The sequence below is a fragment of the Pseudalkalibacillus decolorationis genome (assembly GCF_024609785.1).
Lineage (GTDB): Bacteria > Bacillota > Bacilli > Bacillales > Fictibacillaceae > Pseudalkalibacillus > Pseudalkalibacillus decolorationis.
The window spans coordinates 115,343-222,006 of the sequence record NZ_JANHJQ010000004.1; the positions used below are offsets into that span (position 1 = coordinate 115,343).

The 106,664-nt window shown below is 39.5% G+C and carries 88 protein-coding genes, 3 tRNA genes and 7 pseudogenes (1 of these 98 cut by a window edge); 20 read left to right on the top strand and 78 right to left on the bottom strand.

Translation table 11 applies throughout. The features are described 5' to 3' along the window. Positions 1-939: the 5' portion of a Delta(10) desaturase DesB gene (desB, locus tag NON16_RS05390; RefSeq protein ID WP_257347576.1), read on the bottom strand. Its footprint begins 129 nt before the window's first position; only the first 939 of its 1,068 coding nucleotides appear in the window; the start codon lies at positions 937-939; its stop codon lies off the left edge, out of view. A gap of 204 nt (positions 940-1,143) precedes the next feature. After that, positions 1,144-3,847: pseudogene (locus NON16_RS05395) on the bottom strand (efflux RND transporter permease subunit). A 252-nt stretch (positions 3,848-4,099) separates the two neighbouring features. On the opposite strand from NON16_RS05395, the pseudogene NON16_RS25565 reads away from it, so the two are divergent. Then, positions 4,100-4,195 (top strand): annotated as a pseudogene (locus tag NON16_RS25565) (DMT family transporter); the annotation flags it as partial. Between the two features lie 381 nt (positions 4,196-4,576). After that, positions 4,577-4,708 (top strand): GNAT family N-acetyltransferase, encoded by a 132-nt coding sequence (locus tag NON16_RS25570; RefSeq protein ID WP_372508751.1) that lies wholly within the window; start codon positions 4,577-4,579, stop codon positions 4,706-4,708. Between the two features lie 486 nt (positions 4,709-5,194). Here the strand turns inward: NON16_RS25570 and NON16_RS05400 are convergent, their stop codons facing one another. Beyond that, entirely contained in the window at positions 5,195-5,794 is a 600-nt protein-coding gene (locus tag NON16_RS05400; protein ID WP_257347675.1) for a hypothetical protein, read from the bottom strand. 547 nt (positions 5,795-6,341) lie between these two features. Here NON16_RS05400 and NON16_RS05405 point away from each other — a divergent pair. Further along, complete coding sequence (locus NON16_RS05405) at positions 6,342-7,871, top strand: FAD-dependent oxidoreductase (protein WP_257347577.1); 1,530 nt, start codon at positions 6,342-6,344, stop codon at positions 7,869-7,871. Between the two features lie 278 nt (positions 7,872-8,149). After that, the gene (locus NON16_RS05410; RefSeq protein ID WP_257347578.1) at positions 8,150-9,703 is read left to right on the top strand and encodes a glycine betaine uptake BCCT transporter; all 1,554 of its coding nucleotides are present in this window, start codon (positions 8,150-8,152) and stop codon (positions 9,701-9,703) included. Between the two features lie 93 nt (positions 9,704-9,796). On the opposite strand, the gene abc-f is transcribed toward NON16_RS05410, so the two are convergent. The 7 genes and pseudogenes from abc-f to NON16_RS05445 all read right to left on the bottom strand — a co-directional run bounded on the left by abc-f (position 9,797) and on the right by NON16_RS05445 (position 17,581). Beyond that, complete coding sequence (abc-f, locus tag NON16_RS05415; protein WP_257347579.1) at positions 9,797-11,617, bottom strand: ribosomal protection-like ABC-F family protein; 1,821 nt, start codon at positions 11,615-11,617, stop codon at positions 9,797-9,799. Positions 11,618-12,138: 521 nt separating this feature from the next. Beyond that, positions 12,139-13,320, bottom strand: a complete 1,182-nt coding sequence (locus NON16_RS05420; RefSeq protein ID WP_257347580.1) for an aminotransferase — start codon at positions 13,318-13,320, stop codon at positions 12,139-12,141. Next, positions 13,317-13,811, bottom strand: coding sequence for an Lrp/AsnC family transcriptional regulator (locus tag NON16_RS05425; protein ID WP_257347581.1), 495 nt, complete (start codon positions 13,809-13,811; stop codon positions 13,317-13,319). The genes NON16_RS05420 and NON16_RS05425 overlap by 4 nt, the downstream gene beginning before the upstream one ends. A gap of 96 nt (positions 13,812-13,907) precedes the next feature. After that, complete coding sequence (locus NON16_RS05430) at positions 13,908-14,180, bottom strand: hypothetical protein (RefSeq protein WP_257347582.1); 273 nt, start codon at positions 14,178-14,180, stop codon at positions 13,908-13,910. 184 nt (positions 14,181-14,364) lie between these two features. After that, positions 14,365-15,864 (bottom strand): annotated as a pseudogene (locus tag NON16_RS05435) (sodium:solute symporter family protein). Next, positions 15,864-16,064, bottom strand: a complete 201-nt coding sequence (locus tag NON16_RS05440) for a DUF3311 domain-containing protein (protein ID WP_257347583.1) — start codon at positions 16,062-16,064, stop codon at positions 15,864-15,866. Before NON16_RS05440 ends, NON16_RS05435 begins: the two are co-directional and overlap by 1 nt. Positions 16,065-16,204: 140 nt before the next feature. Beyond that, positions 16,205-17,581, bottom strand: coding sequence for a copper resistance CopC/CopD family protein (locus NON16_RS05445; protein ID WP_257347584.1), 1,377 nt, complete (start codon positions 17,579-17,581; stop codon positions 16,205-16,207). A gap of 193 nt (positions 17,582-17,774) precedes the next feature. Here NON16_RS05445 and NON16_RS05450 point away from each other — a divergent pair, with 193 nt between their 5' ends. Next, positions 17,775-19,001, top strand: a complete 1,227-nt coding sequence (locus tag NON16_RS05450) for a DUF418 domain-containing protein (protein ID WP_257347585.1) — start codon at positions 17,775-17,777, stop codon at positions 18,999-19,001. 171 nt (positions 19,002-19,172) lie between these two features. Then, positions 19,173-19,535, top strand: coding sequence for a cupin domain-containing protein (locus NON16_RS05455; protein ID WP_257347586.1), 363 nt, complete (start codon positions 19,173-19,175; stop codon positions 19,533-19,535). A gap of 52 nt (positions 19,536-19,587) precedes the next feature. Here NON16_RS05455 and NON16_RS05460 read toward each other — a convergent pair whose 3' ends face one another. After that, positions 19,588-20,787, bottom strand: coding sequence for a class I SAM-dependent rRNA methyltransferase (locus tag NON16_RS05460; RefSeq protein ID WP_257347587.1), 1,200 nt, complete (start codon positions 20,785-20,787; stop codon positions 19,588-19,590). A 370-nt stretch (positions 20,788-21,157) separates the two neighbouring features. Here NON16_RS05460 and NON16_RS05465 point away from each other — a divergent pair, with 370 nt between their 5' ends. After that, positions 21,158-21,694, top strand: coding sequence for a DinB family protein (locus tag NON16_RS05465; RefSeq protein WP_257347588.1), 537 nt, complete (start codon positions 21,158-21,160; stop codon positions 21,692-21,694). A gap of 104 nt (positions 21,695-21,798) precedes the next feature. After that, the gene (locus NON16_RS05470) at positions 21,799-22,695 is read left to right on the top strand and encodes an RCC1 domain-containing protein (RefSeq protein WP_257347589.1); all 897 of its coding nucleotides are present in this window, start codon (positions 21,799-21,801) and stop codon (positions 22,693-22,695) included. 311 nt (positions 22,696-23,006) lie between these two features. Here NON16_RS05470 and NON16_RS05475 read toward each other — a convergent pair whose 3' ends face one another. After that, entirely contained in the window at positions 23,007-23,150 is a 144-nt protein-coding gene (locus NON16_RS05475; protein WP_257347590.1) for a helix-turn-helix domain-containing protein, read from the bottom strand. Between the two features lie 171 nt (positions 23,151-23,321). Between NON16_RS05475 and NON16_RS05480 the strand changes: the two genes are divergently transcribed. Both NON16_RS05480 and NON16_RS05485 read left to right on the top strand, forming a co-directional pair. Beyond that, positions 23,322-23,465: a hypothetical protein gene (locus NON16_RS05480; protein ID WP_257347591.1), complete on the top strand. Its 144-nt coding sequence runs from the start codon at positions 23,322-23,324 to the stop codon at positions 23,463-23,465. Positions 23,466-23,641: 176 nt separating this feature from the next. Then, on the top strand, positions 23,642-24,052 hold the full coding sequence (locus NON16_RS05485; RefSeq protein WP_257347592.1) for a nuclear transport factor 2 family protein: 411 nt from the start codon (positions 23,642-23,644) through the stop codon (positions 24,050-24,052). A gap of 250 nt (positions 24,053-24,302) precedes the next feature. Here the strand turns inward: NON16_RS05485 and NON16_RS05490 are convergent, their stop codons facing one another. The 8 genes and pseudogenes from NON16_RS05490 to NON16_RS05525 all read right to left on the bottom strand — a co-directional run bounded on the left by NON16_RS05490 (position 24,303) and on the right by NON16_RS05525 (position 35,215). Further along, complete coding sequence (locus tag NON16_RS05490; protein WP_257347677.1) at positions 24,303-25,202, bottom strand: RNA polymerase sigma-70 factor; 900 nt, start codon at positions 25,200-25,202, stop codon at positions 24,303-24,305. A gap of 11 nt (positions 25,203-25,213) precedes the next feature. After that, a pseudogene (locus NON16_RS05495) lies at positions 25,214-25,591 on the bottom strand (dehydrogenase); the annotation flags it as partial. A gap of 51 nt (positions 25,592-25,642) precedes the next feature. After that, positions 25,643-26,407 carry a DUF4931 domain-containing protein gene (locus NON16_RS05500; protein ID WP_257347593.1) on the bottom strand — a complete coding sequence of 255 codons (765 nt, stop codon included), beginning with the start codon at positions 26,405-26,407 and terminating at the stop codon, positions 25,643-25,645. A 41-nt stretch (positions 26,408-26,448) separates the two neighbouring features. Continuing rightward, a complete protein-coding gene (locus tag NON16_RS05505; protein WP_372508752.1) occupies positions 26,449-28,284 on the bottom strand; it encodes an ABC transporter ATP-binding protein in 1,836 nt (611 codons plus the stop codon). After that, complete coding sequence (locus NON16_RS05510; RefSeq protein ID WP_257347594.1) at positions 28,285-30,003, bottom strand: ABC transporter ATP-binding protein; 1,719 nt, start codon at positions 30,001-30,003, stop codon at positions 28,285-28,287. Between the two features lie 105 nt (positions 30,004-30,108). Then, the gene (locus tag NON16_RS05515; RefSeq protein WP_257347595.1) at positions 30,109-31,143 is read right to left on the bottom strand and encodes an ABC transporter substrate-binding protein; all 1,035 of its coding nucleotides are present in this window, start codon (positions 31,141-31,143) and stop codon (positions 30,109-30,111) included. 84 nt (positions 31,144-31,227) lie between these two features. Further along, a complete protein-coding gene (locus NON16_RS05520) occupies positions 31,228-31,731 on the bottom strand; it encodes an ABC transporter substrate-binding protein (RefSeq protein WP_257347596.1) in 504 nt (167 codons plus the stop codon). A gap of 199 nt (positions 31,732-31,930) precedes the next feature. Next, on the bottom strand, positions 31,931-35,215 hold the full coding sequence (locus NON16_RS05525; RefSeq protein ID WP_257347597.1) for a DEAD/DEAH box helicase: 3,285 nt from the start codon (positions 35,213-35,215) through the stop codon (positions 31,931-31,933). Positions 35,216-35,474: 259 nt separating this feature from the next. Here NON16_RS05525 and NON16_RS05530 point away from each other — a divergent pair, with 259 nt between their 5' ends. Further along, positions 35,475-35,834, top strand: a complete 360-nt coding sequence (locus tag NON16_RS05530) for a Lin0512 family protein (protein WP_257347598.1) — start codon at positions 35,475-35,477, stop codon at positions 35,832-35,834. A gap of 357 nt (positions 35,835-36,191) precedes the next feature. Here NON16_RS05530 and NON16_RS05535 read toward each other — a convergent pair whose 3' ends face one another. The 4 genes from NON16_RS05535 to NON16_RS05550 all read right to left on the bottom strand — a co-directional run bounded on the left by NON16_RS05535 (position 36,192) and on the right by NON16_RS05550 (position 41,036). Further along, complete coding sequence (locus NON16_RS05535) at positions 36,192-38,096, bottom strand: ABC transporter permease (RefSeq protein ID WP_257347599.1); 1,905 nt, start codon at positions 38,094-38,096, stop codon at positions 36,192-36,194. Continuing rightward, entirely contained in the window at positions 38,071-38,835 is a 765-nt protein-coding gene (locus NON16_RS05540; protein ID WP_308216589.1) for an ABC transporter ATP-binding protein, read from the bottom strand. Before NON16_RS05540 ends, NON16_RS05535 begins: the two co-directional genes overlap by 26 nt. 504 nt (positions 38,836-39,339) lie before the next feature. Next, a complete protein-coding gene (locus NON16_RS05545; RefSeq protein ID WP_257347601.1) occupies positions 39,340-40,332 on the bottom strand; it encodes a sensor histidine kinase in 993 nt (330 codons plus the stop codon). Next, positions 40,329-41,036, bottom strand: a complete 708-nt coding sequence (locus tag NON16_RS05550; RefSeq protein WP_257347602.1) for a response regulator transcription factor — start codon at positions 41,034-41,036, stop codon at positions 40,329-40,331. Before NON16_RS05550 ends, NON16_RS05545 begins: the two co-directional genes overlap by 4 nt. Before the next feature lie 550 nt (positions 41,037-41,586). On the opposite strand from NON16_RS05550, the gene NON16_RS05555 reads away from it, so the two are divergent. Further along, positions 41,587-41,769 (top strand): hypothetical protein, encoded by a 183-nt coding sequence (locus NON16_RS05555; RefSeq protein ID WP_257347603.1) that lies wholly within the window; start codon positions 41,587-41,589, stop codon positions 41,767-41,769. 521 nt (positions 41,770-42,290) lie between these two features. Here the strand turns inward: NON16_RS05555 and essA are convergent. The 6 genes from essA to NON16_RS05585 all read right to left on the bottom strand — a co-directional run bounded on the left by essA (position 42,291) and on the right by NON16_RS05585 (position 52,413). After that, complete coding sequence (essA, locus tag NON16_RS05560) at positions 42,291-42,785, bottom strand: type VII secretion protein EssA (RefSeq protein WP_257347604.1); 495 nt, start codon at positions 42,783-42,785, stop codon at positions 42,291-42,293. Further along, complete coding sequence (esaA, locus tag NON16_RS05565) at positions 42,772-45,753, bottom strand: type VII secretion protein EsaA (RefSeq protein ID WP_257347605.1); 2,982 nt, start codon at positions 45,751-45,753, stop codon at positions 42,772-42,774. The genes essA and esaA overlap by 14 nt, the downstream gene beginning before the upstream one ends. Then, entirely contained in the window at positions 45,750-50,216 is a 4,467-nt protein-coding gene (gene essC, locus NON16_RS05570) for a type VII secretion protein EssC (RefSeq protein ID WP_257347606.1), read from the bottom strand. The genes esaA and essC overlap by 4 nt, the downstream gene beginning before the upstream one ends. A gap of 218 nt (positions 50,217-50,434) precedes the next feature. After that, positions 50,435-51,787, bottom strand: a complete 1,353-nt coding sequence (essB, locus tag NON16_RS05575) for a type VII secretion protein EssB (RefSeq protein ID WP_257347607.1) — start codon at positions 51,785-51,787, stop codon at positions 50,435-50,437. 14 nt (positions 51,788-51,801) lie between these two features. Continuing rightward, entirely contained in the window at positions 51,802-52,044 is a 243-nt protein-coding gene (gene yukD, locus NON16_RS05580; RefSeq protein ID WP_257347608.1) for an ESX secretion system protein YukD, read from the bottom strand. Between the two features lie 75 nt (positions 52,045-52,119). Beyond that, a complete protein-coding gene (locus NON16_RS05585) occupies positions 52,120-52,413 on the bottom strand; it encodes a WXG100 family type VII secretion target (protein ID WP_257347609.1) in 294 nt (97 codons plus the stop codon). Positions 52,414-52,975: 562 nt separating this feature from the next. On the opposite strand from NON16_RS05585, the gene NON16_RS05590 reads away from it, so the two are divergent. The 3 genes and pseudogenes from NON16_RS05590 to NON16_RS05605 all read left to right on the top strand — a co-directional run bounded on the left by NON16_RS05590 (position 52,976) and on the right by NON16_RS05605 (position 57,162). Next, the gene (locus NON16_RS05590; RefSeq protein ID WP_257347610.1) at positions 52,976-53,935 is read left to right on the top strand and encodes a DUF1672 domain-containing protein; all 960 of its coding nucleotides are present in this window, start codon (positions 52,976-52,978) and stop codon (positions 53,933-53,935) included. Beyond that, positions 53,935-56,030, top strand: a pseudogene (locus tag NON16_RS25575) (SA1320 family protein). The gene NON16_RS05590 and the pseudogene NON16_RS25575 overlap by 1 nt, the downstream one beginning before the upstream one ends. A 271-nt stretch (positions 56,031-56,301) precedes the next feature. Further along, positions 56,302-57,162 carry a DUF1672 domain-containing protein gene (locus tag NON16_RS05605; protein ID WP_257347613.1) on the top strand — a complete coding sequence of 287 codons (861 nt, stop codon included), beginning with the start codon at positions 56,302-56,304 and terminating at the stop codon, positions 57,160-57,162. Between the two features lie 95 nt (positions 57,163-57,257). Here NON16_RS05605 and NON16_RS05610 read toward each other — a convergent pair whose 3' ends face one another. The 29 genes from NON16_RS05610 to NON16_RS05750 all read right to left on the bottom strand — a co-directional run bounded on the left by NON16_RS05610 (position 57,258) and on the right by NON16_RS05750 (position 80,548). After that, positions 57,258-57,515, bottom strand: a complete 258-nt coding sequence (locus NON16_RS05610; protein ID WP_257347614.1) for a hypothetical protein — start codon at positions 57,513-57,515, stop codon at positions 57,258-57,260. Positions 57,516-57,618: 103 nt separating this feature from the next. Continuing rightward, entirely contained in the window at positions 57,619-58,233 is a 615-nt protein-coding gene (gene nadD, locus NON16_RS05615) for a nicotinate (nicotinamide) nucleotide adenylyltransferase (RefSeq protein ID WP_257347615.1), read from the bottom strand. A gap of 26 nt (positions 58,234-58,259) precedes the next feature. Continuing rightward, the gene (locus NON16_RS05620) at positions 58,260-59,735 is read right to left on the bottom strand and encodes a nicotinate phosphoribosyltransferase (RefSeq protein ID WP_257347616.1); all 1,476 of its coding nucleotides are present in this window, start codon (positions 59,733-59,735) and stop codon (positions 58,260-58,262) included. Between the two features lie 68 nt (positions 59,736-59,803). After that, positions 59,804-60,352 carry a cysteine hydrolase family protein gene (locus tag NON16_RS05625; RefSeq protein ID WP_257347617.1) on the bottom strand — a complete coding sequence of 183 codons (549 nt, stop codon included), beginning with the start codon at positions 60,350-60,352 and terminating at the stop codon, positions 59,804-59,806. Between the two features lie 27 nt (positions 60,353-60,379). After that, positions 60,380-61,156 carry an NUDIX hydrolase gene (locus tag NON16_RS05630; protein WP_257347618.1) on the bottom strand — a complete coding sequence of 259 codons (777 nt, stop codon included), beginning with the start codon at positions 61,154-61,156 and terminating at the stop codon, positions 60,380-60,382. Positions 61,157-61,351: 195 nt separating this feature from the next. Beyond that, positions 61,352-62,074 carry a sulfite exporter TauE/SafE family protein gene (locus NON16_RS05635; protein ID WP_257347619.1) on the bottom strand — a complete coding sequence of 241 codons (723 nt, stop codon included), beginning with the start codon at positions 62,072-62,074 and terminating at the stop codon, positions 61,352-61,354. Positions 62,075-62,422: 348 nt separating this feature from the next. Then, a complete protein-coding gene (gvpU, locus tag NON16_RS05640; RefSeq protein ID WP_257347620.1) occupies positions 62,423-62,833 on the bottom strand; it encodes a gas vesicle accessory protein GvpU in 411 nt (136 codons plus the stop codon). A gap of 74 nt (positions 62,834-62,907) precedes the next feature. Continuing rightward, positions 62,908-63,786 (bottom strand): YtxH domain-containing protein, encoded by an 879-nt coding sequence (gene gvpT / locus NON16_RS05645; RefSeq protein WP_257347621.1) that lies wholly within the window; start codon positions 63,784-63,786, stop codon positions 62,908-62,910. Positions 63,787-63,804: 18 nt separating this feature from the next. Continuing rightward, on the bottom strand, positions 63,805-64,134 hold the full coding sequence (locus tag NON16_RS05650; RefSeq protein WP_257347622.1) for a gas vesicle protein: 330 nt from the start codon (positions 64,132-64,134) through the stop codon (positions 63,805-63,807). Between the two features lie 29 nt (positions 64,135-64,163). Next, positions 64,164-64,448: a gas vesicle protein K gene (locus NON16_RS05655; protein WP_257347623.1), complete on the bottom strand. Its 285-nt coding sequence runs from the start codon at positions 64,446-64,448 to the stop codon at positions 64,164-64,166. Next, complete coding sequence (locus tag NON16_RS05660) at positions 64,414-64,689, bottom strand: gas vesicle protein (protein ID WP_257347624.1); 276 nt, start codon at positions 64,687-64,689, stop codon at positions 64,414-64,416. The genes NON16_RS05655 and NON16_RS05660 overlap by 35 nt, the downstream gene beginning before the upstream one ends. Before the next feature lie 17 nt (positions 64,690-64,706). After that, positions 64,707-65,513 (bottom strand): GvpL/GvpF family gas vesicle protein, encoded by an 807-nt coding sequence (locus tag NON16_RS05665; protein WP_257347625.1) that lies wholly within the window; start codon positions 65,511-65,513, stop codon positions 64,707-64,709. A 9-nt stretch (positions 65,514-65,522) separates the two neighbouring features. Continuing rightward, the gene (locus tag NON16_RS05670; RefSeq protein ID WP_257347626.1) at positions 65,523-65,780 is read right to left on the bottom strand and encodes a gas vesicle protein GvpG; all 258 of its coding nucleotides are present in this window, start codon (positions 65,778-65,780) and stop codon (positions 65,523-65,525) included. Further along, a complete protein-coding gene (locus NON16_RS05675; RefSeq protein WP_257347627.1) occupies positions 65,780-66,547 on the bottom strand; it encodes a GvpL/GvpF family gas vesicle protein in 768 nt (255 codons plus the stop codon). Before NON16_RS05675 ends, NON16_RS05670 begins: the two co-directional genes overlap by 1 nt. Before the next feature lie 18 nt (positions 66,548-66,565). Beyond that, a complete protein-coding gene (gvpN, locus tag NON16_RS05680; protein WP_257347628.1) occupies positions 66,566-67,477 on the bottom strand; it encodes a gas vesicle protein GvpN in 912 nt (303 codons plus the stop codon). Positions 67,478-67,505: 28 nt separating this feature from the next. After that, positions 67,506-67,772 carry a gas vesicle protein gene (gene gvpO / locus NON16_RS05685; RefSeq protein WP_257347629.1) on the bottom strand — a complete coding sequence of 89 codons (267 nt, stop codon included), beginning with the start codon at positions 67,770-67,772 and terminating at the stop codon, positions 67,506-67,508. 56 nt (positions 67,773-67,828) lie between these two features. Further along, on the bottom strand, positions 67,829-68,092 hold the full coding sequence (gvpA, locus tag NON16_RS05690; RefSeq protein WP_257347630.1) for a gas vesicle structural protein GvpA: 264 nt from the start codon (positions 68,090-68,092) through the stop codon (positions 67,829-67,831). Positions 68,093-68,122: 30 nt separating this feature from the next. Next, the gene (gene gvpQ, locus NON16_RS05695; RefSeq protein ID WP_257347631.1) at positions 68,123-68,587 is read right to left on the bottom strand and encodes a gas vesicle protein GvpQ; all 465 of its coding nucleotides are present in this window, start codon (positions 68,585-68,587) and stop codon (positions 68,123-68,125) included. 21 nt (positions 68,588-68,608) lie between these two features. Further along, entirely contained in the window at positions 68,609-69,073 is a 465-nt protein-coding gene (gene gvpT / locus NON16_RS05700; protein WP_257347632.1) for a GvpT/GvpP family gas vesicle accessory protein, read from the bottom strand. Between the two features lie 70 nt (positions 69,074-69,143). Beyond that, entirely contained in the window at positions 69,144-69,404 is a 261-nt protein-coding gene (gene gvpA, locus NON16_RS05705; protein WP_257347633.1) for a gas vesicle structural protein GvpA, read from the bottom strand. 561 nt (positions 69,405-69,965) lie between these two features. Next, complete coding sequence (locus NON16_RS05710) at positions 69,966-70,550, bottom strand: hypothetical protein (RefSeq protein ID WP_257347634.1); 585 nt, start codon at positions 70,548-70,550, stop codon at positions 69,966-69,968. A gap of 9 nt (positions 70,551-70,559) precedes the next feature. Continuing rightward, positions 70,560-71,750, bottom strand: a complete 1,191-nt coding sequence (locus tag NON16_RS05715; protein WP_257347635.1) for a ParM/StbA family protein — start codon at positions 71,748-71,750, stop codon at positions 70,560-70,562. A 724-nt stretch (positions 71,751-72,474) separates the two neighbouring features. Beyond that, complete coding sequence (lhgO, locus tag NON16_RS05720; RefSeq protein WP_257347680.1) at positions 72,475-73,683, bottom strand: L-2-hydroxyglutarate oxidase; 1,209 nt, start codon at positions 73,681-73,683, stop codon at positions 72,475-72,477. An 85-nt stretch (positions 73,684-73,768) separates the two neighbouring features. After that, positions 73,769-75,061 (bottom strand): Nramp family divalent metal transporter, encoded by a 1,293-nt coding sequence (locus NON16_RS05725; protein ID WP_257347637.1) that lies wholly within the window; start codon positions 75,059-75,061, stop codon positions 73,769-73,771. Between the two features lie 316 nt (positions 75,062-75,377). Beyond that, positions 75,378-76,073 carry a FadR/GntR family transcriptional regulator gene (locus tag NON16_RS05730; RefSeq protein WP_257347638.1) on the bottom strand — a complete coding sequence of 232 codons (696 nt, stop codon included), beginning with the start codon at positions 76,071-76,073 and terminating at the stop codon, positions 75,378-75,380. Between the two features lie 175 nt (positions 76,074-76,248). Then, positions 76,249-78,297: a catalase gene (locus tag NON16_RS05735; RefSeq protein WP_257347639.1), complete on the bottom strand. Its 2,049-nt coding sequence runs from the start codon at positions 78,295-78,297 to the stop codon at positions 76,249-76,251. Between the two features lie 125 nt (positions 78,298-78,422). Beyond that, positions 78,423-79,286: a hypothetical protein gene (locus NON16_RS05740; protein ID WP_257347640.1), complete on the bottom strand. Its 864-nt coding sequence runs from the start codon at positions 79,284-79,286 to the stop codon at positions 78,423-78,425. A gap of 169 nt (positions 79,287-79,455) precedes the next feature. Beyond that, complete coding sequence (locus tag NON16_RS05745; RefSeq protein ID WP_257347643.1) at positions 79,456-79,974, bottom strand: TetR/AcrR family transcriptional regulator; 519 nt, start codon at positions 79,972-79,974, stop codon at positions 79,456-79,458. 94 nt (positions 79,975-80,068) lie between these two features. Next, entirely contained in the window at positions 80,069-80,548 is a 480-nt protein-coding gene (locus NON16_RS05750; protein WP_257347645.1) for a PaaI family thioesterase, read from the bottom strand. Between the two features lie 205 nt (positions 80,549-80,753). Between NON16_RS05750 and NON16_RS05755 the strand changes: the two genes are divergently transcribed. After that, positions 80,754-81,989, top strand: a complete 1,236-nt coding sequence (locus NON16_RS05755) for a dicarboxylate/amino acid:cation symporter (protein WP_257347646.1) — start codon at positions 80,754-80,756, stop codon at positions 81,987-81,989. Positions 81,990-82,219: 230 nt separating this feature from the next. On the opposite strand, the gene htpG is transcribed toward NON16_RS05755, so the two are convergent. The 3 genes from htpG to NON16_RS05770 form a co-directional block, all read right to left on the bottom strand. After that, a complete protein-coding gene (gene htpG / locus NON16_RS05760) occupies positions 82,220-84,085 on the bottom strand; it encodes a molecular chaperone HtpG (protein WP_257347647.1) in 1,866 nt (621 codons plus the stop codon). Between the two features lie 647 nt (positions 84,086-84,732). Beyond that, positions 84,733-85,200: a hypothetical protein gene (locus NON16_RS05765; protein WP_257347648.1), complete on the bottom strand. Its 468-nt coding sequence runs from the start codon at positions 85,198-85,200 to the stop codon at positions 84,733-84,735. Between the two features lie 601 nt (positions 85,201-85,801). Next, a complete protein-coding gene (locus tag NON16_RS05770) occupies positions 85,802-87,265 on the bottom strand; it encodes a protein adenylyltransferase SelO (protein WP_257347649.1) in 1,464 nt (487 codons plus the stop codon). A 374-nt stretch (positions 87,266-87,639) separates the two neighbouring features. Between NON16_RS05770 and NON16_RS05775 the strand changes: the two genes are divergently transcribed. Beyond that, complete coding sequence (locus NON16_RS05775; protein ID WP_257347650.1) at positions 87,640-88,311, top strand: hypothetical protein; 672 nt, start codon at positions 87,640-87,642, stop codon at positions 88,309-88,311. A 67-nt stretch (positions 88,312-88,378) separates the two neighbouring features. Beyond that, complete coding sequence (locus tag NON16_RS05780) at positions 88,379-89,917, top strand: glycine betaine uptake BCCT transporter (protein ID WP_257347652.1); 1,539 nt, start codon at positions 88,379-88,381, stop codon at positions 89,915-89,917. Between the two features lie 125 nt (positions 89,918-90,042). Here NON16_RS05780 and NON16_RS05785 read toward each other — a convergent pair whose 3' ends face one another. From NON16_RS05785 to NON16_RS05795, 3 genes are all read right to left on the bottom strand, one after another. Next, a complete protein-coding gene (locus NON16_RS05785; protein ID WP_257347681.1) occupies positions 90,043-91,389 on the bottom strand; it encodes an APC family permease in 1,347 nt (448 codons plus the stop codon). A gap of 169 nt (positions 91,390-91,558) precedes the next feature. Further along, positions 91,559-92,683, bottom strand: a complete 1,125-nt coding sequence (gene aguA / locus NON16_RS05790; RefSeq protein WP_257347654.1) for an agmatine deiminase — start codon at positions 92,681-92,683, stop codon at positions 91,559-91,561. A 527-nt stretch (positions 92,684-93,210) separates the two neighbouring features. Further along, positions 93,211-93,804: a TetR/AcrR family transcriptional regulator gene (locus NON16_RS05795; protein WP_257347655.1), complete on the bottom strand. Its 594-nt coding sequence runs from the start codon at positions 93,802-93,804 to the stop codon at positions 93,211-93,213. A 449-nt stretch (positions 93,805-94,253) separates the two neighbouring features. On the opposite strand from NON16_RS05795, the pseudogene NON16_RS05800 reads away from it, so the two are divergent. Next, positions 94,254-94,571, top strand: a pseudogene (locus tag NON16_RS05800) (DUF4372 domain-containing protein); the annotation flags it as partial. On the opposite strand, the pseudogene NON16_RS25580 reads toward NON16_RS05800, so the two are convergent. The 13 genes and pseudogenes from NON16_RS25580 to NON16_RS05860 all read right to left on the bottom strand — a co-directional run. After that, positions 94,551-94,775: pseudogene (locus NON16_RS25580) on the bottom strand (L-lactate permease); the annotation flags it as partial. The pseudogenes NON16_RS05800 and NON16_RS25580 overlap by 21 nt on opposite strands. 134 nt (positions 94,776-94,909) lie before the next feature. Next, positions 94,910-95,389, bottom strand: a complete 480-nt coding sequence (gene rlmH, locus NON16_RS05805) for a 23S rRNA (pseudouridine(1915)-N(3))-methyltransferase RlmH (protein ID WP_257347656.1) — start codon at positions 95,387-95,389, stop codon at positions 94,910-94,912. A gap of 82 nt (positions 95,390-95,471) precedes the next feature. After that, positions 95,472-95,630 (bottom strand): CxxH/CxxC protein, encoded by a 159-nt coding sequence (locus NON16_RS05810; RefSeq protein ID WP_257347657.1) that lies wholly within the window; start codon positions 95,628-95,630, stop codon positions 95,472-95,474. Between the two features lie 169 nt (positions 95,631-95,799). Then, on the bottom strand, positions 95,800-97,005 hold the full coding sequence (locus NON16_RS05815) for a S1C family serine protease (protein WP_257347658.1): 1,206 nt from the start codon (positions 97,003-97,005) through the stop codon (positions 95,800-95,802). Positions 97,006-97,149: 144 nt separating this feature from the next. Then, positions 97,150-97,998, bottom strand: coding sequence for an MBL fold metallo-hydrolase (locus NON16_RS05820; protein WP_257347659.1), 849 nt, complete (start codon positions 97,996-97,998; stop codon positions 97,150-97,152). Further along, positions 97,940-98,770: a two-component system regulatory protein YycI gene (locus NON16_RS05825; protein WP_257347660.1), complete on the bottom strand. Its 831-nt coding sequence runs from the start codon at positions 98,768-98,770 to the stop codon at positions 97,940-97,942. Before NON16_RS05825 ends, NON16_RS05820 begins: the two co-directional genes overlap by 59 nt. 4 nt (positions 98,771-98,774) lie before the next feature. Beyond that, positions 98,775-100,148, bottom strand: coding sequence for a YycH family regulatory protein (locus tag NON16_RS05830; protein WP_257347662.1), 1,374 nt, complete (start codon positions 100,146-100,148; stop codon positions 98,775-98,777). Then, positions 100,145-101,947, bottom strand: a complete 1,803-nt coding sequence (gene walK, locus NON16_RS05835) for a cell wall metabolism sensor histidine kinase WalK (RefSeq protein WP_257347663.1) — start codon at positions 101,945-101,947, stop codon at positions 100,145-100,147. Before walK ends, NON16_RS05830 begins: the two co-directional genes overlap by 4 nt. A 9-nt stretch (positions 101,948-101,956) precedes the next feature. Further along, positions 101,957-102,667, bottom strand: coding sequence for a response regulator YycF (yycF, locus tag NON16_RS05840; RefSeq protein WP_257347664.1), 711 nt, complete (start codon positions 102,665-102,667; stop codon positions 101,957-101,959). A 217-nt stretch (positions 102,668-102,884) separates the two neighbouring features. After that, positions 102,885-104,420 carry a peptidoglycan DD-metalloendopeptidase family protein gene (locus NON16_RS05845; protein ID WP_257347682.1) on the bottom strand — a complete coding sequence of 512 codons (1,536 nt, stop codon included), beginning with the start codon at positions 104,418-104,420 and terminating at the stop codon, positions 102,885-102,887. 428 nt (positions 104,421-104,848) lie between these two features. Further along, positions 104,849-104,924, bottom strand: a tRNA-Phe gene (locus NON16_RS05850). A 322-nt stretch (positions 104,925-105,246) separates the two neighbouring features. After that, positions 105,247-105,322: transfer RNA gene (locus NON16_RS05855), tRNA-Asp, on the bottom strand. Positions 105,323-105,333: 11 nt separating this feature from the next. Continuing rightward, a tRNA-Lys gene (locus tag NON16_RS05860) sits at positions 105,334-105,409 on the bottom strand. 485 nt (positions 105,410-105,894) lie between these two features. Between NON16_RS05860 and NON16_RS05865 the strand changes: the two genes are divergently transcribed. Then, a partial coding sequence (locus tag NON16_RS05865; RefSeq protein ID WP_257347665.1) for an IS30 family transposase occupies positions 105,895-106,664 on the top strand: 770 nt, incomplete at its 3' end.

Below are 106,664 nucleotides of genomic sequence, written 5' to 3' on the forward strand. Positions count from 1 at the left end.
AGGTGTTTTGAATAGAGCTATGAGTGCTCGTCCAAATCCCATCTCATGATAACGATCCGGCCACATTTGTTTAATGTGCTTTTTCACCATTGGATAATATTTTGGGTTCATTCCCGGAAACAAATGGTGTTCAGTATGGTAAGAAAAGTTGAAATGTAAGACATCAACCCATTTTGGAGTAACGACCGACAAACTGTTCGCAAGCGGGTCATTCACGGGAACAATCGGGTTTAATCGATGGTTTGTCGAAATATAGCACATCACGATAAAATTCGCAATCAACAATGGCAGTAAAAATGCAAAGAACCACTTTTCAAAGCCGATCCACGCAAGTAATCCAAGCCAAGTCGCCCATGGTAATATTGCTTCAAGCCAGACTGCTGGACGCTTTTTCGGATTAAAGTCCTTAATATATTGCCAGAACATGTGGATAGAGTGCAGCGTAAACGTTACTGCTAAGAACGCAAATTCCGCTATAGAGCGTATAAAAAACGGAATCCGGTAGATCCATTTCAAAAATCGACTTTTCTTAAATTTTTCCAAAGTCGGCCATGCATCTGGGTCATTTTCCTCATCCTGTGTATGAATGTGATGGTTCATGTTATGCCACTTCCTCCACAGCTTCGGACCAGTCGTTAATGGCCAAAACGCGATAGCTCCAAGTAGATCGCGCAACCATGGCTTCCTTACAACAGTTCCGTGCAATATTTCATGTCCTAAGAAACCCATCCCAGCAAAACTTGAACCGAGGACAATACTAATGACAAGGTTTAACCAAATATTTAAGTCAAAGAAAATAACGGTGAAAAAACTAGCGATGATGATGAGCAAATATGCTAACCCGCCTAGAAGTCGAGCAGGTACCGGTTTAAACGCCTTCTTTGGCATATGTGGAGCAATTCGCGCAGCGTACCAACCAAATGAATGAAGATCTTTCATGTTGAGAATCATCCCCTCTGTTGTCCTGTTAATCCGTATGGTTATGCGGTGCAACAAATGATTCCTTGCCCACCTTGCAACCAAATAGAGTAATAACCATCTAATAAAAGTATTTGTAATTTTATAAGAGTTTATAATAAAAACCGCTGACAAATTATATGACTCAACGCTATCAGCATCCTAGGTGCTTGTCAATTAAAAGTATTAATCCGCTTTCTTTTTACGACGAAATTTACTTAACAATTCATATACAAGTGGAACAATGATTAATGTTAATAATGTAGAGCTTGTTAAACCACCAATTACGGTTACGCCGAGACCTTTCGAGATAAATCCACTTCCCTCAAGCCCGAAAGCTAATGGCAATAACGCCCCAATGGTCGCAAGTGCTGTCATCAGGATCGGGCGTAAACGAGTAGCTGCCGCTTCTAATAGCGCATCTCTTGTAGTTAAACCTTCCTCTTCCTTATGGATAACCCTATCGATTAATACAATTGCGTTCGTGACAACAATCCCAATCAGCATTAACGCTCCGATCATCGCAGAAATACTTAACGTTTCACCAGCCACAAGTAGACCAAGGAGTCCACCAATTACACTAAACGGTAAGGAGAACAAGACCGCAAATGGTGCAAGTGCCCCGCCAAAAGTCACAACGAGAACAAGGTAGACGATTGCAATCGCCGCAAGCATCGCTAAGCCCAACTGGGTAAATGATTCCTGAATGTCTTCTGTTACTCCACCCATGTTCACTTCTACACCTGCAGGTAAATCAATCTCTTCGATTTTCTTTTTCAGACTAGCGGATGCTTCTGCTACATTGTCAGAAGTAGGTACACCACTCACTTCTACATAGATGCGCCCATCACGCCGGGTTACAGTATTGGATGTGTCACCTTCCTCCAAATCAACTAGATCCTTGATCGCAACTTCTGATCCAAGTGGCGTTTGGATGGTCTGTTCAATCAAGTCATCAATGTTGTTATACGTATCTTCATCAATACCTACATATACATTGACTTTTTCCCCATCCTTTTTAATCGTTGTTAAGGCTGGCTGCTGTCGATGGGGGCTTAGTGCCATTCCGATTTGACTAGCGGTTAATCCGAGCTCACTAAGCTTGTCATGGTTAACGACCAATGTATATTCTTCATATGTTTCTGAGATACTTGAGTCTACCTTTTTGAATGTGTCGCCTTCTTCCATCTTACTCTTTAATTCAGACACGACAGGCTTTAACTCTTCAAGGCTTTTCCCGTATGCGAATAACTTTATTTCATTACCCGTCCCACTAGATGAGAAATCCTGAGTGGACCACTCACCTTTTGATGACAATTCTTTAATGTCCGTAATCACTTGTTCTTTTTCTTTGCTAAAGTTTTCAGTTTCATCATCATACTCGACAAAGAATAATGCTTGATTGGAACTGCCAGGACTCATTGGGTTCTCTCCCCCAACCGATAGCTGAACAGTTTGAACCCCTTCACGACCAAGAAAGTAATCCTCCGCTTTTTCAGCTTGTTTCTCTACATCTTCTTGTGTTTGTCCAGGAGCTGGATTGTACGTCACAATGATCATCTTTTCTTCCTGTGGAGGTAAGAAGCTGACCCCAACGATAGGAATAAGTGCTAAACTACCTCCAAACATCGCAATTGCTAAGATCGAAGTAATGATTTTATGATTGAGCGTCCAACCAAGAATGCGTTTATAACCTGAGGCAAGCTTTCCAGGTCGTTCTTCATCATGCTGGTGTTTAAGTTTCGTTCCTTTATTGAACATTCCGTGTGCCATCATTGGAACAATCGTAACCGCAACGAGTAGGGACGCCAGCAAGGCAAAGACAATCGTCAATGCAAACGGTAAGAACAATTCCCCAACCATTCCTTCAACAAGCCCTAGCGGTAAAAATACAGCAATCGTAACAATCGTCGATGACAGGATTGGCTTGAACATTTCCTTCGTCGCTTCCCTGATCAACGCCATACCTTTAAGCTTTTCACCTGTGAGTGACATCCGTCGATAAATATTTTCAACAACGACAATGGAATCATCAACGACTCGTCCGATTGCAACAGTCATTGCACCTAACGTCATTATGTTCAGTGTTATCTCCATCTGATTCAATAATAGGACTGCAATTAATAAAGATAACGGTATTGAGATTACTGATATTAATGTCGTTCGTATGTTTCGTAAAAACAAGAGAATGATAATTACAGCAAAGAGTGCCCCAAATAAGGCTTTGCTTAACATCGTATTGACCGAGTCCTCAATTGGCCTTCCTTGGTCAAAGGTTGAAATAACTTCTAGTCCTTTTTCATCCGATTCAAACTCTTTAACTTGTTCTTTAACGGCATTGACGACATCAACCGTATTTGCGTCCGCTCCTTTTACAATTTTAAGTCCGATCGCTTCCTTACCGTTTGTGCGGGAAATTGATTCCGCTTTCCCGACCAATTCAATGTTTGCAATCTCTTTAAGCTGGACTGTTGGGATACTAGGGCTTTGTTGTGCTTGCACTTGATTTGCACCGTCACCTGTAGGAGGAGTTGTGCCTTTACCGCCTTGTGAAGGTGTACTTGGCTGGGCTCCACCTCCAGCGGATGGAATAGCAGGAATTTCGAGAGACTGAAGATCCTCAAGTGTCGTGATAGGAAGTAGAGTTAATAACACTTACCCCATTTAAATTCTGAACCTGTTGCTCAATCGGTTTGGTTACATTTTCCGTAACCTCCTCAGGCGTTGCTCCAGGATAAATTGTTGATACAGTTACAATTGGTGTCGTAATACTTGGTATCGTTTCAAGCTTCATATTCATACCAGAATAGATACCAGCAATGGTAATAATTATCGTTAGTAACCATACTGCAAATTTATTCTTTAATGAAAAGTTAATGATTCCGTTCATACAAGCTTACCCCCTATTAATTAAGCTAGTTTTACTTCTTACTTTTTGTATCATTGACCAATTAGTCAGTCCTTCTAAAATATAAATGCACAGCTAAATACGGTCAACAGACAAGGGTCAGTTTTTTCCAAAAACAAGTAAAATCATCAAAAAATTCACACTTCTGCCATACTCGGATTCCTTGTATATAATAAACTTAACAAGGACAATTAAAAGAGAAATGTTCTTAACCGTATTTGGGGTACGAAACTTCCCTCTTCCTTTACATACTTATCTTCTTTAATTTACTTAATATTGATTGCTTCATTTTTAGCTTGGTTGTTTTATTTGAAACTTGTACAAGAGGTACCGCCAACATTTTAACGAATAAATACATTAAGACAATATTTGGAACATAAAGTCCGAATTTCCCAACGCTGAGCGAGATTCGTGTTCACTTACAATAAAGTTGTTTAATATTAATACTCCAAACATACATAACACCGTTCGCAAAAGGAACGGTGTTCAAAAAACAGTTGTTTAATGTTCTTTAATTTATTTCATTTTTCTCAAACATTATTAACTTACACTATGAGCTCTACGATAGGGAGTTTAATTACGATTTATCTTTCCGAGATTTTATTGCAGATAGTGTAAAAGGTTTTATAAAAAGGTCTAATAATAAGAAAAACATTTGGATTTTAGAAATAGAAGGAAAACAAAGTGGGTCTATAAGTTTTAAGAAAGTTAATGAGGGTACTGCTTAGTTTGAGGCTATTTCTTGTTGAACCCAATGTAAGGGGTGCTGGTTATGGACAGCAGTTGGTGCAAACAGCTATTGATTTTTGTAAGGAATTAGGTTTCAAGAATCTCGATGGTTAGGTGGTATTTCTTTAATAATAGCCCCTATCCTGTTAGTTATATCTGCTTTGCTTCGAATACAATTTAATTTCTTTTTCACTGACCAGTTAGCAGCTTATATCACACATCCAAATCTGATGCTCACATCATATAGCCTTTTTTTAATCGGAATTATTTTATTATTTCCAGCTGTTCTAACGCTTGTTCAGTTAATTAGCGTACAGAAGCCACGTTTAGGGTTGTGGGGAGGCTTATTGGTAATCGTAGGTTTGTTCGCTAGAGCGTTCCACTCTGGAGTAGATCATTTCGCTTTTCAAATAGTAAGAAGTGCAAATGTTGAGATTGCCACAAATCTTGTTGGTGACTTTTATGGTATGTTTCATGTTGTTCATATATTAAATTTCTCTACCCTTTTTACAATAAAAATCACTATTCTCCCATTCCTTCTAAATGGATGAGAGAATAGTAATTTTGAAAGTCCTTCACCCGGTCATTGACAAACTCCCATTAATAATTGATATCGATCGCCGAAGCCACGTTGTTCCAATCCGAAGCCATATTGGCAGTTTTACCATACCAATCGGAGTGTCTGAATAAGACTCCTCTGCCATACCCTTGATAGGAAGTATGCTGCCAAAGCGTCGTCGAATAGCTTGCAGAAGGTGACGCCGTACTTAAAGAGGAAATTCTGTCATTCCAGCTGGAAGGCAAGTTTTTAAACCCGTCTCTCCAATAGATGTACTGCCCGCCTTTATTTTTATACTCATAGAAATCCGTACAGCAAGTGCCGGAGCCCATGATCTTGAATTTGTTGTTATTTTGAAGTCTCTGTTTATCTTTTTCGATAAATGCCTGCAAATCTTCCATGCTCGTAAATCCATACGCCAACCAATCACCATTTTTATTCTGTTTAGGCAGGACCATGGTTACTTTAATGTTATTGTTTGATAGGGTATTCACTTTGGACTTGGCATCCACATCTTTTCCATCCACATTTAAATAATAGAACGATTCGATCGTATAAACTTTTTCTGATTCAGCTTTAGTATTCACAACAGTATCACTTGAAGCTGACGCGGTAGAAGCAACAAGAACAAATACTAGCATTGTTACAAAACCAGATAACAATTTTTTCAAACCATTCACTCTCCCTCTTATTTTGATACAATGCAATTTTTACAGTAATACCCAAACATATCAATTAGGCAAATGACCTATCTTTTTGTCCCTAACAAATTCTTCTTAATAATTAAAAATAATGTCGTTTAAACACAAATAATGTTGTTTTTCGATATAGTTAGTTAAAAACGTCCATTAGGTTGTTCAACCAAAGTTCCATATTCTTGAAAATCAAGTGGTTATATATTCAATAAGAGAAAATTTAATATGGGAAAATTCGTAATAAAATCGTAGTACCTAAGTACCTAACAAATCTTTACTACAAAATTGGACGGAAGATCTGCTTTGTACAGGAAATTGGCAGAGAAATATAAAAGAGGCCAGTCACGCAGAAGTTGGAAATATTTTCACATGTGGTCCTCAAATCCGCGAATCGTTTCCGTACCCCTATTTCTCTTTTTCTTTTCCATTTCATACATGAATATCACTCTTTTGGTAAAATTATCTATAGATAGGTGAAATGAGGAGGATTATTATGAATGATCAACATAGAATGCCACAATATCCAGAGCCTTATTGGAGAGACGGAGTTAACTTACCATCCTTTGATTCTTTAAATGGAGATCAAAATGTAGATGTTGCGATTATCGGAGCCGGTATCTCTGGGATTACAACTGCGTATCTGCTTTCTAAAGAGGGGTTAAAGGTAGCTATCGTAGATGCAGGAAAGATATTCAACGGCACAACCGGACATACAACTGCAAAAATCACTGCTCAACATGACCTTATCTATGATGAACTGATTCAACATGTCGGTGTTGAAAAAGCGAAACAATACTACTACTCCAACACAGAAGCAATCCAGTTCATTCAACAAACCGTAAATGAAAAGGGCATTGATTGTGATTTTAGCACAGAGGATGCTTTCCTTTACGGAACAACCCAGGCTTCTAAAACAAAACTCGAAAAAGAATGGAACGCCTATCAGAAGCTTGGCATTAAAGGAGAAACAAAAAGCTCGATCCCATTCCAAGCCGGAGCTGTATCTGCGCTTGTCATGAAAGACCAGGCTCAATTCCATCCAATTAAATACTTACTACCAATGATTGAAGAAATTACAGCTGCAGGCGGTTTGATCTTCGAAAATACAACAGCAATTGATGTCCAGACCGGTGCTAAACCCATTGTAATAACAAGAGATGGGTTTCGAGTGACATGCAATTTCGTTGTCTCCTGTTCCCACTTTCCTTTTTATGATAGGCTAAGCTTTTATTTTACAAGAATGCATGCAGAAAGATCCTACGTAATTGGGGTTGAAACGGACCAGCAATACCCTGGAGGAATGTACTTAAGTGTCGATAATCCTACGCGCTCACTCCGATCAACACCGTATAGAGGTGGGAAATTGATTTTGATTGGGGGAGAAAGTCACAAAACCGGACAAGGAATCAACACAATGAGGCATTACGAAGCATTACAGGAATGGGGAGGTAACGTACTCGGGATTAAATCGTTCCCTTATAGATGGTCGACTCAAGACTTAGTCACACTTGATAAAATCCCATATATCGGAGAAATCAGCTCGAAGGAGGAAAATATATTTGTAGCTACTGGTTATAAAAAATGGGGAATGACGTCAAGCACCGTTGCTGCACGTCTCATTTCTGATCAGATCATGAGAAGACAAAATGCGTACAAAGATCTTTACACCCCATCTAGATTTATTGCAGATCCGAGTGTAAAAAACTTCTTAATCCAAAACGCTGATGTTGCCAGTCACTTAATCTCTGGAAAAATTGAAATGGCCCCTAAGAAGGTTGAAGAGTTGGAAACAGATGAGGGGTCCGTAGTGAAGGTCAGTGGTAAACGCGCTGGTGCTTACAAAGATTTGAGCGGAAAGCTTCATATTGTTGATACAACTTGCAGCCATCTTGGCTGTGAATGTGAATGGAACTCCGGTGATCGTACGTGGGACTGTCCTTGTCATGGCTCAAGATATACATTTGATGGAGATGTGATTGAAGGACCAGCGGAACGCCCGTTAAAGAAGCTGAATCTCGATTAAACCTTTTTTTTAGAGTAAAGAAAGTATAAAAGTTTGCGGCATGGATGTAATGTCTAGCTTCAGCGCCCAGGTGTTCGAGGTCGCTTCGATTCTTCCACAAACACAAAAAGCGTGTTGTGCTACAGAATCTCCAGCGCTTGTCACACCTGAACAGGGCGCTTCCGCTTTTCTTAGACTGGTTCAAGCAGTGCTTTGGCAACGGTTATTCATCCTACAAGCTAAGAAGGTCTAGAATAGATTAACGTCTCAGCTAAAACAAATCATTTGGGGGATATTCAATGAAAAAAGTATCTAGCGTATTTTGGATTTCCATCGTAATATCGATTGGTTTTGTTATATGGGGCGCCCTAGCACCTCAAAACCTTATTGAGGTCATGAGCAATACTCAAGCCTTCTTTATGAAAAGATTTGGTTGGTTCTATCAGATCTCGGCTACTTTTTTTCTGATCTTTGCGCTTTTTCTTATCTTTAGTCGATACGGAAAAATAAAATTGGGTAAGGATGAAGATAAGCCTGAATTTAGCCGTCCAACATGGTTTGCAATGTTATTTAGTGCAGGCATGGGAATTGGTCTTCTCTTTTTTGGTGTTTCAGAACCAATCTCTCACTTTTCAAACCCTCCTTATGGGGAAGGAGGAACAATTCAATCCGCAAAGCTTGCTCTGCAGTATACATACCTGCACTGGGGTTTTCACGCTTGGGCTATTTATGCGATCGTTGCATTAGCACTCGCTTACTATAAGTTTAGAAAAGGGTACCCTGGTCTTATGAGTGCAACTCTTTATCCGATTCTTGGGGAACGAGCAAAGGGGTTAATTGGAAAGATCATTGATGTTATCGCTGTTATTGCAACCATATTTGGCGTTTCCGCTTCATTAGGATTAGGAGCGGCACAAATTAACGGCGGTCTCAGCTTTCTAACCGGTATTCCAAACAACTTTTCAATTCAGCTCCTCATCATAGTCTTAGTGACGGTACTGTTTCTTGCCTCTGCGGCTACTGGTATTAAACGAGGTATCAAATGGCTGAGCAACGCGAATCTTGGTCTTGCTGTTGTTCTCTTTATATTGTTTATTATCATTGCTCCAACCGTATTTGTTCTCGATCTCTTCACTACTACTTTTGGTGGATATGTCCAAAATCTTGCGTATATGGGTATGCGCCTTGCACCATTTAATGAACAAAATGCAACGTGGCTTCAAAATTGGACGATATTCTACTGGGCTTGGTGGATCGCTTGGGCGCCATTTGTTGGAACCTTCATTGCACGGGTTTCCAAAGGAAGGACCGTCAGAGAATTCATTACTGCTGTATTAATCATTCCAACTCTTGTGTGTGCAATATGGTTCGCTGTGTTTGGTGGAACTGGAATCTTCATGGAGTACAACTTAGGCCTAGATGTTTCAGGACAAAATCTTGAAACGGCATTATTTTATGTGTATCAGCATCTCCCTCTCACCATTGTGATGATTGTGATCACCTTGATGTTGATCTTAACCTTTTTCGTCACATCTGCGGATTCCGCTACATTCGTTTTAGGAATGCAAACAACCTATGGTAGCTTAGACCCGCCGAATATTGTAAAAGTTATCCTTGGTTTGATTTTATCAGCATCTGCTGCTGTCCTTATGGCATCTGGCGGGTTACAAGGGTTCCAGTCCGTCATCATCATTAGTGCCTTTCCGCTCGGAATTGTCCTTCTTTTCATGTCATATGCACTGTTAAAGGCATTCAAAACAGAAGTAAGGAAAAAGAAAGAACCTGAATCGTATCGTATCGCTAAACCGAAAGGCAAAGTTCGTCCAACTCTTTTTAGAAGAAGGGTACGTTAATATCTAGAAAGTATGTTTATACGTTCTTAACGTGGAACAAAAATCGAGCAATGATTGTACTCGACTCTTGTTCCCCACCTATTCTATCACGTTCTACGTTTGTTCAAGTTCACTTATTCGAGCCTTTAAGTCTTTTATCCGCTCCTGGTATCGAGCTTGTATGTCTACATCATCAGAAATTTCTTCTGTTAATAAGTTCGCAAGTTGCAGCTGAAGCCGTTCTTGTTCATTCTGAATCTGTTGCTCATCATTTGGGATTTGTCTATGACTTTTCCATTCTGAGTACGATCCACGGTAATCGATAAATTCACCTTCACTGAGTGCAACCACACGATTTGCTACTTTTCCGAGCATATAAGGGTCATGAGATACCGTCACAACTGCACCTGGATACAAAGACAAAGCATCTTCAATACGCTCTCTCGTTTCAATATCAAGATAGTTGGTCGGCTCATCAAGTACAAGTAAATTTGCCTCTGAAAAGTAAAGCTTCACAAATGCGACGCGACATCGCTCACCCATGCTTAAATCACTAATCCTTTTATAAACAGCATCACCACGAAAAAGGAAACAGGCAAGGATCGTTCTCGCCTCAGACTGGGTCATGCTTGGTAGCTCTAACACTTGATCCAGTACTGTCAAGGTTGGGTCAAGGCCTTCTAATTCCTGCATAAAATACCCTACCCGAAGCCTCGGATGCTGGAGAACCTTACCTTCATCCGGCATCAGTTGGCCTGTAATCAAGTTTAAAAGCGTTGTTTTCCCAGAACCATTGCGCCCAACAACTGCAATACGATCTCCACGCTCAATTGAAAAAGAGATGGATTCAAACAGTTGTCGTTCTTTTGAAAAAGAAAAACAAACATCCGAAAACGTTACCATCATTCGACTTGAAAACCCGTGACCCTCTAATTCTACATTAAGCTTTGGACTCTCCTTTGGCTTATCAACACGATTATTTTCAAGACGTTCTAGAGCCATTTCTTTCGCCTTAAAGCGAGTCATGTTTTTATTCGCCTTTTTCTTAGCAAAAGGGTCCCGCGCACCTGCTGCATCATGGGCCTTTTTGAACCACTGCCTGTAGCTCGATATCGATTCTAATAGCTTCTTTTTTTCAGATTCCTGCTTCTGATACAGGGCGAGTTGTGTCTTTTGATCATGTTCCTTTTGCAATTGATAAGACGAGTAACCTCCATCGTATTTTGTCGTTCCGTTTTCAGTTAACTCGTAGGTTGTTCCCGCTACTTGATCAATGAATGCCCGGTCGTGAGATATAAACAAAACCGCACCCTTAAATTGATTAATCCATTCAGCTAACCATTCCATCGATTCAACATCAAGGTGATTCGTCGGTTCATCTAACACAAGTATTTTCGGATTATTAAGCATCGCCCGAGCCAATTTAGCTCTAGTCTTTTGACCACCACTTAAGTTTTCGAACGAAATTGTCCACAGTTCTGCTGAAATTCCCAGTTGTCCAAGATGCTTTTCAACAACCGCCTCCCACTCAAAACCGTTGCTATCCATATAACGTTGCAAACAATTATTATAAACAGCCATAGCCTTTTCATCATCTGGACTTTCACTTAGCATCCGTTCAGCGTTCTTAAGTTGTTCTTTAAGCCTAGAAAGTATTGGGTTCTCGAGTTCGACAAATTCTCGAGTTGTCAGCTGTTCATGTATGGTAGCGTCCTGTTTCATCCATCCCCATTCTTGAGGTTTAAGTTGGTTTTTAATTTTACCCTTCGTGATGTGCTGGTTTCCAATCAAGCAATTGATCAAGGTTGTTTTTCCGATTCCATTTTTACCAATTAAGGCAATATGGTCTCCTTCACGGACTTCGATTGAAGCATTTTCGAACAGAACATTCCCATTCACTTCAACGGCTATATTCTCAGCTTTTAAAAATAACATAGAATCCCTCCACCGATTACAATACATGTTCAAAACTAGCCGAAACTTGGTTACCTTTTGAACATCCGTTTAACTCTGCGTTCAAAAAGGAGGACAAACAGAGCCGAGAAGTTCAAGGCGCGGTAGCCACGAGGACCGGAGCGTAGATAAATTACTACGTGAGGACCAAAGTGGCAACGCAACGAAGAAATTCGAAAGCAATGTTTCCCGGACTTTTTGAACATCCGTTTAAATGTAAAAAAAACACAGGCCGCTGCCTGTGTTAACGATGAAAGGATAAACCACACGTGAAAGCATTCACCATAAGGAACAGGCAAATAAACTTATACGAGCAGAAAAATTTTTGTTGATCTAATTTAGGCACACTTATCCCATCACTCTGACTACAGGCAGAGCCACTTTTTCGTATTAATTTAGCGAAATAAGTGTTAGGACTTCATGATTTCTAAATTAGATACCTCCTTAGGTTGTTCTAAACCCATTATATGTGATTTCGTTAAAAATTGGAAGGGTCGTTAATCTCAGAGATTATTAATGAATTTTTCGATACGATTCATTGCTTCTTGTAACTTTTCCATCGAAGCGGCATAGGAACAACGAATATGTCCTTCTCCACTTTCTCCAAATACATTCCCAGGAACAACGGCAACTTGCTCGGAAACAAGTAGTTGTTCGGCAAATTGTTCAGACGTTAAGCCCGTTTCTTTAATAGAAGGAAATACATAAAATGCACCTCCAGGCAGGTCACAAGAAAGTCCGATTTCGTTAAAAGACTTCACCATATAGTTCCGCCTTTGTCTGTAGCTCTGTTTCATTTGATTAATACTTTCTCTCCCGTTCCTTAAAGCCTCTAACGCACCGTGTTGGGCCATTGTAGGCGCACACATCATTGTGTATTGGTGAATCTTTAACATACTGCGAATGATTTCTTTAGGTCCTACCGCAAAGCCTAAGCGCCAACCTGTCATTGCAAAGGCTTTAGAAAAACCAGAAATTAATATGGTTCGTTCACGCATTTTCTCAATTGAGGAAAAGCTTGTCGGATTATAGTCATAAGTCAATTCCGCGTAAATTTCATCAGATAGTACAACCAAATCATGTTTATCTATGAGTTGTGCAATTTGTTCTAATTCTACCTTTGTAAGGGCCGTTCCAGTAGGATTATTAGGATTGCATAAAATAATTGCTTTTGTTTTTGATGTTATACTTTTTTCCAGTTCATCAGGCTGTAATTTGAACTCATTTTCACTACGCGTATTGATCGATACAGGAACTCCACCTGCAAGGGAAACAGAGGGCCCGTAAGAAACAAAGCTGGGTTCGACGATAATCACTTCATCACCAGGATTAACAATAGCGCGTAAAGCTAGGTCAATCGCCTGACTTGCTCCAACAGTAATTAAAATCTCTTCCTCCGCGTCATAATCGACATCAAAGAACTTCTCTAAATAGTTTTTAATTTCGACTCGTAATTCTATTAATCCAGCATTAGCCGTATATGCCGTATAACCACGTTCTAATGAGTGATAGCTTGCTTCAATCACATTCCAAGGTGTAACAAAGTCTGGTTCACCTACTCCAAGTGAAATGACATGTTCCATTTTTGAAGCTAAATCAAAAAAACGTCGTATACCTGAAGGTTTTAATTGTTTAACAGTGTCTGATAAGTATGTTTCATAAGATTGTGTTCCTCCTAGTTTCATGGGGTCACCACAATTCTTCTATCGTCTTCCCCTTCATCAAACACAACCCCATCGTGCTTATATTTCTTTAAAATAAAGTGGGTAGTCGTTGAAACGACCGAGTCTAGCGTTGATAATTTCTCTGATATAAAGCGCCCGATTTCAGCCATTGTTTTTCCCTCAATAGACACGGATAAATCATATGCACCCGACATTAAATAAACAGCTTTCACCTCAGGGAATCTGTAAATTCGTTCTGCCACTTTATCAAAGCCAACCCCTCTTATTGGCGTTACTTTTACATCTATCATTGCAGTTACACCGTCATTTCCAGACACCTTACTCCAATCAATAAGCGTAGAATGCCCTAATATGACTTTGTTTTCTTCCAGTCTTTTTACAATACTACTTGTTTCATCAATCGTTAAATCAACCATTTTTGCAATCATTTCAGTAGTTGTTTTTGCATCTTTTTCTAGTATTTGTAATACTTCTATTTCTTTTTTATCCATTTGTAATATCACTAGCCTTATTTAAGTTTTTTACTATTATAGTTTATACCCTCAAGTTTTTCAAAGGGGTTATTTTATTCCATCGTTATCGACTGATTAACTGATTAACGTTACGAAGGCATTTAAGCCTTTTCCAGTAAACCGAAAAGCAATGGTTTCTCCATGAGTTAGTTCAAACTCAACTGTTTCGCTTTCTACCCAATCGATTTTACTACTAATCGTATGCACACCTGGATTTACATCAAATACCATCTCTTTTGCTCTCGGAATTTCTCCAACTTGTTCACCATCAATGATTATTTGATATTTACGAAGCAAAGCATAAAACTCATTTCCACGAACTACTTTAACATAAGCTTGTTCAGACATACAGTTTACCTCACCTATCGATTATTTAGTTTCTTTAAAATCATTATATACTTTCTTTCTTGCGAAAAAAGGAAGATGCGAATTTTCACATCTTCCACTTTAGTTTAAATTTATTTTACTGCTAACTTATCTTCCTCTTTAGTGCTTTACGTGGGAAGATCTAATTAGGAAACTATGAAAACCTTTAGGCCCCTTTCCTAATATCACCTGTATTGACCCCGTTTTTTGAGAATAAATAGTCCATTACTGGATTAGAAGCGTCTTTCGTTTTCTTCGCAAACAAAGGATTTATGATGGCAATCGTTAATAGGTTTGTTGTCAATCCCCAAAAGCCTTCGTAAATGCCAAAGGAGTTACCAGTGGAGTAAACAGCAAACGTTGTGAACAAGCCTACAATAAGGCCGATAATGGTTGCTTCACGAGTTTGGTTTTTCCAGAACAGGCTTATGACAACCGCCGGGAATATTTGAACCATCCCTGAAACGCCAAGCAGCTGTAAGGATACTAGTGCAGTTGGGAACAAGAGTCCAAAAATCAGTGCAAGTCCGATGACAACAAATACCATTCCTCGTGTAATAAGTGTTAATTTTGTGCCATTAACGTTAGGATTGATTAAATCCCGATAAATATTGTTGGCAAATAGATTAGATGCGCCAATCGCCATGATTGAACAAGGAATCAAAGAAGCTAAGGCAATCGTCGAATAAGCCAATCCTTGAGCAACCCCGCCATAAGATGTTTGAATCAGATTCAGTAAGGCAAAGCGCGGGTTTGTGTCGCCAGGTAAAACAAGAAAGGCGATAAAACCTAGAAAAACAACAAGAACTAAGACAATATTATATAAGGGCAAAAACATGGCGTTCTATCGAAGTGAATCAGCGCTCTTTGCTGTAAAAACGCCTGTTGCAGCGTGTGCCCACATGAATAACGCCAAAGCAGAGACAATTGATGACGTAATAAACCACATGATCCCTTTTGGTCCAGAGGTTGGGATCGTTAATAACTGAGGTGCTTCATTTACGACTTTGTCCATCATTCCTCCCCATCCGCCAAAATGGATCATTGGTAGAGAAGCAATCATGAACAACATAATCGCCCAAACAAGAACGTCTTTAATTATCGCTGTATATGTTGGGCCTTTGATCCCACTGAAGAATGTAAACAGAGCGACAAGCAGGAATGAAGTAATAACGACGACCTGAACATTAATATATCCCGTTCCGGCGACTCGAAGCGTATCCATAATTCCGCTTAACTGTAAATCAATATATGGAATGAGCATAAATACTCCGACAATCGCAATTAGTGATGAAAGAAGCTTACTGTCAAAACGCTGTCTCACATAATCTGCAAGTGTAGTTAACTTAAATTCATTTGCAACTTTCCAAAGCTTTGGAAGGAAAAAATAAGCGATAAAATACGCCAATATAGAATAAGGAATCGCGAAGAAAGCAATACTGCCAGCTTGATAGGCCGTACTTGTCAGCCCTAGAAAAGTATAAGCGGTATACAAATCGGCACCAATTAAAAACCAAACTAGGAGTCCTCCAAATCGTCTCCCACCAACGGACCATTCTTCTACGGAGCTACGTACGGCTTTATCTCGACCGGATAGAAATCCAATTAGAACGACGCTTAAAACAATAAAAACCGTAATCATTAATGCTGTGAAATTTCCTTGCATCAGTCAAGACCTCCCTGTGATTTCTGAAGATGATAAATTCCCCATGTGCAGAAGGGAGTCAGTACAATCCATAAAATCAGCCAAAAATGAAGAAACGGTAACCCAAACACCCTTGGTTCAATGGTATTGACAAAGGGCAATAAGGCTAATTGAAAAAATGGTAAAACAATCAGTATGAAAATTATGAATTTTTTAGGCAAAGCTCGACTTCCTCCTTTGTTGTATAAGCGATGATGTGAATGTTCACAATAATAACAATTTTCGACGAAATAAACAAGAAGCTTTTATTTTACTGGTAACTTATCTTCCTTTTTCATTTCTGAACCTTCTAATTGTCTATCTACTGGACAGGGCTAAAGGATGTTAACATTCCGACTAGAAATATAATCGCGAACATCAATGCAAAATCCCATTCAATCTTTTTACTGAATGCCCCATCATTTTTCTTTTTTATTGCTTTACGAAGAGAATATCCCGTTAGGACAACTATGAAAACGAGGGCGATTTTTAAAAGTAAAACCATTCCCCAGGCTGTAGTAAACAAATCATTAAGATCAGATAAATAACGAAGCGCCAACAGACTTCCGGTGATGGAAAGAATAATAATACTAAAAAAAGCATAGTTCGAGAACCGATTAGTAAATGGAGTTAAGAATGTACCTTTTTCTTTTTTAATGATGAAAAGTAGAATCAATCCCGATACCCAAACAGCTGCTGCAGCTAAGTGAATAACGTCAAATGTAATACTATACCACAAAGGACGGAATGCAGCTGCATGGCCACTAAATGCTTCTGTGATTAAAACGAGAAAGATCCATGTACCATCAATCCATTTTCTCTTCCGTAAAATAACAAAACTGAGAATGCTTAGAATTAATGAGGACAACCAAGCGTTACCAACCGTTGTATTCAATATAAGATCGGTCAGGTTTGAAAGGCTAATATCGCTAAGCAGGGGTAACAATCGAGTAAAACCATATCCAGCAGCCATAAATAGGAAAATCATTTTTAACCTTTTTAACCAGCTCGTATACCGCCGTTTAATAGCAGAAAGGTCTGATACATTCCCCCAGAATAACCATCCTGTTAAGATTAGAAGTACAAGGTAATAAACCATTTGCATGGCCCAATAAAGCATACCGCCATGCTGGTGCTCAGAGCTTGCCGAAACAGGCGATGGGTTCAAGTTAGAACCTTTAGCTGTCTCAGATTGTTCTGAACCACCATTTTCATTCGTATCCGATTGATCTCGACCTGAATCTTTAGCCGTATCCTCTTGGTTCGCTGAGCCACTAGTTTCTCCGGATTGACCTGATTCAGATTTGCCATTTCCATCTGCATGGCCGTTTCCTTTTATCGTGAATCCATATCTATCGCTAATCGGGTGTCCATCCGCGGAAATGACATAATACTCAACAAAATAGGTTCCGCCTTCTAAATCTGGGATTTCCAACAATAACACTTTACTGTCTTCACTTAGTGTTGCTTTATTCGTTCCGATTTTCTTTCCGCTAGAGTTGTATATTTTAATGTAATACTGACTATTTTCAAGATTGCTGCTAAATTCCAACACAATCTCATTCGGAGCTTCTGTCAATTCACTATTCGGGGAAGGTGTGGCGCTCGAAAGTGAAGTGTGAGCAAACGTATTACTAGGAGCAATTACGAGAAAAACTCCTATGAACAACAAGAAATAAACCCTTATACGATTAATCATCAAACCTCCCCTTTTCCTTTAACACGTCTTGTGAATTAATAAGAAAACGTTTTAAAATCTAAAATGGATCACAAGTACCATAAATCATCTGATGTCATTCATTTTTACTATGCCTATTTAACTATAACATCAAGAACACGACAGAATGGAATATAAGGTATAATGGTAGGAATAGACAAAGAGGGGGATTAGCATGAAGCTTGCTCCAATAACAACGAACGAGCGAATAGAGTCACTAGATATTATCAGAGGCTTTGCTTTGCTCGGAATTTTCCTCGTAAACATGCCCGCCTTTTTTGCACCGGCTTTAAAATACGACTTATACGGATTAACACCAGAGTACGATGGAATCGATCAATGGGTTCGTCTTATTTTTGACCTGTTTGTACAAGCCAAATTTTATCCAATGTTTTCTTTCCTATTTGGACTCGGTTTTTATATCTTTTTAACGCGTGCCGAGCAAAACACGGAAAGACCGAAGCTATTATTTGGACTTCGCTTGTTGATCTTATTGCTATTTGGGCTATTGCACTTAGTCCTATTTTGGTATGGGGATATTTTACATACGTACGCAATATCCGGATTCTTTCTATTATTCTTTTATAAAAGAAAAGCGAAAACAGTCCTCATCTGGGCTTTGGCACTAATTTCTTTATTCTATGTGTTTATGGCATCCCCATTACTCCTACCCGAATCATTGCTTGAGCGGTCAAATGAGTGGAATCAGTCTGTAGGTTCTGAAAAGGTTGAGGAAGCCGTTCAAATATATAAGCACAAGACATATATGGAATTAATCTCGTACAGGTATACAAATGAGGTTGTTCCTATTCTAGAAAACATCCCTTACTCAATCCCACATATCCTCGGATTATTTCTACTGGGACTTTATATAGGGAAAAAAGGGATACTTGCAAACCCAAGCCAACACAAACGTTTCATTCGATTAACTTGGATGATCAGTGGATTAATAGCCATTCCATTTTCAATATGGCTTGCTGCAATTCAACTGGATACGCTCAATTACGGAGCATACCACGATATTGTAAGCCTATTTGTCCTTACCGTAGGTGGTCCCTTTTTGACATCGTTTTATGTATTCTCATTTGTGCTTTTGCTACAAAACGGACGTTGGCGAAAAGTGCTTGACCCAATCGGAACAACCGGAAGAATGGCTTTGACGAATTATTTAGCGCAAACCGTAATAACCCTGGTGATAATACTCGGATTTGAACTGTATAATGAGCTAAGCATAACGACTGGATTACTTTTGACGCTAGTCATTTATGGGCTGCAAGTTGTATTTAGTGTTTTTTGGTTAAAGCATTTCCGGTTCGGGCCCCTTGAATGGGTATGGCGTTCGCTGACATATGGCCGATTGCAATCAATGAGAATTAACCAGCCAACAAAAAGTACTAATTAATTCTACTAAAAATCAAAACTTGTGTAAATTTCTCGGGAAATATGTCGTTTCATTTTATTAATAATTTCCAACCTGTTTTCTTACTTAGTTGTTTAAAATGTAAAAAGGTCAAGGAGTCTCCTCCCTCATCATAGAATATATACAGGTATGCTTTTAAAAGGGGGACTATAATTGAAGATTTATAGATTTGATCAAGAGGTAGGTAAACACATTACGCAATTCGATTCTAGCTTTATTATGTCTCGGGTTGTAGCAGCTGATGAGCCCGCGCATATAGGGTGTATGCACATCAAAGCTGAAGGCATTGTAGGTTACCATAAAGCAGTTTCAGATCAATTGTTCCTTGTTGTGGCGGGTGAAGGATGGGTTCGAGGAGAAGAAGATGAGAAAACTAAGATCAAAACCGGAGAAGTAGCTTTCTGGGAAGATGGAGAATGGCATGAGTCAGGAACAGATACAGGAATGACAGCGATTGTTATAGAATCGACCAACCTAGACCCCTCTATTTTCATGCCCGATAAGGATGATCAGTAGTTACTTAAGGAGTATTGAGTTGACTCAGCTTTGTGGCTGAGTCAACTCTAAACTAGCCTTTGATCTTTTTAATAATCGCAACCTTTAGGTAGTCTCCTTCTGGAAACGCCTTGATTGTTTTAAAGTCTTTTGGAAGTGAGTACTCGTCCATCAATTTATACGATCCGTTCATCTCTTTAAACGCCTGCTCGATAAATTGCTTGAACTTGCTCATGTCGAAGCCAGCGTAGTTCGTTGAAGCAACAATCGTACCCTGGTCTTCAGTTATCGAAATGGCTTCTTTTATAAGATCCTTGTAATCCTTTGCGACACTGAAACGATGCTTTTTCGAACGGGCAAAGCTTGGTGGATCAAGGATGACCATATCAAACTTCAAGTTGTTTCGTTTTGCATATTTGAAATAGTTGAACACGTCCATAACACGAATATCATGGGCTTCATAATCGATTTCATTTATGCTGAACTGTTCAATCGTCTTACTTAAGCTTCTCTTTGCGAGGTCAATGCTAGTCGTTTTCGAAGCCCCACCAAGTGCAGCAAAGACTGAAAACGCTCCTGTGTAAGAAAATGTATTAAGGACCGTCTTTCCTTCCGAGTACTGGTCGTGAATCGCTTCTCTAACGTCCCTTTGATCGAGAAAGACTCCAACCATTGCCCCATCATTCAAATATACCGCAAAATTGACTCCATTTTCTTTTACTAAGATTGGAAATTCACCGCGTTCACCTGTTACGAAGTCATCCTCGTCAATGTATTGACCCTTTTGATCAAAACGCTTCTTCTGATAGATTGCCTTGTACTCCACGAATTGTTTCAACGATTCCAAGACATAATCTTTAAATTTATAAATGCCTTCACTGTACCAATTAATCAAATAATAACCATCAAAATAATCGATCGTGAAACCGCCAATGCCATCCCCTTCACCGTTAAAAACACGAAACGCAGTTGTGTTTGGATCATTGAAAAAGGCTTTGCGAAAGTCAAGAGCAGCTTGAATTTTACGATCAAAAAGTCCTTGATCGATTGCTTCATCTTCTTTTCTCGTTAAAATCCAACCGCTGCCTTTGTTCTGTTCCCCATAATATCCTTTACCTAAAAAGCGACCTGTATCATCGACAACCTTTATAAGCGTTCCTTCTTCTTGTAGATCATTGGGATTAAGAATCGCATCCTTAAAAAGCAGTGGGTAGCCACCTGCAAATTTATTACTGAATTTCGATTTGACGGTTATCGTCGTTTCTATACTCATCACGGACATCCTAACTGTCTGAATTTAAATGCTAACTCTATCCTACCACTATCTTTCTCTCCGTTTTTAATAATTATTTAAGAATTTGTTTGGGGGTGATTCGTGGAAATAAAGTTGTTTACTTTAAAATAAAGTTCTATACTGAAACCAATTCACAGTCTTCCGCTATCAGGGATTGTTGAATAACATCTTCACTGACTGGGTTTGTAAGGGGAGTTGTTTTATTATTAAACCAATCAAAAAAAAAATAAAAATAAAGGAGTGATGGAAGTGCGTTATCTTGTTTTGAGAACCAACCGGCCCCTGTGATAATGTTTTAGCTATACCCAATATCTGAATATTAATAACTTGAGGTGAGGGGAGAAAGCAAATGAACCTAGAACTGATGGATATTTTTCGCATGGAATATGACTTTAGTTGGGATACTGAGACCTGGTTTTTACCTTTAGAATCTGCTCTTGAGGATTTAAATTCCACAGATGCAAGCTGGCAACCCCCTGGAGGAGGGAATACAATTTGGCAAACTGTGAACCATCTAAATTATTACAACGCCCTACTTGTTAGACAAATCAATGGCACAACGCCTAGAAAAAAGGCATTTAATAACAAGGCTACATTTGGAGATATCGGGGAACCAGATTCTGAAAAATGGAAGGCAGTCTTGGCAGAGAATACATTTGGAGATATCGGGGACCCAGCAGATTCTAAAAAATGGAAGGCAGCCTTGGCAGAAACACGCCTAATTTGTGAAAATTTGCGTAAATCACTAGCACAAGTTAATGACAGTCAGCTGGAAGAGGAACATGTTGGGGGTCTGGCTCGTCAAATTTTGCACAACGTATACCATATAGGGCAAATTGTATTAATTCGCAAACAACAAGGCTCTTGGCCAAAGGAGCGAGAATAATTTGTATATTCCGCTATAGGGCGCGCTAATCGAATAAAGATCGCGCTCTTTTTTTATGTCTAGGGCCAGATTGTTGAATAATTTATGTTAAAAGGAGGTAATACATGGATTACATTTCACCGAAAGAAGCGACGTTAAAGATGAAACGGTGGCCTAAAGATACCATAGCGGCGGGTCGTCGTCATACCGTTGGGCTTAAATCTGACGGTACGGTGACGGCTGTGGGTGATAATAATTATGGCCAATGTGATGTAAGCGGCTGGCGCGATATGGTGGCGGTCGCGGCAGGTAATGTTCATATGGCGACGAACACGGGTAATGCTCATACAATCGGGCTTAAATCTGACAGTACTGTGGCGGCTGTGGGTTGGAATAAGCATGACGAATGCGATGTAAACGACTGGCGCGATATTGTAGCGGTTGCGGCGGGTTGGCGTCGTACTATTGGGCTTAAATCGGATGGCACGGTGGTAGCAGTAGGCCGAAATAATGAAGGTCAATGCAATGTTAGCGGCTGGCGTGATATGGTGGCGGTTGCGGCGGGTGACTGGCATACCGTCGGCCTTAAATCGGACGGCACGGTGACGATTGGGGGTAATAATGTGTATGGCCAATGCAATGTAAGCGGCTGGCGCGACATAGTGGCGGCAGCCGCGGGTTACCTTCATACCGTCGGGCTTAAATCGGACGGTACGGTGACGGCTGTGGGTTTGAATAAGCATGAGCAATGCGATGTAAGCGACTGGCGCGGTATCGTGGCGATAGCGGCGGGTAGTAATCATACCATCGGCCTTAAATCGGACGGCACGGTGGCGGCTGTGGGTTTGAATAAACATGACCAATGCAATGTAAGCGGCTGGCGTGATATGGTGGCGGTTGCGGCGGGTTGTGCTCATACTCTCGGCCTTAAATCGGACGGCACGGTGGTTGCTGTGGGTGATAATGAATATGGCCAATGCAATGTAAGCGGCTGGCGCGGCATCCAACTGCCCGGCAATTAGTTTTCGGCTATCCGTAAAAGTGTGTTGATTGATCTTCCGTTATAGGGCGCGTTCATCTAAAAACGCGTCATTCTTTATTGGACCAATGTGGAATTAAAACCTATTCACGTTATGTAACTCATATATAAAGATTCTGTGTTCCTTCATAATGAAACAATTCTCACCCTAACATAAGTTCAGCATCTCCCGGTAGGACCCCAATGGTGAGAGATCAGCCTTTTATTTGTTTCAGTTCCGAAATGCTTTCCTGAGCTTGCTTCAAATGTGAAAAAATATGCTTGCTCTGTTCATATAACAGATTTCCGTTTCTGTTATGGTATCCGTTTGCCGATACGATTAAAGAGAGGGACACCCAATTCACTTTCTAGTAACTTGATTTGCTGGATCAGATTAGGTTGAGAAACCATAATTTTCTCTGCTGCTCTTGAAAAATGAAGTTCCTCGCAGATAACCATGAAGTATTCCAACTGCCTTAATTCTATGTAAACTCCCCTTCCAACTATTTTCATAACTATAACTTATCATAATGATAAGAAACACTGCATTGATAAACTCTTGGGGGCTAGATATACTTGCGTTGTAATCAGTTATTTGAATTTTTTTAAAAATGAATGGAGGTTTTTATTATGTCAAATGCATTGTTAAGTACGGCTAAGTCTGTTCGCCAAATGGTTATTCAACAGGTTCAATCGATTCCTGAGGAGCTGTTTGACGTTCAACCCGAACCATTTAATAATACGATGCGATGTAGACAATATGACATACTTTAAAGCTCATGATGATACACGCCTCTTCTAGGACCCTTCGAGGCGGTCTCTCAATAATAGGGCACCAAATATAATGTCCGGTTAGAACATCAGCAAACGGAGGAGAAGTCACAGCCGCTGAATTGTCTTTATGATTTTGAATAATGAATTTGTCATATGGGAGAGGAGACAGTCAAACGATGGGGAATAAAATGGACAAAACAAATGTAGACGAAACGTTATGCAGTCGAGCATTTCAGGCTTTCCGTACAGCAATTGAGGAAGGAGATACTGCACATTTTCTAACGCTAGTGGATGAGGAATTTCACTTTTCCGTTCCATTGCCAATCGATGGTTGGAAAGAAAAACAAATAGGTGCACAGCGTTTTAATGAACTGATTCGCTTTGAACGGGAAGTTTTGCAAGTAAAGCTTACTCCTTTGATTGAACTTCATGATACTCATTTTGGGATTGTAGTATTTCAAGCTGAAGGGACTTTGAGCAACCAACCATTTCGCAATGAACTTGCTATAGTTTTTGAATTCAAGCACAATCAAATCAGATCATTTAAAGAATTTGTAGGTATGCCACTTAAAAAATATGAGGAATAAGTGAAGCCATTTATGAATGGACACAAGTGGTAATCAAGGACTTATCGTCTAAGGCTGTCACTTAGGTATATGGCAAGTCGATACGTGTAATCCATTTAACTATCTAGAAATAAAGAAAACTTGGCTAGCGCCAAGCCTTAGCGCAGGTGATCGCCGTAGTTGCACTTATACTATAGAAAGTATTTTTATACTTTCTTAACGTGTAAAAAAACTTGGGGCTAACTCCTATTTTTGAGTTAGCCCCGTATTTTCAGTTATTGCCTTGTTTCATTCCCTTGGATCTGTCTTCGTTTAAACGGCTGAGTTTATCAGGATTTGCAACCATATAAACGGATTTTATTTTTCTATCCTTAAACTCAAACGAAACGACGTAGGCGACGTCTCCATCAATTGTAACAACAATTCCCGGTCCGCCGTTCACTCTTTTAAAATTAAAAGCAGCGTTCTCTGGTAATTTATTTATTACACCCTTGAACAGTTGTGTAATTCGATCTGCGGTGTAAATCGGCTTAATAGCAGCTTTAACTTTCCCACCACCATCTGCAAAGAAGATCGCATCTTTTTTTAGCATTTGCAGCATTTCAGAAATCTCACCGTTCTGAAGCGCAGCCATGAACTTTTCCACATAAACAGACATTTGTTTATAATTCTGCGGGTAAGAATCAGGTTCATGTACGAGGCTTTTCTTCGCTCGGTGAAAGATTTGCCGACAGTTTGTGCTGCTTTTATCCACCATGGAGGCAATTTCATCATAATCGTATTGAAAGACTTCCCTTAAAAGGAACACTGCTCTTTCGACTTCAGACAATTGCTGCAACAACATTAAATAGGCAGTGGATACAGATTCCTTCATAAAGTAAGAACTAGCTGGATCAGCGAGGTAATCTTCAACTACCGGTTCGGGAAGCCAAGTTCCCACATATGTTTCTCTTTTATGGGAGGCAGACCTTAATTGGTCAATACAGCAATTGGTCGTAATTTTACACAAATAGGATTTTACGTTCGTAATTGACTGGGGATTTTCCAGCTTTTCAAAGGTAACGAATGTTTCTTGAACAATATCCTCCGCATCCATAACACTGCCCAACATTCGGTAGGCTAGAGAAAAAAGCAAGGGTTTATACGATTGATAAAGTTGCTCCATTTCCACATTCGGTTGCTTCATACTAACACCCGATCCCTTTTTAAAATGTGTAGCGCTGCCCGTTTCGCGCTAGCTACAGCAGCATCTACCAGTAATTCCTCGTCTCCTGTCCAATCTCCTGCTATATATAAACCCTTTATTTCAAGAACAGCAGGGCCAGGCCTTTCGGTTCTACCGGTATGAGGAAAATTATGCACCACCGTCATTTTAGGTAAAAACTGTTGCTCAACCACTTCTTTACGCCAACCTGGGTGAAGTAAATCCATTGTATGTTCTAATTGTCGTTTATCAGATTGAGAGTCAATTGAGCTTTCGTTCAGGTCATGATATTTTAACAGGGAAACAACGGATGTTCCGTCGTTACTTAATTTCGCTGCCCTAGATTGATTTGTAAAAGGGGTTCATTTGTGACACGACTATTTTTCTTTTTTTCTAACATTACATGTTTAAAAAGATATGTTCTTGTGAATATCCTCAATCAAATCTTGCGGGTTACTAAACACTTGGCGCAAACCGTATCCGACATATAACGGTGTTGTCGCATAGCGAGGCACAATCTTTATAAATATCTTACCAAGCCAATGGTAGAAAAAGAGATTATAGCTAGAGCAGCCACGGCCATTGAAATAATTTAAAACATAATGCAAAACGTTTTGAATATATTTGGAAGCCTGTTCAATATCATTGAGATTAGTAAGAATAATATTGAACTCCGTAAACCCAATCATCGGTTTCGTTGAAAGGTTTAGTTGAACCCCATTTGAAGAGTGAATTTCATTACCGATAAAATAATCTTCTTTTAAGTTGTCTCGGTAATCCGTGTTGTTCAAGCCTACAATTTGCATATGCGGGTGACGTACGGATCCACCTGAGAGGGGGCCGTGGTTTTTAAAGAAAAGAACAGATTGAAACCTGCTGTCTTGTTCCATCTCCATCCATTTCTCAGTACCGAATCGAATCAATTTATAAAGATGCTCTAAGGGATACTCTGATAACTCCGATTCACACTCATCCGTTTCGATTAATACCGTCTGGAAGGCATCCTGTAAAACGGGATATTTGTTTTTCACTAGGATGATAGAGTCGCGGGAATCCAATATTTCTGATAGTCCCTCCGTTTCACAAAACGGGCAGGCACGCTTCTGATGAATGTTGTTTGGCTTTTGGCTTGCTATTGCTTTATTAAAATGAAGAATCGTCTCCGTTTTCATTAAATCACCTTTTTACATTAGAATAACACATATACAGTGCATCACATCGAAACCTTATTCTCACTTTGCTGAGTGTGAACGAGGTCGGCATAAAACCCGTCCTGCTTGACCAGTTCCTTGTGCGTACCCTTTTCAATGATCTCTCCACTCTTCAATACAAGAATCAAGTCCGCGTTTCGAATCGTGTTTAACCGGTGGGCGATGACAAAGCTTGTTCTCCCCTTCATCAATGTTTCCAGTCCGTCTGCTATCTTCATTTCGGTTACCGTATCAATACTGCTCGTTGCCTCATCAAGAATTAACAATGCAGGATCTGCAAGCATGGCACGTGCAATCGATAACAGCTGCCTCTGCCCATAACTGATTCCTTTTCCATCAGAATCAAGTACCGTATCATATCCTTTAGGCAGCTTTCTAATAAAGTCATGTGCATTCGCTGATCTAGCTGCACGTTCTACATCAAAATCTGTCGCATCCAACCGTCCATAACGAATGTTTTCCCGTATTGTCGTCTGAAAGAGAATTGAATCCTGGAGTACAACCCCCATCTGACTTCGAAGGCTTTCCCTTGTAATCGTCTTAATGTCCGTTCCATCAATAAAAACTGTCCCATGATCGGTTTCGTAAAAGCGCGACAACAAAGAAATGATCGTCGTCTTCCCTGCTCCTGTAGGACCAACGAGTGCCACAGTTTCACCCGATTTTACATGAAAATTGAGACCCTTTAAAGTAGACTGATCATCATCGTAGGAAAAATCAACATCCTGAAAGCGAATATCACCATTGATGTTTTTGATACCTGCCGCGCCATTCTCATCTGCCTCTTCTTCCGCCTCATCGATAATTTGAAACACACGCTCTGCCCCAGCCACTGCTGATAAGATCATATTATATTGGTTGGCTAAGTCGTTCAACGGACGTGTGAATTGTCGTGAATAGGTTGTAAATGTCACAATAACGCCTAGCGAAATCATCCCATTCAATGCTAACATTCCGCCTGCGCCAACGATGATCGCAAAGCTAGCATTGTTAAGCATATTCATCAGCTTGGGAATGAAACCCGAATAGGTCTGCGCCCAATAACCTGATGTTCGTAATGCTTCATTTTTTTCAGCAAATTCATTGATAACCCGCTTTTCCTGTGAGTACATCGTAATGATCTGCTGGCCTGAGAACATCTCTTCGACATAACCGTTCATCTCTCCAAGGTTCCTTTGTTGTTCTTTAAAATAACGTCCGGTCCGTTTCGTAATCCATTTCATACCAATATACATTACTGGCACAATCGTCAAAGTTAAAAGCGTTAACAACGAACTTAACCAAATCATAGCAGCAATTGTCCCTGTTATCGTCAATACACTTGTTGTAAATTGGATAACAGCCGAGTTCAGCGTCTTGCTTACATTTTCGATATCATTCGTTAATCGGCTCATTAACTCCCCATGTTGTCGTTTCTGAAAGAATAACAATGGCAACCGTTGCAAATGGGAAAATAGATGGTTACGTAACCTATACACCGTATTCTGAGCAATTCCGATCATCCAGTAATTCTGCATCCATGTTGTGATGGAATAGAGCACATATACGATCAATAGAACAATCACCATCTGTAAAAGTGTCGTCGTTTCAGGCTCTGAAATTACGTTATCAACAGCAAACCCAAGCAAAAGTGGACCGAGCAACGATAAAATTGAACTTACAACCACCACACTGATAACGAGCTTGAATAACCGTTTCTCCCCGCTCATATAGCTCCAAATCCGAAATAGTGTCGACTTCATATTTGTTACCTTTGGCGGTTTTGTTCCGATTCCTTGATGACGTCGATGTGACTGCTGTGACAAACGTCTTTCCCTTTCATTCTTAGACGACGCCATCTATATCACTTCCTCTTGAAGTTGAGATTGATAAACACTTTGATAATAGACATTCGTTTTTAACAAGGTCTCGTGATCCCCGTTTCCAATAATCTTCCCTTGGTTTAAAAGCAAAATTTGATCAGCCTCTTGAATCGAACTGATTTTTTGAGCGACAATCAATACCGTACATTGCATCTCCTTTAACGTCTGAAGGAGTTTCATTTCGGTATGGGCATCGAGAGCACTCGTACTATCATCCAATAATAGGATTTTCGGGTCACGAACGAGAGCCCTTGCCAACGATAAGCGCTGCTTCTGACCGCCGGAAAAAGTGACTCCTTTTTGGCCGATCTGAGCATCATAGCTACCAGGCAGACTCATTATAAAATCATGAATTTGTGCCTTTTTTGCAGCCTGAATGATATCCTCCATTGTAGCGTGATCCTTCCCCCAGCCGATGTTGCCTTTTATTGTACCGGAGAATAAATGAGCCTCTTGTGGAACTAAACTGATCTGTTTACGTATGTGTTCGACATTAAGTTTGTGAATATCTACTCCATCGAGTAAAACCCGACCAGTCGTAATGTCGAGGAGCCTTGGAATTAGCTGCAGGAGAGACGTCTTTCCTGACCCTGTTTCGCCTAAAATTCCGATTGTCTCACCCACGTGAGCAGTAAATGATAGATCTTTTAACGCTGGCCCATCACTCGGCGAAAACTCAAAAGAGACGTTTTCAAAAGAAATACCGCCTTTGAGCGATGGACATTCTGACCCACCCAATTCATCAAGGCCCTCAGTCTCCTCGTCAAGCACCTTCCTAATTCGTCCAGCTGATGCATTTCCTCTAGAGAAATTCATGATCAGAAATGTAAACACAGAGAATGTAAACATCATACGGGTAGCGTAGTTGATAATTGCAACAAGCTCCCCCGCTTGAGCACTTTTCATATTCAGCTTAGTCGCACCAATCCATAAAATAATAAGGATCACGATATTCATCCCGAGCATCACAATCGGCATCGCAAGCTCCGTAATCCAGAGTGCCTTTTTATTATCGTTCATTAACGAACCATTCACATCTTCAAAACGGTTTTCTTCATAAACACCTCGGTTAAAGCCCTTTATCAAGCGAATCCCCGCCAAATTTTCACGAATGACGGTATTGACCCGATCCAATTTATTCTGGACACGGCGAAACAGCTTAACTCCTTTTTTCAAAATCCAAAAAAGAAACAATAGCAAAGAAGGTACAGATATCACGAGAATTGTAGCTAGACCTGGATGTATGAAAAACGCCATCACCATTCCAAAAAGAATAAAAAGCGGTGCGCGTAAAGCAATCCGCATCATCATAAACAACAGGTTTTGAATCTGAATCACGTCATTCGTAATTCTAGTGATTAGGCCTGGAGTTGAAAACGAACCGAAGTTTTTACGGGTAAACTGCTGAACCTTCTGGAAGATATCCCGTCGTATGTCATGGCCGACACCTTGACTCGCCTGTGCCGCATAAAACGAGCTGCTAATACCAGCCGCAAACGCAATAAATGAGAGCCCAAGGAGGATCCCGCCCCATAATCCTACGACGCTCATATCCCCTTTCATAATGCCCTCATCAATAATCTTAGCCATAAATAGTGGTTGAACTAGCTCAACGACTAGTTCTATCCCCATTAGAAACACAGCAATCCAAACCGCTTTTTTATATGTAGACGTGTATGATAAAATCTTCCGCATGAAGTGCCTCCGATAATTTCTGAAAGTTCCTATAATTATACAGGAATTGCTCCTAAAGGTACAAAAGAGCGACTTAAAAAACAGCCGCTCTTTCCAATCACCAATTTAAGACCTACGTCGAGACCAATGGCTTTCAGTAACCTCGGTTTCCGCTAGTTCAAAGGTTGTTCGGTATGGACGAAATTGCACTTGATTGTTAACCGCATAAAGATCGTGAGGACTGCAAAGGAACAAGCCCAACGCCTCTTCATAAGAATAACGGTCAATCTCACGCGCAGCCTCTAACAGCATGTTCAGATCTGTCTGTTGAGCCATTTTTTTAAATAAGGAATTAAACTCTGGTATCTCAGGACCCATTCTTAAAGCACCATCTGATCCAAAGAATTCCCGATGGAAAAATGCAGGAGTACCTTCATAGAACAATGCTGTTGCATCTGCAAGCAGAATATCCCAGCTTGGAACCAATTTCTTTTCTGCAACCATTCGCTTTGCTTCTACCTCTTCACTTGGTGGTATGACGATAACCTCAACTTGAATTCCAAGTGCATTATTGATCTGGGATCCGATTAACTCAGCTGCTTGCTCGTATTTCGATAGTGTTGCCAATCTTAAAGATCTTCCGTCAGGCCAGCCAGCTTCTTTAAGAAGCTTTCGTGCACGATTTGGCTCATAATTTCTTGCTTTGAGTCCTTCTGGAAAATCAAATGCCCATGGCGGTGTTAATGCGGGAACTTTCTCTGCATATCCTTTAAAACCCTTTTCAATGATTGCCTGACGGTCAATAGCGAGATTAAATGCTAGCCTGAGATTGCGATCTTCAAAATTGATATCTGTTCGGTACCGATTAAATGCCCCTGCAACGATTCGATTACTTTTCACTTTAATGAGCTTAGCGTATTGTGAATTCAGTACTTTATTTGCGTCCTCAGGTGCAACATGTGTTACGAGATCCACTTGACCTTCAGTCGTTGTACAAAGATCCAGAGCCTGTGTAGGAGTTAGGTCATTACGAAACACAACTTTACTTAGTCTTGGCCCTCTTTCTGGATTCCGGTAACGGGTATTCGCATTAAGAATGACATAAGGCGTGCGCTCCTCCTTGGTTGTTATCCAGGTGGCTGCGAACGGGTTGGTTTTCATGACTGCCTCGACATTTTGAATCGAAGAAAATCCATCTGAAAGGATAAACGGTCCAGTACCCCACGGGCCCGGAGCATCGAGTACTCACCAGTGGCCTTCCGCTGACCCCAGCTTCGCATAACCAAAACCAATCGTTTGCCAGAAAAGCTTGTTCGCTAAATGGTGTGCACGCATTTTTGCTGGTGCTAGGCCATCCGGTTTTGGAAAATGAAATCGTACGGTATAATTATCCAGTATTTCAAGCGTCGTTTCTTTTGAAAGATTAAGCCACGTCCCGGGTGGATGCGGTGCGATCCAGCGCTGGAGCTGATGAAAGTTCAAACGGACATATCCTGAATAGAAATGCTCGTTGTTTTGATATACGACTTCTTTATGCAACTTAAGCTCGAAAATGGTATCCGTAACCCAGCGGTAGCTTTGAGCTAATGATGGGATAATCTTGCCTTTATGATCAGCCCTTACTGCTTCCTCCATCGTGTTAAATAAAATATAGAGCCAGTTGAGCGGAGACGGATCGAAAACATGTATGGTGCCGACAGGGCTTTTTCGGTTTCCATCCATTTGGTCGTGAGTTATAGGTTTTTTCATTTTTACGCCCCTTCCCCAATTTTTACATATATACTCACACCCGACCATTGTTATCCCAGCATTCAACTGAATTTGCTTTTTCAGCTGGTTAATCATAAGTTTGACTGATTTATTCTTTGTTTGGATGATAAACAAATAGTTTGGACGATATATAGGGGACTGACCTAATTATTTTTGTCAGTCCCCTTCTCTTTAAAAGCTAGATATCTAGTATTTCACGAATGTCATCTTCACTTAATCGTGCGAGCATCGATTCGCCTGGCTGAATGACTTTCTCGATAAGCTCCTTCTTTTTCTGTTGCAGCTGATAAATTTTCTCCTCAATCGTTCCTTTAGTAATCATTCGCATCACTTGAACGACTTGCTTTTGGCCAATTCGATGAGCTCTGCCTGCTGCTTGCTCTTCAATTGCAGGGTTCCACCACAAATCATAGAGAACGACCGTATCAGCACCAGTCAAATTTAAACCCGTGCCCCCGGCCTTTAATGAAATTAGAAAGATATTATGCTCGCCGTCGTTGAAGCGCTCGGTCATTTGGACCCGCTCTTTGGAAGGCGTCTGGCCATCCAGATAGAAATAACCCAGACCTAAGTCATCAAGCTCTTTCCGAATCAGTTCAAGTATACTTGTAAACTGCGAAAAAATCAGCAGACGTTTTTTATTTTCCATTGCGTTCATGATAAGTTCCTTAAGCTGATCAAGTTTCCCCGAGTTACCTTCGAAGTTTTCAAGAAACAGAGATGGGTGGCAGCATAATTGTCTGAGCCTTGTTAGCGCTGCTAAAATCTGCATTCGACTATTGTTAAAGCCTTCTTGCTGAAGGGTCGCCTTTGTTTCGGATTGAATTCGATCTAAATAGCCGACATAGAGTTCCTTTTGCTTGTGGGTAAGCTCAGAATAGTGAACCGATTCGATCTTATCAGGTAATTCCTTTAAGACATCCTTTTTCAAACGCCTTAAAAGGAAAGGTCGAACCATTCTCGCAACCTTTTCCTGTGGCAACCCTCTAAAGGTCTTTTGGTTTGGGAAGAAGCCCGGTAGTATCGCATCAAAAATCGACCACAGCTCATCAAGAGAGTTCTCAATCGGTGTTCCGCTTAATGCGAATTTCTTGCCAGCTTGAATCTGTTTGACCGCTTTGGCTGACTTCGTTGCATGGTTTTTGATGGCCTGAGCCTCATCAAGAATCATCGAATCAAACGATATTTTTTTATATAAATTCAGATCTTGACGCAGTGATGGATAGGATGTGATATATACGTCAGCCTGTCCGTCTTTAATAATATTTGTACGTTCATTCGGTGTCCCATAAACGACTTCAACCTTCATTTCAGGGGCAAACTTTTCAAATTCTGTATTCCAGTTATACACTAAGGATGCCGGCGCAACGATTAGAGAAGGTTTTCGCGCTTCCCCTTCTCGTTCTTTTTGTTCTGAAAGCAGGTAGGCGATGCTTTGCAATGTTTTCCCGAGTCCCATATCATCGGCGAGAATTCCACCCATACGGTAATGAGCGAGACTTTTTAGCCATTGAAAACCAACCTGCTGGTAATCTCTCAAAGTTGCATTTAACGAGTTAGGTATGGTGAAGTCGATCAATTCAGGATTCTTAATGTCCTGAATCAAGCGTTGAAACTTTCGACTGACTTTAGCTGCCGTGTCCTGGTGGCCCCCACTGTTTAGCATTTCATCAATCTGGAAACCCCTGTACAATGGAACCTGCATTTTCCCATCATTAAGCTCGGATTGGGACGTATTTAATTCTGTTATTAGGTTATCGATCGTCTGAATGGATTCGCCTTCTAATGAAACAAATGCGCCATCAGGTAACCGGTAATACTTTTTCTTTTCGACGAGTGATTGTAAGATAGCCTGAACCTCATTTGGATCAATTCCGTCCATATTAAAGGAAATTTCCAATAGGTCTCCACCTGATTCAATATCAATCGAGGCCGACGGTGTTTGGTTCTCTTCGAGTATCATTGACTTTATAGCACCAGTCATATAAATGCCTGCGTATTCCTCAAGCCTTGGTATCGCATGATAGAGGAACTCATAAAGCTCTTCTTCTCCTTCAATATAGAAGTTTTGACCGTTATATTTTAAAGCTGTATGCTCAAGAATGTTCATAATAATCTGTTCTTTTTCAACGTCCCGGATCAGGATAAACTCGGTCTGGTTTGACCCTTCTTGATGGAATGGTCCTATGACAATCTCTCCATAATGGTATTCAAGCTTAGCGATCAAGTCCTCTTCATTCAAATCAAGATAAAGTTTAGCCTTAAGTGGGTGTTGGATTAACTGATCCGAAATGTTCTCTGCAATGTTAATGTTTGCAACCTTCTTTAAGCCGGGTATAACGTGCGACAGAAACGGTTCAATTTGCTCCTGATGGATGGATATGGAGCTTTTATTCACCGTGTCTTGTATATCTAGGAAATCGGATAATAACTCCAACTGAGCAGGTTTTAGTTTGTAAAAAACCCCATTCTGAAAGAGGTAATGATAGTTGTCAAATAATGAGGCATTCTTCAAATCTTTTAAATCCAGTTCAAAAACACTCGCTGTCTTTTTTTCGAAATTAAAAGAGAAAGGCAGTGTACCCGCATCTTGAACTTCAATTGTTGGATAGATCTTATCGAGGGCCTCCATCGTAACCTTTCGTTCTTGTACCAATTGAAGAAATCGCTCGGCCATGAACGGTGGAATAGTAAGATATCGCTCATTTCTGCTAGGTTGCCTCCAATGGGAAAACTGCTGCTGATCACGTAGAAACCCTTCATTTTCAAACGCATAGTACAAAAGTTTAATAATCTCCATATCTTCATCAATGAAGTGGTGCTCCGTCGGATCATAAGAGAATTTTTTTGTAAACTCATGTGAATCTTCATTTATAATTCTTTCGAGAAAGTCACCAATGCTCCGAACAACATACGTCCGATTAACGCCGACCTTCATTTCTACAGCAAGATAATTCCCATAACCAATGTATCGTTTCGAAGTAGCTTTACAATGAAACTCTACCGTCAAAGGTTGTTTTTTGTTAGATACCGGCTTCGCAATAGTTGTCGGTTGATGACGCGTCGAAAAGGATTGGATAAGCCGATTGGTTACATGGTAATCGCGCGTATTAGTGAATGTGTCTCCCTTATTTTGTGTTCTTCTCTCTGCGTATGCTTGATTTGCCGTTTTTTCACCGATTTCAAGCAAAACTGCAACGCAATGTTTACATGCTCCATAAGTCTCATAGGCCGGACAATCACAATATGTAAGTATATTCGCCCCATCCCTAATTTCTATAGAAACGTCGTACCAGTCACTTCCTTCAACGATAGCCGTCCATTCATTGGTAGATGGATGAAACTCAAGATCAGAAACGAGTCCCTCAAAATAATAATCATTGCCACGATTATAAACGGCATCCGATGGGGACCAATTATAAATATCTTCATTTGTAAGGATATAAGGTTCTTTTGTTTTCATATAAACCGCCTTTATTCATATCATTCTTGATTTAGGATGATTTTAACATCGCATTTAATAGATAGATTTTATTGATAGTTTAACACATTAATCCCTGTTTCTTGATCGCTTTTTGTTAAATTCACCCTTACATTTAATGGATATCTTTTTTAACCATTTACAATGTTTATTTCGAGCTTGGAACGGGTAAAACTTGCACGAGGAAGGGATTATCATTAAGAATAGTAGAGAGTAATATTAGATAAAAGGAGTGTTTCACATGGAACAATTGGTATTTATCCAGACAGGAATGGGCATTGACGTCCATGGTCAGAACGTTACAAAAGCTGCTATACGTGCGATTGAGAACGCCATTTACACAAATTCAATGCCGGGCATTAGAAACAGCTTACCCGAACAATCATTAGACAATATGAAGGTAAATGTAAAGCTCGCAATCCCACGTGATAAGGAAACTTTAGACGAAGAAGCAATTAAGAAAATCATTCCATATGGCACAGTCACTGTTGAAGTGATCGATGGTGGAATGGCAACAACAAGTGGTATTTTTCTTGAAGACAAGCACGACAAAAACGATTTGATGTACATGGTTAACGCATCGATCGAAGTTGGCTATTAAAATAAAGAAAACTTGGCGCTCGCCTCCGTTGCGCTTATCTATAGAAAGTATTTTTATACTTTCGTGAGAAAAAGCAGACGTACTTGGTTAGCCTCCGAACGTCACCGGAAATCTATTGAGAAGGCTGACTTAAACCCGGATGAAATATCCCGATTCCGGATAGAAAAACTTAAATCTGGACGAAATATCCTAATACCGGATGGAAAAACTAAAATCTGGATGAAATATCCTGATCCCGGATGAAAAAACTTAAATCTGGATGAAATACCCTGATTCCAGATGAAAAAAGTTAAAATTTCTTGACTCTTAAAAGGAAAAAAACAGGCTAAAGCTGCCTGCTTTTTTCCTTTTATAAAATTAACCGATTGCTGCTTTGATGTTCTTAATATAGGTTGTGCGGATGATCAGGAAATAGACGAACTGTAGTAAAAAGAAGCTACCAAGTACAAACGCCGATTCTTTTAAAAGCGAGTAATGGAACATATTGTGCAACGCGGTTAGTGCAACTGCACCATGGACCAATGCAACACCAATCGGCACGAAAAACAGCAACGAGATTTGCTTAGTAATGACACTAGACAACTCTTTATCCGTTAACCCAAGTTTCCTTATTGCTGCATACTTCCGTTTATCATCCTCCAAATCCGTATAAAGACGGAAATAAAGGAAGCTACCAGATGCTACGAAAAAAACTGCCCCGATAAATAGCCCAACAAACAAGATAGCTCCATAGCCTTGAGTGATTTCTTTCATTTGAAAGGCCAAAGAATAAAATTGATACTCGCCGCCAGGATTTCGTTGTGGCAGCTGAGTAGTAAGTTCTGTACCTACCTCTTCTGTGGCTTTCCAATCTTCTGCATCGTATGCATAAAACTGCTCGGTATATTCAACAGACTTTAATTGATTAAACATTTGATTGGATACAACATAATAGCTTGAGAAGGATGGGAATGCACTAGACGTAGTCACTTTCTTGATATCCAGCACTTTTTCGTTTCCATTCAATTTCAGAGTTTCCTTCTCTTTATCCAAAGATTGATTCCCGCCTACTGTATTCGCATACCGGACCTCGACGGTTTGATCACCACTGACGTCCACCTGTTTATTTCCCGCTGCTGCACTAATCGTATTAAACTCCGATTCACTGACAACCATAACCGGATGCTCCTCATTTGGAATCGAGACATACTTCATCGTCGCATCGTAGCGTGTATACTTTATTTCGTCTTCCTTCAAGGATTTGTTGATTTCTTCCAAATGCTTTTTCTCTGTTTCTTTCGTATTACCTTTGTAAGAGACATATTCAAATGCAAATGGATTTTCTTTAATAACACTATCAGTAAACATCGCTTTAAACCCAACGAGAGATCCAATCGCAGAGAACGAAACTGTTGAGACAATCGCTACCATAAAGAAGGTACGTGCATTATCTTTCATGCGATACGCTAAATCCGATAACAATAATACATTCGTTTTGCGTAAAAAGAACGTTCGATTCCGTTTCATCGAACGAATCAAAAAGACACTAAGCTGTGTAAACAAGAAATACGTTCCAATGATCACAATAATTGTAACTGGGATCATTGCCATGCTTACTTGTACACCCTTAACCATTAACGCCGCAACATAACCACCGATCAATAAGACAGCTGCTAACAAAGATAATAAGATTGATGCTTTCGGTTCTGTTTTCGGTTTCGTGCTTCCCTTAATGAGGTCGATCAATTTGTTTCCCCTTAAAACGACAACTGTAAAGAAAGAAATGGCAATGAACAAGACAAGAAAAGCTCCGAAAGTTAAGAGAATCGCCTCAACTGGAAAATAAAATGGCATTGTTTGACCTAGTTGTAGCGCATTTTCAGCAATTAATAGAATTAACTTTGACAGAGCAATTCCGAGAACAATACCAGCAATCGTCGCAAAAAGCCCGATTAACACATTTTCAAGAAAAACCATCGTTCTAAGCTGCCGGTTTGTCATACCGTGCATGACGAGTAAGCCAAATTCCTTTTTTCGTGACTTTAAAAACGAACTCATGGAATACAGTACAAAGAAAAATGAAAACACATAAATAATTCCTTCAGCAAAATGAAATCCTTGAGCGGTATGTCCACCCATAGCTAAGCTAGTAAGCTGTGGGTGGAACGCAAACATCGCATAGACAAAGAACACCATAACCGAGAAGGCACTGCTCAGGAAATAGGCGGCATACGTCCGTTTGTTTCTTAACACGTTGTTAAACGCGAATTGACGAAAGGTCATGAGCGTTCCCTCCTAAGATCGACAGCACATCAATGATTTTTTGGAAAAATGATTGTCTGTTGTCACCGCGGTGAATTTCATTGTAAAACTTCCCATCTTTAATGAACACCACACGTGTGCAATAGCTTGCTGCCACGGCATCATGAGTAACAAGCATCATTGTCGTATCGTCCTCTCGATTAATCGCCTCGAGAGTTTCCATGACATCACGTGAAGATTTTGAGTCTAGGTTACCCGTTGGCTCATCCGCAAGCAGGAGTTGCGGTGTATGAATGATCGCACGGGCAATCGCTGCACGCTGGGCCTGTCCCCCAGAGATCTCATAGATTCTCTTTTTTAGAATGGAGTCAATACCAAGTTTCTTTGCCACCTTCACGACTTTTTGGTCCATTTCTTTTACCTTTACGCCATCAAGTGTGAGCGGTAGTACAATATTTTCCTCGACCGTGAGTGTGTTCAACAGGTTAAAGTCTTGAAAAACAAAACCGAGCTCCCTTCTCCTAAACAAGGCCAGATCATTTTTCTTCAATTGATGTGGATTCTTCCCGTTGATCAAAACCTCTCCAGTAGTAGGAGTATCAATGGTAGAAACAAGATTCAACATCGTTGTTTTCCCACTTCCAGACGGTCCCATGATTCCTACAAATTCCCCTTTTTCTACTGTAAGATTTATATCGGATAATGCACGGTACGCCATTTTGTCACCATACACTTTACTTAATTGATTTACTTTAAGCATCTCCATGTTCTCTTTTCTCCTTTCGTAATTAAAATCTTCTAGTGTGTGTTCAAAAAGGAGGATAAAAAGAGCCGAGAAGTTCGAGGCGCGAAAAGTCTCGAGGACCGGAACGTATGCTATTAATACGTGAGGACCGAAGAGACTGAGCAACGAAGAAATTCGACAGCTATTTTTACCGGACTTTTTGAACAACCTCTTCTACGATACTTAGTTTAGGGGATTTTGTGAATTGGACCTATCGATTCATCTTTCATTTATCTTACATCGTTGTAAGGTTTCTTTGACATTTAGAAAAGCGTAAGCGCCCTGAACAGGTGCGATAAAGAAAACTTGGTAAGCGCCAAGCTTTGTGAAGGCGGTTGCCTTAGTTGCACTTATGCTTGGGAGTGCAAGCGCTGGAGATTTCTGGGCAAGAACGCGTTTTTTAGCGTTATGCCAGAAATTGAAGCGACCTCGAGCACCTGGGCGCTGGAGCTAGACATAACATCTATGCAAAAAAATTTTCTATACGTTCCTAACGTAAGAAGAAAATTTTAATCGAACCGTTGTCCCAACACCGACTTCCGACTCCAATTCGATCAGGTGACCGAGATGTTCACATACCTCTTTAACGAGATATAAACCCATCCCGGTCGATTCACGAAATTTCCTTCCATTTTCACCAGTATAAAAAGGCTCAAACACTCTACGCAGGTCAGCAGCTGGAATGCCTACACCAAGATCCTGGACTTCAAGAATTACTTCTTTATCCTTTACTCCAGACGAGACCGTTATCTTTTTGTTCGATCCTTCAGAGTATTTGATTGCATTAATAACGATCTGTGAAAGTACAAACGTAAGCCACTTTGCATCTGTTTCAACATTTAACCCCTCTTCCACCTTGACTTCAGGATAGACAAAACTACGGATAAAAAGCCGTTTGTTTTCATGGATAACTTTATCAACGATTGATAGGAGCGACACTTGTTCGACTTGAAAATCATGCTCAAACGCACCAAGACGTGCCGCGTAAAGTACCGTTTCAAGTCCCTTATGCACCCGGTCTACTTCTTCACGGATGCTTGTAAAACGAGGGTCATCCTCATCTTGAACAATTAATTCGATAACAGATAAAGGTGTTTTCATTTGATGGACCCACTGATTCATGAACGTCATATGCTCATTTCGGTTCCGTTCCCATGCCTTTAACTGTTCCTGGTAGTGACGATACTGCCCCTGTAGCAGCTCATCCAACGCCTCTGAAAGCGGTGAATAACCTGTCTTCTTAATCGATTCATCCAGCGTATCGAGAGGTTTAGTAAGTCTTCGGTAAAACGATTTATGGCTGACGTATCTGTAAATCAGGTAGACTGATAAAATACATAATCCGATAAAAACCGAATATAGGGCGGTCAATAAATTTTCATACCCATCTAACCAGTAAATCAACACAATAAGAGTGAGTTGAAAGATTTGTAAAAGGATAAGGAGAAAGTGCTCTTTGAAGAATAACTTCATTGGCTTGTATCAACTCCCCAAGTCATTTGAAGACGATACCCTGCCCCTCTAACCGTCTCAACAGCATTTTCAATTCCAAGTTCGTGAAGCTTTTTCCGAACCCGTGTGATGTTGACGTTCAATGTATTTTCATCCACGTAGGAAATGTCATCCCAAAGCCTTTCCAATAGGGCCTCACGACTTACTACTCTTGGTGATCGTTGTAAAAACGTTTCGAGAAGCTCCGTTTCCTTTTTCGTAAGTGGTACGATCTGATCTTTGAAGGTTAATTCCATACGTTCTGGATAAAGCTTCAAGCCTTTCAACTCAACCGTTCGCTCCACTTTATCCGGTGCATATTCCCCATACGCACGACGAAGGTGGCTGCGAATTTTGGCCATGACAATTTCATAGTGGAACGGCTTTGTGATGTAATCATCTGCCCCGTTTTCAAGTGCCATAACTTGATCCATCTCGCCAGATCTTGCTGAAATAAATAAAACCGGACATGTGGAAATATTACGGATTTGCCTGCACCAGTAATACCCGTCAAAACTTGGTAAGTTCACATCGAGTAAGACTAAGTCAGGATTTTCATGATGAAAATCCTCCAAAACGTGATCAAAATTCTCTACGATAACCACCTCGTAGTTATATTTAATAATATGCGAGCGCAGGAGTTCACATATTTTCGGATCGTCCTCTACTATCATGATTTTATGCAATGGAACCTCTCCTTTCCCAATCCTATTACTTCCATTATGCCAAAATGGGGAGTTGAATGTAAGAATCGGCTATTATCTGTTATAAACCTTCTTTTGCATTCAGCTTTACCTAAGATATTAATTTTTAACACAGCAGAAGAATCCACCTTAATGGAAATATTTAAATCCTATTTGATTGTTTTAAAAACTAACACTAATCTCAAAAAGGTCGGCATCTATGTCGGCCTTTTGTCTTTTCACCAAAATTTTTAACGATAAAAACTGAAACAAAAACGGTTCTCAATCGTAATAAATATAAAGTGAATGAGGTGAGTTTAATGAGTTTTGCCGTTTGAGCTGCGATATTTATATCCATATTTGGTGGAGTTTTTGCAGGGTACTCCATTAAAAGGAAAAGTAACCGTTTTGGATCAGGAGTGAGTCGCTGATGAAAAAGTTTTTAAAGAATATTTCCGGCATAATTGTAGGTATTGCCATTTATCAAGTATTGAAGCACTTTCTATTTTAGTGTACATAGAAGACTTAAAATGCATGTCCAGGAGTGAAAACTGTGAAAAGAAATTATACTGTAGCGTTCTTAATGTTATTCGTTTCATCCATAGCAGGTGGGCTAGCATTAAAGGATATCCTAGATTATTCGATGATGTTTGGTGTTAGCCTTGCTGTTGTTTCCCTGTTATGTGCAGCTTTTTTTGCAGGAAAACAATCACAAAAGGAAGACTCCAAGAATTAAATTCCAGGAACAAAGAATCGCAGGAAAAAAACTGTGGTTCTTACATCTTCCCAGATTTAGAAACTATATATTGTCTTATTATCCTGGTGTCCTGAACCTTTTGGTTGAATTATTATCAGTACGGATGAATTCCAGGTTTTTCGGAGGAATTATTTTCGATACGGACGAATTCAAGTTTTCGGGATGAATTATTCTCAATACGGACGAATTACTCCCAGTTCGGATGAATTCCAAGTTTTCCGGATGGATTCTTTTGAGAACAGCTATAAATCTGCATGTTTCTCATTAAGTATAATTTTCTTACACTCTTGAAGAAGAGCCATTACTACTTTTAACGCTAAATAGGCCCCAGACAGGCTTCTAATATGTACAAATCGCCACACTGAAGGCCATTTTGAATCAATAGAGAAATGTATAGTTCTCTAAAAATAAAAAAAGGCTCTACACCTCAACTACTGGTATATAGCCCCGATTTTATGCAATTAAATTAATATACCTGTTCTTCTTATAAAAAGGGAAGTCTATGAAAAGCTGCTTTTTTTCCCAGAAGATTTGTTCCACACTACTAGAATAAGTACTAGAAGCAGCAAACAAACCCCTACTAATACACTTATTAAAATAGACAGAGAGGAGAAGGAAGAAGAATCTATTTCCTCTTCCTGATCACCTAATTTAAGAGAATCCTTTGAAGCAAACAACTTCAGCCGATCCGCTTTTGCTTTAATTGTATTTTTATCATCAGAATTATTCGCAAATAGCTTGTGCTCAATTCCCTCATTTTGAAACGTTTTAATGCCTTCAAACGTGAGGTCCTTTTGTTCCTCAGGGATGTTAGAGCTTTCGTTCGATAATGAGTCGCCATGAAGCAAGTCTTCGTTTTTCTTAAACTCGTTTTCTTTATATTCATTTGGAACGAGATCGTCAATCTCCGTATTCGCGTATACTGTTCTAGATTGTAACGAGCAAGCCAGGACTATAGCAACGAATACAATAATGCTTAGATTACATCGCTTCATTTGCTTCCGTTCCTTTATCTACCGGAAGAGCTTTCCGCTTACCTACGACCAACTGAACGATTGCTAGCGCGATCAAAATTACAGCAAGAACCAATACCGCATTTGTGAATAACGATTCCGTTCCATATTGAATGGACATATACACCTCAGACATTGGATCGCTAAAGTTGAAATTCGGCGTCGTTAAAGCTAACAACGGTGTAACGAAGAAGGCTATCAACCCGACCGAAATGAACCAACCCAATAACTGATGAATTGAAAATGCAACACGTACAAGTGCCGATCCTGCAAGTAGTAGAAGAATCGTAAAGACAGTCCATTCTAACGAACCTTGCTCACCTAACGGATATATTTTTAATCCGAATAAGCTAATCACAAACCCGACTATCAGGTTTAGTAATAAGAAAATCACACCTTGCATCCAATACGGCGCTTTTTGGAAGTAATAGCTTGTGTACCCAATCATTAAACTGCTTAAAAGGATGATAAACAGCACAACTACTGGAGGTACATTCGCACTCTCTTCCTCTGTTGGTACGGATCCACTGATTTTTAACGGATTCGATAGGAAATTATATACATAGCCATTGGACTGGCCATCTACAAACGTATTTCCAAGAACGCCGAACACATCATCACGAATCAATTCAGTCGAAGCTACGTTATTCGACCATTTGTCGTTAAGCGTGTTCGCATCTTGTTGAACCTGTGCCACTTTACCTTGAAGGTCAGTTGTATAATTTACAATCGTACCTTGGTTTTCACTGATCGAGTCCATCCACGTATGAATGGAGGCAAGCTGTTCACCAATTTGATCCTGACCAGAAAGCATACTCGGCCCATCCGCACCACCTGTCGTTTGCGGTGGAGGTGACGCCAGCATTTGCTGTGGTTGCTGGATTTGGTTTAGCACAGTTTCCGCTTCCTTTTGGACGGAAGTTAGATTATTCATTAACTGCCCGTGCTGTTCAACGATGGTTTCCTCATACTCAGCAATAAACGCTGTAAAAGAATCTTCAAGTGCAGTTAAAGCGTCATAAGTAGTAGGTAAACCTTTACCAAGATCATCCCACTTCTTAGCCTCATCTTCTGTTTCTAAAAGCTTTCTTAAGGCTTCTGCCTTTTCTTGCATTTTTTCATCTTGAAGAACTGTTTCTTTCACTCCGTTGGCAACTGCTTTACGGTTAAGAGTCCCCTCATACTTACTCAAATAATCATAATACTCTACAATATCCAAAATTTCTTGGCTATTAATTTCCTTAGCAAAATAATCATCTAAAGCATCTTTTCTACTGTCAGATAAAACTGCAGATTCTAATATTGATTGTTCTTTGTTCTCAGTTACGGTAATTAGTTCATCAACTTTTGCTTGATATTTATTTCTACTTTCAATAAGCTTACCGTTTAAAACATCAAGCCTTTGAACCTCTCCCTCGAGATAAGTAATTCTTTCATTTGCTTTATTTAATTTGCTCTCTTGAGTCTCTAATTCTTCTTTCAAACGATTTACATCGTCCTGAAGGGGATTTTCTTTGCTCTCTTCTTTCTCTAAATCAGTCTCTACTCCCAGGATTCTATCATTTAATCGGGCTAGATTTTTCTCCACTTGTTTAATCGCATTTGGATCACGTTCCGGAGCATCCGACAAAGTTATGAGACGTTGTTGAATTGTAGTCAACTTTTCAGAGATTGAAATTAATTCTTCTCTCTCTTCCTTCAAATCTATATAAGGCTCATTTGTTGAATCTCCCGGTGCAGGTTCATTTTTAGTACTAGATGCTGTGCCTCCACTATTTTTATTCACTGTACCTTTTGAACTCAAATTACTGTCACCTTCAACAGGATCTGGCGGAGGATTATCGCTTCCTTCGGTTATATTACCATTTTCTCTAATAATATCTGTTTGAAGTTCATTTAACACCATAGAATCTGTTAATTGTTGGTAATAATCTATCATATCCTCTTGGAATGTATAGAAACTGTCTGATTGACCTTGCAATTGTGCTTTTCTACTATCATCTATTTCTTCCAATTGATCAAATAGATTATTATGGCTACCCATTTGAGTATTAATGTCATTAAGATTCTGAGCATAAAGGTTACCTGCATCTACAAAATTCTGCTTCAGTGCCAAGTAGCGTGGCTGTTGTGCTTCTGTAGCAGTATTTATATTCTTAATCGATTGGCTCTGTATTTCGGCAAGGAGCTGTTGTTGGTTTTCTTGGTACTTTCGGTATTGCTTCACATATTCGACGAAATTCGTTAAATTTTGATCAAATGCTTCCATTGAACTCTTTTGAGCGGGTACTCTTTTGTCTTGCTGTTGAATGGATGCTTGAAGGCTCTCAAGCATCGCTTGCTGTTGCTCGAGTTGTCCAGCTAAGTTTTTCGAGCTCGGCTTGTAAAAAGAGAGCATCGTTTGTTGGAACGCCACTTCTTTTTCAAGAATTTCATCAAACTCTTCTCGGATATTTTCCATGTCTGCAGACACGTAATTCCAATAAAGAGATGAAATCTTTGAATTTACACGGTCACTCGCTTGCTCAATTTCAAGTAATACTTTTTGCTTGTTTACTGCATTAAGCTGACTCTGAACTTTATATTGAAAGTTCGTTTTGACTGGGCGTTGCTCATCATAGGACATAATTTTGTCTGAGAAATCAGATGGAATATAAACAATTGCATCATATTTCAAATCGCGAAGGCCATTTTCTCCGGCACTTCGGCTTACAACGGCCCAGTTAAAATCGGAGTTATCTTTAAGGATGGACGTAACATCCTCCCCGAACTGAACGTCCTCATCGCCTTCTTCTGTTCCGGTATCCTCATTCACAATTGCAATAGATTGTGTTGCATTTTCCTTCACCTTCATCGGATTTTCACCGACTGATTGGAAGAATACAAGAGGCGTAGTCAGTATCATAAGAACCGCTAAAACGAGTTTAAACAGACTTGCCTTTTCTGTCATGCGTGAACCTTCCTTTCTGTCACCATAAGCGGGATTTGAACCTTCCGCTCTTTTCCATTTTCCACATAATAGCCATAACCCGGTTGGATTTCCGGTTCGCGGCGGTCATAGGTTAGCGTGAATAGGGTTTGTTCTGACTTTTTCATTAACACGATTGCTTGACGAATTTGCTTAATTTCGACGGTTAACGAGTCATAGCCTTTCGTTAATTCATTGTTGTTTCCGGATACAATGACGTTAAATCCAAGGTGACTGTAGTTCTTCATGCAACGTACAATTCGTTCCTGTAATGGGTTATCGATGCTTTGAATGAACCTTGAGTAGCCATCAATAACGAGAAGAACCGGGCTGAATGGTGGATGAGATGTACCCTCCTGAATGTTTTGGTGGTACTCTTCCCCTCTTGCCTCGAATATTTCTTCCACACGCTCTAGCCATTTTGCCACGTGATCCTTCGTTTCCATGTATACGACGTTATCTTCACCCATTAAACCAGACAACCCTCGGTCAATTGAATCAAAGACAGCAATGTGATCGGTTTCTTGGAGTAATGCCGTGTTTACCAGTACTTTCAGGACATTTGTTTTACCTTTTTGTGCTTGTCCTAATACAAGACAATGTTTATTTTTCAATAAATTCACATAAGTTGGTTTAACCATTTCCTCATCCAATCCAACCGGTAGTAAGCCTTCCTTCTTGTCCCGTTCTGTAAATTGGGTAAAGTTGACCATCGTCAGCTCTGTCGGAAGCATCGGAACAGGATCTGGAATCTCCATGCCTTTGTACTTCTCCTTCAGCATTGCGATTTCTTCTTTAATTGCCGTCAATTGCTCATAGTTATCCTTACCTTCAGTTGGTAAAAAAACTTGAGAAAAGTGTGCAGCATCCTTCTTGACGATAGCTCTACCTGGGATTGATTCAGGCACAAACGGAAGTCTGCCAAGTAAGGTATACGCTTCTGAATTATCTAATAAGTAATGAACGATTTTCGTTTTCAAGTTGTTCATTAACGATTGACGAATAGAATTGATTCGTGTTGCTGTAAAAATCATATAAATTCCAAGTGATTGACCATCACGCGCAAATTGATTCATTTGCATTTCCAAATCTTGCATTTCTTCTTTTACTAAATCAAAATTATCAATGGTGACAAACAATAGAGGTAGTTTGTTTTCACTTAACGTGTTGTACATTTTAATCGAGCTGACCTCTTGCCGTTGGAACAATTGCTTTCTGCGAGCTAATTCATCCTTCAAGATCCCAATGAACTTTTCAATTTTTCGTTCCTGATCAATTAAGAAGTAGTCAGCTGTGTGTGGAAGTTGCTTAAGCGGCAACAATCCTCCATTTCCGAAATCGAGTAAGTAATAATGAATTTCCTCGGGACTAAACCGCGATGCCATTCCCATTAATAAGGTCATTACAGTCTGCGTTTTCCCATACCCTGCTGAACCGAAAATACCGATGTTTCCATCCTCTATCATTCTGTACTCGTATGTCGTTTGGCTTTGTTTCTCTGGCTCATCAATCATAGCGAACAGAATATCGTTTTCATCTTTGCTTGAGTACCTGTGTCGATAAAGACGACTCTCCAAAGGTGGCAGCCAAGGGCTTGATAACCTCTTTAGCTGCATTTCGTTCTGGAGTTCCTCGATTTTATCTACAACGACCTCAATTTCACTCATCACATCTTTCTGTGTGCTATCACGTGAAGACACTTCAGACAATGGAATTAGTCCAAGGTCTGTTACTAACGCAACCTCATCCTCCAGATTGGACGATTCTTCTTGATACGGTGCACCACTCCAGGCAGATTGAAATAGATCGTATACTTCGTTGTTCCCGACCTGCAAATACCCTCGACCGGTTACCGTAATCGATGCGGCATCCCCGTTTTTCAAAATCTCCCGGCTATCCTCCGTATTTTGCACTTTTAAGGCAACACGAAATCGTGCGTTACTCCATATTTGATCGTCAATGACTCCACCCGGTTTCTGTGTTGCAAGTATGAGGTGGACTCCAAGACTTCGTCCAATACGAGCTGCACTGACAAGTTCGCGTATGAATTCAGGTTCCTCGCTTTTCAATTCCGCAAATTCATCAGATATGAGGAATAGATGTGGAAGCGGCTCCTCTGTTTCCCCTTTTTTGTACAGCTTCGTATAATCATTAATGTGATTCACTTCATAACGATCAAATAACCGTTGGCGTCGTTTCAATTCACTTTTTATAGAAGCCAATGCTCTTGTACTGAAGTTCTTACTACCCTCAATATTTGTGATTGTACCTAATAGGTGTGGCATATCTTTAAACGGTTGTGCCATTCCCCCGCCCTTATAGTCAATTAATAGGAAAGCAACCTCATGCGGATGGAAATGAACAGCAAGTGACAGGATATACGTTTGTAAAAATTCACTCTTCCCTGATCCGGTCGTTCCAGCCAATAAACCGTGTGGACCATGTGCTTTTTCATGAAGATTTAATTCAACGAGATCTTCTTTTCCCTTTAATCCAACGGGAACGGCTAAAGACTTTGCAGATTCCTTCGTTAACCAATTTTCTTTGATTGGAACCTGGTTAATATCTGTCGAATTCAACATTCCAAGGAAAGAGACGCTATTTGGAATCGAGTTCGTCATCCCGATTTGGTGATCCAACGTACGAAGCATACGAGCAAAGTCCTCATTGCCCTTATAAGCGTGTATATCTAAGTCGAACGGAATTCTGACAGCCTTTTTCTTTTGAATCAGAATGTCTCCTTGACGATCATTGATATAACGTACAAGGGTATGAATATTATCCGATAGGCTTTCCTTCGTTTCTGCTGCAAAAATAACAGAAATTCCGAGCTGTCTATGCTCACCTTCTAAATACTCTAAAATGACGTGATCCGAGATAAGCTGTTGATTTGTGACGATAAAAATGTAATGAGGAGCAAAACGAAGCTTTTCCTTCTCTTCCTCTAAATCACGCTCGCGGATCATTTCATAAATCGACGAAAGTAGCTGATCGCGTGTTTTCTCATTATAAATAAACCCTTTCGCAAAGGATTGGGGTAGCTGAAAGTGCGGGAGCCACTTCATCCATTCCCAGTCTTTATATTCATCCTCATTGAAAATAAAGACGAAGCGCACATCATGGTAGCTGTGGAAAAAGGATAGCTGGCCAACCATTTGATGGAGCTCTTTTTTCAAAACCGATTCCTTCCCGACTAATCCGATCGCACCGTCGAAAAGGTTGGCTGTTACAGGTAGATTCTCGATGTTTCGATAGATTGCCTCTAACTTTTGGGACTCTTCCATTAATTCATCCATTTCCCGATTGGACATATCCGAGGAATTAACAGAAATGCTATAGCTGGAAGGTACAGTACCAATCCCTAAACGAAATTGTAGGAAGTCGGGGCTTTCTAGTGTTCGTTCCCAAAGTCGGTCCGAGACCTGATCCGTTAAGTACTTCATTCGTTCGAAGGAAGGAAAATGAAACGTTAACACTTCTTTTTGCTTCGCAGCCAATTCCTGAAGCTCTTGGCGCTTATTCACTAAGTACTGGGAGTATATTCGCTTTCTTCTTGCCTTCGATCTCTTTTGATTACCTTTATCTTTAAAATATTGGACCGTTGACGTAACAAGAGTCGTGGTAAACATAACGAGAGAAATGATGATGAAAATTCCTCTTGGGATGACGATTGCTACAATTCCCATAACGAGAAGCATCATTAGTGGAGGAAGTACAATCATCCACAAGCTTCTCTTATTGTCCTCAGATTCTTGGCTTGGAAAAGATAGCTGAACCTTTTCATCCGGAAGCTCATAAACCATTCTTGGTGTCCGGCGATAAACCGGATACTTCTTCTGCATCTCCGTTTGGGGCTTGATCGTCTCTGTAAGCTGTGTCTCATAATCAATTACACTATCGATTTGAATTAAATCAGCTTCTAATAGATTGATAGACATATTTAACCATAGGAGGTTGTCCCCTACCTGGAGCGTCTCTTTTTGAGTAATTAATTGTCCATTCTTGTAGACATGTGCCGAACCATCTGCTTCTAGCTCCCAGCCGACTCCTGTTTTATATAAAGTAAAAGAACTCTTTTGACTGTTCTGTTCAGCCTTACCTTTAATATCTGCACCAGTATCCTCCGAAGAAAACGTAACCTCTTGTTTATGTCCGATATAAAAGGCTTTCTTCTCCGATTCATACGTTGTTAGAAAGAAGGATAGCCGTTCTTCACCGTATTGAATTTCTTTTGAGGTATGAAGCTGTAAAGCAACGTCCTCCCCATTAGGTATTTCTAACGCATAGGAGCCACTTTTTCCTTTAACGCGGATAGGTTCCGTTTCTTGGGAAGAAGTTCTGATCGTTACTGAATGTTGCAGATCCGGGCCAATGGTTGTCTCATGTTTAGAATTCAACAAAACCTCTTGATATATCTGTCCGTGACAAACCCTTAGTGCGTACATGATGTCACCACCTGTTCTCTATGTGAATTTCACTATCAGTGCGTGTTCAAAAAGGAGGATGAAAAGAGCCGAGAAGTTCGAGGCGCGAAAAGTCTTGAGGACCGGAACGTATGCTATTAATACGTGAGGACCGCCAGAGACCAAGCAACGAAGAAATTCGACAGCTATTTTTACCGGACTTTTTGAACAACCTCTATCAGCTTTCCATGTGAAAGATATTATTCTTTCTTAGTATCTGCAGGCTGTTCTTTTGAATCAGCTGCCTTTTCAGTTGCTTTCTTTGCGTCTGCAGGTGATTCCTTCTTATCATCGGAAGCCTCAGGACTTTTTGCAGTATCCTTTTCCTGCTGATCAGCATTCGGATCTTGTTCGGAGGATGAATCCGATTTCGATTCCTCTTCTTGCTTTTCCTTCTGGGCTTCCATCTCTTTCTCGTATTCCTCAATTTCACTTTCGATATCATCCAGTGTTGACTGCTTTTCATCACTAGCAAGCTCGTCATTTGCTTTCACTTGCTCACGGTATTTAAGAAGTCCAAATAAAATTAAATCCCGATCCTCTAGGAACCTCGCTATGTCTAACGCTTCCTTCGCATTCCCTCTACCAATATGAATCCAATACTCGTAATAGCTTGGGTCAGACTGAAGCGTAACTGTATTTCGAACATTTTCTTTCTGATCCTCAGTTAGCGATTCATTAATAATATAAGATAAGGCTAACTCGTACTGGGCAACCTTAGGCATATCTTTAATTTCGTAAGGCTGCATTGCTGTAACAACCTCGCTGTATTCATTGGAAAGAAACTTCTCCTGTGCGTGGATAATACTGGATTGTTTGGGCTGTATAAAAAAGATCGAATAAATTGAATAAATAAGAGCTGGTAGTAAACAAAGGATTAACCCTAACAACACATATCGGTTCATCTTCCACTTTTTCTTGCTGACACTGACTAGTAGAGATCCAGCTTCTCTCGTTTTATGTATTTGTTCATTTAACAATTCGTTCAATTCTTGTTCTGATTTTGTCTCAAGAATCTTCGCTGCTAACGGGGAGAGCTTAAGTGTTTCCTTGAATTTCAAGTATTGTTCAAATGTATATTGCGGGTCTGCCATTGCGGCAACTGCAGCTCTCGTTTCCAACCATAATTGCCCAGCATCCTTCTCATAAGGAGGTAAACTTTCCTTCACCCCATAATGAAGGAAGTAAGGTGTTAAGCCCTGGTCAAATACGATATTCTCCGGACATACAAGAATATTTACCCGTGACAAAGAATGGATGTTCACTCTTTCGACGAGCTGATATGCACACATGAGCCGTTCCTTTTCATCTAAATGCTTCAATTGCGACCAAAATGAGTATGATTTCGGTAAGGTATGCGTAATCTTCAGTTCGTCATCAACCATTTCAATCTCTTTATCGATCTGAGGATTCATCTCCTTAAGAAAATATACTTCAGTCGGTTCATTCAACTTGATCTGTTCCTTTTGAAAAGTGAAGGTAATATGATTGTCTTTCTGATGAACAGTTGCTTCTAATAATTCTTCTAAGTATGATCCACCGTTCTGTGACATTCTATTGCTCTCCTTCATAATATTTCAATTCGATCTCCGGTAGTTATCCCAGCATCAACAAGTCGTTGGTTTCCTGGTAACACCTTTTGTTTATTAGCTACTCGGATCCAATAACCCTCTCGAGGCATTTTCTCTAGTTTTTTAGTTTGCCAGACAAGATCCACTAGCTTTTTTATAGAATGGTAATTTGATAGTCTTAAATCAAAGCTTTCCTGGTCTTCATAATGATGAAGGTCTATGGTGATTTCTATGTACATGTCAGTTCACCTCATAAGGAAGGAGCGCTGGTGGAAACCAGGCGCTCCCCATTTATTCATGGATTTTAGTAATAATTAGCCACGAATTTGATTCGCGATTTGAGTATCTGCATCTTCAAGAGATTTTGCAGTGCTGTTTAATTGAATAGAGATATCTTCAAGAAGCTGTTGCATTTGCAAGAATGATGGACGAAGGGATTGATACTGCTCGCTGAATGCACGGCTAGATTCACCTTCCCACATACCCTCTAGCTCTTGAATCATGTTATCTAGACGAGAAATTTGTTCTCCAACCTGACTACTTTCACTTGTGTAACGATTAGACATGCTTGATAATTCTGCTGGTGTAACGCGAATAATTCCTGACATGTAATTTCCACTCCTTTAATTCATCATTTTTATTGGCATTTATCTATATAAAATGAAAATACCCGAACCAAAACTACTTTTGATGCATTACTAATTTTCAGAGCTTATTATAAGTCCCTGTTTTTTTACTATAATATACCAATAACATACATTCCCAATTAAATACATAGCTAAACCAAATTGTAATAAAAAAGCAAACTTAGTAACTATGAAATTTTTATGTAATAGTATAAAGGTCACGCAATACTACTAATCTATATTAGTAAAATAGTTATATGGAAATACTGGTTTAAATCATTCAATTATTAGGGTATTAACAAATAATAGCAGTATTTGTATAAAAAGTATGATTTTTGCGCCATTCATAACCTTATCATAACTTTAATCGACAATATTTTAAATAGTAACTTACATCCTTCTTTTTCCTCATTTTCACACCTTTTAAGTTAAAAATGTATGATGCACATGTAAAATGATTCCTTTTCCTATACAATAGGTAGATGAATTCATTAATGAGAAAATAACCTATGCCTTAACACCATACATAAGGAGGATGAACGTCATGAAAAATAAAAACAAAATGATCGTATTAAGTATTGGATTTTCACTATCGCTAGGAGGTTGTGGAGATATGGGTAACTCAAATGGCAACAATAATGAAGACAACAAGAACTTAACAAAAGAAGAAAAGCACGATAAAGAAAGGTACGTTAGCGTTCAGGACTATACGGGGCAAGGTTATGAGACACTGGAAGGTAACGGTGAAGAAGAAGATAAAATTGCAGAGGCAAACCGAGAAACAGTTCATAAAGCTGTAAAGGAGTTCTTCCTCAATGACTACAAAACAGAGGTGAAAGTCCATAATATTGTCGGTGCTGAGGATGCTGCCATTGTATTTGTAGAATCAATTGGAGAACCTCACTTTTATACTTATGCACTAGTACCTGTAGATGTTGACCAAGAGAAAGTACTAGCTGATCAAATTTGGTCACAGGAAGGGCAAGTTGAAGAAGCACTTACTACTTCAATCTTTGCTATGATCCATGATAAGGAAGTTACGAAATTATCTAATTATCTAGAAGGTATAGTAGAAGAATACCCTGTTGTTGGTAAACAGATGGAAGCATTACAAAATGTTGGGGCAGATGGGTACGGAACACCTTATTTTTTCATTAGTAGTTTAGATCCTGCCTTTGAAGTACTATATAATTCTTATTTAGACAATCCCGATATCACAAAAGAAGAGTTGAAGGAAAAATTTAGCAAACTTGACTATCCACCTAAAGGATTAATATTTGCTATTAAGTTATATATGGAAGAACCAAATACCGAACCGAGTAAAGAAATCTTCAATAAAATTGTTTCTGATTTAGAAGAAATGGATGGGTTGGCTCGGGGATCCTATGCTGTTTATCTAAATGACAACCGAGTAGATAAAACAACTGCAATTGGTACAAAAGATAATACATTAGAACGGGCAAATCCGAACTATATTATACAAAAAGTAAGGGAGAATTTGTAATGAATAAGCCCTTTATCAGAGAGTCTAAACAGAATAACATCGAGATCTCAACTAATGACAAAGATTTAGTTGAACTTAGTGGATACCATGCTTATCTACCATATGAAGAAGAAGATATATTTTTTGCTAATGAAAAAAGGTACACAGTTGTTGACACCAACTTCAACCATTCTTCTGGGCTTGATGCATTAACCGTTCAAAATTACGATACTGGTAAATACACGATTGTTTTCGTCGGTTCAGCTGATGACACAGATTGGACAAAAACCAACCCAAAATTATTAAGCGATTTGGAAAATGATCAAATGAATGCTGCTCGAGATTACTTTGATGAGATGGATGAGAAGTACAACATCTCTTCTATTTGTGGGAACTCGTTAGGTGGAGCAACGACGAATGCAGTAGCAATTTTACACCCAGAAGTAAAGGCGGTTACGATAAATCCTGCCCTACTGCCAGATGGATTGATGGACCCAAATAAAGAGTATCTAAACATTACGAACTATTTCAGTAAATATGACCCTCTCACATTGGATGAAACTGCCCTCAAACTAGATCAGCGCATACCAGGGAAGCAGTATTCAATTAACAACGGACTTCCATTAATGGACTTGCTGGCGTCTAATCATAAAGGATATTATGAAAGCGAAGAAGGAAAACCATTCTACGAAATCGGGGTAAAAGGTCAACCAGGTTATGGGAGGATTTTTCTTGATGCTGATAACCATGTGGTGACTAGTATATGGACCGGTATTCCGTTATATGGCGGTAATACCGAAAGAATTAAAATCAATAAAGAGAATCTGGATCAGCTGGTCGATGCATTGGATAACAACGTCCTTGATCGGTTAACGAGAGCACAATATTATATGGGGAATTCCGTTGCAATTGTGAAAAACGAAAGCCAAAATTTTTCTATGAGGGTAACGAAACTTCAAAACGTTTTTGAAGACTTGTTTGAAAACCTAGTGGGTAATGTAATGTTCACAGGGATTACTTCTACAGGAAGCCGTTGAAGGCAGAAGTCGATCACCTTATCTCTTTAGTAGATACTGCGGAGGGTTGGTGCCAATCTCTAAATTCAATTCTAAATTCCCCTCCTACTGAGTTTGTGGAATCCATAATCAAAGCGAATGTCGACGTAGAGTCAATTTTTAACCAAATTCGCAAATTATTAAATGACCTAAAGACCGGAATCGATGAACTAACGAACAATATAACGAATATTATTACAAATCAAATACCTGAATTATTTACAGGTGTAAAAAACTTTTTTGTTGATGCTGTTGTTGGTGAATTGAAAGCTCATTATTATATTATTGATGGCAACAAAGACAAGGTCCTGGACCATGTCACACAGTTTAAAACACAAGTCCACGAGGTAGGAAATGCATTTCAAAATCGAGACCAAACTCTTGCCCAAGCTATTGAAAACAAAGGTGGCCTCCTAAGCAGCGTAGATAAAGTCCAACAATCAACTGATTTCAAGCTCAGGGATTCCCCTCATATGATTGAGGAAATGCGTATTAAAGAGATTCATCTAGATATTGCTTTTAGTACATTTGCTACTGGTACACGCGATTTTCTACTGCCAATAATCGGAACATTAAGAATGGTTGCTGTAGAAATCACCCAATTATTAGATCAAATCTCTATGACTGTAAAAGGTGTAACGAATATTAGTTTAAGCGGCACAATACCCGGGTTCTTTATCAGTAAACTTACTGATTATGACGATAAAATTAGAAATTACGTTAACAATACGCTCGAACCAATCGAAGAGGCATCTGCACTAATAGATGGGTTTCGAAAAGGATTTGACAGCATGATTGTCAATTTCCCATCCTTATTTTATAACTTTAGGCCGTATGTTGATAATGCAATACTTAGCGTTTCAGACTATCACAATGTGCACCTATACAACTTAGCAGCCATTGCCATCCTTGATGAGATGAAAATGCTATTTGAAGACGTTGTATATCAGCTGTCTGATCATCAAGCGAAGGCTATAGACGAACTTCGTTTTATCTCTGAAAAAGTACTAGCGAACATGACAGTCTTAGAAGAACAGGTTAACCGAGTAACATTGAACTAACAGAGCTTTTGTTTGTATTTATGAAACCATTAATTTTAGGGATATCGTTTCTCAGAACGATATCCCTTGTTTTCTTCTTATTGAAGTCTATTAAACACATATGACTTTACGAGCGAGTACATAACTTACATTTCCTTAAAAAAATAATACACTTAAGCGTTCATATACACCCCTATCAAGTAAAGAAAGGAAGATGAACATTTTAAAACATAGAAATAAAATACTCATATTTAGTCTCGGGTTATCAATTTTACTGGTAGGTTGTTCAAATATGGGTAAGTCAAATGATAACAATGATAAGAATATAGCAAAAGAAGAAAAGTATGTCAGTGTGCAGGAATACACTGGCCAAGGGTATGAACTCAATAACGGAGAAGAAACTGACAAAATAGCCGAAGCACATCGAGAAGAAATCGATAAAGCAGTGAAAGCGTTTTTCCTAGAAAAGTATAAAACAGAAGTAAAGGTTCATAATGTCGTCGGTGCTGCTGAAGGAGCATCAGTATTTGTAGAATCTGTGGGAGAACCACATTTTTATACCTATGCGATTGTTCCAATTGATGTTAAAGAGAAAGAAGTGCTTACAGAAAAAGTTTGGTCCAAGGAGGAACAGGTCGAAGATGCAATAAAAGGTGGATTGTACGCACTCCTCTTTGAAGAAGAATTTAACACTTTAGATGAGTATTTAAAAACGTTCTCTAAAAAGAATGATGTCGTTGGAAAAAGAGAGGAATCACTTGAGAATGTAGGGGGTACCGGATACATGACTCCTTATTATTATATTACTACTTCAATCAATGATGATGCTATTAAACCCGTTTATGAGCTATATCTTAAGAACCCTACTGTAAATAAAAATGCACTTAAAAAAGCTTATAATAATAGTGCATTTTCAGAAGAAAACTTCAAAATTACCATACAGCTTTTTATGGAAGATAAAGAAATGGCACCAAGCGAGAAAATTTTTAATCAAGTCTGTGATGATTTAGAAAAGATGAATACTATTCCAAAAGGATCTTATAGCGTAGTGGTTAACGATAACAGAGTTGATAAAACAACAGACACAGGTTATAAAGACAATTCGTTAAAAAGAGCCTATCCAAATTATATTTTAAAGATAAAAGTTCGGTGAATAGGAAGGTAAATTAAAAATGCCAAAAGAAAACAAATGGACATCACTTTCGAACGATATCCATTGTTTGTGCTCTTATGAACAAAAGCAATAAATTAACCGCCCACGACATGTTTCTTATTCACTTTCTTAGATAGCCATTTCATAAATAAAAAGGTGAAAATACCACCCAATATACCAGCAAATGGAAAGGCTAATATGGCTGAACCAAACAAGAACATTGTAATGAGACTACTCACCCAATCATCTGGAAGAACAAACTCCATTGCAATATATATTAAAAAAAGGTACGAAATAGTAGAACTTAGTACAAACGTGATCGTACCCCATATTATTTTTTGTGAAGTAGTCATCCTGCTCTCCCCTTCATTACCTTAATCTTAATATTTAATCACCATTTTGAACAATAACTACCGGTACCTACAGTATTTCATATCGCAGGTTCCGGCAGCATATCTATTTATACAGTGAATTCTCTTTAATGTATTGATAACAAGCTTCTGGAAGCAGGTAGCGGGGTTCTCCGCCTCTTGCGAACTCTTCTCTGATGTACGTTGAACTGATTTCCATTGCAAGACCTTTGTCAATCAAGTGGAATCTGGTTCCGTCATCATGATTCCGTAAAATTGGGGAGCTTGCAATCGTCTTCAGCATATCGACCCCGTCTCTAGCCATGACAATGAATTTATTCGTTGAAATAAGTTCCTCGGAATACTTCCATTGACCATCTGCAATATCCTGCAAAAGATCTGCACCCATGATAAAGTATACCTCATCATTTGGATACTTTTTCTTGAAGTGCTCCATCGTAAAGTACGTGTACACTTCCCATGCTTCTGATTTCATTTCATAGTCATCAACTTTGAACTTTGGGTTGTCTGTCAACGCTAATTGAAGCATGTCCCAGCGGTGTTCATCGTTCGTCTTCATTACTTTATCCTTACGTTTACTTGAACATGGTAAGAAGATAACTTTATCAAGCTTACAACGATGCGCTACTGTGCTGGCAGTCCATAGGTGAACGTTCGTTACCGGATCAAAGCTGCTTCCGTAAATCCCGATTTTACCCATTGTCTAATCCCCTCTATCTTGAAATATTATTTTCTTGTATTCACCATTTCCGCCACTTTTTCTTTTACCTCTTTAATATTTTTCATTTTATTGTCCCAGCAATCTTGACTTAAATCCACTGGATACTCTTCAGGGAACATAGAGCGTTTGTATTCATCCCAGATTATGTTGAGGTTAGCCTTTGCGTATTCCTGGATTTCTTGTAGGCTTGGTAATGTATAAACAAACTCTCCATTCACAATTATGTCTTGATGCAGTTCTTTTGCTTCAAAATTGGTAACGAATTTGCTAACAAAGGTATGGACAGGGTGAAACATTTTAAGACGTTCTTCTTGTTGAGGGTTTTCATTTTCTAAGGCGATATAGTCCCCTTCTGCTTTATGATTGACTGTATTGATAATTCGATAAACGTTCTTAATACCCGGCGTCGTAACCTTTTCGGGATTTCCACTTATTTTTATCGTATCCTTCATTTTGCCATTATCATCTTCAATGGAAACAAGCTTGTAGACGGCTCCTAATGCGGGCTGATCGAATGCTGTGATCAACTTTGTACCAATACCCCAACTATCAATTTCTGCCCCTTGTGATTTAAGGTTAATGATCGTATCTTCGTCTAGATCATTGGATGCTATGATTTTCGTATTTTTAAAACCAGCCTCGTCCAGCATTTTTCTCGCCTCTTTAGAAAGGAAAGCTAAATCCCCGCTATCGAGTCTTATCCCTACAAAATTGATCTTATCACCTAATTCCTTGGCAACTTTAATCGCAGTAGGAACACCGGATTTCAGGGTATTATACGTATCAACAAGGAACACACAATCTTTATGGCGCTGAGCATATTTGTGAAACGCAACGTATTCATCCCGGTAAGCCTGGACCATAGCATGGGCGTGCGTTCCTGCCACTGGAATTCCGAATAACTTTCCGGCCCTTACATTAGAAGTCGCCTGAAATCCGCCGATGTAAGCCGCCCTTGTACCCCAGATCGCTGCATCCATTTCATGTGCACGGCGAGTTCCGAATTCCATAGCCTGTTCTTCTTCAATTACCTGTTTAATACGAGAGGCTTTCGTCGCAATTAAAGTTTGGTAGTTTACAATATTCAAGAGTGCAGTCTCGATCAGTTGAGCTTCGATTAAAGGTGCTTCGATACGAATTATTGGCTCATTACCGAAGACTAACTCCCCTTCTTTCATAGAGCGAAGGGTACCTGTAAATCGAACATCCTTTAAATACGCTAGAAAGTCGTCTTTATACCCTAGTTCGTTCCGTAAATAATCAATATCGCTCTCGGTAAAACGGTAATTTTGTAAGTATTCAATAACCCTTTCTAGTCCAGCAAACACCCCATATCCATTACCAAAGGGTAGATTCCGAAAAAACACTTCAAAAACGGCTTTTCGTTCGTGAATATTATCTTCCCAATAAGTCTCAGACATATTGATTTGATATAGATCAGTATGAAGTGTTAGACCATCGTCAGCATATTGTTTTTTCATTTGTGAAAACCTCCATCAATTAAAAGTGACACTGCTATGTGTAGGATGAACTTTTTTGTTAGTGGTAGTTAAATGACTTCTGCCCCTAAGCAATTACGAAAATGTTCTAATGCCCAATCGTGACCAGCTTGATTGAAGCTAGCAACTGCTTTCTCATGTACAACCATTTTAAAGCCTTTATTATAAGCATCTACGGCGGTGTGTAACACACAAATGTCGGTACAGACCCCAATTAAATGAACTTCTGTAATATCTCTCTCCCGTAGTTTCATTTCAAGGTCAGTCCCTGCAAAGGCACTGTACCGCGTTTTGTCCATCCAATAGACATTTGATTTATTTTTGTGGGATTGATAGAGAGACTCTATAGAACCAAATAATTGATGCCCCTCTGTCCCTTCTATATTGTGCGGTGGAAACAACTTGTTCTCTGGGTGAAATTCGTCCTTTTCTTGATGCAAGTCTACGGCAAAAATGACGTAATCTCCAGATCGAATAAACTCCTCAGTTAGTACAGCGACTTCATTTTCGATATCTTGACCTGGTTTTCCACAAGTTAATGCACCAGCATCTGCAATAAAGTCATTCGTGTAATCGATGTGGATTAAAGCTCTCATCATTAGAACCCTCCTAAAAAGGAATTTTATTTAATACCTAGCAGTGTAGATCGACTTTACTACTTTCATGTCATTAAATTGATAAAGTTGGGTTGGACGCTTCGACGTTCTAGATGTTTTTTTGCCTTCTACCTCGTTAATAAAAGGTAACGTTTTCACTTTACGTGCAAAAGCTTCTCCACTCATTATCGCTGGATCATCTGTCACTGTCATTAATACTGATTGAAGTTCAGAATAAGTGAATTGCTCCGGTAAGAATTTTTTTGCAACCGTTGTTTGTAATAAATCATTCGTGATAACCTCAATCGCATCATCAATAATATCTTTGTGATCAAATGCAAGCTTCAGTCCGCTTAACTCTTCTAACGAGAAAAGCTCAACCTCTGCAGCATCGTCATTTGCCTTCCTTTGCGCAAGGTATTCCTGCGGGACAATCGCGTAATGCGCATTCGTAATCATCCAACCCCTCGGATCTCTTCCAGGAGTGTCATAAGAGCCAAAATGCTTAATGTGTATCCCGCTAACGCCGGTCTCTTCTTCTAGTTCCCTCTTCGCTGCCTCAAATCCTGATTCATTCTCATCAACAAATCCACCTGGTAATGCCCATTTACCTGCTTCGATATTTGGACTACCTTCTGAATTGAACTCAGATCGTTTGATTAACATAAGCTTCATTGTCATTTTCGAAGGCTTATAAATCTCTATCTGTTCGGAAACAATCGTAAAAACAGCAATGTCTGATGTGTATCCATCAGGGGTTCGGTATTTGCTGACTTCATATTGTTGTAATGCATCTTGGTTTGACATATCAGATCCCCTTACTTCGATTTGATATACATTGAATTTTATTAATTAACAATATGTTATTTGTTAATTTTATTATAACAAATGTACTTTCTAAGTCAACAATTATTAAATTTTTTGTTTTGTTTTTTCATGAAAAACCCGTATCGGTAAATATGATACGGGTTTTTGAATGATTAATTACTAAAATGTTTCCTTCTACCATTTCCAGCTTTCGTAAAACAAATATACCCCAGTAAATAATAGAATGATATATGTAAAAATCCGAAATGTTTTTTGGTTAATCCGTTTAAACAGCTTTTGACCGACGAACATTCCGATTAATAGGATGGGCAAAGCAAGTCCACTAGATGTCCAAACGATTTTATTCGTTCCAGCGAAAATAACTTGAACAATTAAGCTCATCGCATATATAAACAAGTAAAAGCCTAAGGTCGTCGCTCTTAATGTCTCTTTTTTCGTATCTGTTCCTGAAAAGTAGAGAAGTATTGGTGGACCGGGCATTCCTATGCTCGTCGTAAGCATCCCTGAAAGCCCTCCTATTGTAAAGTCCCTGTTGTTTGTTTTTTTGACACGAAATTTTAACATTAATAAAACCGTTAGAACTAAAATAATCACGCTTATGCTGAGTTTTAACAAAGTCATATCCAGTAAAAGAAAAAGGGAAATTCCAACCGGTAAGCCTGCAGCACTACCAATGACAAACCTTTTTAAGATACCAAGGTCGATATCCTTGCGAATTTTCGAGATTAGCGCAAATGAGATGACCAGAGATAAGACTAAATTAATTTGGATCGCTTCTCTAGGTTCAAAGATCAACAACAGAAAAGGAGTTGCCATAATTGAAAAACCAAACCCTGTACTCGTTTGCAAGATCGCCGCAACTAAAATAATCCCTATAAATAATACGATCGTATCCACCAAAAACACCTACATTGTTTTTATGTCTTAACATATTATAAGTTTAACATACAGGTGGAATCACAGAGTCAATGATGAGGTCGACAGAAAAGTTACATTTTACACTATTGGATAATAAACCTAATAATTTGGATAACAAACTTGGAGTTTTGGATAACAAACCACTAAGTTTGGATAATAACCTCCACATTTCAGATAATAAATCGTTATTTATTACTTTTCGATTTGAAATTATCTGAAATGTGGTAGATGTTAAAGTGGGCATCATTACTATTTACAGTGATTTTTACCTCTTCAATACAACAAATGACGGGGTTCTTACACCCGCCATTCGTTTTTTCACCCAATTTATGATTTTTTGCTAGTGCTACTACTTTTCGAATCTGATATCTTCCCTAGGAAAAAGCCATCTATCTCGCTTAACTTCCCTCTCCAAAGTATTTTCCCCTTGGAAGGTGTAGGCTTGTTATCACCACAATAGACGCGGGTATTTTTCAGGTGGATAAAGTCTGCTCCTCCATTACTGATCGAATCCACTGACTCGCTTGTTGCTGCAAGCTGACTGCTAACCTCTTGAGCAATGTCGCTTCCATCCTCAAACGTTTCACTCAACGTTTCAAAGTATTCCTTTGCTGATACCATTGTCCCTGAAACGACAGCACCACTTACATTCAAGGTAATATCTAATGCAAAATCGTGTTTATTGGATGCATTAACAAAGAATTCTAGAATACTATCTTTTGGTGCAGTTGAACTCATCTAAATTATCTCCCTTCAATTCCTTTACAAAGTATAATTATTAAATGTTATATACGCTTGGAACCGCAGCCTCTCTATGTGGATGTGTCATCATCACTTGAAAGAGCTGTGTCCTCTTCGTCTTCTTTATCCTTGCTGGATTTCTTCGCTTTTGTCTTTTTCTTTGCTTTTGACTTGCTTGGTTTTTTCGCTGCTTTTTTCTTGTCTTTCTTTACGTCTTCCTCTTTTTCATTAGTATCTTCTTCTTCGCTTTCGTCTTCACTTTCTTCTTCTTCTTGTTCATCTTGTTCTTCTTGTTCTTCTTGTTCTTCTTGTTCTTCTTCAGTATCCTCAGACTTCTTCTTGCTTTTCTTCTTTTTCTTAGGTTTACTTTTCGTTTTCTCTTCTTCCTCGTCGTCTTCCTCTTCGCTTTGTTCCTCTTCTTCATCCTCATCTTCTACATCGAGGTCGCCTTCATCATCTTCGCCTTCTTCTTGTTCTTCTTCATCCTCATCTTCATCTTCATCACTGTCCAGGCCTAACTTACTCATTTTCTCTTCAAGTGCGTTTAGTTGGTCTTGAAGCATTTTGTTCTCTTCTTTTAGATCGTCATAGTCGTCACTTGAGTCTTCTTCTGTGGCGCTAACCTGTGTCTCTGTCTCTTCATCAACTTCATCTGATTCGTCCTTATCTTTCTTTAAAAAGCTAGTAGTAGATGATTTTAGATTACGGACAGCTTGCATTGATCTTTCTTTCCCGGAATCTTTAAAACTACCAAGCTTTTCTTTTGCTACTGTCCCAAGGTTAACACCTTTACTTTTCAAGGCTTCTTTGTCTACACGGGCGAGTAGCTTTTTACCATTTTCAGGGGTAGCAAGATATCCGACTGTAGCACCGAGAATACCACCTGCTACTGTCCGTTTGACCTTTCCACCTTTTATCATGTTCTTCGCATGTTTTGATTTGTTTACCATACTATTCGCCTCCAATTATTACTGATTTTCTGACGTATTCAAGCGGTTTGTGCTCATTTTACTTTCAAGCGATTCGAGTCGTTCATGCAATTTCTTGTTTTCTTCCTCAAGCTCTTTCGTATTATTTTCTGAAGCCTTTGAACTTAGGTACGGATCGGTTTCCCACCAGTCCATGCCTATTTCCTTCGCTTTATCAACAGAAGCAACAATAAGGCGAATTTTAATCGTAAGCAGTTCTACATCGGCAATTCCTACTCGAATATCACCTGCTATGACGACTCCTTTATCCAAAATCTTTTCTAATACATCTACAATCGTACTTGATTGCATGGGATGTTCGACTGCCATTGCTATCCCTCCATTTGGTCATTCTCGGGTTATAATAAGCTTCCTAAAGGGCCAAGATCTATATTCAAATCTTCAGCATCAAGGCCAAAGACTTCTTTTAGTTCATCCATTTTCTCTTCTAAGTTCATTAAGGCTTCACCAAGGTCTTCAACTTGCTGATCCGTCAGAGTTCCACCTTCTACACGCCTCATCGCATGACGTTCGACAATTTGCCTTAATAGCTCGATAACCGTCATGACGAGCTGTGTTAATCCATGTTCTGCATTGTCAGGGTCCAGATTAATCCGTCCACTTGTTTGGCTGGCCGGTTGCATGTACTAATTCCCCCCTTTGTTTATCAAAATGTATCGATGACGTTTTTTCCCGGTTGCCCTCATGAGATTGAACGAGGGTTTCTACAGATGCAATTAGTACACGTAAGTCTAAATACACCAAGTCCACACCGGCAATAGAAATAACTAAATCACCTTTGATTGCTACTCCTTTATCAAGGATGACATCTAATATATCGATAAGTGCAATATCCTTATTTTCAATGGATTCTTTTAGAGACATTTCTCTGATCCCTCATTTCACGAAAAACTGGAGAAATGATAAGCTGGCCATGGACCTGATGCCTCGAATCTCCAGCCTGATTCACCCAATTCCTCTTCTACTTGGTAGACCTCTTCTAAAAAGCGTTCAACCTGAGCAACCGGGATTAAGAAGACACTGTTCCAAGCCATATTTTCCTTAAGACCTGTCACATCCTTACTCCAATTTTTTTTGATAGCGGCATGTAGCGAATATTCTTTTAGCTTTTCATGTACCCTTTCACAGACACGGTTTTTTTCATTTTCAAGTTCTGTCTCAATTAGTTGATCAATTTTTTTGTTTTCGAAAAATTGTCGTCCGCGTGGTAGCTCACTAATTTCCTTCTTTTTCGCCTCAATAGTAGGGTTGTTTTCGCTAACTTGTTTTTTTAACGTGTTGTCGTCACAATAAATTTTCAAATTCCATTCTTCATTTCCTTTCAGAAGCTTAAAGGAATCTTCAACTTTCTCTTTGCTGGACTGAATTGTACTGCGCATGCTCTCTTCATTCTTATAAATTGTACAAAATTTCAATGGAATAATCGTAAACTTCTTATAAAGAGCTGTTAGCATTTCGTGATGGTGGAAAGCTTTTTCCTGTAGCCATTCCGTATCGTTTCCTATCTTATCCTTTATTAATTCCTCTGAATAATCGGCGGGATTAAGATCACTAACCACCGCGGTGATCTTGTTCATAGAAACGGTGTAAATGCTTCCTTTCCCGTCGAATCCTTTAACCGATGGAAGTGGTTTATCAGTTACTTCTTCTGTTGGTAGTAAGCCGTATAAATAGATTAGATTTTCCATCTGATTTCCTCATTCCTTCCGCTTCGTCAACTCTTCCCATTGTTCCATTTCTCTTCGTTTAGCAATCTCATATCTGGTTAATAATTCGTCTTCCTTTTCTTTAAAAACGTCTTCTGGAATTTCCTCAAGCTCATACATCATTTGAAGCTGTATAAGCTTCTGTTGAATGGTTGGAAGGTCATACAGTTCCTTGTCCGCTTCTTCCTTCACCTTTTCACCGACTTTAATGACTAAATTCATCGGCGCGGTTACCAACTTATGCAGCATTAGCTATCCTCAACTTTTAACCTAATATTGACAAAGTTATATGCTGGCCATGGACCTGTATAATTAAAATCGACCTTATCCTTCCATCTTTCATGCGCTTCATTCACTTTTTCATCGAACTGCTCTTCCTTACCCCGATCGATTAAAAAGGAGGCATTTAAGAGCATTTTATCTCCAAGTGGATCATTGGCTTTTGCCGCTTCAGCTGATTCCTCTAATGGTGCAAAGACTTCTGCTTCTACTTCCTTCTTAATCGTTGCGAACATTTGCTGAGCGATACCCCCGAGTTTGATACGATCATAATAGCCAGCCGCCTCTGATTTTCCACGGACGGACTTAGCCATGACTTCGACATCTGGATTTTCATTCACCTTAGATTCAAGCCACTCTTTTTTACCTATTACCTTTAAGCCTAATTCGATTTTCCCTTTAATTTCAGGGAACAGCTTTTCAAACTGGGGGTATAGATTTTCAAGCAGTGCCTCAACATCTTCTCTCGATTGAAAAACGTTCCCAAAGCTTATCGGAATGACCGTATCCTTTTGAGCCATTACATCAGATACTGCATTTTGGTGCATCATCAAATTTTCCCGGTTCGGATGATAGATTTTCTTAGGAACTTCGGCTGCAACCATTGCGGCATCCTTATAGCGGATTGTGAAGGTTTCTCTTTCCTCACCTTCCATTTTGATTGTTCCAAATTCATCATCTTCATTCGTTTGAATTCCGCAGAAAATATAAATACCCATTTTATCCTGTTGGCTCATAGTTCTCTCTCCTTTGATCTATAAGTTGCTGCATTCATCGACGATTAACTGCTCCGCATCCGATTGTGGTTGATCGGAATCGAGACATCGACTAACTGGATGACACAATATATCGATACATAGACGTTGGAAATCTGAATGTCCGCCATCTATGGGAATATCCTCTTCTGACGCAAGCCGAGCTATCATCATCGAAGCTCGCAAGCTTGGTCCGTAACTGCTATTCTTCGTACATTGTTTTCGTAAGTTTGAGACAAGCGTTGTAATTGCTTTTGCCTCATGTTCCTCTACTCCTATTTTCCGGGAAACAATTGCCGTCTCCCGATCAATATTCTTATAATCGACGAAAATGGTTATCAGCCGATCCAACAAAGCATCTTGTGTCTTGTATACCCCTGCATATTCAGCCGGATTACTCGTGAATATAATCGAGAACTCCGGATGCACACGTAAGAAAGGCTCGGTTGACTTTGAGCCGTATAGCGGAAGTACACCCTCCTCCAATATCGATAGAAAAATATTGTTTGTAGTTGGATGAGATCGAGTAAATTCGTCATAAATGAGCGTGTATCCGTTCTTGACCGCTTCAAGTAAACGCCCATCCTTCCAAGATTCCGTTACGCTTTCATCTTTTTTGTACACCGAACGCACATATTGATCAACGACCTTCTTACTCGTATAACCTGTAAAATCGCCAATTAAATCCTTATTGTCTAATTCATGATTACCATGCATAAGCATGACCGGCCGCTTTCGTTTCTTTGCAAGAGCGAGTGCTAATGAAGTTTTCCCGGCACCCGTTGGACCTGTAAAATGAATCGGATAACCTGCTTTCAAATAATGTAATGAGCGAGAGAGGAGGTCTTTTGTCTCAGCATCTTGTATCATCGCTCTAGAATCTCTGTTTACCTTTTCCTTTAAAACAGTCATAATTGTCTCCCTCCAGTCCACTCACTACCTACTGCTCAACGCCAATTGCACTTCTAAAACGTACATCCCTTCTCGTAAATGAGGTTACCTCTTTTTCTTTATTTAAGATGACGTCGTAAGTTCCAAGCATTTCGTCCTTAGCGTATTTCTTCATATATTCCTTCTCTTCAATGACTTCGACCCTGACTTTCCAGCCTTCGTCCTCCGCAGCCTCAACGGATGTAATCTTATGAGGCGGCGCTACATGTTCACTAAAAAAGTCATTAACATTATTCATAATTTCTTTGATTTTCATAGTCGCCTCCACTTGTTCAATTAATAAGAGAGATGGGGGATAACCCCCTATCTCAATTAAATGCTAAATTGCGGACTTCTTCTTTCATTGGATTGTGCCGGAAGACCTTCTTCCTCCACGTCGTCTCTAAGCAAACCAACAGCCTCTGCATAACGTAACCATGTGTCAACACTTGCGATAACAACCCTGGCTTCAATGGTTAGAATTTCAATCCCTACAACGGAAACTCTTGCAAACGCGTCAATAACAATACCTTTATCGAGAATTCGGTCAATTACCTCGGCAAGACTTGAACTATCCGTACTTTTTTGAACAGCCATTTTTACATTCTCCTTTCAATATTTGAGCTCTTACGATCCTAATGTTTTGATATCTTTTGACGATTTAAGATCGGTTGAACTCTTTATTTCCGTGGAACTTTTAATATTCATCGAGCTTTTGATGTTGTTCACACTTTTAATGTTGCGAACACCTTTAACCTTTTCACTACTATCGTTGTTGGATGAGATTTTCTTCTGAAAATCTTCACCAGCTTCTTTCACTTTGCCTAGTTTATCTCGGACAGATAGTAAAACATCTTGGACCTTATCCTTGGCATCCTCTGCTGTACTATGAACTTTATCTGCATTCTTTTCCTTCGCATCAGCCAATTTTTCAGAAGCTTTGTTTGCCTTAGATTGAACTTCTTCTTCAACCTTTTCCTTTGCCTTTTCTTTAACCTTATCCTTCACTTTCTCTTTTACTGGTTCAGGGGCTTTTTTAATGACTTTTACTGCTGCTTTTGTAACAGCCTTTTTCACAGGTTTATCGCCCATCGAATTCCCCCTTTAAAGGGTTTAACTTTTAGCATCCAGCAATTCATTTAACTTTTGTTCGATTCGCTGAAGCTGATCGTTCAAATTCTTATTTTCCTCTTTTAATTCCTTATATTGCGACGAATCTTCTGTTTCTGTATCATCCTGCGCGTTCTCTTCATCTTCTTTTCCTTTAGTTAGACCAAGTAAGTTTCCTTCGTATTTGCTCAAGTAGCCTGATGCCGTTTGGCGTAAAGCCATCATCGCTTGCTCAGTTACAATTTCCTGTGCAGTTCTTCTCAACTCATTCCCTGCCACTCTCATTACTTCTGATTGACCAAGGCGATTTACGAAGTCCTTTCCTGTTGAGGGACTGTATAGCAGCCCAATACCCGCTCCCACCACTCCGCCAATTAGAGTACGATTCATCGAGTTCCGTTTTCCGGTAGGTTGTTGTTCTTTTTTTTCTTTATGTTGTGTTTGCTCGCTTTTCATTTTCTGCGTCATCCCTATCCCCCTTCCTTATTTATTTTGATCCGTCTAGGTAGAGTAATCGTTTTATATGATGGAACCGTTCCTAAAAGCTAAACTGAGAGCTTCGTTCGCCTTGCTGTTCCATTAGTCCTTCCTCTTGTACGTCATCTCGGAGCAATCCAACCGCGTTGGCGTACCTTAACCACGTATCAACACTTGCAATAACGACTCGTGCTTCAACGGTAAGAATTTCAATTCCTACAAGGGAGACTCTAGCAAACGCATCAATAACAATCCCCTTATCTAGAATCCGATCAATGACTTCCGCAAGACTTGAACTATCTGTGCTTTTCTGGATACTCATATAACCTTACTCCTTTCGATTATTTACTATTGAATGGCTTTCCGATTGCTGTTTATCGGTTTAGATGGACTATACCCCCTATGTTTAAGGGTTGAAACACGTCATGGATACAAATGGTTATAATCTTCCATCATTTTCACGTATTATTGTTCCTTTTTAATGGTTTGTAATAAAGCAATCCTTTCGTAGCAACAATCTTTCAAAGTTCACAAGATAATAAAACAAACATAACAATAAGATTACATTTGATAATTTCGGAAAAAAATAAAGAAAACTCGGCGATTGCCGAGCCTTTAGGCGAAGTCAGAGCCGTAGTTGAACTTATACTATAGAAAGTATTTTTATACTTTCTTAACGTGTAAGAAAAGTATATAAAAAGCCTTAGGTTTAACTGCAGGCTTCTTGTTTTTATAATGGAACTAAAGAAAATAGCTTTACAGAAAACACGCTACTATCCCGAATTAAAAATAAAAATGCCACCCCTCAGGTTAATAACATCCTACTACAGTGGATGCACCTAAAGAGTGGCATTTTATAAAAGTAAACATGAAGGTAATCGTGTCATTTGTTCATGCTTGAAAGGAAGTCTCCTAATGGATCATCTTCCTGACTGTCTTCGTTATCGTCCATTTGAGTGTGGAGATCACCTTGTAAATTATCTAAACTTATATCATTTAAATCAGCTTCTATATCGTTCCATTGCCTCTTTTCACCAGGATCAGCTTCACTGTTAATAGGAGGTTCCTCTAAAGCTGGAGTCGTGGCTGCCTCTTCTTGAAGATACAACGCCTCTTCAATGTTTATTGAATTACTATTTAATGAAGCGAGAAGAGTAGTCGCTCTCATGGGATCAATGAGCAACTGATAAAGAATGCTTCCAATAAGCGCTTCAGAATGCTCATGCTTAATCCAATTCCGCTGCTCTTTTGTAAGATGTTTCGGTAATGGAATCGTTACTGTTTCTCTTTCTTTTGAAAGGGTTTCATTAACCCCCTGTAGAACATACTGAGCAATTTTGCTCGAAAAATTTCTTCTCTCGTTTTCCTTAAGGTTTTGTAACTGTTTTAAAAGATGATCAGGTGTATCTGAGGGGATACGAAACGTGATAGACTGGCCCCTCTCAACACCTTTCTTTGAATCTCTCATACAATCACCCTACTTAGCAGAAGCAGTCTCTTTTTTCTCTTCTTTGGTTTCTTTCGTTTGTTTCGTAGACTTACGAATAAAATCAGAAATCAGTTTATAATACGCATTCGCCATCATCCAAATGCTTTCATTCTCGTCTTCAAAGAACTCAATGTTAAAGCCGTCTAGCTTATTATTTAATGATTTCAAGTAATCTTTTAATACAGCGGAACCGCCACCAACAAAGTAGCAGATCTCGGATTGAGAATTCTTCTGCCATACATTTCTTAGGTACCGATATTCCTTTTTAGCAAGTTCTAGAAGAATCCGGTCTGTAATGTCATGAACATTAGTACGACTACCTTTTACCATGATGTGATGTCGATCATTTTTCCGGGTAATAATATCCACAACATCTCGACGACTGTCTAATTCGACACCATGTTTCGTCAGAATTTCATCGCGAATCATTTCTAACGATTCTACTACACCAAGGTTAAATCCTTGTGCCTTATCGTCGTCCACATTGCGATTACGAATGACAGCGATATCTGTTGAAAGACCGCCAATATCCTGAATAAGAATTTGTTTATCAATCAGCTCTTTGTTAATGATATTCAAGTCGTTATCCATTACCAGATTTACATAGGCAGCAAACCCTTCTGGATATACCTTCACTTCATCAAATTTAATATTCACCTTCATGCCTTGGTAACGCGGCGTTACTAAAAACTCGACTTGGTGAACCGATCCTAACAACTGAGAACGGTATCCTACGTCTTTTCCTTCCTTAACTTCTCGAAGGGGTAGGCCTGTACCGAGTGTATAGTTTGCTTCAATAACGCTTTGGGAGTTCTTAGAAGGTTTGAAGCCATCATGATTGACGGCATCCATTGCAATAGATGCAAACAGCATAACTAACGTCTGATCTTCTTCTGATTTACTACTCCCAGGATCCAATTCAGTAGAGTTATTCGTTTTCGTTGCTAGATTTCCTACACGGTAGACAGCGTTATTCTCCTTCAAGGCTGGAGAATGAACACGAATATGTAGGTTATCTAGAGGTTCTTTCTCGTCCAATTCTTCGATTCCAATGACAGGACGGTCCTCCATGTCCCTTGCAATTACATTAGGTATATACAATTCGTTTTCTAACTTACCAAAGTTTGCTTTAACTGCATCATTACCAACATCAACTGCAGCAATTCTAGATTTTGTCATAATATAGTACCCCTCTCAATAGAAAGTGATTTACTAGTTTAAATCTATTAGACATACGTCAATTAGTCAATGCGTCTTTTTTCGTATTCTTTTTTGTGTACATGTGTACATTTTTGTATACTTGTACACAATCACGCAAACATCTTTCATATCAACATGTACACATATTTGTATACTTGTACACGAATTTGCACACATCATGTTTTCTTTTTGTATACATGTGTGCGTTTTTGTATACATCCTTATTTTGGAGTTGCTTTACTGCCCTTCTCTACCTTCGTATCTTTTCTAGTGTAAATTTTGCCCATTAAAATAGTAGTAAACTTTTAACTTAAACAAAAAAATTCAAGGAGAAAAGTGCAAGAAAGGTATTGAATGAAAATAGATGTCTGTTATTAGTTGGATTATGAAACATCAAGGTACTACTAATGGTTTCTAATAAATTATGAGGTTAAGTTTCACTTTAAGGGGATAGAAAGGCCAAAAGGGGAAGGAGATTAGAGAGGGCTCGTTTATAGCTGGAAAAACCCCTCACTTGCCAGAGAGGGGTAGTAAATTTAAACAAACCTTGATAATATTAGACAGTTTTCCCTACCTTCAACCATCCAGTTGTTTATTAGTTTCAGAGTTCTCCGAAAATGGATGGTTCGTTTATAATGGTAGCAAGAGAAAAGCCACAGTAGTAGTATATACTGTGGCAAACCCATCCCCTAAGGCTTTTTTATTAGACCCCTGCCATCGAGCTTGTATGCTCTTCAAAATAGTTGACTATCTTCTTCCCTATTTCAATGGATGCTGTGGCTGCTGGGGAAGGGGCATTGCATACATGGACGGTTCGTTTATGCTGAATGATTACAAAATCATCTAATAGATTACCTTTAGGTCCCAACGCTTGTGCTCTCACACCAGCTTTAGAAGGTTGAATGTCACTCACTTCTATTTCCGGAATAAATCGCTGGACATCCTTGATAAAAGCCCTTTTACTATATGATCGAACCATTTCCTTTAATCCTTCAGACATATTTTGACCCGCAAGCCTTATAAATCCTGGGTAAGTGAGTGTTTCAATCATATCTTTTAAATGGATGTCTGTCTTGTTATAACCTTCTCGCTTGAAACTCAATACTGCATTCGGACCTAGCAATATCCTTCCGTCTGTCATCCTTGTAAAATGGACTCCAAGAAACGGGAAATCTGGATTTGGAACCGGATAAATAAGATGTTTGACAAGATGTCTTTTCTCAGGCTTTAATTCATAGTACTCACCTCGAAACGGAACAATCTTCATATCGGTTTTGATATTCGCCATTTTGGCAACCCGATCACTTAACAGCCCTGAGCAGTTGATAAGGTAGCGGCTTTTGAAGACTCCCTGATTTGTCCTAACTTCAACGCTTTCATCCTTTATATCAATGTCTTCAACCTCTGTATTTAACGCTATTTCTCCACCATTTTGCTTAATCAATTCTGCAAAGACTTCTGCAACTTGTCGGTAATTGACAATTCCAGTGCTTGGAACACGAATCGCACCAATTCCATTAACATGCGGTTCAATCGTCTTTAATTCGCCCTCAGAAATTCTTTCAACCTGAAGTTGATTTTCCACCCCTCTATTGTGGAGGTTTTCCAACAGCGGTAACTCAGCCTCATTTGTTGCAACGATTACTTTCCCGCATATCTCATGTTCAATCCCATGCTCCTGGCAAAATAGAGCCATTTGTTCGTTCCCTTTTCGAGCTAATTCCGCCTTTAGGCTCCCTGGCTTATAATAAATTCCTGAATGAATTACCCCGCTATTTCTTCCTGTCTGATGAAGTGATAGCTTTGGCTCCTTATCCACAAGTAAAATGGATGCATTAGGGTAGCGTCGACTAATCTCCATTCCGACAGAAAGACCGACAATGCCGCCCCCAATAATCGTAAAATCATACATCATTCTTGTTCCTCTCCCTTTAAAGTGTGACTTAAGGTCAGCCAACACCACGTTTTCTTTCTATTCCCTTTAAATGGACCTATTTTTAAAACATATCAATAAGCTTCATAACCCCAAGATATGCAAAAAGAAGGACACATCCGGTTAATACGGAATTGGTCACCCACCCATTCTGATAGTCTTTATCAATTCGTTTTGAATTAAGAAGCCATAGCAGGGAAATCGCTAAGAACGGCATGAACAGTGCCCCTAGTGCTCCATAAATAATAACGATTGCCACGGGTTTTCCAAAGAATAGAAGCAGCATAGGTGGAAATGTGAGCCAGCAGAGATAAAAACGATAGGCTGGATCTTTTTCAGAAACTGGCTTTTCGGTGTTGTTTTTCTTTTTACGAACAATTCGAACAAAATCGGCAAAAAGATAAGGAACCCCATTCCACACACCTAACAGGGATGAAAAAGCTGCAGACCATGCACCGATTAGGAACATCCATTTGGCTACGCTTCCGAATTCTGCGGCAAACAGAGTTGCAAGTGTAACCAAACCTTGTTCCCCTTTAATTTCAACACCAGATCCGAACAGAAATTCCGCACCGACAATTAATAAGGATAATGTAAAGAGTGCAGTAATACCGTAACCTACAGTAGTGTCAACCCGCATCATCGGGACCCATCCTTTTCCTCGCCAGTTCTTCTCTTGAAGCCAATAACCATAAGATGCCATTGTAATGGTTCCGCCTACACCACCAAGCAATCCAAGTACAAGCAATAACGAACCACTTTCAATTTTTGGAATAACAAGACCGGTTAGTAAGTTCCCAACATCGGGCATTACTAGGACAGCTGAACCAACAACAGTGATAAACATAACTCCAATCAATACAATCATGATTCGTTCAAATAACCCATAGCGTCCGGTCCAAACGAGCAGGAATCCAGCTAACCCATGAACAATGGCCCAAGCCCACAATGGCATGATTGGAAACATTGTGGCCATCATGAGGGCACTCGTAGACATTGCTGCAGCACCGTAACTAAATCCCCATAATATCGAATAAACACCAAAATACCCCGTAGCCCAACGTCCAAGTGCACGCCAACCCTCCAGCATCGTTGTGCCTGTAGCTAAGTGCCAACGTCCCATTCCTTCAGTAAGAAAAAATTTTAAAATGGAGCCCAACAGAATGGCCCAGCCATACATCATACCGAACGCCGCTCCAGCTACGAGAGCTGCAATTAAATCTCCGGTCCCAACACCCGTAGCTGCTGTAACAAACCCCGGTCCAACGGTCTTTAGTTTTCCGACGAATGTGGTCGGCGGCACTGGCTGGCTTTGTGTCTTTACTTGTGGATTTTGAGTTACTGTTTCTGTTTTCATCGTAATCCCTCCAAATAACCTCACGTATTTTGTTTTACATAATAACTATTAGTGCGTGTTCAAAAAGGAGGACAAAAAGAGCCGAGAAGTTCGAGGCGTGAAAATCTCGAGGACCAGAACGTATGCTATTAATACGTGAGGACCGGAGAGATCGAACAACGAAGAAATTCGACAGCTATTTTTACCGGACTTTTTGAACAACCTCTATTAATGAAGAAGTTACAAATATCTTTGCTTCACCTTTTGGAGATGATTATGCATCGCTTCTCTAGCCGTTTGTGGACTTCCGTCTCGAATGGCTTCANTAATGAAGAAGTTACAAATATCTTTGCTTCACCTTTTGGAGATGATTATGCATCGCTTCTCTAGCCGTTTGTGGACTTCCGTCTCGAATGGCTTCATAAATGCGAAAATGCTCATCAAGGATCTTCTTACTCTCCCCTGGAACCTTTAAGGTTTTCGCCCGACTTTCTTCTAATCCAGCAAGAAGCTCTCCAGAAACCATATCCATAACCTTATACAACAAAGAATTACGTCCGGCTTTTGCAATGGTCATGTGGAACTGAAAATCCTCATCCGCAGCGAGGGACTTCCCTTTTACCGCTCTTTCCAATCGCTCATAAGCCTTCCGTATACTTTCGATAGTTGTCTCGTCGCCACGCATAGCAGCGTAATAAGCTGCATCTCCTTCTATCGCTTGTCTTAATTCCATGAGTTCGACAATATCAATCGAATTGCTTTGAAAAATCATAGTGATCTTAGCAAGGAGTTCATCTGTACTGTTTTTCAGTAAGAAAACGCCGCTTCCCTGTTTGATCTCTACAACTCCAGATGATTCCAACACACTAAATGCCTCTTTCACGGAGGTTCTCGACACACTCAACGTGGTTGCTAATCCCCGTTCTGAAGGCAATTTACCTCCCGGAAGTATTTCTCCTCTTTCAATTTCCTCTTTGATGTGTTCGACAATCTCATGATACAGGCGTTTCTTTTTTTTAGGTGATTCATTCATGCACAATAATCATCCTTTCATAGCTTCCATTGACAAGTGGATGGTCCAGTTGAATATATTCTAGTATAAAAACGTTTACATTTCAATAAATATTCTGAAAATAGCTAATAATTTATATTCTTAATGAACAATAAAAAAAGCAGAGAGGATTTTCTCCTCTCTGCTTAACTAATGCTTAAACAATTTTACGATTCCAGTGGCGGTGAGCAGAAATCGCTTCAACGAACGCAGTTGCAAATTTCTTCATGTCTTTTCCTGTTACTACACCTGTACTTTTCTCTATTCCATTCTCTTTTAACCATTTGGTGCCTTTATGAGTGGCGCCGATCGGCTTAAAATGAGAAAATGCTTCGTTAATGAAGTACGCTGCATCTTTACGGAACTTTTCGTCTTCATCTTTTCCACCTACAGCATAGATTGCATCAAATAAAACAGATTCACCCGTTAAGAATGTGTGGTCAACTTCAAGCTTTGTTTTGTCTGACCCTTTTACTTTTCCAAGCTTATTACTAACGATTTCAGGTTGTATGCCCTCTGCTTTCAATACATCTAATACAGACATAATCTCAGCCCCGTTAAAATCGTTACCAATGATTACACCGACTTTACGTGTATCGGGCTTTTTCTTTGTATTCTCCTGGCTAAGTGCTGGAGACGTTTTTGTTACATCAGAACCCATCCCTTGAGGTGGAGCCGCACCGATTGCTTCCGCAAATGCTGTTGCTAGTTCCAGATTGACGTTCGCAAACATATCAACAACTTGCTTCTGTACAGACTTGCTCTTCACTTTCCCAAGTTCAAAGCTAAAAGCATCCTTAATGTGCTGTTGTTCAGGCTCACTCATACTGTTCCAAAACAATGTTGCTTGAGAGAAATGATCCTTAAAGCTATCACTTCTACTCCGTACTTTACGACCTTCCACTTTTTCCTGATAATGCACATACCCGCCATCCGCTTCACGTGCAGGAGTCGGTGTATTACCAGCAATTGAATTGTTATGATAACTCACTTGTCCTTGATTAATGGTTTGTCGGCTAATTCCATCCCGTTGATTGTTGTGGAACGGACAGACTGGCTTGTTAATCGGTAGTTCATGGAAGTTTGGACCCCCAAGACGTGATAACTGCGTATCTGTATAAGAAAATAAACGACCTTGAAGCAATGGATCATTCGAAAAATCAATGCCTGGAACAACATGACCTGGATGAAAAGCTACTTGCTCGGTTTCAGCAAAAACGTTGTCCACATTACGATTCAATGTCATCTTCCCGATCATTTTTACTGGTACATCTTCTTCTGGCCATAATTTTGTAGGGTCAAGAATATCAAAATCAAATTTAAATTCATCTTCCTCATCTATAATTTGTACACCTAACTCGTACTCCGGATAATCACCATCTTCTATAGACTCCCATAAATCAAGGCGGTGAAAATCAGGGTTTTTTCCTGATATTTTCTGCGCTTCATCCCAAACAAGCGAATGCGTTCCAAGTATAGGCTTCCAATGAAACTTTACAAAGTGTGCTTTCCCTTGATCATTGACAAAGCGGAATGTATGGACCCCGAATCCTTCCATCATACGCAAACTTCGGGGAATCGCCCGATCCGACATCGCCCACATGACCATGTGAGCCGCTTCCTGATTATTGGCGACAAAATCCCAAAATGTGTCGTGAGCCGATGCTGCCTGCGGGATCTCATTATGTGGCTCCGGTTTGAGTGCATGTACAAGGTCAGGGAACTTCATAGCATCTTGGATGAAAAAGACAGGTATATTGTTCCCTACTAAGTCATAGTTCCCTTCTTCCGTATAAAACTTCGTTGCAAATCCACGTGCATCCCGGACCGTCTCAGCGGATCCGCGTGAACCTGCAACCGTTGAAAAACGTACAAAAACAGGAGTTTTCACAGATGGATCCTGCAAAAATCCCGCCTTCGTATACTCTTCCATCGATTTATATAGTTCAAATTCACCATGAGCAGCAAAACCACGAGCATGTACGATCCGCTCAGGAATCCGTTCATGATCAAAGTGTGTCATTTTTTCCCGAAAATGAAAATCCTCCATCAACGTTGGACCTCGTTCACCAGCCTTTAAAGAAAACTCATCCTCGGAAACTTTTAATCCTTGATTAGTTGTCATATTTTGGCCTTCGTCATTAACTCGAGACTCTTCTAGTTGCTTATCTTTGCTATTTCCATTCACTTTACGTTCGTCACTCATTTATAGTTCCTCCTTGTAAGTGATCTATCAAAAACATCCCATTATCCTCTTACCCCACTGGGAACTTGATAAAACAGGAGAAACATGAACTTTTATTAATATTACAGCTTTAATGACTCGTCAAACTAAATGGGAGAGTGGTCTTGATTGTCAGACACATCAACCGTCCTTATCAAATCAGACGTAACGATAACCACTGTGACCATCCAAACAAGCAGCATGACTCCAGAAAAGATTGGCAATAAAGTAAGTTCAAAAACGCTACGGCCAAGCCCGGTTTGTATTCCTATCAGTAGTAGGGAAAACGTCCAGGCGAGACATCCTGTATGACCAAGCAGCCTTGCCTTTTTCTGTTCTATGTTTGCCAACTCCAATAATAGTCCTAGTATCGGAAGTGCTTGCAGAGCATGAAAGCCAATTCCGTGAAGTACGATTAAATTTCCATACTCACCTATATACCTGCTTTGTAAGGCGATCATCCATAAGCCTCCCCCGAAGGCAATCATCGTGGAAATAAAGCCATATCGAATACCTAGTATCAACAGGGGATGATCATTAGTCTGTGCTTTACGAAAAAAGGGAATGGCTATTAATACTGTTACGATGATGATCAGTAAAGAATCCAAACCGAACAAAGCACCAATAATTGAATCTCCTACGGAACCTGCACGTGAGAATCGTGGATTAATACCCCTAAAGTGTTGTATTGTCTCGACTGCGTAGGCGTACAGCGTTGTCGTTATAATAACCCAGCGTAGAGTTGACCGTTTCCGGGGACTTATATTCGCTAATGGTAAAATTGCCGCTATTGTCAATGTAAACAAGGCCAAAGCAGCATTGAATGAAAACGCACGCTCCAAATTTCCTTCAGGAGGGATGATCGATCCGTATATGGCGATGTAAAAAGAAATTCCAGCCGCGAAAGCAAAACCAATCATGCTAAGTATCACAAGCAGCTTTTCTCCTGCAAACAGCCTTATATTAGACATTTTGTGGATCTCATTAATCCTGATTTTCAACAATTGAATCATTCCTTTCATACCATTTTTAATTGCACATGACGTTTATTGAGAGTATTTATTTATCAATAAATAAATACAAGTTAAATAAAGAAGGCAGTTCATATGCTGCCCAGACCCTAGTTTCAGTTATTTAACTCTACTTCAAAGTGTCCTTAAAATTTAGCAATTGTGGTAAATCCAATACTTCAGATAAGGTAATGAGTAACCCTGTCCCGATAAATTGTGATGCCACCGCTTCAGAGTTGGGAATCCCCGCTTTTTGAAATTTAGTAGTAATCACCTCATGGATCAAACGGAACTTCTCCCTGACATACTTCCGAATTTCCGGCTCAGATATAGCATGCGCTTGCATAACCATTATCGTCTCGTCTGGGTGAGCTTTCATAATATCAGTAAATGCATTCCCCATTGTCTCCATCAAGCGGTTTGGAGGTGACTCGACTGTAGAGAAGGCTTCATATATTCGGTTCATTGCCCTATCATTTACAGCCATGAAAAGTTCCTCTTTATTTTTGAAAAAGTGAAACACATAAGGTTGCGTCACTCCTGCGGCTTCGGCAACTTTAGCTGTCGTAGCCTTGTAATACCCTAGCTCTGCAAATATCGCCACGGCTTTTTCAATAATTTGTTCTTTGCGATCTACTCGGTTGCCCAATACTAGTGTCCTCCCTATTTATTTATTGACTAATAAATAAATTATATTCCAGTTTTTATCAAAAATCAATTGAATAATTTTTTTCTTACTTGTCCTATTTTAGAAAGGTACTAGGCATTACCACAGCAACAACTTCTCCACGAACACAAAGCGTGTCATTTGCAAATACTTCTGTATCAACCTTCCACTTTTTTGGATGAATCTCTTGTATAGTTCCAATCGCCTTTAATGGGACTCCCTGTGGGGTTGGCTTTATATAATCCACTTTTAAAGAAGCTGTAACGAATCTAGGAGGCTCCTGTCCATCCCCTACTTCATGTCCATTTTTTCGATGCAATGCCAATGCTGCTGATCCTGTCCCATGACAATCAATTAACGACGCAATCACTCCACCGTAAACAAAACCCGGAATTGCTGTATGTTCTGGCTGCGGTGTATAAATCGTAGCTGTATGATCCCCTAGCCATTCCGTACGAAAATGATGACCATCTTCATTCAATCTACCGCACCCATAACACCATGCAAAATCATCCGAATAATCGTCTTGAATCGCCTTTAGCACCTTATCTTCCATTGATTTCACTCCTTTTTCAGAATAGTATAGCACATTTAACTTAAGGGAACTTTATCAAGCAGTGATTTTGACAGAACCTGCAATGTGTTGTATCTTATTAAGATAATTTCCGACTAAATTTATAGGAATATGAGGTTATTGTGTTGGGTAACTATTTCTAACAACTGTAGGGAAACCTATCAAAATAGATAGAGGGGGACGTTTTATGAAAGCGATTTGGAGAGGATATATTAATGCATCGCTTATTTTGAAAATTACCATTGCTCTCGTTCTCGGCATTATTGTCGGTTCAATCTTTGGACAACAAGCAGCTGTTTTATCACCTCTTGGAGATATTTTAATTCATTTGCTCAAATTTCTTATAATACCACTCATTTTATTCACTTTAATCGTCGGAGTAAATCAAACAAAAGCAGGCAATTTAGGGCGTATGGGTGGAAAAGTATTTCTCTATTACGTGCTGACTTCTGCTTTAGCCATTGTCGTCGGAATAATTGTCGCCAGTATTTTCGACCCTGGAAGCGGGATGAATTTTGATACGAATAATGAATTCGAAGTCCCTAAGAACCCTGGTGTTATGAGTGTTCTATTAAATATCATACCTGAAAATATTGTGACGGCTTTCAGTGAACTTAATCTGTTAGGGATCATTTTCACTGCGATCGTTTTTGGGGTTGCTATCTCCTATATGAGGACATCGAAAGAACATGCTGATCTGGGTGAGCATTTATATAAAGTTGTTGAAGCATTAAATGAAGCGACATTAACCATTATGAAGGTCGTCCTACAATATATTCCAATCGGGATTTTTGCAATCATAGCGAAAACAGTCGGTAACCAAGGGATGGATACTTTACTGTCTCTAGGGAATATGATCATCGTTCTCTATGTGGCTTTAATTGTACAGGTTGGCATTTATATTATCTTTATGCTTTTGTCTAAAGTCCGTCCTGGTAAGTTTTTTGCCCAAGCGCGTACACCAATGATTACCGCTTTTGTTACACAGAGTAGTTCAGGTACACTGCCTATCACGTTGGATGCTGCAAAAAATCTAGGATTATCCAGAAGTCTTTATGGGTTTAGCTTACCGCTAGGTGCTACGATAAACATGGACGGTGCAGCAATCCGTATTGCTGTATCTGCCGTTTTTGCCGCCAATATAGTGGGAGACCCTTTGAGCTTCACAGACATGTTGGTAGTCGTATTAGTAGGAACGTTGGCATCTATAGGTACAGCAGGTGTTCCCGGAGCTGGTATTATTATGATTGCCACCGTATTCGCCCAGTTAGGTCTTCCAATGGAAACGGTGGGCTTATTGACTGCAATTGATGCAATTGTTGGAATGGGTTGTACAGCCCTAAATGTCACGGGAGACTTGGCTGGTACAGCAATAATTGATCAAACAGAACACCAAAAACAAGATGAGCAAACCTCCATATAAATATATTTTGCTTCAACTACAAGAGGAGGCTGTTACCCCGAGACTAGGGGGTAATGGCCTCCTCTTTATCTGTCACTACATATCGTTTTGATCCTTGCTTGAATTCTATCGAATACTGAATATCGACTCTGCATTCGCCAATACGATTTAATTTTTACCATTATGCTTAGCTTGATATAAGCTGTAATCAGTAGCTTTGAAAAAACTTTCCTTTCCAAGTTGGTTTTTCATCAGACCATTATTTTACACATATCATTTGTAAATTCTACTGGGTCGTGGATTGGTAATCCTTCTATGAGAAGTGCCTGATTGTATAGTAGATTTGTATATAAGTTAAGCTTCTCTTTATCGTTTTCAAACGCCTCTTTTAATGATTGGAATACCTCATGATTCAAATTGATTTCTAAGATTTTATCCGCTTTTACATTTTGGTTATCTGGCATAGCGCTCAGGATTTTTTCCATCTCGATGGTTACTTCGCCATCTGTCGATAAGCAAACAGGGTGGGATTTCAATCGTTTTGACACCCTTACATCCTTTACTTTATCGGATAAGATGTTTTTCATAAGATCAAAGAGTTCCTTGTTTTCGTTATCCTCTGATTCCGAATTCGTATCATTGTCTTCGCCTTCGATTCCTAAGTCACCGCTTGAGACAGATTTGAATTCCTTCTCCTCATAAGCTCTGATCATTTTAATGGCAAATTCATCAATATCCTCAGTGAAATATAAAATTTCATAACCTTTATCAGCAACCAGCTCAGTCTGCGGTAGCTTTTCGATTCTATCGTAAGATTCCCCAGTAGCATAATAAATATAGTTTTGATCTTCAGGCATTCTCGATACATATTCATCTAGGGTTACCAGCTTCTTCTCCTTGGATGAATAGAACAACAATAAGTCTTGCAGTAGTTCTTTATTGCTCCCAAAATCACTGTAAACGCCGTATTTTAACTGTCGGCCAAAAGATTGATAAAATTTCTCATACTGCTCCCGCTCTTCCTTCAACAGGCTTTGCAGCTGGCTTTTGATTTTCTTGCTGATGTTCTTTGCAATCAGCTTCAATTGGCGGTCATGCTGCAGCATCTCTCGGGAAATATTGAGGGATAGATCCTCGGAATCGACGAGCCCTTTTACGAAGCTGAAATAGTCTGGGAGCAGCTCTGAGCATTTGTTCATGATCAACACACCATTGGAATATAGCTCAAGTCCCTTTTCATATTCCTTCGAATAATAATCGAACGGTATATTCTCTGGAATATAAAGAATCGCATTGTATCGTACAGCACCATCGACATTGATGTGGATATGCTTTAAAGGCTTGTCAAAACCGTAATGCTTGTCCGTATAAAACTTTTCGTAATCTTCTGAAGTAAGCTCGTTTCTGTTCTTTCTCCAGATCGGAACCATACTATTGATGACCTTTTCTTCAGTTACATCCTCATATTCATTTTCACTGCCCTCTTTAGGTCGTTGTTCAGTAATATCCATTTTGATCGGGTAGCGAATGAAGTCGGAATACTTTTTAATGATCGCTTTTATCCGATGCTCTTCTAAGTACTCATCATACGTCTCATCTTCTGTATTCTCTTTGATCGTTAAAATAATGTCTGTACCTACTGAATCCTTTTCAAACGGTTCAATCGTGTATCCATCTGTACCCTTCGACTCCCACTTGTAAGCTTCATCGTTTCCTAATGCCTTACTGATGACCGTTACCACGTCAGCTACCATGAAGGCTGCATAAAACCCAACCCCGAATTGACCGATAATATCATGACCATCCTTCAATTCGTTTTCATTTTTAAAGGATAGCGAGCCGCTCTTGGCAATAATTCCAAGATTGCTTTCCATTTCGTCCTTCGCCATTCCAATCCCCGTATCGGTGATTTTCAACGTCCTGTCCTCTTTATCAGCGGACACCTTTATGTAGTAACGCAACGCATCGTCCGTCAAAGCTTTGTAATAGATTTTATCAATCGCATCACTAGAATTGGAAATCAACTCTCTCAAAAAGACCTCACGCTGAGAATAAATCGAGTTGATCATCATCTCCAACAACCGCTTCGATTCTGCCTTGAATTGTTTTTTTGCCATTACACGTTTCCCCTTTCGATTGTATAAATGAATATCCTAGGCCAACCAATGAAACTGTCAGCACGTTTAGCACTCTATTTCCTTGAGTGCTAACCACTATTTTAATATCATACAATAAGGGTTGTGTCAATATAGGGGCTTTCGTGGTACGCTAGATTTAGATTTTTTTCAATAGAAAAAGGCCGAATATACAAGCTTACGAATGAAAGCTTGTATAATCAGCCCTGCTCATGTCCTGTGCTTTATCAATAACCAATTCAAATTCCCTTTTCAATGGACTCCTTTTGGTTACGTTTTCGGAAATATGCGTTTGCAGCCGGTTGATACATGCAGATCAGTGCCGCAATAACTGCAGCGATGTGAACAAGTATACTCATAAACACAGAATAAAATATAGATCCAAGCCTCATTAATGGAGTGACCCTCAACGAGCCAAGTGATCGGCTCAATTATTAAAGATAGCATTCCGATTACGCCAAGGACGATCGTCAGTGTCATTCTGGACCAGTTCTTCCCTTTACCCAACTGTTTAATAATGTAGATTAGAACAGCAAAGATTATCAACCTTGTAACAGGCTGAAGTCGTTAAACTCCTAATCTATTTAAGGGGCCGACATTCACTTACAGGGGCGACCACAGGACATTAACTATTCTTCAATAGGTACAATAATCTCAATATCTTCATAATCCTCTCCATATTTCTTTATCATTTTGTCCTTATAGTCTTCAAAACATAAAGAGAAATTTTCAGGCGGCTTTCCTAATAGAATCGTAAATATTTCTTTTTCATAGGAAACGAGATAACTTACAGCTTGATCAACATCATTCTCCATGAAAGATTTTGTAAACTTTTCAATATCATCTTTCCTTATAGGACTGTTGAATAATGTCATGTTTCTCTGTCCATTCCTTTTCACCAAAGAAAAAACACCGTGCCCGACCTGCTTTTCCTCCTTATATTCAATTCGTCGTCTGTCCGATTTACTAATCGTTTTGGAATAATTGAATCCGCACCGATAGCAAATAATATAGCTTTCATCGCTCTTGTAATAAAAATCTTCAATAGCAGAACGACCACACTGAGGGCATTTTACAGCAGAATAAATAGAACCCATTCAATTCACTCCTTATTTGTGGTTTTTAAAATCGACGGATAATAAAGTGATGTTCATGGAAGAGTTTAGAGTTTTAAAGATGATAATGTTTTTCAGCAGAGGTAATTGTAACAGGGACTGTAGGATATGAATAGGATGCTTTCTTGATAGCTTAAAGTAGGATAGAGAACAAGTAGATATAAAATACGTGGACTAATGAAGGTTTAAACTTGTCTTTATTTTACTCCAATTCATCATGTTGTCAATAAAAATTCCATTCTCATTTGGTACATAACTTTCCAGGTAGGAGAACGCCTCTATTCAAGCAAAATAGAATCTACCTCTTACATGGAAATGCAAAAAATGCTGCCACAAAATACGGGCAGCATTTTTTTACGATTAGAGATTGTTCAAAAAGTCCGGTAAAAATAGCTGTCGAATTTCTTCGTTACTCGGTCTCTCCGGTCCTCACGTATTAAACGTATACGATCCGGTACTCGAGACTGTCGTGCCTCAACTTCTCGGCTCTTTTTACCCTCCTTTTTGAACACGCACGATTAATAACCAAGTGCTACTTGAGCGTAAAAAGGAAATAAACGGAATTTACCAAATGTTTTCTATGTCACGTACCGCAATAGGTTCGGTAAGGAACTTTTAATTCAGGCACTGTTGCGTACTCTTCCTGTTCGGCAGAGTGTGCGTAAGGGTTTGAGAGAACATCCAAAAGCCGTTCCATCACGCTGTAGTCTCCATTTTCTACTGCATCTTCCAGTGCCTCTTCTACCCGATGGTTCCGTGGGATTACCGCAGGATTGCTGTTCCGCATCAATTCATCTGAAGATGCTTTTGACTCCTCCTGTCTTCCTCGTCTTGCTTGCCACTGTTCCTGCCATTGTGCAAATTCCTCAGTATCAAACAGATCCATATCATTAGCATTATCAAAAGTGAGTGCACGGAACGTATTCGTATAGTCCGCATCATGCTTATCCATCAGTTTAAGGAGATTTTCAATTAGCGCCTCATCCTCTTTTTCCTCGTTAAATAATCCCAGCTTTGCTCTCATTCCAGCGAGCCAATTGGAGTTATATAAGTCATTGACACCTGAAATCTGCTCCTGGGCTATTTCAATAGCCCGATCCTGATCATCATCCAATAGCGGCAATAAAGCTTCAGCAAATCGCGCAAGATTCCATCCGGCAATAATTGGTTGATTGCCATAAGCATAGCGGCCTTGCCTGTCAATGGAACTGAAAACCGTTGCCGGGTCAAACGTGTCCATGAAGGCACAAGGACCATAATCAATCGTTTCGCCGCTGATAGCCATGTTGTCGGTGTTCATCACTCCATGAATAAAGCCGACCAGCTGCCATTTGGCGATAAGCTCAGCTTGACACTTAATCACTTCCTGAAGCAGTGAAAGGTAACGATTCTCATCCTCTTTAATCTCAGGATAATGACGTTCTATTGTATAGTCAGCCAAAGCTCGGAGTTCCTCTTCTGTGCCCCATCTGGAAACATATTGAAAAGTACCAACACGCAAGTGACTCGCAGCAATACGGGTCAGAATTGCACCCGGTAGCTCGGTTTCACGGATGATCGATTCACCGGATGTCACGACGGCTAGACTGCGGGTAGTAGGAATTCCAAGTGCATGCATCGCTTCACTAATGATGTATTCCCGCAGCATTGGTCCGAGTGCCGCCCGGCCATCACCCCCACGAGAATATGGTGTCCTGCCTGATCCCTTAAGCTGAATATCAAATCTCTCACCTTGAGGCGTAATCTGCTCGCCTAGCAGAACCGCTCGACCGTCTCCTAACATTGTAAAATGTCCGAATTGATGTCCCGCGTAGGCTTGAGCAAGAGGAGAACCACCTTCGAGAACCTCGTTTCCAGCAAAAACCTCAACGCCATTTTCGCTTTGCAACTGTTGAACAATTAAACCGAGGGACGCTGCTAACTGATTATTGAGAATGACTAACTCCGGTGAGTTTACAGGAGTTGGCTTGGCGCTGGAATACAACGATTCTGGCAGACGGGCATAACTGTTATCTAAGTTCCATCCTGCTTCATTACTCTTTGTCATCGTTTCTCCCTTTCTTCTCTTGTCTTTTGAAATAGCTTTTTATATGTAAAAAATCAAAGCATTCAATGTTATCTTTAGTTATCTACATTCCATCATAACAAAATGCAAAGTCTTCACAAATATATATCCATTTTTAGTTTTCTTGATGAAGCATCCCTTTAATATCCCCAGGGAGATTTAATGTTCCCTGTTACCCTCCATCCCTTTCTTTTATTAAATGCTGAATATCTTTCAACTTCTAACATCATATTTTTTCTAAAATAAGACATTCTAAAAATGATCCAGAGAAAAATAAGTTGTGTATAAACATATCACAGTAATTCTTTTAGCTATTACATAACTTAAGGTTTATATGCTGGAAGGGAGATCTATTCGTGAAACTATTTCAAGTCAGAAAAGGACATTTTGTATATTATAACAATGAGTTACATAGGGTATATGGGGTAAAACCGATGTATAAAAAATCCGTTCATCTGATAAGACTGAGGGATTTAACACAGGTTTTAACGAATGCAACTGGTGTGGAAAGATACAAACCAAAGGAACTTGACAGCTTTATATATAATAACAAAGCCTATACGCTCAGTAAGGATCGAAAAGCTGAAGAAGGCGATCATATTTTAATACACCATCCTATGCCTGATTCCCTGGATACGTATTCACTAAATGAAATTGAAGTGGTTGAAACTGTTGAGAAACAGGGGGTCACCACAACTAATTCTCACGGAGTCAAGCATAATGAATATCTATTAATGGTACCTGGCCGTGTTAATGGCAGCAGCCCTATTGATTATCAAAACTTTGAAGGTATTCCTGCAGAAAACTTAGATGACATTGGGCCACACCATTTTACTAATCCAAACAGTGAACAGTTGCCCACATTAGGGGATATATATATTCAGAAAGACAGCAATGAATCATTTGAAACGATGGTAATCGCAATAAAGGGTCAAACGGTTTATCTTGGGGGCGGTTTAGAAGTCTCGCAGGAAGAATTGATGAAGACCGACAAGTGGGAGTTTCTCTACAATCTACTTGATAAGTGACCGTACTTTCGGATACTGAACTTTTTAACTACAATAACCTATTCTTCCACTTTATAAGGAGGGTTCTATGAGTAGCAAAAATCGAACTGGAAATAGTGTTTTTATCATCTCGTTAATACTTACCGTTACGTTTATTATATGGGGGGTCTTTTTTACAGATAACCTCGCCAGAGTCACCAATACGATCTATAATGGTTCAATTGATTACCTTGGGTGGGTCTATCTTGGTGCGACCCTATTCTTTGTGATCTTCTCCATTTATTTACTATTTTCGAAATACGGTGATATCCGGTTAGGTAAAAAAACAGACAAGCCTAGTTTCAAAACCGCATCATGGCTCGCGATGTTGTTCGGTGCTGGAATGGGAATCGGAATTGTCTACTGGAGTGTTGCCGAACCCGTCACCCATTATACAACTCCTCCCTATGGGGAAGGTTATTCTCAGGAAGCAGCCAATACGGCAATGAAATATACCTTTTTTCATTGGGGACTAGATCCATGGGCTATCTACACGGTGATCGGTTTAGCCCTTGCCTTTTTTCAATACAACAAAAAGCTTCCGGCAGCCATTAGTTCAGCATTCCATCCGATCCTAGGTGATCGAATCTACGGACCGATCGGAAAAACGATTGATGTCCTGTCTGTTTTTGCAACCGTTTTTGGTATCGCCACATCGTTAGGTCTTGGTGCCATGCAAGTAACGGCGGGAATGCATGACATATTCGGGGTTCCCAATGAGTTATTCGTTCAGCTGATTGTCATTGCAGTCGCAACAGTCCTATTTATTATCTCAATCAATACCGGCTTAGAGAAAGGAATCCAATATTTATCGAATACAGCGATGATTTTATCCTTTACGATCATGCTGCTGATTTTGATTGTCGGTCCAACTACGACGATTATGAAAGTCCTCTTTAATACAACGGGTCTCTATATTAGTGACTTTGTACATATGAGTTTAAGGTTAAAGCCTTATGGTGAAGGGGAATGGATTGCCTCATGGACTTTATTTTATTGGGCATGGTGGATTGCCTGGGCACCATTCGTCGGTATGTTTATTGCCCGCGTTTCAAAAGGAAGAACAGTGAGGGAATTTGTGATTGGCGTGTTAATCGTCCCCACTCTCGGAACATGCTTTTGGATGTCCATATTTGGCGGCTCAGCACTAGACATCGTTCAAAACACAGGGAATAATGAACTGGCGACATTCATCACTGAAAATGTGTCCTTGTCGATCTTCACATTCTTTGATTATCTGCCATTAAGTTCACTATTAAGTATCTTGGGGTTTGCCGTCGTATCCATTTATTATATAACCGTTGCCGATACTGCAACCTTCGTATTGGGAATGCTAAGTGAAGGCGGAACTTTAAATCCTTCCAATAAAATAAAAATGACATGGGGCGTCATTCAATCTGCTGTAGCAGCTGTATTGCTTTTAGCAGGTGGTTTGAACGTATTGCAAACCGCCTCCATCGCAGCCGCTCTCCCCTTTGCAGTGATCATGCTCGTCATGTGTTACTCATTACTGAAAGGTTTAAAAAGTGAAGTCGAATTACAGAGAGGCCATAAGAGAAGCACTCAACATTCCGGTAAAACAAATTAAACATAAAATCTTCCTGATTGATGGTTTCAATGATCAGGAAGATTTTTTAAAATACATACAATTTGCTTAACTAACATTGCTATTAATAATTGCCAGTATAGAATTCTGCTTAGACTAGCTTATCATTATTTATCTTCATCAAATTGAGGAGGCTGGACTCTAAAAAATCTAGTTACACGCAACAGATACACCACACCGATAGCAGCCCATATAAATCCTACTATTTTAGCGGAAAAGTCGAGTTCAAACCATAAATACAGATTGAATCCTAACCCTATTAGCGGTACAATGATTGAGGATATAATTGACTTTACTGTAAAGTTTTTCGGTTTTTGGTGTTTAAGGAAAAACATTATAACGGATAAGTTAACAAACGAAAATGCGATAAAGGCTCCAAAGTTAATAAGGGATGCTGCCCTTGCTAAATCTAAAAACATGGCCGAGCATGCTAATACCCCGATTAACAAAATATTTAAAATTGGAACTCCTGTACGTGGGTGGATATACCCGAAAAACCTTTTCGGTAAGACACCATCTCGACCCATAGCATATAATAAGCGAGAAGCACTCATTTGTTGAGTTAAGCCACAGGCGAGGACGGCGATGAGATAACCAGCGATAAATATGGCCTGAAAGAGGGCTCCACCGATATACTTGGCGATTTCAGGAGAGGCACCAGCTATGTTTTCTATAACGGAAATGTCAGGAAACAAAGCCTGCATAAAATAGGATACTGCAATAAAGAAGATACCCGCCACAAAGGCAATAACGAAGATCGCCTTAGGTATTGTTTTTTTGGGTTCAATTGTTTCTTCTGACAATGTTGTGACTGCATCAAAGCCTAGAAATGATAGTGCCAATATGGATGCTCCTGCAAAAATATTAGAAAAGGACATTTCTCCACTGAAGAATGGTGTTGCAGAGAATAACTTTCCATCCTCAGCATTTATAATTCCCCGAATAGTAAAGACAACAAAAAGAATCGCAACAAGAAATTCAATGATAACCATAAAATAGTTGATGATAACGGCCAGTTTTATATCAGCAAGATTAAGTCCCGTAGTAATTACAATTGTAGCAAAAATCCATATCCATGGTGGCACGTTCGGAAATGCCGCTGAAAGATAAATGCTAGAAAGTAACGCATTAATCATAGGTAAAAAGATGTAATCAAGTAATGCAACCCATCCCACCAAAAAACCTAGGTAAGAATTCATCGTCTTTCTTGTATAGGTATAAGCAGACCCCGATGTGGGATATGCTTTAACCATTCGACCATAGCTGTAGGCAGTAAATAGTACCGCAATAGTAATTAATACATAAGCTGCTGGAACATGTCCGTTTGTTATGTCGGAAACAATACCAAACGTGTCAAAAACGGCAAGTGGAGCCATATACGCCAAACCAATAAAAATAACATGCCTCAATTTTAATGTGCGTTTTAATTGTCCTTCATTAACATCCGTATTCATACTTGGTTCTTTTAAGGCACTATCCACACTCATTCCTCCTTTAAGGTTTGGGTATTATACAACGGCAATTGAATAGTTATATTACTAAAGATGGAACAAAGGAATTTTTCATAAGTATACTGATTATCCAATTGAAAATACCAAGGATGTATCCTGATATTTATTTAGTTTATAACATCTTTTTCTCCCAAAATTTATGGTTAGGCTGAGCTAAAGTCATGCAATGAATATTGCCACCACTTAGAGACCACTCTTTTGTCGGGAGACCAATTACTTTTCTGTCCGGCATAATTTCTTGATACTTTTTAATAGCCTCTTGATCCCGAGGATCATTAAATTGTGGAACTAAAAATGCGCTATTAATAAAACATCCATTAATATAAGTTACAGCTAATGGCTGATTTGATTCACGAGGTGCGGCATCCGCGACTACATCAAAGCCTCTATTTTCTTCTTCTGTAATATAAATAATTTCCGGTATGTATATTTTATGAATCTCAAATTTCCTACCTCTTGCATCTGTTTCCTTACTTAAAGTATCATAAGCCTCTTTGAATACTGAATACTGCGGATGATTTTCATCATCAACCCATGAAAGAGCAATAACCCCTGGTCTGACAAAAAAACAAATGTCGTCAATGTGACCATCAGTTTCATCGTATAACATACCTCTTTTAATCCAAATGACTTTATCCAAACCAAGGTATTCTTTGCAATTTCTTTCTATTTCCTCTTTGGACATATCACCATTTCGGTTTGGATTCAGATTACATTGTTCTGTCAAAATAATAGTGCCTTCTCCATCTACTTGCGTAGCACCGCCCTCAAGAATAAAATGCCTTGCATCATATGAATCTATATTTTCAAGTTCAAATAGTTTTTGTGCAAATTGTTTATCTAAGTCCCAAGGAAAGTAAAGTCCCTCATTTAAACCTCCATATGCATTAAAACCAAACTGAACTCCTCTTAATTCATCCTCATCGTTAATAACATAAAAAGCTCCTTTATCTTGAGCCCATGCCTCGTTTGTTGACATTTCAATAACACGAACTTTTTCTGACAATCTTACTCTTGCATTTTCATACTGCGCCGCAGAGCAGATGACCGTCATTTCCTCATACTCAGCAATTGTATTTGCAACAATAACACAAACTTCCTGTGCAGGTTTGCCTCCATCTCTGAAAGCAAAACCTTTTTCCGGCCATATGATAATTGACCCCTTATGCGGTTCAAATTCCCCCGGAATTCTAAAACCATCTTTTTTAGGTGTGGTGTTTTTAATTACTCTTGCCATTTTGACTTTCCCCTTTTCATTTTAATAATAAGATATCTGACCTCACGAATTTAGAACGGCTTCTGTCTCATTAAAAGTTATAGTGTAGGTGCTGAGTCAGACGCTATCCCCCCTCCCTTAAATTCAATTTTTCGAAAACCGGACGACCGGTCTGTAATTATTTTAATGCATAACTTAATTAGGAGTCAATTGTTTTTTGAAATTTTAGAAAATTATAAGTAATATAAATAGTTATAGAACAAGTTTATAAATAAAATATGGATAAGATACTTCTTTACCTCCGAGTCCTTGTAATTGGAAGAAGAGGAATGGAAGAAACCAAAGACTAAAATGAAGAAACTTATTGGACTAGGTGTTCAGAAACAACGGGTATATGAATGGGGAATTTATCGAAGGTTATATTGGAGAATAGCCAGAAGTCCAATTCTACAAAAAAACCTCACAAACTCCTATTGGGAGTCGTGAGGGTTAAAAAGACTTTATGCAAGATAATCATAACTACGTCAGACCAGGGGGTTTTTTAGCTTTTAATTTGTATCTTTATTAACCCTAATGCCCTCTAAAAAAATATTTATACCTTGTTCAAAATACTTTACTAATTCCTCTTTATCTTCCCATCGAAGTGATAACTTTGCAAAAAGTCCTTCTAACATTGAGATATAAATCCAGGTTAATGCTTTTGCATCGGATATTTGGATTTGGTTCTTGTTAACAGCTTCTGTAAAAATAGCGTGTATTAATTCATCATCTTTAGAATAGCATCTATTCAGTCTTTCACGATAATGTTCTCCAACTTCGCCCCAATATGACTCCGGTATCAATTTAAAAACCGGGATATCAATTTGAGAATAAAACATTTCCCCATATTTTTTAAGTTTTTCAATAGGATCAGAAATTGTTGATAAAGTAGACTGGATACTATTAAGCCATGGTTCATACTCTTCTTCAATCATTTGAACAAACATTTCTTCTTTACTCTTAAAATGCCAGTATATACCACCCTTGCTTATACCAGAGCATTTGACAATATCACTAATGGACGTGTTTACATAACCATCCTTAATAAAGCATTCAAGGGCAGCTTTAAGAATTATCTGCCGTGTCTTCATATTCTTTTTCATTTTTCCCTCTAATTTATTTTATATTTAATAAATCTGCTTCTACTATCTAGACTACCATAAATTTTTGCAAATTACCGAAAAAATTATTAACTTTATATTAGAATCAATTCCATAATTGCCTGTTGTGAATTACCCGCCACTTATCGGTCTTACGGTCTAATTGAAGTGGGGGCTTTTTTTGCGTAGTAGCCACTTTTGACTAAGTTGAGTTTGCTTGCGTTTTGTTGGTAGAACCCTCTGCCCATCAAGCTAAGGAAACAGATTTCCCCCAAAAACGATAAAAAATGAACTTCATCACTATAAAAATATCACTAATGTTGCATTAACAAAACCTAATTATAAAAATACTCAAAATCTTCAATAATTTCAATTTGTGCAAAGAAAAAGTCCTTTATAATGGATAGAGTCAGGTGGTAACCCGTCCAAATCCACTAAAAAGGACCAATCTCATGGACAAGATTACACCAAAAACTTCATTTGGACAATGGTTTTCACCGATAAATCTTCAATTATTTGAAGAAAACGTGAAAACCATGAAATTAGATCATTATACGAAAAAACTTACGACGGATTCATTTTTAAAATTATTGCTTTATTCGCAGCTGTCACGACGACTCAATACGATCAATCCAGAGATCTTTCAACAGTTATTTCTAGATTTAGTCGTTCAAATTCATCGGAAAACGAACCACTCAAAAATTACGATGCCTTTAAAAATCATTGATTCGAGCACATTACCACTCAATTTAACGAATCACAAATGCGCCTAAAAAAATCAGCGATATACTTTTCAACAAACTATTCTCTTGAGATTGAATACCGCATAACGACGCTCCAAGCATTACTCTAGAGGGGCTAGCCATAGTTGAATGGGAAGAACTTGCATTTTGAGCGAATGTAACTAAATCTATTGACAGTCCAACTTGTCCGGCAGTTTGAATTTGTAGCATAATAAACATGGTATTGGAACCCGTGTTACTTCCTTAACCAATTAGTAAGGCCAATGACATTGGGGCTTTTCCCCCTTCTCAGTCATTGGCTCAAAAATTATTCAGCAATTAAATTTTATGCAAAAAACTTTACAAAAAAATTAGAAAAACCTCATTTACTTATGGTACGGTTCCCCCCGATTAATTCTAAATGCTCTATATATCTGCTCTAATAGTATTAGCCGCATAAGTTGATGTGGAAAGGTCATTTTGGAGAAGGAGAGTTGGTCGTTGGATCGGTTGAGGATGGCTTGGCTTAGTCCGAGGGATCCACCGATGATAAAAGCGATTTTCGATTTTCCGTATGTAGCAAGCTGATCTATGTTTTTGGCGAGTTGTTCTGATGTTTGCTGCTTTCCCTCAATCGCAAGTGCAATGACATGGGCATCCGGGTTTATTTTTGTGAGGATCCGTTCTCCCTCTGCATTTTTCACCTGCTCCATTTCAATTTCACTTAATTGTTCTGGGGCTTTTTCATCTGGAACTTCGATAATTTCGACCTTCGCATACGCTCCGAGCCGTTTTTGGTATTCCGCTATTCCTTGCTTTAAATACTTTTCTTTTAGCTTTCCGACGGTAATAATTTGTATATTCACAGGTTGTCCACCTCTATAAACACGTTATCCACAAAAGTTATCCACATATACACATTTTCTATCCACATCCGGTATAGGAACATTAGTTTGACACCATATATATGGCGGGTTTTTCGCAATATTCACAGGTTGTGGACATCTGTTCGTTTTCTGTGAGTTTCTTCATTTCTGGTGCCGTTTCGTATTCATCTACAATGACATCAAGAGCCAATTCGATATGCTCTTTACAGCAAGGGATCATAGCTTTCACGTCCTCAAAAAAGTTCTTCTACTTACTAGTTTAGCACATTCTTTCATTTCGATAGACCTACTGTTGATAACTTGTGTACAAATGCATTCCTGCTATTACATTCAGTTGGTTTTAGGAGTTTGCAGCTTCTTTTCCTCCAAAAAGAAAAGGAGAGTGGCTATCACTCCCCTGGTCCTTTCGCTTCACCTAATGTCATGGTAACTGTTTTCTTTTCTTGTTCACGGTAAATTGTTACTTCCATCTTATCGCCAATTTCTTTCTCTTTATATAAATGTTTACGGAGTTCCGCTGGTGATGCAACCTTCTTTCCATCAAGTTCGACGATGACGTCGAATTCCTGTAGTCCCGCTTTACCTGCTGGGGACATTGGATCGACCTGATAGAGTACAACACCTTCGTTGACATCACTCGGTATTTTCAACGTTTGTTCACGATGGTAGTTCGATACTTGCATGAGTGGGACGATTTGAACACCCATATACGCACGCTTTACCTCACCAAATTCTTCAAGGTCAGCAATAATTGGTTGGGCAATATCTGACGGGATCGCAAAACCGATACCCTCAACTGCCTGTTGTGCAATTTTCATCGAGTTGATTCCAATTACTTGGCCTTTAATATTGATTAAAGCGCCACCACTGTTACCTGGATTAATCGCAGCATCAGTTTGGATAACCTCAGTTTGCCAGTCAGGCTGCTTATCTCCATTCAGATCGACAGGGACTGTTCGATCTGCCGCACTAATAATCCCTTTTGTAACTGTGCCTGGGAAATTACCTAGTGGGTTACCGATGGCAATCGCCGGTTCACCTGGTTTCAGTCCACTTGAACTTCCGAATTCAGCAACCGCATTTACTTTATCACCTTTTACCCGTAAAACTGCTAAGTCCATGATTGGATCAGATCCAAGTAGTTCCGCTTTAAGCTGGGTTCCATTTGACAAGGAAATCTCCACTTGGCTTGCATTTTCAACAACGTGATGGTTTGTTACAATGTATGCATAATCGCCTTCTTTTTTATAAATGACTCCCGAACCTACACCTGCAGACTGTCCTTGTTCAAACAAACTGGATTTCTGGATGTTGACTACTTCGACCACAGCATCCTGTGCCTTTTCCACTGCGTCGGTTATTGCTGTATTAACATCGACGTTAACAGTCTCATTTACAGTCTCCCCTGTATTCGTTTCCCCGCTCGTTGCTTCTTTATTGTTCGAAGGTAGATCACCGGAAAACAACCCTATGTCTGTTGCAAAAACAACGATCAGTGCCCCGAGCACCAATCCGGTAATTCCCATTAAAAAACTGCGGGCTCGATTCCCCTTATTCGGCTTGTTACTCCGGTAATTATCATCATAGTAACCCATGTATCTCATCATCCCTTTCACTTATAATTGTTATTCCCATTATAAGAAAAAATATCGTCTACCACCTAATTTTGGGTGAATTTTGACATTTGTCTGCCACTTAATACATTTCCCATTTCGGGGGTTACTAAACCTACTATTAATTTATACCGTGATAAGATCCGTCGGAACTTCAGCATCTGTATCATACAGACTCAGCTTTTCACCAATTTGGAAGCCGCGGTTTTCTAATGTTTGCTGGACAGACATACGGGCAAGATCTTTCATATTGTTGTCTTTACTTAGATGAGCAAGGTATACACGTCGTGTTTGGTCTCCAATAATCTCTGCAAGAGCTTCCCCTGCATCTTCATTTGATACATGTCCCTGGTCTCCAAGAATCCTCCGTTTGGTATTCCATGGATATTTACCCATCATGAGCATGTCAATATCATGGTTTGACTCGAAGATCAGCATGTCCGAATCACGAATGGTCCCTTTAATACGGTCACTCACATAACCCATATCCGTTGCCAGAGTCAGCTTCTTTCCTTGACTGTGAAAAACATAAAACTGCGGAGAGACTGCGTCATGTGAGACACGAAACGATTCCACTTCAAGATCTTCAAATGTTTGAATAGTCTCGGATTCAAAATGAAACTTTAAGTCGGTCGGGATCTTTCCAATCTGGTTTTCCATAGCAAACCATGTCTTTGCATTGGCATAGATCGGTAGGTTGAATCTTCTCGAGAGTATCCCAAGTCCTTTAATATGATCACTATGCTCGTGCGTAACAAGGATTCCGTCGAGCTGCTTCGGGTCACGATTGATTTTCTTAAAAAGTGCTTCGATTTTCTTGCCGCTTAAACCGACATCGACGAGCAATCGCTTCTTTCCAGTTTCTACATAGCAAGCATTTCCCGTGCTTCCACTTGCAAGTACACTAAATTTCACGTCATTCCACTTCACTTTCTTCGGTTGGTTCCAGGTTGATAACAGTTGAGTTAGTCGCATCCACGATAAATTCCTCTTCCTCAGTAACAATGTGCCAGCTTGGAACAAATACCTTTACCTGAAACTGTTCCTCATCTGTAATCAACGTAAAATAAACGAGCTCTATGTTCTTCACTTTCGTTCCTGGTGGAATATTGGTCACAAGCAATGCAGCCTTCGCCTTAATTAATTTCTGTTTATCTCCTTGATCTTCAAGGGTCATATACGTCTGGCGATAGCTCGTAATTTCCCCCTTTTCATTCGTTGCAATTTCTATTAATCCGGTCAAATTTTCTTCTGTAATATACTCATTGAAATATATCGGTACTTCTTTATGCTCTTGGCGAAAGATATATAAACCCCGATCTTTGTCATGCTTCCAATATTGATAGTCCTCGCTCATCGGCACATATTCCTCAAGAAAGATTTGAAGCTGCCCCTTAAGTTCATCTTCACTTTTATGTGAAAGGTCGTCATATGGATCTTTTAAGGTTGCATTGATGATGGTGCCTGACGTTACTTTAACTTCTTGGTTGGAATTTTCCTTTTGAAATTGTGCATTGATCTCTTTTTCTGTAAATACCTTACTCTTTCCTTTTACTAAGGCGAGCTGCTCTTTTACGACAGGGGGCTTCTTGTCATATTGAATCTCATCGAGTCGTTTTGCGGATTGGGTATTATTTTGCAGTTCATCAAAACCCGGATTTACTTTTTCATAAACCTCAATTCCGAGATAAATATTAAGTATGAGGAAGGTAAAAATGAAGATGGTCTTTATATTATTCCAGTCCATTCCATTACCTCCCTTTATTCTCAAATAATTCATTATCATCAAAATTAATTTTCTTCCATGCCGTACCAACTTTATAATACCACGCTGGAATTAGTTCAACGGTGCGGTTATCGTTTATATCAACATAATAACCGATTGTAATATCCTTCACGTTTATCTCATTTCCAGATAATTGTCTAAGGGTACGAACGACCTCTGCACCATTTTCCAGCTTCACTGTAGTCGGTTCAAGCTGCAACGGCTTATCCAGCACAAGTAAAGAACGCTTGTATCGATAGAGCTCCTGATTTGAATATTCTAATTCAATTAGTGACAGTGCATCGTCCATAAGCGGGAAGCCGTTTAAGGTTAATCGATATTGAATTTCCTTATAATTCTTATACCCCTCATAATTGCTGTTGGCGTCTGAAAATTCATACAATTGAAACTGATCCGTCCATCCTGTATGACTGTTTATAAAATTCATACCTTGTACAGTGACATGTTCCTCTAATGCATCACTCTGATTCGTCTTAATAGAAGGACTAGTATAAACGAATATTTCTCTGTCTTTGTAATACTGCATGAATGACTTCGTTCCTACAAATTTGGATTCGTCAATTTTCACATGCTGTGGCAACAAAAGCTTTACAAACGGCTCAATACCCAAATCATCTATACGGTAATTAAGACTTTGTAACGTAATACCTCTCTTGGGTAAATAAAACGCTTTACCGTTAAGCTCAAAACGATCTAGTTCCTCTACCTGTAGATCACTCCGGTATTCATCATCAATATTCGTTAAGTGATTCGCATCCGTAATTTGAAACTCATAAACAAACTTGGAGTTCTCATTTTCTGCTGGTATGAATCGAACCATCCAATCTTTTCCCTTCTTGTAGATATATAGGGTTTTGATTCCACCTGGTTCCGCCGAAAACGGGTTCTCCTTTGAAAATTCGAATACCTTCTGAAGGGCTGGGGCAGGAACAGCTGTCGGAAAAATTACTTCGAATCCTTCTGACAATTCATCTACTTCATCAATTGGAAGCGGATCTCCGGCAACAAGTGTGGCCTTTTGTAACCGCTCATAAACCCCTTCAGTCTGCTTGCCTACTCCCATGGACGGTGACCAGTAATGCTTCTTATTTTGATGCAAAATAACCTTCATTGGTTGAATAACATCCTGTACCGTCGTTTTCACACCTTGCTCAATTTTTGAATCAATCGTTCCATCCGGGAGCTCTTGTAAATTTGGAGTGTAGGTCCATAAATTCCACGTTAAGAAAATACTTAATCCAATTAGTAAAGTAAGAAGTACGGTTTTGACCGGCTCAATATTCTTCCAAATCGCTGAGTAGAACCTGGCAATCTTATGTTTTATGTTATTCCAGCTCATTCCATAGACCCCCTGGTATCATCCGTTGGAAGCTTAACATGAACGGTCGTCCCTTTTCCATACTCACTTTCAGCCCAGATCCTTCCACCGTGAGCTTTCACAACCTCTTTAGCAATTGCAAGTCCAAGGCCTGTTCCTCCAATTTCACGTGATCGGGCTTTATCTACTCGGTAAAAACGTTCAAATATTTTCGTTAGATTTTGTTTCGGTATCCCCATACCTTCATCCTTCACACTAATGTGAACGTGGTTTTTTGTTTTCTCCAAAACAAAAGTCACTTTTCCTCCATCAGGTGAATATTTCAAGGCATTGGAAATAATGTTATCAAGCACTTGAATAATTTTGTCCCGATCCACGCGAACAGGTAATGGTTCATTTGAGATATGCTTTTCAAATCTTATGTTGTCTTTCTTTGACATTTGAAATCGATCTATAACTAGAAGCATTAAATCCGTAAAATTAATTTGTTGCAGATCGAGATTGTAGTCCTTATTATCCATTTTCGAAAGCTGCAATAAGTCTGTTACTAGACGAATCATTCGCTCTGTTTCTGCCTGTGTTACATTTAGAAAACGGGGAGCCAGCTGTTCATCCTTCCATGCTCCTTCCTCTAATGCTTCTAAATAACTCCTCATTGTTGTAAGCGGAGTACGAAGTTCATGGGAAACATTAAACACAAACTCTCTTCGGTCCTTTTCGATCTGTTCCTGCTCAGTAACATCGTGAAGAACTGTAATAATCCCGTTTACAGGTCCATCGTCCTTTTGGATGACAGAAAAACTCGCTCTTAATATAAACGGAACTTGATGGGAACTGTAATCAAGTATAAGGGAATCGGGTGACTCCTCAAGCTTTTCTATGGAAAACCCTTCTTCAATACCGAGTACCTCAGGAAGGTACCGACCCATTGTTTCATGTCTCGAGTACTCAAGCATCTCTTCTGCACGATCATTCATAAGGATAATGTAGCCATCACGGTCAGTAGCAATAACACCATCTGTCATATAGGAAAGTACCGATCGCAATTTCGTTCGTTCACTTTCGGTAATGACATTTGCCTCCTGCAGCTTTTTCGTTAAATCATTAAAAGAAGCGGCGAGCTGCCCTATTTCATCCTTGTCGTATACACGTACCTTTCGGGAAAAATCCCCACGGGCCATAACTTGTGCTTGCTTCTGCATATCTGCAAGGGGACGGGTGATCGTTCGGGCGAGAATAACGCCTAAAAATCCCGATATTGCCAGGGCAATAATTGTCGCATTTGCAAGAATTCCGTTGAGACTTTGCGACATTTCATAGATATTCTCGATTGGAGTTTCGACATAAATTGCACCAAGGACCGGCCCTTCCTGTCCAACACGAATTGGTTTTGCCAGCACATAGGTCCGAATATCTCCACTTAAATAGATACCGCTATTCTGTTGGCCTAACAGTGCTTGTGTTATTATAATCCGTGAAGTTTTCTGGTTTACTTGACTCTCCTCATTCGAAGCAATAATTTGTTGTTCACTATTTACAATTTGGATTTTATCATTTCCATCAAAGGAAAAGTCATCAATAAGATTATTAATGTTCTGTTGTGTTTTTTCCTCTTCTTCACTGTTTTGGAGTTCTTCTTCAAGGCTTGTTTCAATAAAATCAACGTTTCTGTCGACTTGGTCCGTGAAGTTTTTCTTCAACAGCTCCTCTTGCTTCTCCATAAAAAGAACGCCAATGACCTGCATGGCGATAATGATGAGTAAGATATAGACTAAAACAAATTTAAAATGAATAGATCGAAAAAACGTTACAATTTTCATTTACTTACACTACTCCTGATCTGGGTTTCTCAGGTAATAACCTACTCCACGACGGGTAATGATCCAAGCAGGATGACTAGGATTATCCTCCACTTTTTCTCGTAGACGTCTTACCGTTACATCCACCGTACGGACGTCACCAAAGTAATCATAACCCCATACCGTCTGCAGCAAGTGCTCACGTGTCATAACTTGTCCAATATGTTTGCCCATATAATGAAGCAATTCAAATTCACGGTGTGTCAGTTCAATCGTTTCACCACGTTTGGTTACTAGGTATGCCTCAGGATGAATCGTCAGTGAACCTATCTTAATTTCACTTGTACCTTCAAGACCATCCTTGTCACCTTCGTTTTGATGACGTCTCATGTTCGCCTTCACACGTGCAAGCAATTCACGAGTACTGAACGGCTTTGTTACATAATCGTCCGCTCCGAGCTCGAGTCCAAGAACTTTATCAATTTCTGAATCCTTGGCTGTCAGCATGATGATCGGCATATCATATTTCTTTCGGATCTCACGGCAAACTTCCATACCATCCTTTTGTGGAAGCATGATATCAAGCAGGATCATATCAGGCTGTTCTTCTTCCGCCCTCTCGATAGCGGTCGTTCCGTCATACGCGCAAATAACCTGAAAGCCCTCTTTTTCCAAATTAAACTGTAAAATATCAGCAATTGGTTTTTCATCATCAACGACTAAAATCTTCTTATTATCCATAAACGTGGTCTCCTTTTCGCGAAAGTAAACACCATTTCATATTCATTAAATTACATTATCTATTGTTTCATAGTTTTCACTTATTTTACCACACTCAGGCAGGATGAGGAAATTTCATAGTAATTACTTAAGAAAAGCGTAAGTTTAGGTGTGAATCATTACCCTTTATATAATAAAATCCCTGGCAATACAAATCTGCCAGGGGTATTTACGTGGATCAATTAATATAATTGAGTGGGTCTTTTCGGCTTCCGTTTTTATAAACTTCAAAGTGCAAGTGAACACCAGTGGAGTTTCCTGTTGACCCCATAACACCGATCTTTTGTCCGCGTTGTACGGTATCTCCAGCTGAAACACTAATCGATGCAAGGTGCGCATAAATCGTCTTGAATCCATTATTATGGTCAATGACAATCTTGTTCCCATATCCACCGTCATTAAAGCCTGCAGAAACGACTGTCCCATTATCAGCAGCTAGAATAGAACGGTTGCTTGGTCCTGCAAAATCAATACCTTTATGCATACTGCCCCATCTCATCCCCATCTTACTGGAAATATGGCCACCAGCTACGGGTCTGTGAAACGAACCAGTTCCATGAGATGGGATGATCTTTGTACCTTTAATTGTAATTTCTGTTACTGGCTCTGATAGGATTTCTTCTGAAAGCTTCTTTTCTTCAGTTACTTTGCCGTTCACTTTCGTTACAGAGTAAAGCACTTCCTTGGAACCTTCTTCTCCATCTTGCTCTGTCTCTGTTTCACCTTTAGGCATTGAACTGTCTTCTTTTACCTCAGTTTTATATGGAATCGTTTCTTCACGCTGAACCTTTCCTTCTACAATAACCTTCGCAAAGGGTTCATAAGCAGTTACATTAAGCGTTTTTCCTGGTTTAATGTAGTCATTCTTTTTCAAATTCGGATTAAGTTCATATAATTCGTCAATGCTGAGGTCATATTGTTCGGCGATCTCTTCTTTCGTTTCGCCATCCTTGATTTCATACTTTTTTTCCTCTAAGGTCCCTTTATTAAATAAGGAAATTGCTTCCTTCACAGACATCAGTTCGTCAGGTGTTACTTTAGCTGGTTCAATTTTTACCGGTTCGCTAAAAGAAACATTAAGAATCTTATTAGAATCATCCGTCTTTTCATTTTCAGAATCGGATTCCATTTCTACCTTTTTTGTTTGTGCGTTATCCGCAATCGCAGGTTTCACTCCAGCTTTTGGAACCGTTTCTTTTTCATTTTTCTCTTCTTCAGCCTGCAATCGATTGAGTGTTTGTTCGTCTACATACTCAAGCTTGAGCTCTCGAAGTACCTTTTTTGCTTCTTTTTCATTTTTAAAATAACCAAGTGTTTCCCCGTCTACTGAAATTTCCATAGCTTGTACACCAATCGTAAGCATGCTTGTAAGCTTCTTTTTCATTTCCCCACGGTCAATTTCAGGACGGAAAATTCTTTCAGGAACGTACTCAATATCCTCATTAATCGTCAACTGTACATCCTTGAAACGATCTTCCGCGTCTTTAATAATTTCTTCTTTCATTTGTTCGACAACCCTTTTGTCATGGACAACCCCAAGCTCTTGTCCATCAACGTACACATGGTAGACTGTCTTGATTAGTGCAAATTTATCATCCGCTGCAAATGCGCTTGTATTGAATCCTACTAGACTCAATGCGACTAGTAATGTACTTAATAAAGTTATATTTCGCACCTTGGCCATTTGTGATGTCTGGTGCTTATCAATCCCCATCCCCAAAATTCATAAACCTCCTACTATGTACCTTTTTATCTATTTATTTCTATACATGACTTTTTATCTATGTCTCATCATCGTTTAAAACCATACCATATGCCCAGAAAGTTCGACAATAAAATACATTGTTTTGTAATGAAACTGTATCATTGTTGTAAAAAGGGTACCAATTTTGTTGAACTAGAGGTAGTTAATGGAACATTATTGGGGGAAATTGGTGAATATTTTAGTAATGAGGTTTTTGATCGGGTTAGTTTGATTACTCGCTAGTTGTTGAATGATAGTCAAAAATAAAGAAAACTTGGCTAGAGCCAAGCCTTAGCGCAGGTGATCGCCGTAGTTGCGCTTATACTATAGAAAGTATTTTTATACTTTCTTAACGTGCAAAAAAGCATGAGTTATTCATGCTTTATGTTATAAGGATATGGTGGCTCGAGACGGAATCGAACCGCCGACACGAGGATTTTCAGTCCTCTGCTCTACCGACTGAGCTATCGAGCCTTAATTAGAAGTATTCAGTTGTGTTCGTCGGTTTCCCTGTCCCTTTCTCTACAAGCTTTTCCTATCGTTGCTGGCTGCGTCGGGACAACTCGCTGACCTTTCGGCGATGTATCGCTCGTGACTGAGCTATCGAGCCTTAATATAGAAGTATTCAGTTGTTCGTCGGTTTCCCTGTCCCTTTCTCTACTCAACTATCCTATCGTTGCTAGCTGTGTCGGGACAACTCGCTGACCTTTCGGCGATGTATCGCTCGTGACTGAGCTATCGAGCCTTAGTATAGAGTACTGAGTTGTTTGCCTATAAATCTACCATTGAAATTAAATGGCGGACCCGACCGGATTTGAACCGGCGATCTCCTGCGTGACAGGCAGGCATGTTAACCCCTACACCACGGGTCCAACTTAGAAAATGGTGAGCCATGAAGGACTCGAACCTTCGACCCTCTGATTAAAAGTCAGATGCTCTACCAACTGAGCTAATGGCTCTCGTTTATGGATGATGATTACTCACCTCTATGTCCCTTCCTCTACATGCACATGCTTTGCAGCAGGCTGTGTCGGGACAACTCACAGATCTTTCATGGTGTATCGTTCGTTGCTCTACCAACTGAGCTAATGGCTCTCGTTTATGGATGATGATTATTCACCTCCAACTCTGACCTTTCCTCTTCCAGCCACTCATTGCAGTATGCTGTGTCAGGACAATTCAACGATTATTCATGATGTAATGTTCATAGCTAAAGGCTCATGTATTGATGCTGATTACTCACCTTATGTAGGTCGTCCTCTTGACCGACAAAATAAATAGTATCATGTTATTTCTTAAAATACAATAATCAATCAAGTATTTTTTTAAAAAAACGGCTGAGGTTAATTGTAAAATGAAGTGCAACACATATAAATAGAAAAACCATAGTGAGACCGTGTATCATTAATGTCGACGAAAACAATTAACTCACGGAGGTCACACTATGGCTCAAACTCATTCTAGCACAAAGGCTCGCTCCTTTAAACATCTTAGCGATTCCGAGAGAGGGGAAATCTCTGCCTATCTAAAATTAGGTCTCTCTCTTCGTGAGATTGCGAAAAGAACAAATCGCGATGTAAGTACCATCTCTCGAGAACGCAAACGGGGTTCCGTTACACAGCTTGATACNAAGGCTCGCTCCTTTAAACATCTTAGCGATTCCGAGAGAGGGGAAATCTCTGCCTATCTAAAATTAGGTCTCTCTCTTCGTGAGATTGCGAAAAGAACAAATCGCGATGTAAGTACCATCTCTCGAGAACGCAAACGGGGTTCCGTTACACAGCTTGATACCAATCGAAAGCCAAGTATAAACTATTTCTCTGATACCGGCGCCCGTGTCTACAAAGAAAATCGTCAGCACTGTGGAGCTCAATCTATCGTCATGAAAGCATGGGAATTCCTTCAGTTCGCAGGGAAGAAAATTTTAGAAGATAAATGGTCACCAGACGCGATCGTTGGTTATGCGAAAAGAGCCACTACATTCAACAACACTTATATCCCGTCCACTAAAACGATTTATAATTTGATCGATCAAGGGAAGCTGTCTGTCAGAAACCTAGATCTTGCCATGAAAATGCGCCGATCCACTAAAAAGAAACCCTCTCGTAAAAACAAGCGTATTCTAGGGCAGAGCATTGAAGAACGATGTGACTCCGTTGAGTCCAGAGAAGAATTTGGACACTGGGAAATTGATACGGTTATTGGAAAGAAATC

What these genes read in the sequence shown, in the direction of transcription:
- NON16_RS25570 (WP_372508751.1), top strand. Translation starts at nt 4,577, where the DNA reads ATGAGGGTACTGCTTAGTTTGAGGCTATTTCTTGTTGAACCCAATGTA.
- NON16_RS05400 (WP_257347675.1), bottom strand. Translation starts at nt 5,794, where the DNA reads ATGCTAGTATTTGTTCTTGTTGCTTCTACCGCGTCAGCTTCAAGTGAT.
- NON16_RS05405 (WP_257347577.1), top strand. Translation starts at nt 6,342, where the DNA reads ATGAATGATCAACATAGAATGCCACAATATCCAGAGCCTTATTGGAGA.
- NON16_RS05410 (WP_257347578.1), top strand. Translation starts at nt 8,150, where the DNA reads ATGAAAAAAGTATCTAGCGTATTTTGGATTTCCATCGTAATATCGATT.
- abc-f (WP_257347579.1), bottom strand. Translation starts at nt 11,617, where the DNA reads ATGTTATTTTTAAAAGCTGAGAATATAGCCGTTGAAGTGAATGGGAAT.
- NON16_RS05420 (WP_257347580.1), bottom strand. Translation starts at nt 13,320, where the DNA reads ATGAAACTAGGAGGAACACAATCTTATGAAACATACTTATCAGACACT.
- NON16_RS05425 (WP_257347581.1), bottom strand. Translation starts at nt 13,811, where the DNA reads ATGGATAAAAAAGAAATAGAAGTATTACAAATACTAGAAAAAGATGCA.
- NON16_RS05430 (WP_257347582.1), bottom strand. Translation starts at nt 14,180, where the DNA reads ATGTCTGAACAAGCTTATGTTAAAGTAGTTCGTGGAAATGAGTTTTAT.
- NON16_RS05445 (WP_257347584.1), bottom strand. Translation starts at nt 17,581, where the DNA reads ATGATTAATCGTATAAGGGTTTATTTCTTGTTGTTCATAGGAGTTTTT.
- NON16_RS05450 (WP_257347585.1), top strand. Translation starts at nt 17,775, where the DNA reads ATGAAGCTTGCTCCAATAACAACGAACGAGCGAATAGAGTCACTAGAT.
- NON16_RS05460 (WP_257347587.1), bottom strand. Translation starts at nt 20,787, where the DNA reads ATGAGTATAGAAACGACGATAACCGTCAAATCGAAATTCAGTAATAAA.
- NON16_RS05465 (WP_257347588.1), top strand. Translation starts at nt 21,158, where the DNA reads ATGAACCTAGAACTGATGGATATTTTTCGCATGGAATATGACTTTAGT.
- NON16_RS05470 (WP_257347589.1), top strand. Translation starts at nt 21,799, where the DNA reads ATGGATTACATTTCACCGAAAGAAGCGACGTTAAAGATGAAACGGTGG.
- NON16_RS05475 (WP_257347590.1), bottom strand. Translation starts at nt 23,150, where the DNA reads ATGGTTATCTGCGAGGAACTTCATTTTTCAAGAGCAGCAGAGAAAATT.
- NON16_RS05480 (WP_257347591.1), top strand. Translation starts at nt 23,322, where the DNA reads ATGTCAAATGCATTGTTAAGTACGGCTAAGTCTGTTCGCCAAATGGTT.
- NON16_RS05485 (WP_257347592.1), top strand. Translation starts at nt 23,642, where the DNA reads ATGGGGAATAAAATGGACAAAACAAATGTAGACGAAACGTTATGCAGT.
- NON16_RS05500 (WP_257347593.1), bottom strand. Translation starts at nt 26,407, where the DNA reads ATGAAAACGGAGACGATTCTTCATTTTAATAAAGCAATAGCAAGCCAA.
- NON16_RS05505 (WP_372508752.1), bottom strand. Translation starts at nt 28,284, where the DNA reads ATGGCGTCGTCTAAGAATGAAAGGGAAAGACGTTTGTCACAGCAGTCA.
- NON16_RS05510 (WP_257347594.1), bottom strand. Translation starts at nt 30,003, where the DNA reads ATGCGGAAGATTTTATCATACACGTCTACATATAAAAAAGCGGTTTGG.
- NON16_RS05515 (WP_257347595.1), bottom strand. Translation starts at nt 31,143, where the DNA reads ATGAAAACCAACCCGTTCGCAGCCACCTGGATAACAACCAAGGAGGAG.
- NON16_RS05520 (WP_257347596.1), bottom strand. Translation starts at nt 31,731, where the DNA reads ATGAAAAAACCTATAACTCACGACCAAATGGATGGAAACCGAAAAAGC.
- NON16_RS05525 (WP_257347597.1), bottom strand. Translation starts at nt 35,215, where the DNA reads ATGAAAACAAAAGAACCTTATATCCTTACAAATGAAGATATTTATAAT.
- NON16_RS05530 (WP_257347598.1), top strand. Translation starts at nt 35,475, where the DNA reads ATGGAACAATTGGTATTTATCCAGACAGGAATGGGCATTGACGTCCAT.
- NON16_RS05535 (WP_257347599.1), bottom strand. Translation starts at nt 38,096, where the DNA reads ATGACCTTTCGTCAATTCGCGTTTAACAACGTGTTAAGAAACAAACGG.
- NON16_RS05540 (WP_308216589.1), bottom strand. Translation starts at nt 38,835, where the DNA reads ATGCTTAAAGTAAATCAATTAAGTAAAGTGTATGGTGACAAAATGGCG.
- NON16_RS05545 (WP_257347601.1), bottom strand. Translation starts at nt 40,332, where the DNA reads ATGAAGTTATTCTTCAAAGAGCACTTTCTCCTTATCCTTTTACAAATC.
- essA (WP_257347604.1), bottom strand. Translation starts at nt 42,785, where the DNA reads ATGAAGCGATGTAATCTAAGCATTATTGTATTCGTTGCTATAGTCCTG.
- esaA (WP_257347605.1), bottom strand. Translation starts at nt 45,753, where the DNA reads ATGACAGAAAAGGCAAGTCTGTTTAAACTCGTTTTAGCGGTTCTTATG.
- essC (WP_257347606.1), bottom strand. Translation starts at nt 50,216, where the DNA reads ATGTACGCACTAAGGGTTTGTCACGGACAGATATATCAAGAGGTTTTG.
- essB (WP_257347607.1), bottom strand. Translation starts at nt 51,787, where the DNA reads ATGTCACAGAACGGTGGATCATACTTAGAAGAATTATTAGAAGCAACT.
- yukD (WP_257347608.1), bottom strand. Translation starts at nt 52,044, where the DNA reads ATGTACATAGAAATCACCATAGACCTTCATCATTATGAAGACCAGGAA.
- NON16_RS05585 (WP_257347609.1), bottom strand. Translation starts at nt 52,413, where the DNA reads ATGTCAGGAATTATTCGCGTTACACCAGCAGAATTATCAAGCATGTCT.
- NON16_RS05590 (WP_257347610.1), top strand. Translation starts at nt 52,976, where the DNA reads ATGAAAAATAAAAACAAAATGATCGTATTAAGTATTGGATTTTCACTA.
- NON16_RS05605 (WP_257347613.1), top strand. Translation starts at nt 56,302, where the DNA reads ATGGGTAAGTCAAATGATAACAATGATAAGAATATAGCAAAAGAAGAA.
- NON16_RS05610 (WP_257347614.1), bottom strand. Translation starts at nt 57,515, where the DNA reads ATGACTACTTCACAAAAAATAATATGGGGTACGATCACGTTTGTACTA.
- nadD (WP_257347615.1), bottom strand. Translation starts at nt 58,233, where the DNA reads ATGGGTAAAATCGGGATTTACGGAAGCAGCTTTGATCCGGTAACGAAC.
- NON16_RS05620 (WP_257347616.1), bottom strand. Translation starts at nt 59,735, where the DNA reads ATGAAAAAACAATATGCTGACGATGGTCTAACACTTCATACTGATCTA.
- NON16_RS05625 (WP_257347617.1), bottom strand. Translation starts at nt 60,352, where the DNA reads ATGATGAGAGCTTTAATCCACATCGATTACACGAATGACTTTATTGCA.
- NON16_RS05630 (WP_257347618.1), bottom strand. Translation starts at nt 61,156, where the DNA reads ATGTCAAACCAAGATGCATTACAACAATATGAAGTCAGCAAATACCGA.
- gvpU (WP_257347620.1), bottom strand. Translation starts at nt 62,833, where the DNA reads ATGAGTTCAACTGCACCAAAAGATAGTATTCTAGAATTCTTTGTTAAT.
- gvpT (WP_257347621.1), bottom strand. Translation starts at nt 63,786, where the DNA reads ATGGTAAACAAATCAAAACATGCGAAGAACATGATAAAAGGTGGAAAG.
- NON16_RS05650 (WP_257347622.1), bottom strand. Translation starts at nt 64,134, where the DNA reads ATGGCAGTCGAACATCCCATGCAATCAAGTACGATTGTAGATGTATTA.
- NON16_RS05655 (WP_257347623.1), bottom strand. Translation starts at nt 64,448, where the DNA reads ATGCAACCGGCCAGCCAAACAAGTGGACGGATTAATCTGGACCCTGAC.
- NON16_RS05660 (WP_257347624.1), bottom strand. Translation starts at nt 64,689, where the DNA reads ATGTCTCTAAAAGAATCCATTGAAAATAAGGATATTGCACTTATCGAT.
- NON16_RS05665 (WP_257347625.1), bottom strand. Translation starts at nt 65,513, where the DNA reads ATGGAAAATCTAATCTATTTATACGGCTTACTACCAACAGAAGAAGTA.
- NON16_RS05670 (WP_257347626.1), bottom strand. Translation starts at nt 65,780, where the DNA reads ATGCTGCATAAGTTGGTAACCGCGCCGATGAATTTAGTCATTAAAGTC.
- NON16_RS05675 (WP_257347627.1), bottom strand. Translation starts at nt 66,547, where the DNA reads ATGAGCCAACAGGATAAAATGGGTATTTATATTTTCTGCGGAATTCAA.
- gvpN (WP_257347628.1), bottom strand. Translation starts at nt 67,477, where the DNA reads ATGACTGTTTTAAAGGAAAAGGTAAACAGAGATTCTAGAGCGATGATA.
- gvpO (WP_257347629.1), bottom strand. Translation starts at nt 67,772, where the DNA reads ATGAAAATCAAAGAAATTATGAATAATGTTAATGACTTTTTTAGTGAA.
- gvpA (WP_257347630.1), bottom strand. Translation starts at nt 68,092, where the DNA reads ATGGCTGTTCAAAAAAGTACGGATAGTTCAAGTCTTGCCGAGGTAATT.
- gvpQ (WP_257347631.1), bottom strand. Translation starts at nt 68,587, where the DNA reads ATGGGCGATAAACCTGTGAAAAAGGCTGTTACAAAAGCAGCAGTAAAA.
- gvpT (WP_257347632.1), bottom strand. Translation starts at nt 69,073, where the DNA reads ATGACGCAGAAAATGAAAAGCGAGCAAACACAACATAAAGAAAAAAAA.
- gvpA (WP_257347633.1), bottom strand. Translation starts at nt 69,404, where the DNA reads ATGAGTATCCAGAAAAGCACAGATAGTTCAAGTCTTGCGGAAGTCATT.
- NON16_RS05710 (WP_257347634.1), bottom strand. Translation starts at nt 70,550, where the DNA reads ATGAGAGATTCAAAGAAAGGTGTTGAGAGGGGCCAGTCTATCACGTTT.
- NON16_RS05715 (WP_257347635.1), bottom strand. Translation starts at nt 71,750, where the DNA reads ATGACAAAATCTAGAATTGCTGCAGTTGATGTTGGTAATGATGCAGTT.
- lhgO (WP_257347680.1), bottom strand. Translation starts at nt 73,683, where the DNA reads ATGTATGATTTTACGATTATTGGGGGCGGCATTGTCGGTCTTTCTGTC.
- NON16_RS05725 (WP_257347637.1), bottom strand. Translation starts at nt 75,061, where the DNA reads ATGAAAACAGAAACAGTAACTCAAAATCCACAAGTAAAGACACAAAGC.
- NON16_RS05730 (WP_257347638.1), bottom strand. Translation starts at nt 76,073, where the DNA reads ATGAATGAATCACCTAAAAAAAAGAAACGCCTGTATCATGAGATTGTC.
- NON16_RS05735 (WP_257347639.1), bottom strand. Translation starts at nt 78,297, where the DNA reads ATGAGTGACGAACGTAAAGTGAATGGAAATAGCAAAGATAAGCAACTA.
- NON16_RS05740 (WP_257347640.1), bottom strand. Translation starts at nt 79,286, where the DNA reads ATGTCTAATATAAGGCTGTTTGCAGGAGAAAAGCTGCTTGTGATACTT.
- NON16_RS05750 (WP_257347645.1), bottom strand. Translation starts at nt 80,548, where the DNA reads ATGGAAGATAAGGTGCTAAAGGCGATTCAAGACGATTATTCGGATGAT.
- NON16_RS05755 (WP_257347646.1), top strand. Translation starts at nt 80,754, where the DNA reads ATGAAAGCGATTTGGAGAGGATATATTAATGCATCGCTTATTTTGAAA.
- htpG (WP_257347647.1), bottom strand. Translation starts at nt 84,085, where the DNA reads ATGGCAAAAAAACAATTCAAGGCAGAATCGAAGCGGTTGTTGGAGATG.
- NON16_RS05765 (WP_257347648.1), bottom strand. Translation starts at nt 85,200, where the DNA reads ATGGGTTCTATTTATTCTGCTGTAAAATGCCCTCAGTGTGGTCGTTCT.
- NON16_RS05770 (WP_257347649.1), bottom strand. Translation starts at nt 87,265, where the DNA reads ATGACAAAGAGTAATGAAGCAGGATGGAACTTAGATAACAGTTATGCC.
- NON16_RS05780 (WP_257347652.1), top strand. Translation starts at nt 88,379, where the DNA reads ATGAGTAGCAAAAATCGAACTGGAAATAGTGTTTTTATCATCTCGTTA.
- NON16_RS05785 (WP_257347681.1), bottom strand. Translation starts at nt 91,389, where the DNA reads ATGAATACGGATGTTAATGAAGGACAATTAAAACGCACATTAAAATTG.
- aguA (WP_257347654.1), bottom strand. Translation starts at nt 92,683, where the DNA reads ATGGCAAGAGTAATTAAAAACACCACACCTAAAAAAGATGGTTTTAGA.
- NON16_RS05795 (WP_257347655.1), bottom strand. Translation starts at nt 93,804, where the DNA reads ATGAAAAAGAATATGAAGACACGGCAGATAATTCTTAAAGCTGCCCTT.
- NON16_RS05810 (WP_257347657.1), bottom strand. Translation starts at nt 95,630, where the DNA reads ATGATCCCTTGCTGTAAAGAGCATATCGAATTGGCTCTTGATGTCATT.
- NON16_RS05815 (WP_257347658.1), bottom strand. Translation starts at nt 97,005, where the DNA reads ATGGGTTACTATGATGATAATTACCGGAGTAACAAGCCGAATAAGGGG.
- NON16_RS05820 (WP_257347659.1), bottom strand. Translation starts at nt 97,998, where the DNA reads ATGCGACTAACTCAACTGTTATCAACCTGGAACCAACCGAAGAAAGTG.
- NON16_RS05825 (WP_257347660.1), bottom strand. Translation starts at nt 98,770, where the DNA reads ATGGACTGGAATAATATAAAGACCATCTTCATTTTTACCTTCCTCATA.
- NON16_RS05830 (WP_257347662.1), bottom strand. Translation starts at nt 100,148, where the DNA reads ATGAGCTGGAATAACATAAAACATAAGATTGCCAGGTTCTACTCAGCG.
- walK (WP_257347663.1), bottom strand. Translation starts at nt 101,947, where the DNA reads ATGAAAATTGTAACGTTTTTTCGATCTATTCATTTTAAATTTGTTTTA.
- yycF (WP_257347664.1), bottom strand. Translation starts at nt 102,667, where the DNA reads ATGGATAATAAGAAGATTTTAGTCGTTGATGATGAAAAACCAATTGCT.
- NON16_RS05845 (WP_257347682.1), bottom strand. Translation starts at nt 104,420, where the DNA reads ATGGGGATTGATAAGCACCAGACATCACAAATGGCCAAGGTGCGAAAT.